Source organism: Armatimonadota bacterium (assembly GCA_016223145.1).
Classification (GTDB): domain Bacteria; phylum Armatimonadota; class Fimbriimonadia; order Fimbriimonadales; family Fimbriimonadaceae; genus Nitrosymbiomonas.
In genome coordinates this window covers 57,672-173,014 of record JACRPN010000004.1, presented here as the reverse complement: position 1 = coordinate 173,014, position 115,343 = coordinate 57,672, and the positions used below count along the sequence as shown (strand labels likewise).

The 115,343-nt window shown below is 61.4% G+C and carries 98 protein-coding genes and 3 tRNA genes (2 of these 101 cut by a window edge); 55 read left to right on the top strand and 46 right to left on the bottom strand.

Annotated elements, in window-relative coordinates:
- On the bottom strand, positions 1–1,319 hold the 5' portion of the coding sequence (locus tag HZC36_02045) for a B12-binding domain-containing protein (GenBank protein ID MBI5705749.1). The gene continues 499 nt to the left of window position 1, outside the view; only the first 1,319 of its 1,818 coding nucleotides appear in the window; its start codon is at positions 1,317–1,319; its stop codon lies off the left edge, out of view.
- Positions 1,320–1,415: 96 nt separating this feature from the next.
- Here HZC36_02045 and HZC36_02040 point away from each other — a divergent pair, with 96 nt between their 5' ends.
- On the top strand, positions 1,416–2,735 hold the full coding sequence (locus HZC36_02040; protein MBI5705748.1) for a dicarboxylate/amino acid:cation symporter: 1,320 nt from the start codon (positions 1,416–1,418) through the stop codon (positions 2,733–2,735).
- 117 nt (positions 2,736–2,852) lie between these two features.
- Here HZC36_02040 and HZC36_02035 read toward each other — a convergent pair whose 3' ends face one another.
- From HZC36_02035 to HZC36_02005, 7 genes are all read right to left on the bottom strand, one after another.
- Positions 2,853–4,664: a M61 family metallopeptidase gene (locus HZC36_02035; GenBank protein MBI5705747.1), complete on the bottom strand. Its 1,812-nt coding sequence runs from the start codon at positions 4,662–4,664 to the stop codon at positions 2,853–2,855.
- A gap of 31 nt (positions 4,665–4,695) precedes the next feature.
- On the bottom strand, positions 4,696–5,256 hold the full coding sequence (gene lepB / locus HZC36_02030; protein ID MBI5705746.1) for a signal peptidase I: 561 nt from the start codon (positions 5,254–5,256) through the stop codon (positions 4,696–4,698).
- Between the two features lie 559 nt (positions 5,257–5,815).
- The gene (locus HZC36_02025) at positions 5,816–6,265 is read right to left on the bottom strand and encodes a cupredoxin domain-containing protein (GenBank protein ID MBI5705745.1); all 450 of its coding nucleotides are present in this window, start codon (positions 6,263–6,265) and stop codon (positions 5,816–5,818) included.
- A gap of 123 nt (positions 6,266–6,388) precedes the next feature.
- A complete protein-coding gene (locus HZC36_02020) occupies positions 6,389–7,654 on the bottom strand; it encodes a TolC family protein (protein MBI5705744.1) in 1,266 nt (421 codons plus the stop codon).
- Between the two features lie 110 nt (positions 7,655–7,764).
- Positions 7,765–11,259, bottom strand: a complete 3,495-nt coding sequence (locus tag HZC36_02015; GenBank protein ID MBI5705743.1) for an efflux RND transporter permease subunit — start codon at positions 11,257–11,259, stop codon at positions 7,765–7,767.
- On the bottom strand, positions 11,256–13,007 hold the full coding sequence (locus HZC36_02010; GenBank protein MBI5705742.1) for an efflux RND transporter periplasmic adaptor subunit: 1,752 nt from the start codon (positions 13,005–13,007) through the stop codon (positions 11,256–11,258). Before HZC36_02010 ends, HZC36_02015 begins: the two co-directional genes overlap by 4 nt.
- A 71-nt stretch (positions 13,008–13,078) precedes the next feature.
- Entirely contained in the window at positions 13,079–13,435 is a 357-nt protein-coding gene (locus HZC36_02005; protein MBI5705741.1) for a YHS domain-containing protein, read from the bottom strand.
- 594 nt (positions 13,436–14,029) lie between these two features.
- Between HZC36_02005 and HZC36_02000 the strand changes: the two genes are divergently transcribed.
- From HZC36_02000 to HZC36_01960, 9 genes are all read left to right on the top strand, one after another.
- Positions 14,030–14,824, top strand: coding sequence for a succinate dehydrogenase (locus tag HZC36_02000; protein MBI5705740.1), 795 nt, complete (start codon positions 14,030–14,032; stop codon positions 14,822–14,824).
- A gap of 311 nt (positions 14,825–15,135) precedes the next feature.
- The gene (locus HZC36_01995; protein MBI5705739.1) at positions 15,136–15,900 is read left to right on the top strand and encodes a histidinol phosphate phosphatase; all 765 of its coding nucleotides are present in this window, start codon (positions 15,136–15,138) and stop codon (positions 15,898–15,900) included.
- Between the two features lie 11 nt (positions 15,901–15,911).
- Entirely contained in the window at positions 15,912–16,382 is a 471-nt protein-coding gene (gene ruvX, locus HZC36_01990; protein ID MBI5705738.1) for a Holliday junction resolvase RuvX, read from the top strand.
- On the top strand, positions 16,375–17,379 hold the full coding sequence (mltG, locus tag HZC36_01985; GenBank protein MBI5705737.1) for an endolytic transglycosylase MltG: 1,005 nt from the start codon (positions 16,375–16,377) through the stop codon (positions 17,377–17,379). Before ruvX ends, mltG begins: the two co-directional genes overlap by 8 nt.
- Positions 17,379–18,482: a YqeG family HAD IIIA-type phosphatase gene (locus tag HZC36_01980; GenBank protein MBI5705736.1), complete on the top strand. Its 1,104-nt coding sequence runs from the start codon at positions 17,379–17,381 to the stop codon at positions 18,480–18,482. Before mltG ends, HZC36_01980 begins: the two co-directional genes overlap by 1 nt.
- Positions 18,479–19,288 carry a shikimate dehydrogenase gene (locus tag HZC36_01975; GenBank protein ID MBI5705735.1) on the top strand — a complete coding sequence of 270 codons (810 nt, stop codon included), beginning with the start codon at positions 18,479–18,481 and terminating at the stop codon, positions 19,286–19,288. Before HZC36_01980 ends, HZC36_01975 begins: the two co-directional genes overlap by 4 nt.
- A 2-nt stretch (positions 19,289–19,290) precedes the next feature.
- Entirely contained in the window at positions 19,291–20,220 is a 930-nt protein-coding gene (locus tag HZC36_01970; GenBank protein MBI5705734.1) for a threonylcarbamoyl-AMP synthase, read from the top strand.
- 49 nt (positions 20,221–20,269) lie between these two features.
- Positions 20,270–20,722: a winged helix DNA-binding protein gene (locus tag HZC36_01965; protein ID MBI5705733.1), complete on the top strand. Its 453-nt coding sequence runs from the start codon at positions 20,270–20,272 to the stop codon at positions 20,720–20,722.
- 80 nt (positions 20,723–20,802) lie between these two features.
- Positions 20,803–21,174, top strand: a complete 372-nt coding sequence (locus HZC36_01960; protein ID MBI5705732.1) for a hypothetical protein — start codon at positions 20,803–20,805, stop codon at positions 21,172–21,174.
- Positions 21,175–21,374: 200 nt separating this feature from the next.
- On the opposite strand, the gene HZC36_01955 is transcribed toward HZC36_01960, so the two are convergent.
- The 5 genes from HZC36_01955 to HZC36_01935 all read right to left on the bottom strand — a co-directional run bounded on the left by HZC36_01955 (position 21,375) and on the right by HZC36_01935 (position 25,646).
- The gene (locus HZC36_01955; protein ID MBI5705731.1) at positions 21,375–22,220 is read right to left on the bottom strand and encodes a carbon-nitrogen hydrolase family protein; all 846 of its coding nucleotides are present in this window, start codon (positions 22,218–22,220) and stop codon (positions 21,375–21,377) included.
- A 233-nt stretch (positions 22,221–22,453) separates the two neighbouring features.
- On the bottom strand, positions 22,454–23,755 hold the full coding sequence (locus HZC36_01950) for a homoserine dehydrogenase (protein ID MBI5705730.1): 1,302 nt from the start codon (positions 23,753–23,755) through the stop codon (positions 22,454–22,456).
- Between the two features lie 184 nt (positions 23,756–23,939).
- Positions 23,940–24,401 (bottom strand): acetyl-CoA carboxylase biotin carboxyl carrier protein, encoded by a 462-nt coding sequence (locus HZC36_01945; GenBank protein ID MBI5705729.1) that lies wholly within the window; start codon positions 24,399–24,401, stop codon positions 23,940–23,942.
- Between the two features lie 171 nt (positions 24,402–24,572).
- Positions 24,573–24,731: a hypothetical protein gene (locus HZC36_01940; protein ID MBI5705728.1), complete on the bottom strand. Its 159-nt coding sequence runs from the start codon at positions 24,729–24,731 to the stop codon at positions 24,573–24,575.
- A 9-nt stretch (positions 24,732–24,740) separates the two neighbouring features.
- Positions 24,741–25,646 (bottom strand): prepilin-type N-terminal cleavage/methylation domain-containing protein, encoded by a 906-nt coding sequence (locus HZC36_01935; GenBank protein MBI5705727.1) that lies wholly within the window; start codon positions 25,644–25,646, stop codon positions 24,741–24,743.
- Between the two features lie 661 nt (positions 25,647–26,307).
- On the opposite strand from HZC36_01935, the gene HZC36_01930 reads away from it, so the two are divergent.
- The 5 genes from HZC36_01930 (at position 26,308) to HZC36_01910 (ending at position 33,274) form a co-directional block, all read left to right on the top strand.
- The gene (locus HZC36_01930; protein MBI5705726.1) at positions 26,308–28,482 is read left to right on the top strand and encodes a PD40 domain-containing protein; all 2,175 of its coding nucleotides are present in this window, start codon (positions 26,308–26,310) and stop codon (positions 28,480–28,482) included.
- 235 nt (positions 28,483–28,717) lie between these two features.
- A complete protein-coding gene (locus tag HZC36_01925) occupies positions 28,718–30,175 on the top strand; it encodes an aspartate ammonia-lyase (protein MBI5705725.1) in 1,458 nt (485 codons plus the stop codon).
- 259 nt (positions 30,176–30,434) lie between these two features.
- On the top strand, positions 30,435–31,292 hold the full coding sequence (locus tag HZC36_01920) for a zinc metalloprotease HtpX (protein ID MBI5705724.1): 858 nt from the start codon (positions 30,435–30,437) through the stop codon (positions 31,290–31,292).
- A gap of 58 nt (positions 31,293–31,350) precedes the next feature.
- The gene (locus tag HZC36_01915) at positions 31,351–32,325 is read left to right on the top strand and encodes a hypothetical protein (protein MBI5705723.1); all 975 of its coding nucleotides are present in this window, start codon (positions 31,351–31,353) and stop codon (positions 32,323–32,325) included.
- A gap of 109 nt (positions 32,326–32,434) precedes the next feature.
- Positions 32,435–33,274, top strand: coding sequence for an N-acetylmuramic acid 6-phosphate etherase (locus HZC36_01910; protein MBI5705722.1), 840 nt, complete (start codon positions 32,435–32,437; stop codon positions 33,272–33,274).
- Between the two features lie 165 nt (positions 33,275–33,439).
- On the opposite strand, the gene HZC36_01905 is transcribed toward HZC36_01910, so the two are convergent.
- Positions 33,440–34,267 carry a mechanosensitive ion channel gene (locus HZC36_01905; protein ID MBI5705721.1) on the bottom strand — a complete coding sequence of 276 codons (828 nt, stop codon included), beginning with the start codon at positions 34,265–34,267 and terminating at the stop codon, positions 33,440–33,442.
- A 24-nt stretch (positions 34,268–34,291) separates the two neighbouring features.
- Here HZC36_01905 and carA point away from each other — a divergent pair, with 24 nt between their 5' ends.
- A complete protein-coding gene (carA, locus tag HZC36_01900; GenBank protein ID MBI5705720.1) occupies positions 34,292–35,482 on the top strand; it encodes a glutamine-hydrolyzing carbamoyl-phosphate synthase small subunit in 1,191 nt (396 codons plus the stop codon).
- 138 nt (positions 35,483–35,620) lie between these two features.
- Here the strand turns inward: carA and HZC36_01895 are convergent, their stop codons facing one another.
- Entirely contained in the window at positions 35,621–36,289 is a 669-nt protein-coding gene (locus HZC36_01895; protein ID MBI5705719.1) for a PEP-CTERM sorting domain-containing protein, read from the bottom strand.
- Between the two features lie 222 nt (positions 36,290–36,511).
- On the opposite strand from HZC36_01895, the gene carB reads away from it, so the two are divergent.
- The 4 genes from carB (at position 36,512) to HZC36_01875 (ending at position 41,876) form a co-directional block, all read left to right on the top strand.
- Positions 36,512–38,230: a carbamoyl-phosphate synthase large subunit gene (carB, locus tag HZC36_01890; protein MBI5705718.1), complete on the top strand. Its 1,719-nt coding sequence runs from the start codon at positions 36,512–36,514 to the stop codon at positions 38,228–38,230.
- Between the two features lie 80 nt (positions 38,231–38,310).
- Positions 38,311–39,315 carry a hypothetical protein gene (locus tag HZC36_01885; GenBank protein ID MBI5705717.1) on the top strand — a complete coding sequence of 335 codons (1,005 nt, stop codon included), beginning with the start codon at positions 38,311–38,313 and terminating at the stop codon, positions 39,313–39,315.
- Positions 39,316–39,413: 98 nt separating this feature from the next.
- Complete coding sequence (locus HZC36_01880) at positions 39,414–39,977, top strand: hypothetical protein (GenBank protein MBI5705716.1); 564 nt, start codon at positions 39,414–39,416, stop codon at positions 39,975–39,977.
- A gap of 117 nt (positions 39,978–40,094) precedes the next feature.
- Positions 40,095–41,876, top strand: a complete 1,782-nt coding sequence (locus HZC36_01875) for an ATP-grasp domain-containing protein (protein ID MBI5705715.1) — start codon at positions 40,095–40,097, stop codon at positions 41,874–41,876.
- Here HZC36_01875 and HZC36_01870 read toward each other — a convergent pair.
- Both HZC36_01870 and HZC36_01865 read right to left on the bottom strand, forming a co-directional pair.
- Positions 41,873–44,125, bottom strand: a complete 2,253-nt coding sequence (locus HZC36_01870) for a hypothetical protein (GenBank protein MBI5705714.1) — start codon at positions 44,123–44,125, stop codon at positions 41,873–41,875. The two genes, HZC36_01875 and HZC36_01870, sit on opposite strands and share 4 nt — an antisense overlap.
- A 31-nt stretch (positions 44,126–44,156) precedes the next feature.
- A complete protein-coding gene (locus HZC36_01865) occupies positions 44,157–44,924 on the bottom strand; it encodes a VanZ family protein (GenBank protein MBI5705713.1) in 768 nt (255 codons plus the stop codon).
- Between the two features lie 82 nt (positions 44,925–45,006).
- Here HZC36_01865 and surE point away from each other — a divergent pair, with 82 nt between their 5' ends.
- On the top strand, positions 45,007–45,762 hold the full coding sequence (gene surE / locus HZC36_01860; protein MBI5705712.1) for a 5'/3'-nucleotidase SurE: 756 nt from the start codon (positions 45,007–45,009) through the stop codon (positions 45,760–45,762).
- 119 nt (positions 45,763–45,881) lie between these two features.
- Here the strand turns inward: surE and HZC36_01855 are convergent, their stop codons facing one another.
- From HZC36_01855 to HZC36_01800, 12 genes are all read right to left on the bottom strand, one after another.
- The gene (locus HZC36_01855) at positions 45,882–47,009 is read right to left on the bottom strand and encodes a DUF1385 domain-containing protein (GenBank protein MBI5705711.1); all 1,128 of its coding nucleotides are present in this window, start codon (positions 47,007–47,009) and stop codon (positions 45,882–45,884) included.
- Between the two features lie 679 nt (positions 47,010–47,688).
- Complete coding sequence (locus tag HZC36_01850) at positions 47,689–48,204, bottom strand: DUF1579 family protein (protein MBI5705710.1); 516 nt, start codon at positions 48,202–48,204, stop codon at positions 47,689–47,691.
- A gap of 60 nt (positions 48,205–48,264) precedes the next feature.
- A complete protein-coding gene (locus HZC36_01845) occupies positions 48,265–48,933 on the bottom strand; it encodes a TrkA family potassium uptake protein (GenBank protein MBI5705709.1) in 669 nt (222 codons plus the stop codon).
- A 3-nt stretch (positions 48,934–48,936) separates the two neighbouring features.
- A complete protein-coding gene (locus HZC36_01840; GenBank protein MBI5705708.1) occupies positions 48,937–49,389 on the bottom strand; it encodes a TrkA family potassium uptake protein in 453 nt (150 codons plus the stop codon).
- A gap of 254 nt (positions 49,390–49,643) precedes the next feature.
- A complete protein-coding gene (locus HZC36_01835; GenBank protein ID MBI5705707.1) occupies positions 49,644–50,699 on the bottom strand; it encodes a glycosyltransferase family 2 protein in 1,056 nt (351 codons plus the stop codon).
- Positions 50,700–50,731: 32 nt separating this feature from the next.
- Complete coding sequence (locus tag HZC36_01830; GenBank protein ID MBI5705706.1) at positions 50,732–51,157, bottom strand: arsenate reductase ArsC; 426 nt, start codon at positions 51,155–51,157, stop codon at positions 50,732–50,734.
- Positions 51,154–52,236 (bottom strand): ACR3 family arsenite efflux transporter, encoded by a 1,083-nt coding sequence (arsB, locus tag HZC36_01825; protein MBI5705705.1) that lies wholly within the window; start codon positions 52,234–52,236, stop codon positions 51,154–51,156. The genes HZC36_01830 and arsB overlap by 4 nt, the downstream gene beginning before the upstream one ends.
- Positions 52,233–53,147, bottom strand: a complete 915-nt coding sequence (locus HZC36_01820; protein ID MBI5705704.1) for an arsenite methyltransferase — start codon at positions 53,145–53,147, stop codon at positions 52,233–52,235. The genes arsB and HZC36_01820 overlap by 4 nt, the downstream gene beginning before the upstream one ends.
- Positions 53,144–53,509, bottom strand: coding sequence for a helix-turn-helix transcriptional regulator (locus HZC36_01815; protein ID MBI5705703.1), 366 nt, complete (start codon positions 53,507–53,509; stop codon positions 53,144–53,146). The genes HZC36_01820 and HZC36_01815 overlap by 4 nt, the downstream gene beginning before the upstream one ends.
- Positions 53,510–53,699: 190 nt before the next feature.
- Positions 53,700–53,785, bottom strand: a tRNA-Leu gene (locus tag HZC36_01810).
- A 235-nt stretch (positions 53,786–54,020) separates the two neighbouring features.
- Positions 54,021–55,034, bottom strand: a complete 1,014-nt coding sequence (locus HZC36_01805; GenBank protein MBI5705702.1) for a hypothetical protein — start codon at positions 55,032–55,034, stop codon at positions 54,021–54,023.
- A gap of 50 nt (positions 55,035–55,084) precedes the next feature.
- Positions 55,085–55,789 carry an LmeA family phospholipid-binding protein gene (locus HZC36_01800; GenBank protein ID MBI5705701.1) on the bottom strand — a complete coding sequence of 235 codons (705 nt, stop codon included), beginning with the start codon at positions 55,787–55,789 and terminating at the stop codon, positions 55,085–55,087.
- Between HZC36_01800 and HZC36_01795 the strand changes: the two genes are divergently transcribed.
- The 7 genes from HZC36_01795 to HZC36_01765 all read left to right on the top strand — a co-directional run bounded on the left by HZC36_01795 (position 55,770) and on the right by HZC36_01765 (position 63,810).
- Positions 55,770–56,888 (top strand): family 10 glycosylhydrolase, encoded by a 1,119-nt coding sequence (locus HZC36_01795; protein ID MBI5705700.1) that lies wholly within the window; start codon positions 55,770–55,772, stop codon positions 56,886–56,888. The two genes, HZC36_01800 and HZC36_01795, sit on opposite strands and share 20 nt — an antisense overlap.
- A gap of 9 nt (positions 56,889–56,897) precedes the next feature.
- Positions 56,898–57,428: an ATP-dependent protease subunit HslV gene (hslV, locus tag HZC36_01790; GenBank protein MBI5705699.1), complete on the top strand. Its 531-nt coding sequence runs from the start codon at positions 56,898–56,900 to the stop codon at positions 57,426–57,428.
- Positions 57,429–57,815: 387 nt separating this feature from the next.
- Positions 57,816–58,421, top strand: coding sequence for a sigma-70 family RNA polymerase sigma factor (locus tag HZC36_01785; protein MBI5705698.1), 606 nt, complete (start codon positions 57,816–57,818; stop codon positions 58,419–58,421).
- A complete protein-coding gene (locus HZC36_01780) occupies positions 58,414–58,890 on the top strand; it encodes a hypothetical protein (protein ID MBI5705697.1) in 477 nt (158 codons plus the stop codon). The genes HZC36_01785 and HZC36_01780 overlap by 8 nt, the downstream gene beginning before the upstream one ends.
- The gene (locus HZC36_01775) at positions 58,890–59,912 is read left to right on the top strand and encodes a hypothetical protein (protein MBI5705696.1); all 1,023 of its coding nucleotides are present in this window, start codon (positions 58,890–58,892) and stop codon (positions 59,910–59,912) included. The genes HZC36_01780 and HZC36_01775 overlap by 1 nt, the downstream gene beginning before the upstream one ends.
- 36 nt (positions 59,913–59,948) lie before the next feature.
- Positions 59,949–62,267: a transglycosylase domain-containing protein gene (locus HZC36_01770; protein ID MBI5705695.1), complete on the top strand. Its 2,319-nt coding sequence runs from the start codon at positions 59,949–59,951 to the stop codon at positions 62,265–62,267.
- A 319-nt stretch (positions 62,268–62,586) separates the two neighbouring features.
- Positions 62,587–63,810, top strand: a complete 1,224-nt coding sequence (locus HZC36_01765) for a TlpA family protein disulfide reductase (protein MBI5705694.1) — start codon at positions 62,587–62,589, stop codon at positions 63,808–63,810.
- 156 nt (positions 63,811–63,966) lie between these two features.
- Here HZC36_01765 and HZC36_01760 read toward each other — a convergent pair whose 3' ends face one another.
- Positions 63,967–64,230 (bottom strand): GlsB/YeaQ/YmgE family stress response membrane protein, encoded by a 264-nt coding sequence (locus HZC36_01760; protein ID MBI5705693.1) that lies wholly within the window; start codon positions 64,228–64,230, stop codon positions 63,967–63,969.
- A 374-nt stretch (positions 64,231–64,604) separates the two neighbouring features.
- Between HZC36_01760 and HZC36_01755 the strand changes: the two genes are divergently transcribed.
- The gene (locus HZC36_01755) at positions 64,605–64,955 is read left to right on the top strand and encodes a YtxH domain-containing protein (protein MBI5705692.1); all 351 of its coding nucleotides are present in this window, start codon (positions 64,605–64,607) and stop codon (positions 64,953–64,955) included.
- Between the two features lie 951 nt (positions 64,956–65,906).
- On the opposite strand, the gene HZC36_01750 is transcribed toward HZC36_01755, so the two are convergent.
- Positions 65,907–68,579, bottom strand: coding sequence for a pyruvate, phosphate dikinase (locus tag HZC36_01750; GenBank protein MBI5705691.1), 2,673 nt, complete (start codon positions 68,577–68,579; stop codon positions 65,907–65,909).
- 268 nt (positions 68,580–68,847) lie between these two features.
- On the opposite strand from HZC36_01750, the gene HZC36_01745 reads away from it, so the two are divergent.
- Positions 68,848–69,849, top strand: coding sequence for a hypothetical protein (locus tag HZC36_01745; GenBank protein MBI5705690.1), 1,002 nt, complete (start codon positions 68,848–68,850; stop codon positions 69,847–69,849).
- A gap of 198 nt (positions 69,850–70,047) precedes the next feature.
- Positions 70,048–70,431 carry a hypothetical protein gene (locus HZC36_01740; GenBank protein MBI5705689.1) on the top strand — a complete coding sequence of 128 codons (384 nt, stop codon included), beginning with the start codon at positions 70,048–70,050 and terminating at the stop codon, positions 70,429–70,431.
- 8 nt (positions 70,432–70,439) lie between these two features.
- On the opposite strand, the gene HZC36_01735 is transcribed toward HZC36_01740, so the two are convergent.
- Positions 70,440–70,718, bottom strand: a complete 279-nt coding sequence (locus HZC36_01735) for a hypothetical protein (protein ID MBI5705688.1) — start codon at positions 70,716–70,718, stop codon at positions 70,440–70,442.
- Positions 70,719–70,843: 125 nt separating this feature from the next.
- Here HZC36_01735 and HZC36_01730 point away from each other — a divergent pair, with 125 nt between their 5' ends.
- From HZC36_01730 to HZC36_01720, 3 genes are all read left to right on the top strand, one after another.
- Positions 70,844–71,773 (top strand): hypothetical protein, encoded by a 930-nt coding sequence (locus HZC36_01730; GenBank protein ID MBI5705687.1) that lies wholly within the window; start codon positions 70,844–70,846, stop codon positions 71,771–71,773.
- Positions 71,774–72,180: 407 nt separating this feature from the next.
- Positions 72,181–72,717 carry a PEP-CTERM sorting domain-containing protein gene (locus HZC36_01725; GenBank protein ID MBI5705686.1) on the top strand — a complete coding sequence of 179 codons (537 nt, stop codon included), beginning with the start codon at positions 72,181–72,183 and terminating at the stop codon, positions 72,715–72,717.
- A gap of 159 nt (positions 72,718–72,876) precedes the next feature.
- Positions 72,877–74,034 carry a DUF935 family protein gene (locus tag HZC36_01720; protein MBI5705685.1) on the top strand — a complete coding sequence of 386 codons (1,158 nt, stop codon included), beginning with the start codon at positions 72,877–72,879 and terminating at the stop codon, positions 74,032–74,034.
- A 220-nt stretch (positions 74,035–74,254) separates the two neighbouring features.
- Here HZC36_01720 and HZC36_01715 read toward each other — a convergent pair whose 3' ends face one another.
- Positions 74,255–75,130 (bottom strand): sugar phosphate isomerase/epimerase, encoded by an 876-nt coding sequence (locus tag HZC36_01715; protein ID MBI5705684.1) that lies wholly within the window; start codon positions 75,128–75,130, stop codon positions 74,255–74,257.
- 116 nt (positions 75,131–75,246) lie between these two features.
- On the opposite strand from HZC36_01715, the gene HZC36_01710 reads away from it, so the two are divergent.
- Entirely contained in the window at positions 75,247–76,950 is a 1,704-nt protein-coding gene (locus HZC36_01710; protein ID MBI5705683.1) for an efflux RND transporter periplasmic adaptor subunit, read from the top strand.
- Complete coding sequence (locus tag HZC36_01705) at positions 76,947–78,173, top strand: ABC transporter permease (GenBank protein ID MBI5705682.1); 1,227 nt, start codon at positions 76,947–76,949, stop codon at positions 78,171–78,173. The genes HZC36_01710 and HZC36_01705 overlap by 4 nt, the downstream gene beginning before the upstream one ends.
- Before the next feature lie 100 nt (positions 78,174–78,273).
- Here the strand turns inward: HZC36_01705 and HZC36_01700 are convergent.
- Positions 78,274–78,348 (bottom strand) — tRNA-Met (locus tag HZC36_01700).
- 299 nt (positions 78,349–78,647) lie between these two features.
- On the opposite strand from HZC36_01700, the gene HZC36_01695 reads away from it, so the two are divergent.
- From HZC36_01695 to HZC36_01685, 3 genes are all read left to right on the top strand, one after another.
- Positions 78,648–80,843, top strand: coding sequence for a hypothetical protein (locus tag HZC36_01695; protein ID MBI5705681.1), 2,196 nt, complete (start codon positions 78,648–78,650; stop codon positions 80,841–80,843).
- 447 nt (positions 80,844–81,290) lie between these two features.
- Positions 81,291–82,031 (top strand): hypothetical protein, encoded by a 741-nt coding sequence (locus tag HZC36_01690; protein ID MBI5705680.1) that lies wholly within the window; start codon positions 81,291–81,293, stop codon positions 82,029–82,031.
- A 114-nt stretch (positions 82,032–82,145) separates the two neighbouring features.
- Complete coding sequence (locus tag HZC36_01685) at positions 82,146–83,831, top strand: diguanylate cyclase (protein ID MBI5705679.1); 1,686 nt, start codon at positions 82,146–82,148, stop codon at positions 83,829–83,831.
- Positions 83,832–83,843: 12 nt separating this feature from the next.
- On the opposite strand, the gene HZC36_01680 is transcribed toward HZC36_01685, so the two are convergent.
- Positions 83,844–84,158 carry a helix-turn-helix transcriptional regulator gene (locus HZC36_01680; protein MBI5705678.1) on the bottom strand — a complete coding sequence of 105 codons (315 nt, stop codon included), beginning with the start codon at positions 84,156–84,158 and terminating at the stop codon, positions 83,844–83,846.
- Positions 84,159–84,260: 102 nt separating this feature from the next.
- Here HZC36_01680 and HZC36_01675 point away from each other — a divergent pair, with 102 nt between their 5' ends.
- The gene (locus HZC36_01675) at positions 84,261–84,893 is read left to right on the top strand and encodes a DUF1326 domain-containing protein (protein ID MBI5705677.1); all 633 of its coding nucleotides are present in this window, start codon (positions 84,261–84,263) and stop codon (positions 84,891–84,893) included.
- Here HZC36_01675 and HZC36_01670 read toward each other — a convergent pair whose 3' ends face one another.
- Positions 84,894–85,664: a sulfite exporter TauE/SafE family protein gene (locus tag HZC36_01670; protein ID MBI5705676.1), complete on the bottom strand. Its 771-nt coding sequence runs from the start codon at positions 85,662–85,664 to the stop codon at positions 84,894–84,896.
- Between the two features lie 141 nt (positions 85,665–85,805).
- Between HZC36_01670 and HZC36_01665 the strand changes: the two genes are divergently transcribed.
- From HZC36_01665 to HZC36_01645, 5 genes are all read left to right on the top strand, one after another.
- Positions 85,806–87,482, top strand: coding sequence for a hypothetical protein (locus HZC36_01665; protein ID MBI5705675.1), 1,677 nt, complete (start codon positions 85,806–85,808; stop codon positions 87,480–87,482).
- 120 nt (positions 87,483–87,602) lie between these two features.
- Entirely contained in the window at positions 87,603–88,406 is an 804-nt protein-coding gene (locus tag HZC36_01660; GenBank protein ID MBI5705674.1) for a phytanoyl-CoA dioxygenase family protein, read from the top strand.
- Positions 88,407–88,521: 115 nt separating this feature from the next.
- Complete coding sequence (locus tag HZC36_01655; protein ID MBI5705673.1) at positions 88,522–88,836, top strand: hypothetical protein; 315 nt, start codon at positions 88,522–88,524, stop codon at positions 88,834–88,836.
- A gap of 212 nt (positions 88,837–89,048) precedes the next feature.
- Positions 89,049–90,230 (top strand): TIGR03790 family protein, encoded by a 1,182-nt coding sequence (locus HZC36_01650; protein ID MBI5705672.1) that lies wholly within the window; start codon positions 89,049–89,051, stop codon positions 90,228–90,230.
- A 9-nt stretch (positions 90,231–90,239) separates the two neighbouring features.
- Positions 90,240–91,601, top strand: coding sequence for a hypothetical protein (locus HZC36_01645; GenBank protein MBI5705671.1), 1,362 nt, complete (start codon positions 90,240–90,242; stop codon positions 91,599–91,601).
- On the opposite strand, the gene pheT is transcribed toward HZC36_01645, so the two are convergent.
- The 4 genes from pheT to HZC36_01625 all read right to left on the bottom strand — a co-directional run bounded on the left by pheT (position 91,522) and on the right by HZC36_01625 (position 96,641).
- On the bottom strand, positions 91,522–93,657 hold the full coding sequence (pheT, locus tag HZC36_01640; protein ID MBI5705670.1) for a phenylalanine--tRNA ligase subunit beta: 2,136 nt from the start codon (positions 93,655–93,657) through the stop codon (positions 91,522–91,524). The genes HZC36_01645 and pheT overlap by 80 nt on opposite strands.
- Positions 93,654–94,706 (bottom strand): phenylalanine--tRNA ligase subunit alpha, encoded by a 1,053-nt coding sequence (gene pheS, locus HZC36_01635; protein MBI5705669.1) that lies wholly within the window; start codon positions 94,704–94,706, stop codon positions 93,654–93,656. Before pheS ends, pheT begins: the two co-directional genes overlap by 4 nt.
- A gap of 142 nt (positions 94,707–94,848) precedes the next feature.
- Positions 94,849–95,370 (bottom strand): hypothetical protein, encoded by a 522-nt coding sequence (locus tag HZC36_01630; GenBank protein MBI5705668.1) that lies wholly within the window; start codon positions 95,368–95,370, stop codon positions 94,849–94,851.
- Between the two features lie 23 nt (positions 95,371–95,393).
- Positions 95,394–96,641, bottom strand: coding sequence for a winged helix DNA-binding domain-containing protein (locus HZC36_01625; protein ID MBI5705667.1), 1,248 nt, complete (start codon positions 96,639–96,641; stop codon positions 95,394–95,396).
- A gap of 63 nt (positions 96,642–96,704) precedes the next feature.
- Here HZC36_01625 and HZC36_01620 point away from each other — a divergent pair, with 63 nt between their 5' ends.
- The 3 genes from HZC36_01620 to HZC36_01610 all read left to right on the top strand — a co-directional run bounded on the left by HZC36_01620 (position 96,705) and on the right by HZC36_01610 (position 99,861).
- Positions 96,705–98,312 (top strand): FAD-dependent oxidoreductase, encoded by a 1,608-nt coding sequence (locus HZC36_01620; GenBank protein MBI5705666.1) that lies wholly within the window; start codon positions 96,705–96,707, stop codon positions 98,310–98,312.
- A 138-nt stretch (positions 98,313–98,450) separates the two neighbouring features.
- Positions 98,451–98,786 (top strand): Hpt domain-containing protein, encoded by a 336-nt coding sequence (locus HZC36_01615; protein MBI5705665.1) that lies wholly within the window; start codon positions 98,451–98,453, stop codon positions 98,784–98,786.
- 49 nt (positions 98,787–98,835) lie between these two features.
- On the top strand, positions 98,836–99,861 hold the full coding sequence (locus HZC36_01610; protein MBI5705664.1) for a hypothetical protein: 1,026 nt from the start codon (positions 98,836–98,838) through the stop codon (positions 99,859–99,861).
- Positions 99,862–99,898: 37 nt separating this feature from the next.
- Here the strand turns inward: HZC36_01610 and HZC36_01605 are convergent, their stop codons facing one another.
- On the bottom strand, positions 99,899–100,582 hold the full coding sequence (locus HZC36_01605; GenBank protein ID MBI5705663.1) for a hypothetical protein: 684 nt from the start codon (positions 100,580–100,582) through the stop codon (positions 99,899–99,901).
- A 184-nt stretch (positions 100,583–100,766) separates the two neighbouring features.
- Positions 100,767–101,378, bottom strand: coding sequence for a flagellar basal body-associated FliL family protein (locus tag HZC36_01600; GenBank protein MBI5705662.1), 612 nt, complete (start codon positions 101,376–101,378; stop codon positions 100,767–100,769).
- A gap of 90 nt (positions 101,379–101,468) precedes the next feature.
- Between HZC36_01600 and HZC36_01595 the strand changes: the two genes are divergently transcribed.
- The 3 genes from HZC36_01595 (at position 101,469) to HZC36_01585 (ending at position 104,180) form a co-directional block, all read left to right on the top strand.
- Positions 101,469–101,807 (top strand): P-II family nitrogen regulator, encoded by a 339-nt coding sequence (locus HZC36_01595; protein MBI5705661.1) that lies wholly within the window; start codon positions 101,469–101,471, stop codon positions 101,805–101,807.
- Between the two features lie 102 nt (positions 101,808–101,909).
- Positions 101,910–103,670, top strand: a complete 1,761-nt coding sequence (locus tag HZC36_01590) for an Ig-like domain-containing protein (protein MBI5705660.1) — start codon at positions 101,910–101,912, stop codon at positions 103,668–103,670.
- Between the two features lie 433 nt (positions 103,671–104,103).
- A tRNA-Pro gene (locus HZC36_01585) sits at positions 104,104–104,180 on the top strand.
- A gap of 162 nt (positions 104,181–104,342) precedes the next feature.
- Here the strand turns inward: HZC36_01585 and HZC36_01580 are convergent.
- From HZC36_01580 to HZC36_01565, 4 genes are all read right to left on the bottom strand, one after another.
- Positions 104,343–104,927, bottom strand: a complete 585-nt coding sequence (locus tag HZC36_01580) for an alpha-ketoglutarate-dependent dioxygenase AlkB (GenBank protein ID MBI5705659.1) — start codon at positions 104,925–104,927, stop codon at positions 104,343–104,345.
- Entirely contained in the window at positions 104,866–105,765 is a 900-nt protein-coding gene (locus tag HZC36_01575; protein MBI5705658.1) for a hypothetical protein, read from the bottom strand. The genes HZC36_01580 and HZC36_01575 overlap by 62 nt, the downstream gene beginning before the upstream one ends.
- Before the next feature lie 57 nt (positions 105,766–105,822).
- Positions 105,823–106,743 carry a DUF1848 domain-containing protein gene (locus HZC36_01570; GenBank protein MBI5705657.1) on the bottom strand — a complete coding sequence of 307 codons (921 nt, stop codon included), beginning with the start codon at positions 106,741–106,743 and terminating at the stop codon, positions 105,823–105,825.
- Between the two features lie 483 nt (positions 106,744–107,226).
- Positions 107,227–107,994, bottom strand: a complete 768-nt coding sequence (locus HZC36_01565) for a helix-turn-helix transcriptional regulator (protein MBI5705656.1) — start codon at positions 107,992–107,994, stop codon at positions 107,227–107,229.
- Between the two features lie 256 nt (positions 107,995–108,250).
- On the opposite strand from HZC36_01565, the gene HZC36_01560 reads away from it, so the two are divergent.
- From HZC36_01560 to HZC36_01545, 4 genes are all read left to right on the top strand, one after another.
- Entirely contained in the window at positions 108,251–110,101 is a 1,851-nt protein-coding gene (locus HZC36_01560; protein MBI5705655.1) for an alpha-L-fucosidase, read from the top strand.
- Positions 110,098–112,149 (top strand): beta-galactosidase, encoded by a 2,052-nt coding sequence (locus tag HZC36_01555; GenBank protein ID MBI5705654.1) that lies wholly within the window; start codon positions 110,098–110,100, stop codon positions 112,147–112,149. The genes HZC36_01560 and HZC36_01555 overlap by 4 nt, the downstream gene beginning before the upstream one ends.
- 85 nt (positions 112,150–112,234) lie before the next feature.
- Complete coding sequence (locus HZC36_01550) at positions 112,235–114,535, top strand: glycoside hydrolase family 2 protein (GenBank protein MBI5705653.1); 2,301 nt, start codon at positions 112,235–112,237, stop codon at positions 114,533–114,535.
- On the top strand, positions 114,532–115,343 hold the 5' portion of the coding sequence (locus tag HZC36_01545) for a glycoside hydrolase family 5 protein (protein MBI5705652.1). It continues 292 nt past the right edge of the window; the window shows 812 of its 1,104 coding nt (coding positions 1–812); the start codon lies at positions 114,532–114,534; its stop codon lies beyond the right edge, outside the window. The genes HZC36_01550 and HZC36_01545 overlap by 4 nt, the downstream gene beginning before the upstream one ends.

Here is a 115,343-nt window from a genome sequence, read left to right as displayed (position 1 = left end):
TCCGTCTTGCGATCTTCATGATAGAGGATGAGGTCGTTCCCTTCGGACTGGCACCAAAAATAGCCCCACTTGACCTGTGGCCGGAATACCCTCGCAAGCTCCCTCTGAAGGCGCTCGAAGACCGGCCGAGCGGTCTCCTCCAGCCAGGCGTTGAACTCCGGGTTTCCCATGCCTTCGGGCCGTTTCAGGTTCCACTGGCCACGAAACAGGGCCGTGGTATTGATGTACTTGTAAAGCTCAAAGATGTCGAAACGGGCCATCTTTCGCGCGCCATAGAATGGGAGTTCGGGCACGAGGTTTTCTGCTGAAGTCTCGCTCCTTACGCCGTCAAAAACGTACAGCGCCGGGTCCGTATCGCCGAGGCGGTGGGAGGACACCCTTGGAAGCACAGGTTCCCCCTCCTCCTGCCCCGGAGGAGGAGAGGGTAAGAGGGAGGTGGTTCCGGGACCTCCCCTCTCGGACCCACCATCTGCGACCTGCGAACTAGGACCCGCGACTTCCCCTTCCGACTCACGGAAATCGTCAGTGGCCAGTCCCTCGGACCGCGGACCTCGGACCTCAGACCTTCCCCCGATCTCCTCCATCAGCCTCAAGCCCTCAAAAGCGTCTTGCGCATAGTGCACCTGGCCTTTGTAGAGCGCCCGCAAATCTTGCTCCACGTAGGCCCTCGTGAGCGCTGCGCCACCCAGAATCACTGGATAATCCTGGAGTCCGCGCTCGTTCATTTCGAGCAGGTTGTCGCGCATGATGAGCGTGCTCTTGACCAGCAGGCCGCTCAGGCCGATGACCTGGCACCGATGCTCCGAAGCCTGGTCGAGGATGCTGTTGATCGGCTGCTTGATACCGATGTTCACCACACGATAGCCGTTGTTGCTCAGTATGATATCAACAAGATTCTTGCCTATATCATGAACGTCTCCGGCGACAGTGGCAAGGAGGATGGAGCCTTTGTCGCTCCCCTCCGACTTCTCCATTTTGGGTTCGAGATAGCGGACCGCCGCCTTCATGACCTCCGCGCTTTGAAGCACGAACGGGAGCTGCATCTTGCCTGAGCCGAAGAGCTCGCCGACCGTCTTCATCCCGTCCAGCAGGATGTCGTTCACGATGGCCAGCGGCTCATAGCTCTCGAGCGCTTCGTCGAGGTGCCGCTCCAGGTGCCGCTTGATGCCGTCGATGATGTGCTTCTTGAGGGATTCTTCGACCGTCAGCCCCGCAAACGGGTCGGCGGTGTCGTCGCTCGCCTTGACGTTTTCGAACCGCGCCATAAACTCGATCAGCGGATCATAGGTGCACCGGCGCTCGGAGAGACCCTCAGACATGGGCCAGAAGGTACCCCGGATGCAGGCTCAGAGTTGTTGGGAGGCGTGAACCTGAGCAGGAGAAGGTCTGCGCGTCGTTGAATCGATACCACCAACATGGAACGAACACGCGGCATACCGCTACACGCGAAGATCCTGATCGGGCTGGTGCTTGGGGCTATTTGCGGCTCGATCGGCCAGGCCCTCTGGGCCAAGGACGACACCTTCGTGTGGACGGTAGCCAACGTGATGGAGCCGATCGGCACGATCTTCATGCGGATGCTGTTCATGATCGTCGTTCCGCTGCTGTTCTCGGCGCTGGTCATGGGCGTCATGGAGATCGGCGACGCCCGAAAGGTCGGCAGGGTGGGCCTGCTGTCCCTGCTCATGACCCTCTTGCTTTCCGGCATAGCCGTTGGGATTGGCATCACGGCGGTCAACCTGGTGAAGCCGGGCGAGGGCATCGACCACTCGAAAGTAAGCACTGCCATGCCTTCTTCGGCCGCAAAAGACGCCGAGAAAGCGGCTGCCAAGGCAAAGGAGTCGCGTGAGAAGAAGCCGGCGGACTATGTGCTCGAAATGGTACCGACCAACCCCGTCAAATCGGCTGCGGAGGCCATGGATGGCGGCCTCTTTGCGCTGATGTTTTTCGGCATCGTGTTCGGGCTCGCGATGTCGAAAGTCGACGCCGAAAAGTCGCTCCCGGTCAAGCAGTTTCTGGAGGGCCTTTTCGCGGTCTCCCAACAGGTCATCGAGTTTGCGCTTCGCATGGCGCCCTATGGCGTATTCGCGCTGGGCTTCAAGACCACTGCGCTGTTGGGTCTCGATGCGCTAGGGGCGTTAGGGAAATACGCGATCCTCGTGCTGGTGGCGCTGGCCTTTCACCAGTTCGTGGTGTATAGCCTTGCCATCCTCACCATCGCCAAGCGCAGCCCACTGGAGTTCTTCAGGCAAATCCGAACGGTGATGGTCACTGCGTTCGCCACAAGCTCTAGCAACGCCACGCTCCCGACGGCGCTCAAGGTGGCTGAGGAGGAGGTCGGGCTCCCACGCGACATCAGCTCGTTCGTACTGACGGTGGGCGCCACTGCCAATCAGAATGGGACCGCGCTCTTTGAAGGGATCACGGTGTTGTTCCTCGCCCAGTTCTACGGGATTCACCTGGAGGTCGGCCAACAGGTGACGGTGATGTTCCTTTCAATCCTCGCGGGCGTGGGCACCGCGGGAGTCCCAGGTGGCTCCTGGCCCCTCATTGCGATTGTTCTGTTGAACATCGGGGTGCCGGTGGAAGGCATCGGCCTATGTATTGGCATTGACCGAATTCTGGATATGAGCCGCACGGTGCTTAACGTCACCGGCGACATCACGATCGCTGCATGCGTGACGAAGCTGATGGGGGGCAAGGTCCAAGACGTTCCGGAAGAGGCGCTGGCGTAGAGAAGTAAGGGACAAAGGGACGGCGGGACTTTGTCTCCCTCCCCAACCCCTCCCTTCCCGACAAGCCGGGACTGGGAAGCATTTCCACCGGAGTGAAAAACAAGGGAGGGGCTAACCTTACTTTTTCCTTCCCCCAGAAACCCAAGCCTCACGGAAGGCAAGCTGCTCTTTCGTAGGGTTGGGGAGCTCGCTAACCCGCAGTGCCGAACGCTGAGCGCTCTTGGGCGTGACCTCTACGTCCATTGGCTTTCCATCGCGGACGACCTTGAGCTTCGCGACGACGTCCGCCTTCAGCGCCGCAACGGCGTTTCGGGCCTTGTTGTTTGTCTCCTGCGGGCTCGATCCGACGACACTCACGCCGTTCACTTCAACCAGGAAGTCTCCGTTGCTCAGGGGAGAAGAGATTTCCCTGACCGCGGAAATGCGCGCTCCAGGAGGTGGGGTCGCATTGCCGCTGCCCTGGCCCCCACCACCGCCGAACCCGCCAACCGTGAATCCCGGCTCCACGTAGGTCTCGGGGGAGCTGTCCAGCTTAAATCCCACCTTCTCAAGCGCCGCTTCGATGGGAAGCTCGCCAGGCTTCATCACGATCTGGTCGTAGACCGCGCCCATCGGTGTCCCACCGAACTTCACCAACTGCTTGCGAATCTCGTCCTCTTCAAAGCCCGGCTGGTCGTTTTTGCACATCGCCCAAAGCGCTCTGGTGACGTCATCCAGCGAGCGCCGCCCGTTGGTCCTCGCGCGCATTTCGATGTCCAGGCAGAATCCGAGGAGCCAGCCAAGGTTGTAGTAGCTGATGTTGTAGCCATTGCTGTTGCCCATGCCGTTGGCCGCCTCGCGAACGCGATAGCTGGCGTCGTGAGGGCTGACCTCCAGCCGAGCCGCGTTGCCACGGACGCTGCGGGTGTTTGAGACCAGGTCTCGGAAGAAATCATCGCGGCTCATGTGGCCGTAACGCATGGGCAGCAGGCTGGCGTAATAGTCTGTGGTTCCTTCCAAGAACCATAGCGCGCCCGTTTTCGGGAGCTGCGTGTAGTCGAACGGGCCGAGCACTCTGGAACGGATACGTTTGACGTTCCATAGATGGAAGTATTCGTGGGCAAACAGGCGCAGCGTGCTCGACGTCATGTTCTGCGCGAAGCTGATCTGAGTGCTGCTCAGATGCTCCAGACCGCCGCCACCGCCCGTACCCTGGCTCACGCTGAAATGCCAGACGTACTTGTTGAACGGCAGGCCTCCCATAAAGTCACCCTGGCTGTCCGAAACGGATTTGCACATCTTCAGAAGCTCATCCTTATTCACACCACTCGCCCCGGGGCCTCGGAGCGCCAAGGTGTGCGGCTTGCCATGCGATGTGTAGGAGAGCTCGATGAAATCCCCCAGCGTGACCGGGTTATCGGCCAATACGTCATAGTCTTTTGCCGAAAAGGTGTTGGCAGCGCCCCTGGCAGCATCAAGGCCCACAGCCACTTTCCAGCCCTGCGGCACCTCGACCGAGAGCTTGCAGGATTCGGACTTGCGGCCCACCACATAGAGATAAGTCGAGGGCCCGGAATAGTGAAGGATGCCGCCGGTTGCCTGTGCAGGCATGGTGTAAGAGACCGTCACCGCCCCAGGCTCAGATACCGCGGCTTTCCAGGTGTGGTCGTTCGGTTTCTCAGCCAAAAGCTCGGTCCCCTTGGGGCCAATCACCGTCAGGTCTTGGACGTTGCGCCAGGGGAATGACAGACGATAGGAGCCCGGCGCCCAGTTGGGAATCTGCAGCTCCAGAGGCCCCGCCTTTGCCAGGAACTGCATGCTGACGACGAGCCTCGTATGGTCCGCATTTGGCTTGACCCTGTACAGGATTTCAGCTTGAAGAGCGGCAGCCGCTGATAGCAGCAGGAGGCTGGCTGCGCCCAGCCGCAAGGAACTTGGAAGGGTGCGCATGGAGGCTATTCTACATCACGCTGTAGGCGCTTCAGGGTAGGACTCTGGCGCGACCGACAGGAAGGTGCAAGAAGAATGTGCCCGCCGACAGCGACAACGCCGCGAGCGATGTCCAGAGGATTCCGAGCAGCGAACCTCCCATCAAATCCCACGGAATCGGCACCACTCTACCAACGATATCGTTGGCTTCTACAGCCCCATACAAGCGGCTGTCCATCGAGGCAGATAGGTTGTCACCTAATAGGTAATAACTGCCCTTGGGTACAACATAAGCCTTATGTTTCAGGAAGTCACTCTCGGCATAGGGGGAGAGGGACGCAGAGACCGTTTCGCCCTCCAGCGATACGACTCGCTTGATCAGCAGAGATCCGCTTCCTGATGGATCTCTGAATACGACAAGGTCGCCGCGTTCGATGGGTCTCTGGGGCCAGATAGAGCGGGTCACCAGAAGCTGATCTCCGGATTCTAGCGTCGGCGCCATCGAATGTCCGGAAACCGTGATCGGACGATAGAGGGCAAACCCTGTTCCAAGGCCGGCTACAACCGCGATGGCAACAGCAAAACCCAATTTACGCAAGACTTCTTCGACCATGTGCTCAACGGCTCCTTGCACCTGCGGATCAGGCCAGGCAACACGGCGGGCGGCAACAATCGGAGATCGCGTCGCTGCTTTCGTGCCAACCGACCAGAAACTAAGCTAGGTGTGTTAGGTGCGCTCGCTTCTATTCCTCAGAACGCCAGGGGCTACCGAATAGTTCATCCGATAGGTCCGATGGACCATGGCAGAAACCCTCCCGATGGGCTGACAAGGGGTGTCACTTAACACCCAAAGCGGTCCAGTTAGGCTCAAACGGCGTGCTTCTGTGGACCGGTCGGCCCTCCAGTAGAGTTTTTGGTCTCGTGTCCATTGGTACGGGGTCCGCGGGACAAGAGTCCTATGGGTTGGCGCCAGAGCTTTCGCTGCAACTCGATTCAGGTTGCGCGCTGAAAGGCCCTGGATTAGCTCTCTCCAGGCGCGGCTTCCGGCAATCTGCTAGCGCTTGTGAGACCTTGAGGCGGGTCGACTTGTCTTCGCTTCGTTTGAAAGGGGATTCGCCCGGGTCTTCGAGCGGCCCAGACGAATCCCTCTGTTGTGCAGAGCCTGAGAGTCTCTACTTGACGATTATCTTGCCTTTGTACATTCCCATGCCACATTCAAACGGCACTTCGCCTGCTTTGGCGGGAGTGAACTTGATGACGACCCCTTTGCCTGCGGGAATGGACTTCTTGATCTTGAGGCCGGGAAAGCTCACCGTGGATGCGCATCCTGGGCGCTTTCCGAGAGTGAACGTCAGTTCGAGCCGCATGCCTGCTTTGGCGGTCACTGTGCCGGGTTGGTAGCCGCCGTCTGCGACCACGCTTGCGAATTGCACGCCGTTCTTGACCTTCGCCTCGACCGACCGATGGTCTGGGTCGGAGTGCTGGTGGCCTTCATGTTGGGCCGTCATTCCCGCGCAGCATCCTTGCTCCGGAGTCGGGGCGCTGGCGGTCCATGCCGGCAAGCCGATCGCCAACAGCGAGATGCCTGCCAGCGCGATGAGTGTGTTCTTTTTTGATTTCAAGGTTCTTTCCTGGTGGTTTGGGTTGGGGCCGGGAATGCGCACGGGGCGCGGTCAAGCGCCCCGGAGGCGCATCCCGGCTTCCGGTGAGGTTGCGAGGGAACAAAAGTCGAGGCGAGAGTCATGTTATTGGCTCCCGCTTGGCTTGTCGAGGTTGGACATAGCTCTCTGAAGCTTGATCCAAGCCCTTCTCTGATAGTCGCGGCCCTTTGAGAGCCCGATGGTGGCTTCCTGCTGATCGGCGAGGGCCTCCGAGACTTCCACTCGGATGGCTTTGCCCTCGTCGAAACGGATCTTGGCGATGCGATAGGCCTCGTTGGCCGCTTGAATGCGGCCATTGGCGGCATCGAGCACCTTTACCGAGGCCTTCCATTTCGCCCATTCGGTGCTCAAGGCGGCTCGAATCGTGTTCCGCTCGACCGAGACGATCGCCTCCAACTGCTCGGCCTTCCTCTCCGCTTCAGCGGCCTGCGCCTTGCGCATGCCTCCGTCGCCAATTGGCCAACTCAGCCAGAGCCCAACGGCCGAGCCTCCGGCCATGTTTTGGCCCCTATAGGCCATGGTGTCTGCGGCCGCAAACGCGGACACGCCAGGGACTCCGCTCTGCCGTGCCAGACGGGCAGTGAGCCTCCAAGACTCCGCTTCCGCCTTGATCTCTGCAATCCTAGGCGAGTTCTTGTAGGCAATCTCAAGCGCTTCGTCGAGCGACTTGGGCGCGTCGAGCGGGAGGTCCCAGGCGCCAACCCGTCCACCGGCGACCTCCGCGCCGCAACAGACGACCAGGCGGGCGATGGCCCCGGCAAGCTCGGCTTCGGCTTCGGCGATCTCTTGCTCCACCTTGAGGCGGTCTGCGACGGCGCCAAAGACGAACGCTTCCGGCACCTTTCCGGCTTCAAACCGTGCACGGGTGACCTGTTCCATCTGGGTCGCGGCGGCGAGCGAAGCATGAAGGCCGTCAAGCATCTCCTGAGCCGCAAGCGACTCGCTAAACTCCATGCGGACTTCCTCCAGCAGGTCCAGCCAGACCATGTCCGCCCTCCGCGAGGCCATGGCGATCATTCGGTCGGCGATCGAGGCCGTCGAGCGCTCCCTGCCGCCGCTGAACAGGTTCCAAGTGGCCTTGACGCCGCCCGCGAAAAGGGTGTCACCGAATTTCAGCGCCATGTCGGGCCGGTCCATAGGCGTCATTCCGGGGCGGCCCTCTGCGGAGAGCCCGACTCCTTCCAGCATCAGCATGGGCCGGAAGTCGGCGAGCATCTTGCCTCTGGCGGCCCTGGCGGCGGCGAGGTCCTTGGCAGAGGCCTTCAGGAGGGGGTTCGTGGTCTTGGCAAGGTCCTGAGCTGCCGTCAGGGTTAGGGGATCCTGGGCCTGCGCGATTCCACCGACACACATTGAGAGCAAGACCAGAGCTAGGGATCTCTCGCAAAGCCGCCAAGGCGCAAAGGAGCGCAAACAGGGCTCTTTGGAATGCGGCGACCTAGCACCGCTTTTCATTCGATTACTCATGATGTCTTCTCCACAGGGGGCAACGAGGCGGGATCCACCTTGAGGAACCGGACCTGGAACCAGCGAACCAGGTCGTCTACCAAGGTGTGCATGATTGGGATGTCGAGCAGCGAAAGTACGGTGCCGACGATGAGACCGCCGATGATGGTCGTCCCGAGCGGCTGGTAGGCGTCGAGGCCCGATTTCGGGATGAACGCAACCTGCGCCATGACGAAAACCGTGATCAGCGAGGTCATCAGGATCGGCCTGAGCCTTTGCGGGCTCGCGGTCGCCACAGCCTCGTTGCGCGGAAGGCCCGACTTTCGGTAATGCAGGATCAGGTCGATCATCAGGATCGCCGTCACGATGTCCATGCCGGACAGAACGATGATGCCGAGGATCGACACGGTGCTGAACGCCTGGTGCATCAGCCAGAGCATAAAGAACACCCCGGAGAGCTCCAACGGCAGGCTGAAGAGCATCTGCAGCGGCTGCAGGAAACCATTGAACTGGGCTACGAGCACGAAGTACATGAGCACCAGCGCCACGGCGAGCCCTATGAGCATCAGCCTGAAGCTGTCCATCATCTGGGTCATGTCGCCGCGAGCCTCCAATCCATAGCCGGGTGGCCAGTTGAGTTTTGATAGCGCGCGCATTTGGATGTCCATGGTCACGTCCATACTGGGGCGGCTGTCCTTTCGGTAGTAGCCGCCGAAGCTGACGACGCGACGCAACTGGTCGTGCTCTATGGCGCTCGGCGCCATCCTCTGCTCGAGGGTCACGAGTTCCGTTATGGGCACCTGTTCGCCGCCCATTCCCGTCAAGAACATGCTTGACAAGTCCGATAAGTCAGATCGGTCAGACTCGGAGAATCGGAACAGGACGGTGGTCGGGCGCTTGTTCTGCATGCGGAAGAACTCCATCCCAAATCCGCCTTTCAGGGCGTAGTAGGCCTGGTCCGCGATGTCGGCTGGGTTCAAACCGTGCCGAGCGGCCTTCTCCTGGTCGACCACCACCTGTAGCGTCGGCTTCGACATTTCCCACGAGAGGAAAGGCTGCGCCGTGTCCGGTTTTCCAGTGGCTGGATTTACGGCCTCCTCCTGGGCGATTTTTAGGACCTCTTTGCCGAGGCGATCGATCGTGTGAAGGTCTTTGCCATACACGACCAGCGCCACCGGCGCAAGGGAAGTGGCCATCACGTCGGCCCCCATCTCCTTAATCTGGATGCGCCGGATGCCTGGAATCTCCTCCATCGCACGGGAATGGATTCGGTCCATGATCGTCCACACATCGGGACGTCCCGAGTCCTTATCCGAGAGCGTGAGCATGGCGGAGGCCGCGCTCGCCGACATCATCTGGTATCCCGAGAAGTAAGCGCCGCCGGTGGTCATGCCGGGGCCTCCTTCCTGGCCTATTTCGATGCTGGCGTTTGTGATCCAGCCCTTGGAAACACCCTCTTCCGCCAGGATCCTCTCCAAGCGCCCAACGGCTTCCTCAGTGGCCTTGAAACTCGCGCCCGGCTTCATTTCAAGCTGCAAGCTGGCCTGGCCCACGTCGGCGAGCGGCATCATCTCCGCGCCGATGAAGTAGTACAGGGTAAAGCCGAGAATGACGGTGATGCCGATCCGAACGAAGTTCGCGAACCGGTGCTTGAGCAACCAACGGATGGCACGCTCGTAGCCTTGCTCCAGGCCCACGAGCTTCCGCTCGAACGGCTCCAGCAAGAGCCTGCTGAACCAGGTGCGCTGCCGGCTTTCGGGAAGGGTCATGAACCTGGAGCAAAGGACAGCCGTTAGGGTCATCGAAACCAGATAGCTGGCGACCAGCCCGAAGATGATCGGCCAACAAAGGCCCTCGAACATGAGCTGGGTGATGCCGCCGCTGAACATCAGCGGCAGCAGCGCGATGATGAGCACGATCGTCGCTGCCAAGACCGAGCGCCGGACTTCCGAAATGCCGTCGATGGTGGCTTGCCGCCGGTCCTTTCCCATCCTCAGATGGCGCTCGACGGCGTGAATGTCGATGATCGCGTCGTCCACCAAGCGCCCAATGGCCACCAGCAGGCCGATGAGGGTGCTGGAGTTCAGGCTCATGCCGAGCGGGACCATCGCCAGCAGCGCCATCGCCAGAGAAGTCGGAATGGCGGTGAGCGCGATGGCTGTCCCCCGAATTTCGCCTAAGAAGAAGAGGACCGCGAGACCGGTGAGAACGACCGCAATCAACAGCTCATCGCGCATATTTTCGAAGAGCACGTCGACAAAGCTCGCGTTGTTGTAGGCCACGTCGAACCGTATGCCCGGAAACTCCTTTTCAAGCTGCCGAACGGTCCTGAGCACCGCGTCGATGGTCTTGGGGGAGCTGGCGTCCGGATTTTGGAGGACGTTGACGAGGATCGCTTCGTCGGAGCGGGCGCCACTAGGGAGTGAGGATGGAGAGGATGGAGAGAGTAGCGAGGATTGTGAGAGTTGTCCGGAGCCTTCCTCACCCTTCTCACCCTTTTCACCACTCTCACCATGCTCACGATTCTTACCCTCCCAATAGAGGTGCCGATAGCCAGACCTGAGCTCAAAAACAGTGTCCTTGACTTCTGCGACATCGCGCACCCGGACCACCCGGTTGCCCATTGCCTTGATCGGGTAAGCGCCAATGACCGCGGCGCTTCGACCCAGGGTATCGACCCGCAAGGGCGTCTCGCTGGGACCGTTGTTGAGGGCTCCGGCAGGTCGGGCGACGTTGGCCTTTTCGACCGCCATCCGAAGGTCCATCATCGAAAGGCCGACAGACTTGAGCTTGTCGCGATCCACGACGATCTGTAGCTGGCGTCGGTGGCCCCCAAAGGTAGAGACCGTGTAGACCGATTGGTCCGCCGCTTTGATTCGGTTGAGCACCTCGTTGTCGGCGAGTTCACGGAGTCTTGGCAGCGACCATCCTTGGCTCTTGTCGCCGGTCAGGCTGAGCGAGAGGACGGGTAGGTTGAGCGGGTCGACTCTGAGGATCCAGCTAGGTTTCAGGTTTGCGCCCGTCGAGGGCAGGTCGGCCTGGACGACGTTCAGCAGGCTCTGAACTTCGGTCTGCGCCTGCTGCATGTCGGTGCCATAGGGGTACTCCAACACCACCATGCTGAAGCCCTCTTGGCTGACGGACCGGATGTACCGGACCTTGGGCGCGTTGACCATTCGTTGCTCGATCGGCCCGGAGAAGTAGGTCTCCATCTCCTCGGCGGAGAGGCCGGGCATCTCGGTGACGACGCCCAGCATCGGGCTCTCAACGTAGGGCATAAACCGCCTGGGCATGATGAATCCGATCGCGAGGATGCCCAGAAACAGCAGAGATAGAAAGAGGGCGATGACAGCGTGTGGATGGTCGACCGACCACCGCACGATCTTGTAGCCAAGGCCGCCGTGGTCCTCGTCGTGCCCGTGTCCATCTGGGTGCAGGGCCTGAGCTGGAGCGTGGGCGCCGTCGGCGTGGCCGCGCCCCTCAGCGTCGGGTTGATCCGGAGGTTGGCTCATCGCCCACCCTCCATCTTCGACATGTCGTGGCCTTCGTGCTCAGAACCGCCCTTGGCCCCGCCTTGCGCGCCGGCAGGGCTCGGAAGCGACTTGGGACCGTTGAGGCCCCACTCGGTGGGCTGTACGGGAGCGCCCGGATAGAGGTCCTCTTGGCCGGCCCAGACGACCTTCTCAAAGTGCTTTAGGCCGTCCAAAATCTCGATGTAGGTCCCGTCCGATTTGCCGATCTTAACCTCTCTCCGTGCAACCTGAAACTTGCTCGATCCCTCACGTGGAACGAGGTCCATCTTGCACTTGGGGCAGAGTCCGGGCCCCGGCATGGAGACCTCCGGGTGCATCGTGCAGGTCCAGTCGGTCTTCGTCGGGGTTTCCTTCTTGGCGTTGACAACCCAAACGAAACGGGACCCATCCAGGTCCTCTTGAACCGCCGCCGATCGAACTGTCAAAACGCCCGCGCCCTCAGGGCCGCGAAGCCGAAGCCGCGCGAACATGCCCGGCAAAAGGGCTCGGTCTGCGTTGTCCACGACAGCCTCGATGCGAACCGTGCGGGACTCGGGCATGACGGCCGGAAAGATGCTGGTGAGACGCGCCTCACGCTCAACACCGTCACCGATGACGTCCACCGGGTCACCGACGCGCAGCTTCGAAGCCATGGCCTGCGGGACCTCTGCTTGAACCCGTGCGCGCTCAAGCGACTTGAGCTTGAGCACGACCATTCCAGGCATCACCGCCGTGCCGGGGCTGACCATGCGCTCCGCCACTTCGCCGGCCGAAAGGGCCCGCAAGTTGCGGTAGTCCGCCATGGCCGCGGCGCCGGCCGCGCCAGCGCGCGCCGAACGGGCTTCCGCGCCTGCGCTTCGAGCTTCGGTAGCCGATCGCAGAAGCCGCGTCTCGGCTTGGCGCCGTTCTGCTTCTGCGGCAGCCATCATGGCCTGCGATTCCTCGAGCATCTTGCCGGATGCCCGAGCGCGCCGATCAGCGACTTGAGTGTCGGCCTCAGCGGCGCGCACCTTTGCCTGGGCGGCTCGAACCATGGCCGCGCTTGAGTCTCTTTCGCGCTGGGCGCTCTGAAGCTCGTCGAGCGAGATTGCTCCCTGCTTGTGGAGCTTCTGCGAACGGCCAAACTCCTGTTCCGCGTAGCGGAAGCCGGCCTGCGCCTGTTCCAGGTCGGCGCCTGCCATCTCGACCTCCCGTTGAGCCTTCTCCCGTTCCGCGGCCATCGCCTCCAGGTCGGCTTCAGCGCGGGCGACGCCGGCGGTTGCGGCTCGAACTTCCGCTCGGGCCTTGGCCAGCATCGAACGGTTTTCGCTGGACATTTGGCCGGCAGCACGAGCCATGTCCGCCTTTGAGGACGCCATCAGGCTCGATTCCGCCGCCATTGCGCCCACTTCGTCGGCCTGAAGCGTGGCGAGCAGTTGCCCGGCATGCACTTTATCGCCCGGGTAGACCAGCACTTTTTGGACCCTGCCCATGACCCTGGCGACGACGTCCTCGTCGGTGTAGGCCAAAACCTCCGCCGGAAAGGTCGCCGCGTCGCCGATCTGGCGCTCCGTGGCTTCCTCCACGCCGACGGGAAACACGCCGGGAGGAGGCTTCATGGCGGTCATGTCCATAGCCTGCGCCTCGACGAGGGTCATGGCGCCGGGCGGCCGCTGGGTCTGGACGATCCAAGACACCAGGACCACGCTGCCCGCGAGCAGCAGCAGCGTCAGCCAGTGGCCTTTGACGAACTGAAGAGGGGTTGACATTGTTTTCTCCGATCAAGGGAAGGGGGCAAGGGTGTGGCATGAGGGGCGGGACGCCCCTCATGCCCTAGTGGCTACATAGGCTCGATCTCATGCCGAACGGCGAACTTCTCGGGGTCCGCCTTGAACTTGGGCGGGCACATGCCGCAGCAGAAGTAGTAGCGCTTGCCCTGAAAGTCCTGATAGCCTGATGCCTTGTCGACGGAGGGGATCACGTCCCCCGTCACCGGGCAGATGATTTCGCCCTTGTCGTTCTTGTAGATGGCGATCTCTTCGGCCGATTTGCCGGTTTCGTTGGCCGGTGACTCGGCGCTCTGAGCCGCTTTCGGTTCGGCTGAAGCCTGGGCTCCACCGGTTTGCGATCCGCAGCCGACGATGAGGATGGCGAGCCCGACAGCCAGGGCTAGCCCGAAGAAAGTCTTGTAATGCATGTGAAACTCCGATCAATCGTGGTCATGGGGCTGAGCATTCAGCCCAGGGACGAACCACAACGGATCGGAGGCGCGCGAAGATGGGAAAGGAGGACGACAAGGGAGCCGGGTGGACCGGAATCGTTCGCGTAAACCCCAGGCTCGCGCGGCTCCAGCAGAAGGAGCCCAACGGGAGGGGCGGGCGATTCTGGGATGTCGACGAAGGGAAAACTGGGCGCCGGCGCGGCGTTCGCGGTCGAGGCCGGATCTTTCACGCTGCCGCCGCGGATCGCGCAGTGACACTTTTCCTTGGACGGTGTCGGCTCGGGAGCATTGGCCTCTTGGCCCGTCTTGCAGCAGGAGTGATCGGCGGCCATTGGCTGCGGCATGCAGTCCTGCCGTGCCCGATGCATGGGGCAGGAACTGTCGCCTCTGGACTCTGTCTGGCAAGCGCGAACGGCGAAGCTTGGCGCACTCCAAAGGAGCAATGCCAGGCTTAGAAGGAAGCTAATCGTGATCCTATTCTGGACTTTCACCAAGCCGTCACTAAAACTTACTACACATTATGCCATCGTGCAGTTCCCGCGCGAGGTCCGGTAGCATGGGAAAAGCTCCATGGCCAAATCTGTATCGACAGTCAAGCGGAGAGGTCTTGGGAATACGGCGCGCGTGGACGCCTGGTGGCTTCAGCCGACGGCCGTTTTCTTGGGACTGACTGCCTTTATCGTCTATTCCACCTGGGCCGCCTTCCAAAACGCGCACTACGAGTGGGGCCCCTACCTCTCGCCGATGTATTCGCCGCCGCTCTTTGGCGAGCACGGCTGGTTTGGCGCGGCGCCCGGCTGGTGGCCGGCTTGGCTGCCATTCTCCCCGGCGTTTATCATCCTGCCGTTCCCTGCGGGCTTTCGCTTTACGTGCTACTACTATCGGGGCGCCTACTATAAGTCCTTCTGGGCCGACCCGCCGGCCTGCGCGGTTGGCGAGCCGCGCCATATGTATCGCAGCGAGCAGAAGTTCCCGATGATCCTGCAGAACCTCCACCGGTACTTCCTGTACTTCGCGATCATCATCCTTGGCTTCTTGTGGTGGGATGCGATCCAGGCCTTCATCTGGACCGACACCGAAGGCGGAAAGCACTTCGGGATGGGAGTCGGCACCTTGGTCCTGTTGGCGAACGCGACGCTCCTTTCGAGCTACACCTTCGGCTGCCATTCGCTCCGGCATCTGATCGCCGGGCGGCGGGACAACGTCTCGAAGGGCAAGCTCTCCTTTGCCTGCTACAACTGCGTGAGCAACCTGAACAAGGCGCACATGAAGTGGGCTTGGTTCAGCCTGGTGTGCGTGGGCTTTACCGACTTCTATGTCCGTATGGTGTCGATGGGCGTCTGGACCGACCTGCGGTTTTTCTGAAGCGGGCGTTGCCGAGGGGGAAGGCGTCCTCCCCTTTGTGCATCTTTGTGCCTTTGCGGGAGACTCCCTAGCCAGCGCCGGCACGGAACCGGCGGCTACAGGGCCATCTACAAGGAAAGGCTCTGAGATTCGCTGCGGGACTCTGCGTCCTCAGCGCGAGAGCTTTTCGCGCCGGCACGGAACCGGCGGCTACAGACTTGGGGTTTTTGCGCCTTTGCAGGAAATTCCCTGGAGCGCCGGCACGGAACCGGCGGCTACAGACCACGCACCACTGAGCACGCACTTGCAGGGACGCCGGTACACTCCCCAGCATGTCGCCCCGGCTCCAATTCGCCGTACAGGCCGCTTATGAGGCTGGCCGGGGCACGCTGGCACAATTCAGCAGCGGCATCGGATTCGAACGGAAAGCCGACGACTCGCCCGTCACCATCGCCGACCGAGAAGCCGAGGCCAAGCTCCGCAAGGCAATTGGCGAGACCTATCCCGGAGATTCCATCCTCGGCGAAGAAGAGGGCTTGACCGGCGCCTCCTCGGCTCGATGGGTGCTCGACCCTATCGATGGCACCAAGTCATTCATTTGCGGCGTGCCTCTCTACGGCACCTTGGTGGCCTACGAAGAGGATTCCGAAACGCAGCTTGGCGTCGCGTATTTCCCTGCGCTCGACGAAATGGTCTATGCCGAGCGCGGCAAGGGCTGCTTCTGGAACGGGCGTGCGTGCCGGGTCTCAGCAAAGGTCCGAATCGCCGACGCGGTGCTATGCACAGGCTCTCACGCGTCGCTGAGGAAAACGGGCCGTCTGGAGGCCGTGGTGGGGCTGGGTGAGCGCGCCATCGCCACGAGGGGCTGGTGCGACGCCTATGCCCACGCTCTGGTGGCCACCGGCCGGATTGAGGCGATGATCGACCCGGTGCTTTCCTACTGGGACATTGCCGCGCCCAAGATGATCGTCACCGAAGCCGGCGGACGTTTTACCGACTTCAAAGGGAATGATAACCCCACCTCAGAAGGGCTGAGCAGCAACGGCTGGCTCCACCATGACCTGCTGGAGGCGTTTGGCGAGCGCTCGCAGGGCTAACGAGAGCAACGATGCGAGTGGTAGCCGTTGATTGGGGTACTCGGCGAATCGGGATCGCCGTGGGGGAAAGCGACTTCGGCGCCTCGAGCCCAAGACCGCATCTGTCGGCCCTGGGAGCGCTCGCCAAGGATGCCCGGCAGATCGTGGAGTTGGCCCGGAAGGAAGGCGCGGACGCGGTGCTTGTCGGCATTCCCATCAACCCTCATCGTGGCGAGCCCGGGACTGGACAGAATGCCGCGGACGACAAGATGGAGCGGCTTTGCCGTGCCCTCGCGGAACAGATCGAGGCCCTCGGAATGTTGGTTCTTACGGCTGACGAAACCATGACCAGCGTTCGCGCAGAAGACGCGCTCATCCAATCGGGCCAAAAGGCTTCCCTGCGCGATCGCCGTCGAGACAGCGCGGCCGCAGCCCTGTTGCTCGAGGGCTATTTTGCGGAGACCCAGTCGGGCACTCATTCGCAGGGGGATGGCGGTGAATAGGCGCGTTCGATTCCTCCTCTGGGTCCTTGGCGTCGGGATCCTCACCGGCGCGGGCTTTGGCTATTGGCTGAACACTCAGCTTGCGCCGATGCCGCCTGCGGACCCGGTCTACGTCCGCTACGAGGTCCGTTCGCCCCTGGTGCGGGCCTTGGAAGACCTTGAGAAACGCTCCATCGTGCGCAACGCGCGAGTCTTGGCGCTCTGGTCGCGGTTCAAGAGGTATCCGGCGTTGGTGGGCGTGGGCACCTATCAGGTGCGGCCCGGGATGAAGCCCGAGGAGATCCTTGCCGCGCTGCAGCTTCCTGTGCGCCGAATGGTCCGCCTGCCGGAGACCAACTGGCTTGAGCGCAGCGCAAACTTGCTGGAGAAGAACGGAGTCTGCAAGGCCGGTGAGTACGTCGAGCTTGCCCACGATCCCGCTCGCTTCAAAGACCTCGCCGGTTTCCCGATCCCCGAATCGGGTTCGCTTGAGGGCTACCTTTATCCAGACACCTACGACCTTCCGCCACTGATTGGCGCTGAAGGAACGGTGAAGCGCCAGTTGGAGGCGTTTCGCGACAAGGTCTGGCGGGTAATCGAGCCGCCTAAGGACCTGCGTCGGGTCCTGACTGTCGCCTCCCTGGTTCAGCTCGAAGTGAAGGAAGATCCGGAGCGCCCCATCGTCGCCGGGGTCATCGAGAACCGCCTGCGGCTGGGCATGCCTCTGCAGATCGACGCGACGATCCTGTATGCGATGAAGAAGTGGAAGAACCTCTCGCGGGCAGAGATTGCCGGGACCGATTCCCCTTACAACACCTACTTGCGCAAGGGGCTCCCGCCTGGGCCGATCTGTTCTCCGAGCTTTAGGAGCATCGACGCGGCCCTGCACCCCGCAAAGCACAGCTACCTTTACTATGTGGCGCTGCCGACTGGGAAGCACCTCTTTTCGGCCACTTACGACGAGCACCTAAGGAACATTCAGCGGCGCAAGAAGGCCTTGGCGCAAGGGGGGCCTTAGTGGCGTTTCCCACGGGCGCCTACGACCCTGCCGGGCTGCCTGGTCCACTTCGGCGGTTCTGCCCTTCCAGTTCCTCAGGATCGCTCTATGAGATCGACCCTGAGGACCTGGCGCGAAGAGGCAAGAGGCTCGTCATGCTCGACGCCGACAACACGCTTCTGCCGTGGCGCTCGATGGAGATCCCGGATGAGACGCGTGGATGGGTCGCGCGCTGCAAGCAAGCCGGTATGGACGTGTGCATCCTCAGCAACACCCGCCACCCGAAACGCCTCACTCAAATCGCCGCGGAGCTTGGGATTAGGTTTTTTCTGGGAAGGTTTAAGCCAAATCCCTCCATCTATTATGAAGCACTGAAGCACTTTGGCCGGAAGCCAGAGGAGGCCGTGATGATCGGCGACCAGATCTTCACGGACATGTGGGGCGCCAATCGCGCGGGGGTGGAGGGCATCTGGGTCAAGCCTTCGACGGGCCGCGACTTCATCGGAACGAAGATCAGCCGCATGGGTGAGCGCCTGCTCAAGCCATACTTGTCGAGAGCGATCACGATGGAATCTCAGACGACCACCCCGATCCAGCAGCCACCCGAGACAGCCAAGGCCCCGTGGGAGCGGCCGATCGTGCGCCAATTCATGAAGTTTGCCGTCGTGGGCGGCAGCTCGACGGTCATCGACGTTGGGCTTCACTGGCTGCTGATGTTCGGCATCCAGGTGGACGGCAAGCCGCTGGGACAGGTGTTTGGGGCGACTCTGATCGCCGACATTCCCGCGGTGTTCCAGTACGCCAAAGACGCACCTGCGGCGGCTGTGCCGGTGTTCAAAATCGTGTCGGCCAGCATTGCCATCGTCAACAGCTTTATCTGGAACCGCCGCTGGACCTTCAGGATCGAGGGTCCCGAGGAGTGGGGGAGGCACTTCCGCAAGTTCGTGATCGTTGCGCTGACCGGCATGGCGCTCAACACGCTGATCACCACCGGCTTCAACAACGTGATTCCCGGCCATGCCCTGCGAAGCTGGGGCATCGCCACGGCGATCGCGACCGTGATGGTGGCATTTTGGAACTTCGCCGGTCAAAAGTTCTGGGCTTTTCGAGAACCCGAGCGATGAGCGCGTTCCACGAGTGGCGCGAGGCTCCACCCGCCGAGTTCGCCGTGATCGGCGACCCAATCGCGCACTCGCTCTCTCCTTCCATGCATCGAGCCGCCTATCGCGCTCTAGGACTGGCATTGCGGTACGAAGCGATTCGAGTGCCGCGCGGCGAAGTCTCACAGGCCCTTTCTCAGCTTCGAGACTTGGGCTATCGGGGAGTGAACGTAACGGTGCCGCACAAGGAAGAGGCGTTCTTCTGGCTCTCCGATCCGGATGAGTCTTGCCGGCGCATCCGCTCAGCAAACACCCTCGACCTGGTCTCCGGCAGGGGAACGAGCACGGACGGGCCTGGGTTTCTCGACACGCTTGAAGACCTCGGAGTAACGGTTGGCGCCCGGTTCCTTATCTTGGGCGCGGGCGGAACCGCGCGGGCCTTGGTGGACGCTCTGGCTCGGGCGGGATATGGTGTGAAGCTATGGAACAGGACCTACGAGCGCGCGGAGGAGCTTCGAATGAGTCTGGGCTTGGCCTTTTCGATTCTAAAGGAACCGGCGATCGAGGACGTCGAGGTGATCGTCGACGCCACGAGCGCCTCGCGCTCCGGCCAATCGGTTCCGCTCGATTGGAGCCGGGCCAGCCCGGGCGCGCTCGCCTATGATTTGTCCTATGGCCCAACGTCCTCCGCGTTTCTCGGAGCGGCAGAAAGAGAAGGGCTGAGAACCGTCGACGGAAAGGCTTTGCTGGTTGCGCAGGGCGCGAGGTCATTGGCGTGGTGGCTCGGTGTGGGGGCCCCTCGCGCGGCGATGCGGGAGGCGCTTGGTTGAGGCTGCTCAAGGCCGGCGAGGAAGCCGCGCAAGAGGCCGCCAGGGTCCTGGCCGAGGGCGGAGTCGCGGTCCTGCCAACTGAAACGGTCTACGGCTTGGCCTGCGACGCCACCAATCCCGCCGCCATCGCCAAGGTCTACGCCGCGAAGGGAAGGCCGGGCACGAACCCGCTGATCGTGCACGTGGACTCCATCGAGATGGCTATGAGGTGCGTCTCCGAATGGCCCCTCCGGGCCCAAGTCCTATCGGAGAGGTTCTGGCCCGGACCCCTGACCCTGGTGCTCCCCAGGAGCAGCTGGATTCCCCTTGAGGCTACGGCAAAGCTGGACACGGTGGCGGTGCGCGTGCCGGCAAGTCGGTGGTTTCGAGAGGTCATCAGGCTCTTGGGCCGCCCGGTCGCCGCGCCCAGCGCGAACCCCTACATGGGGCTCTCTCCTACGCGGGTCGAGCACCTCGACCCTGAGTTGCTCAAGCTTGTGGACTTGGTATTGGACGACGGCCCGAGCAGGCTGGGGCTGGAGTCGACGGTGGTAGACCTAAGCGGCGAATCACCTGCGCTGCTGCGCCCTGGCGGAATCTCCCGCGCTGAGATCGAGAGCGCCCTGGGTGGACCCTTGAATACGCCACCCAATGAGGGTCCTGCGCGCTCGCCCGGGCTTCACCGACGCCACTATTCACCAAAGGCGCGACTGGAGTTGGTGGACCGGCTCGCGCCAGAACGCCCCGGCCTCGGTTTCGGCCCGCCGGTGGGCGATCTGCAGATCGAAATGCCCCTGGACCCTGAGGCGTACGGGGCTGCGCTCTATGACGCTCTCCACCGGCTCGATCAGTTGGGAGTGTCGGCTATCGAGGTCGAAGCACCGCCCGAGTCGCCGGAGTGGGAAGCGGTTTGGGACAGGCTGCGAAGGGCGGTCGCCCCGGCCGAACCGTGAGGAATTGCGTTCCCTTGACGCAAAATGGTTCGTTAGGTAGACTAACCATATGAGCGCGGATGTCATGGATGATCTTCAAAGCGCGCTGTCTACCCAGGCGGCAATTGTTTCCGAACTCGTCTCGTCTTTCCTGGAGCGTCCCCTTGCAGACGCAGGGCTCTCGCTCGGGACTTTTGAACTTCTCAGTGCGGTGAAAGCCGGGGGCGGCAAGGCGTCTCAGGCCGAAGTTGCGTCCCGCATGGGAATTCGCCCGGCCTCACTCTGCGAGGCCTTGAGGAGCGTGGAAGCCAAAGGGGTCGTCACCCGAACCGACGACCCGCACGACAGGAGGGCCAAGCGGCTGAAGCTGACGGCAAAGGGTGAGAAGCTGTTCCAGCGGTGCCTGGAGTCGATCGCAGCGGCGGAGCACCTGCTCTCTGAGGGGATCGCCGAGCGCGACTTTCGGACAGCGTGTCGCGTCCTGGAGAGAGCTGCAGCCAACCTTTCGGACGCCATTCGCTAGCTTTCCGCCTGCGAAGATTGGCGAGATTGGTTGACAACCTTACGATTCCTGCTTCGTCCCATCCAGCAGGGAGAATTGCCGTGTTGCGCATCGTGGGAGTTCAGCGAAGCAGCCAGCCGGAGCAGGAGTTTGTCTTGCTCCAGAATCAAGGCTCGATGCGCGTCGTCCTGCGCGGCCTGGTTTTGGTTCACGAGCGGGCGATCGAAACCGGCGATCTAGCCCAAGGGGCTTTCGTGTTTCGCGATTCAGAGGTGATCCCTGCGGGGCTGTTCGTGATGCTGAGCACCGGTTGTGGATCGCCGCACTGGACGCGAACCAAGGACGGCGCCCACGTTTTTCGAACGTACATCGGGAGCAAGTCGGTGGTCTGGAGCCGATGTGAGGGCCCGATTCACATCCTAAGTCCGGATCACAGCTACGTCGAACGCGGCGAAGCGCTGATGCTGCGGTAGTGCAAAAACGCGGGCACGGAACCCGCGGCAGAGAGTCCGCCCTCCCGATGCTGCGGTAGTGCACGCGGGCACGGAACCCGCGGCTACGGACCACAGGCAGACTGAGAGTCCGCCCCACTTGGTCGTCCATCGCGTCCCTTTGTCCACGGTCCCTCTGTCCCTCAGACCTCAGACGTCCGTCCCTTCATCTCCGCACCTCCCTACTCCTTCACCAACTCTCCATAAAGCTCCGGGCGGCGGGACTCGAACACCGTCCATTCATACTCGCCGGGCCTAACGACCGCGCGCTTATTCCTGGCTTCGGCCAAATCGATGTCGGCGACGATCGTCTCTTCACCGTCGCCCGCGCAGGCCAGCACCTTCCCGGAGGGCGCGATGATCTTGCTGCAGCCGATGAACGTGAATCCGTTCTCGGTACCGACCCGATTGCAGGCCGCGTAGAAAACGCGGTTCTCAGCGGCGCGGGCGATGGTCATGATGTTCGCCGAGTTCTCCGCGCCTTGGGGCCAGTTGGTGGGAAGGACGATGAGCTCGGCGCCCTTAAGGGCAAGCGTCCGCGCGGCTTCAGGCTGTCGCTGATCGAAGCAGATCAACACGCCGATCTTCCCGAGCTCGGTCTCGAAAACCGGGAGCGAATCCCCTCGGCGCACGAACTTGTCAAGGCCCAGATCGGGAAGGTGGGTCTTGATGTAGCGATACATGGGCCCACCAGGCACGATCAGAACCGCGCCGTTGTAGATGCGGCCGTCCTCGATCCCCGCGAACCCGACGATGGCGTGGATGCCAAGCTCGGTGCACCGCCGGTGAAGGGAAGTAACCGACTCGGGGGCTTCGGTGACCTTGTGGCCGTCATCGGCTCTGACGGGAATGGAGATGCGTCTGGCGGCCTCGGGCGTCGACACGCAGTACCCGGTGAGAAATGCTTCGGGGAACACAGCCAGATGGACACCCTGCCGGTGGAGCCTTTCCAGCTCGGCAAGCGCCCTCTGCGAATTGGCCGCAGGGTCGCCGAAGACGACGTCGGCCTGAACGCACGCGATACGCATTTGCCCAAGTTATCCTAAACGGAGCGGTTCTGTCGCTGCCAACGGGCGTTGAGATTCCAACGCGTTCTCCGCGGGAACGGCTCGATTGGGCCACTATTGAGGGTCTTGGCCCTGCAAGCGATCCTCAGTGTTCTCTGCGGGAACTCCCTAGGCCCCAAGCAATTGGCGAAGCTGAGTGGCGGAGCGTTCAGGAACTGGCCTCACTTGGCGCATTAGCCCCACGGGCGGCCCCCTTACTGCTCCACGCGGAACCAACTGGCGATCTGCTCCACGATATGCAGGTTCCTCAGTGCCTTCAGCGAGCGAAGGAACGACTCTTCCAGCGCGGGGTGTGTAAGGAATACGATCTCGCCGAGCCGCCCATCGAGCGTCCGCATCTCCATCGCCCCCAGCGAGATCCCGCAATTGCCGAAAACGGTGGCGATGCAGCCGAGCGCCTTGGGACGGTCCTGAACCACCATACGGATGTAGTAACTGCAGGTGAGCCGCTCGATCGGCAGCGCGCGAATCGGCGGGCCATAGGGAATCGTGTTGCCGGAACCACCGAGACGGATGTTGCGGCAAACGTCGATCAGGTCTCCAATGACGGCTGAGCCCGTAGGGTTGCCGCCTGCGCCGCGCCCGCTGAACATCACGTCGCCCACAAAGTCACCCGTAAACCAGACCGCGTTGTAGACGTCGTTGACGTTCGCTAGTGGGTGGGTCTTCGGGAGGAGCGTCGGATGGACGCGCGCCAAGATCCCCTCGGGCAGGGCCTCGACGATGCCTAGGGGCTTAATCGTATAGCCAAGGACGTCGGCAAAATGGATGTCCTTGGGCTTGATCATGCCCAGGCCCTCTCGGTGGACGCCCTCTGGCGGCACCTCCTGGCCAAACGCGATGCTGGAGAGAATCGCGAGCTTGTACTGGGCATCGTAGCCGTCGATGTCGCTGCTTGGGTCAGCCTCGGCGTAGCCTTTGGCCTGCGCCTCTCTCACGGCGGTATCGAGGTCGGCGCCCTCTTTGCTCATGCGTGTGAGCACATAGTTGGTGGTCCCGTTGAGGATGCCCATCAGCTTGATCAGGTCGTTGCCTGCGAGCTGGTGCTTGATCGGCTGGATCAGCGGAATGCCGCCACCGACCGCAGCTTCAAAATGAAGGTCTCGGCCGAGCGTGGCCGCAAGATGAACCAGCCTGGAGCCTCGCTTTGCGAGCAGTTCCTTGTTGGCCGTGACCACGTGCTTCCCAGACTGGAGCGCCGTTTCGACGAGCTCGCCGGCAGGGTCCACACCGCCCATCAGTTCAAGGACGACGTCTATTGTGGGGTCCTCGACCACCGATAGCAGGTTGTCGGTAAAGAGCTTCCGGTCCGCGATTCGCTCCTTGGCCATGTCCCGAACCCCGATCTTGGACACCTCGATGGTCGTACCGACCTTGCGGGTGATTTGCGCGGCGTTCTCGCCGAGCATCCGAAACGTGGCGGAGCCCACGGTACCAAACCCGAGAAACCCAATACGAATGGGTTGTGAGGGATCGCGGGCCTCTGTGGCTTCCATAGTCTCTGGTCTTGTCTCACTCATTTTCTTTCACGTTGCGAGGCTCGACGCACAACACGAGTTACTAAGCACTGGGCGAGGGGCGAGGGGCGAGGAGCACCTGAACACCTGAGAACCTGAAAACCCGACACCTAGCACCTGAACACCTGAAAACCTAACACCTGAACACCCGAACACCCAACGCCTAATGCCCAACCTCCTCCAGATACATCAGCACGTCCTTCTGCTGGACCAGGTCCGAGTTTTTGGCGACAAGCTGAGTGACCACTCCACGACAGGGGGCGGTGATCTCGTTGAAGGTCTTCATCGCCTCGATCAGCGCCAGGACCTGGCCTTCCTCGACGTGGTCGCCCTCCACAACGAACGGCGCGGCGCTGGGGCTCGGCGCCCCATAGTAGATGCCGGTCATTGGGCTCAGCACGGGCTCGCCAACAGGGCCTTGAGAAATTACGGCTGCCGGAGCCTCGAAGTGCGCCTCAGCAAAGCTCTCGAGGTGATCCACCGACTCGTCTTCGGGCGTAGCGGCTTTCTTCGTGCTTTGCCGTTTGAAGGCGACCTTCCAGTTCTCGCCCTCCATTTCGGCCTCGCTGAGGCGGAACTCATCCATCAGCCCGGCCAGGCGGTCGATCTTGCCGCGTACGTCCATGGTGAAGGACATTATGGCAGACCCTCTATTGCTGCGCCCTCAAAACCCCTTGGGAGTCGGCCCGCCGGCGAGTCGGATCCCCAAAAACAAAAGTGCGGAAAGCCCAAGGGCTTTCCGCGACTTCAAAAGAAAGAATCCCCCCGAAGGATTTCGGAGGGATTCTTTGCAGCCTTACTCTACTGCGCCGGCTGAAGCTCCACCGCCCTGAAGCGAGGGCTTGCCAACGTTCTTTTTGTTATCCGCTGCGTTCGGGTCTGCTGCGGGCTGGCCGCATCCGATCAGAATCCCAGCGAGGATGACGAAGAATAGAAGTTGCTGCAGTCTTTGCATGGCTTGCTATTACTCGCCGGGCCAGATGTACTTGTAGACCTTCACGCCACCCGCGGTGGTCATCGTGCCATAGGCCTTGTTGATCTGGATCATCGCCGCGTGGCCGTCGGTGAACGTCGTGGCGACGAGGCCGCCTCGAAGTCGCATCGAACCGCACTCCGTCTTGACCGTCTGGCCGTAGCGGGGGTTCATACCGAAGCGCTGCAGGCCGTAGTCGGCATACCAGGTCACGCAGTACCACATCGTGTCCGACGTGATCGTGTTGAAGTAGCCCGACCACCAGTCCGGAGCGGACGCGTCGGTGGCGAAGACCATCTCGGCAGGTCGCGCAACAGCGGTGGCGCTGTAGCTGCTCACGCCGGCGGTGCCGGTGGGCTCAGCCCAGCCGTTGCCGGTCCAGAAACCGAGGATGCCCTGCCAGCGAGCCTGCGGGCCGCCGAAAGCGGAGAGCAGGTAGTAGCCGTCAGACCAGGAACCGTTGGTGTTCGTTCCGTTGATTTCGGCGCGCGGGGGCATACCGAAGTTCAGGAACACGTCGAGGTAGTTGATCGGGTCAGCCTTGGTGAGGCGGTGCAGCGGGCTGACGAACAGGCCCCAGTTCTTCACGTAGGGCTGAATCGTGTTCTGCCAGGTGTACGTATAGCCGAGGCCGTCAAGGACGCCGGGGGCCGGAACGTACATCAGCGGGAACGTATCGTCGTAGTCCGCTTCGTACATGATCGCGCCGAGCGCGATCTGCTTCACGTTGCTGAGAGCCGCGGTCTTCTTCGCAGCAGCCTTGGCCTGTGCGAACACAGGGAAAAGGATGGCCGCGAGAATCGCGATGATGGCGATAACCACCAGAAGTTCAATAAGGGTAAATGCTCGTTTTTTCACTCTGACACCTCTGAAACGAAGGTAAAGATGACTTAACACAACCGCACACGTGATCCGGGAGCGGTATCAGGTGGATTATAGATCATCTTTTCGTTCCGTGGGAACCTTTATTGCAGATTTTTGGTAGATTGCGCTTCGGTTGGCTGCTGAACCTGCCGATAATGCCGGATCGTCTCCCATTTCCGGCGCCGAAGGGACCTTCTGGGCTCACCGTGCGGTGGGCCTGTCCAGTTCCTTCGTTCGGCGCGGCTCGGCCTTTCCGATAGCGCGCTCTTCCCGAACATACGACTGCAGAAACCGTGCCAGTGTTCGCTGGGAGGAGTGAATGGCGAGAGGCGAGAGGCGAGAGGCGAAGGGTGAAGGCAGATGGACGAGGAGCGGAGGGCGGCGATCATCCTTTTTCCAGTGTGTGTTGGTTGAGATGAGTGTGAGCGGAGGCCGTAGGCAGGGGTCCGGTTTGGGAGTGCGCTGGCTTGCCGGCGCTTTGCGATCAGCCGACTTGTCGGCGGGAAAAAACCGATACATGCGCCATCACGGGATCGATGCTTCGATGCTTTGATGTTCGCGGCGGCGAGCCGCCTGGGTGAAAGCCGGGACATGTCCCATCGAGCCAGGTCTGTTCCGCATCGGTTGGAACTGACATCAAATTCGAGAACGGCGGGGCCTTTGTTTCTCGTCTTCTCTTTCAGAGGGAGTTTCCGTGAAAACCTGGTTCTGGCTGGTGGTGCCCATCGCACTGCTCTGCGTGCTTTTCGGCTGTGGAGGGGGCGGCGGTGGCTCTACGTTTTTCGCTTCGCTCAAGTTCTCCGTGGATTGGGGGCTTAGGAGCAGGTCTCTGGATGGCCCAGGCTCGGCGCTTTCGGTGGTGCTGCGCGTGGAGGGCGCCTCCGAGTCCGGCAGCGACCTTCTGTACCCGGCCAACCGAAGCGCGGACCCATCTTCCCATTCCGAGACTTACACGACCGGCATCAAGGCCAAGGTCGGGGCTCACCGCGTCACCGCGACCTTCTTCGCTCAGGGCAACGGCACGGGAAGCGTCGTTGGGGTCGCCTCGGGCACTCTCTCGGTCCAGCCGGACGGAACCCTCTCCGGTTCGATAAGTACCGTGGGCACGGTATCGAGCGTCAGCGTGCCGGCAGGGCAGTCTGTGGGCATCGATCAGACGAAGCAGCTTCAGTTCAGCGCCAAGGACTCAGGAGGCGGGATCGTGGCTGTCAGCGGAGGCTCTGCGGTCTGGACGGTCACATCGGGCTCCGACAAGCTGGCGTTTCAGGACGGCTACGCCAAAGGAAGGGCCCTGGGCTCGGCGAGCGTCATCGCCACGGTCGATGGCGTGGCCAGCGCACCCGCCACGGTTGCTGTCACGGTGGATTCGGCGATCAGCGTCGAGATCAACCCTCTCTCGGCTCTGGTCCAGCCTGCGGACTCCAAGCAGTTCACGGCGACGGTGTACGGGACCGCCAACCAGCAGGTCACCTGGAGTGTGCTGACGGCAAACGGCGGCTCCATATCGAGCGGCGGGCTGTACACAGCGCCACCGGAACTGATGTACGTGACGATCGAGGCGCGCTCGGCGGCCGATCCCTCCAAGACGGCGACGGCGCTGGTGATCGTGCAGATGGAGACTCTGGAGGTGGACGTTTCGCCCAATCCGGTGACGGTGGGTCCAAATGGGCAGCAGCAGTTCTCGGCGTTCGTGATCGGCAGCCCGAACCAGGCGGTCACCTGGAAGGTGCTGACCGCAGGCGGCGGAAGCATCGACGCGAACGGGCTCTACACGGCGCCCGCGACGCCGATGGCGGTGACCGTCGAGGCGCGGGCCGTGGCAGATCCGGCCGTCGCCGGGACGTCGAAGGTCACGGTGCAGTCGGGCACCTTGACTGTGACGGTGAGCCCGAACCCGGTGACCCTGGAGCAGGACGCGTCGGAGCACTTCACGGCGGTGGTGGAGGGCAGCCCGAACCAGGAGGTCACCTGGAGCGTGGAAGAGGAAGGGGGAGGATCGATTTCGGCGCAGGGGAACTACCGGGCGCCTCAAACATTGGGGACTTACACGGTCAGGGCGACCAGCAAGGCTGACCCAAATGCAAGTGGGACGGCGGCTGTAACAGTCATCGTTGAGGCCAGGATCGTCTTCTGGAGCAAGCCAGAGACCGTTGGTCCACGCACGATCTTCACCATCAAGCCCGATGGGACCGATCGCCGTACGTTGGGCGATGGCGGCGACAGCGACGAGATCTGGCCTGTGTATTCACCGAACGGCTCCAAAATCCTGTTTTCCTACGACTATTCGCTTTGGACGATGGCCCCAGACGGGTCGAATCGGGTGCACCTCAATCCGGCGGCCTTGACCAGCCCGTCCTGGTCACCCGACGGGCGCAAGATCGTTTGCCACGGGCTCGGAGTCGGAGGCTACATGGACCTCTATATCCTGGACTCCGACGGCTCCAATCTTGTGAACATCACCAACAACTCAGGGCAAGACTGGCACCCAGCCTGGAGTCCCGATGGCTCATGGATAGCCTATGTCCACGATAGCGACGTCTGGCTGATTTCTCCACAGACAGGCCAAACCAAGAGGCTAACCACAATTGGCAACTGTGCCTTTCGTCCGAGTTGGTCACCTGACGGCGCCAAAATCGCATTTGACAGCGAGGCTGGAGGCACTCGAAGGGTCTATTTGATGAATAGCGACGGAAGCGGCCTGACTGTCCTTAAGAATGGCTTCGAACCTGCGTTTTCTCCAGATGGCAGGCGCATTGCATTCTGCCAGACTCTATGGGACATTTCGGTGATGGACGCCGACGGATCGAACGTACGGACCGTGGCCGGAGGCGGGAAGTTCAACTACCAGCCCAGTTGGCGAACGCGATAGGGACTTGGCGCGGCCCTGTGTGAGTCAAGCCGCAGCTCCCCCTCCGCTTGAAGGTGGGGGTCTGGGGGGTGAACGCCCGCTGAGCGCTCTGGGCAAACCCACCCCATTTCGGGAGCCGGCGTCGAATTCCCAGCTACCGGCTCAACGTCATCCCCACCCCGCCCTCCCTCACCCTCCATCTCCCCCAATAGACCCCTCACCCCTTCTTCGCTCCCCCAAGTAGACTCAATTCACCATGAGCGTTCGCATCGAAAAAGACTCCCTTGGCAATGTCGAAGTCCCCGAAAACGCCTACTGGGGCTCCCAGGCCGAGCGCAGCCGGAAACTTTTCCAAATCTCGGGCCTAACTGAGCACGCCCGCTTCATCGACGCCTTTATCCTCATAAAGAAGGCGGCCGCACAAACCAACGCCGACTTGGGCCTCCTCACTCCAGAAATTGGCAACGCCATCGTTCAGGCCTGCAACGAGATCCTCGCTCAGAGCCCCTACAAGTACCAACAGATCCCCTCGGACCTCGGACCTCAGACCCCAGACCTTCGCTCCCAGTTCCCCGTCGACGTCTTCCACATGGGCGCCGGGACCAGCTTCAACATGAACTGTAACGAGGTTCTTGCCAATAGAGCTGAAGAGATCCTTGGCGGGAAGAAGGGCGAGTACCAAAAGGTCAACCCAAACGACCATCCGAACTACGGCCAGTCCACCAACGACACGGTGCCCACGGCAATCCGCGTCATGTCCAGGCTCATGCTCGAGGACTTCTATAAAGCGATCGACAAGCTCTACGACGCGTTTGAATTGAAGGCCGAGGAGTTCGACAACGTGCTCAAGTCTGGACGGACTCATCTTCAGGACGCCGTTCCCATTCGGCTGGGCCAGGAGTTTCGAGGCTACGCCGATACGATCAAGCGCTGCCGCAAGTGGTTCGAGCACGCCGCGCACGAGCTTGAGGAACTGGGAATCGGCGGCTCCGCCGCCGGCACGGGGCTGAACACCCACCCCGAGTATCGCTTCTCCGTAGTTGAATATCTGGAAAAGTACACCTTGTTGCCGTTCAGGCACTCTCCAAACATGGTTGAGGCGATGCAATCGCAGCTGCCGGTTTCGGCGCTATCAGCAGCGCTGAGGATCTTCTGCCTGGAGCTCACCCGAATCACCAACGACCTGCGGCTTCTGTGTTCGGGGCCCCTCACCGGCATCGCTGAGATCGTCTTGCCGCCGGTGCAACCTGGAAGCAGCATCATGCCGGGCAAGGTGAACCCCAGCATGGCGGAGAACCTGAACCTGGTGCTTTACCAGGTGCTCGGCCAGTGCCAGGCGATGGACTACTGTGTGCAAGCAGGCCAGCTTGAACTAAACGTGATGATGCCCAGCATGGCGTTTTCGGCGCAGTTCAGCCTGCAAATCCTCACCGAAACGCTGCATACGTTCAGCGACAACTGCGTCGAGGGGATCAAGGCCAACGTCGAGCGCTGCAAGTACTACGCTGAGATCTCGCCGAGTCTGGCGACCGCGCTGAACACCTTTGTGGGCTATAAGACCGCCGCCGAGGTGGTGAAGCAGGCTCTCGCCGAGGGCAAGACGATTCCGGCAGTGGTGCGCGAGCGGAACCTGCTCGATGAGGCCACCCTGGCCCGTGCGCTCGACCCCGCCCTGCTCACCGAGCCCGGAATTCCTGGTAAGGGCGGGGGTTAGGCACGGTGCGACGGAACGAAACGCCTTCCTTCTTCGTTTGTAAGGATTGAACGCCCATACGAAGGGGAGTAGCGCCCGGCGGGTAGACCCAACGGGAGCGCGGGATCGTCAAGACGCCGAAAGGCCGGTCCCGGGCACTGAGGCAAGACCTTCGCCGGAGATCCGGCCGAGGTCTTTTTTGTTGGCCGGGGACGGAAGTTCGAGGTCCGAGGTCGCAGGTCCACGGTCGCGGAAGCTCGGGTGTTCAAAAAGAGAAGATATGAGACTGTCAACTGTGACAACCGCAATCAAGGTCGGAGTGCTGATGGTGGCCCTGACCGCGCTCGTCGTTTGGCTTGGAAGCAAGTTTGGCGGAACGACCGGCGCCGTGCTGGCGTTTGGTGTCGCCGCGCTGATGAACCTTGGCACGTTCTGGTTCTCCAGCAACCTGGTGATCGCGATGACGCGCGCCAAGCCCGTCGAACCGGAGGAAGCCCCGGAGCTGTATGCAATGGTGCGGCGTCTGGCTTCCCGCGCGGGCATCCCGACTCCGAAGCTCTACGTCGTAGACGACCCGTCGCCGAATGCTTTTGCCACGGGCCGCAGCCCGAAGCACGGCGTCGTAGCGGTCAATACCGGACTCCTGGACATCCTCGACCAGCCGGAGGTCGAGGGCGTGATCGCACACGAGATGGCGCACATCAAACACCGCGACACCCTCACGATGGCGATCGTGGCCACGATCGCTGGCGCCGTCATGATGCTGGCCAACTTCCTTCGGTTCTTCTCGTTTTTTGGCGGAGGTGACGACCGCGAAGGCGGCAACCCGCTCGTGCTTCTGCTGGTCAGCATCGTGGCGCCGATCGCCGCGATCGCGGTGCAGATGACGATCTCCCGAGCGCGCGAGTTCGAAGCGGACCGCGAAGGCGCCGAGATCGCGGGCACACCGCACGGGCTGGCGAACGCGCTTCGAAAGCTTGAGCGCGGCGCCACGGCTATCCCGGGCCATATGCCGCCGCAGGCTGCGCACCTTTGCATTGTCAACCCGTTTGGCGGAGTCGGATCGGGGCTGTTGAACCTCTTCAGATCGCACCCCAGCACGGAGGAGCGAATCCGCCGTTTAGAGTCCTTGCGCTGATACCGCGAGCCCCTGTTCCCGAGTGAGTGCTGCGAATCGGGTAAACCGCCACCGTCAGATGGCCTTGATCCTTGGAATCGACGGTGGCGGCACTTCTTGCAGGGCGTGGGCTGCGGAGGTGGCCCCCGGGGCTACCAGCTCACCCCCAAGCTCATTCACGAACCAAAACGAGGAAGCGGCTGCAGCGCTACACGTGGTGTTTCGGGGTCAGTCCGGCGCTGCCAACGTCGCCACAACCCCTCGGCAACTCCTGAAGGACCATATCAGGAGGGCAACAGAGGGCTGCCCGACTCCCGATGCCGTCTGTGGATGCTTTGCCGGCCTTCTGACCGAAGATGATCGCCAAAGGGCCATCGCCTGCTTGTCCGACGCCTTCCCCGGTGCGCGATACTCCGCTTACCCCGACTATGCCGCTGCCCATTCGGCCTCGTATGCCGACGTGGCCCTGGTGGCGGGCACGGGCAGCGTCGTGTGCTCAAGGATAGGGGGCCGCTTCGTCAAGACGGGTGGCAGGGGCTACTTGCTGGGCGACGTCGGATCGGCCTTTCGATTCGGAAGAGAAGCGTTCTTGCACGGGCTCTTGGCCGGCAGGGAGCCATTGGAAAGAAGCGCGTTTGGAAGCGATGCGCCATCGCTGCAGACTATCGCTGCCATGGAGGCGCAGGCAATCGCCGCGATCTATCGAGCACCTTCGCCGGTCGCGGAATTGGCCAAGCACCTGGAGTCGTTCTCCAGGGACGTCAAAGCTGGGGAGCCCTATGCCCAGGCTTTTTTGGCGAGCGAGTCCAAAGCGCTCGCGCTTCAGCTCGCCGACCACTTGGCGCGATTCCACCCAGCCCTCGGCCGAGAAGAAGGGCGGCCCGTGTCGGTGGCCCTCGCAGGGGGCGTGTGGAAAAGTGGCCGTGTCTTTCAGGACGCACTGGAGCGCTCGTGGCAAGACTTCAATCTTGGCATTCAAGTATGCTTTGTGCCGTTCAAGAGTCCGCCCGTTGTGGGAGCCTTGCGTCTTGCTTGGGAGTTGCTGGGAGCTTGACACGCGAGTGGCAAGAGCCTTGCCCCGGTACCTCGCGACGATGCAAATCGACCTCTGAACGTAAAGATGAAGAGCATGCGCGGGACAACGGCGTCCCGCACCCGAATCCATGAGTACAGAGGCAAGAAACCCCCGCACCACCAAGCTTGACCACATGTCGGCGACCGAAATCGTCCGACTCATGAACCTAGAGGATCAGGCGATCCTTGCAGCGATCAAGTCCGCTGAGACCTCCATCGCGATCGCGGCGGAACGAATGGCCAAGGCCTACCAATCGGGGGGCCGCATCATCTACATCGGCGCGGGCACCAGCGGCAGAATCGCCAATGCCGATGCCGCCGAAATGCCTCCTACCTTCAGCGTCGATCCCGATCGGTTCGTCGCGGTCGTCGCGGGAGGAAGCAAGGCACAGACTTCGGCGATCGAGCGCGCGGAAGACGACGAGCATGCGGCCGTCGAAGCTCTGAACGAGGTCGGAATCACCCCGGACGATCTGGTGTTCGGCATCTCTGCCAGCGGAAAGACGCCCTTTACGGTAAGCGGCGTCCGGCATGCCCACCAAAAGGGCGCCTGGACCTGTGGCATAGCGAACACGCGCAATACGCCTCTGCTCAGAGCCGCTGACCACGCGATCTGCCTGCTCACAGGGCCCGAGGTGCTCACCGGGTCCACGCGCCTTAAGGCGGGGACGTCGCAGAAGATGGTGCTCAATGCGATCAGCACAGCAGCGATGGTGCTTTGTGGCAAGGTGGTCGAGAATTTAATGGTCGATGTGAAGGCCACCAATGCCAAGCTCCGCGAGCGCTGCGTTAAGATCGTTCACGACCTCACCACGCTTTCCACCGAGGAGGCGCAGCAGGCTCTGGAAAGGAACGGCTACAACATCCGCGAGGTCCTGGAGGCCGAAAGGTTGAGGTCGACGGCGCAAACCGGCGCGTGGGTGGACTAGCGCCCAGTGGCCCAGTCGCCTCGCACCCGTGCCCTGCCAAACCCTGTAGCCCAGGCGTCTCGCCTGGGTTGCTTTGCAGAGGCATTGCAGAGGACCACCGTGCCCAGTTGCGCCGGGCAAGCGCAGGCGTCTCGCCCGGGTTGCTCGACCGCAAGATCGGACATCTCACGTCGCCGCTAGCTCGATCCCATTCTCTCGGCAGGCCTCAAGGCACCGCGCCACTAGCCGGCTGGAAAGAACCCCTGGGCTGGAGACATGCTCAGAAGTCCAAACTGAAACGTCCCAATCCGCCCCCGCGGCGCGAACGCCTTTGATCGCAACGCTCGGCTTTGGATCGTTGAGGACGCCCGGGCAGCCGGCGACAGCCTCCAAAAGCACTCTCTGACATTGCTCGGTTTCGTGCTTGTGCGAGAGCGGCATCGCCACCGTGATGCGCCTGAGGGCGCGTTTCCGGGTCCAGTTGATCACCTTGCCGTTCAGCAGTTGAGAGTTCGGAACGATCATCTCCCCGTCGTCCGGCGTACGGATCAGAGTGGAGTAGAACCCGATATCCTCGACCGAGCCCTCGTGCCCGTCATAGGTTAGCCAGTCCCCTGTTCTCACCGACCTTCCCGTCAGCAGCAGGATTCCGGAAAGGAAGTTCTGGGCGATCTGCTGCAGGCCGAGACCGATGCCGAGGCCGATCGCACCGCTGAAGACGGCCAGATTCTGGATCGGCATGCCCGCCGCGTTAAGGGCCACCAGAACGCCGATGATCAGCGAAACATAGTAAACGACCGTCGCGATGGCTCGATGAGTGGCCTCGTCGATATGGGGATGGCGCTTGAGGCCCCTACGAACTCCACGGCGGATCCACTTTGCGAGAAGAATGGCGAGAACCGGATAGAGAACCAGCCGGATCATCACGAAAGCGGTTAGGTCCCATTCTCCCAAGTGGAAGAAGGGCCGATTCAGCCATTCGGCCAGGTCGTCGAAGACAGCAAGGTGCGGCATCCTGTTCGCGACAAGTTCTACCCCATGGCCCCTCGGTATAATCCTCCGGGTTCCAAGGGTGTTCGAGACGGTGCTGTCGCGCGCCTCCTGGCCCAAGGCGAAACATTGACGGCGCATCTTGTCCTTAGCGATGGCACGACCTATACCGGCTCCGCGCTTGGAGCCCAGGGGGAGACCAGCGGGGAGGTCGTCTTCAATACGGGGATGACCGGCTATCAGGAGATCCTGACCGACCCGAGTTACGCCGGCCAGATGGTGATGCTCACCTATCCTTTGATCGGCAACTACGGGATCAATGAGGACGATTTCGAATCCGATAGGGTCCAGCCAACGGGTTTCATTGTCAAAGAGGCCTGCGATTCGCCCAGCAACTGGCGCTCCACGAAATCGCCCAACCAGATCATGATCGAGCGGGGGCTGGTGGGGATTCAAGGCATCGACACGCGCGCCGTCACCAAACGAATTCGCTCGGGCGGAGTCTCGATGGGTTGCATCACCAACGGCCCACCGGCTCTGGCAATCCAGCGCCTTCGGGAGACACAGGCTTACGACGACACCGACTTCGTCTACAAAGTGAGCACCAAGGCCCCCTACAAGTGGGGCGCTTCCGGCAAGGAATCGGTGGAAGCCCAGGACGACGAGAGCCGCATTCGGCTCGTGGTCATCGATTGCGGGCTGAAGTTCAACATCCTCAGGCGGTTCTGGAGGGCAGGGTGCCGTCCGATTGTGCTTCCGGCGACAGTGTCCGCAGAGGAGGTCCTGGCCTGGGAGCCAGACGGCGTCGTGCTTTCGCCGGGCCCGGGCGACCCAGCACGGCTGGGCGGAGTTGTGGAGACCGTACGAGACCTTCTGGGCAAAAGACCGATGTTCGGCATCTGTCTCGGCAATCAATTGCTTTGCCAAGCTATCGGTGGGAAGACGTTCAAGCTCAAGTTCGGCCATCGAGGCTCGAACCACCCGGTTCAGGACCTGAAGACCCGGGTTGTGACGATCACCTCGCAGAACCACGGCTATGCCGTCGATCCCGACTCGCTCTCAGGCAGCGGGGGCAGGGTGACCCAGGTCAACCTCAATGACGGAACCGTCGAGGGCATCGAAGTCCCGGAGGCATGGGCATCGAGCATCCAGTACCATCCTGAGGCGGCGCCAGGGCCCTGGGATTCCAGGCCCTATTTCGACGAGTTCGTCGAACGGGTCAAGCAGTTCAAGGCTTAGGCTCGAGGCCCCGGGAGCCAGGAGCCAAAAAAACGGCGCGGGGGAGCCTCCGCGATGAATCTCTCGCAGAGGATCTCCCCCAGGCACAACCTCACCGGAATTTGCGCGGCGCCGTGCTTGGTCTTGCTGATGAAGCTGTTAGCGTCGTCGTTTTCGCAGCAGGGCGGCAGCGCCAAGGCCGATGACGGCCAAGGTGCCGGGCTCGGGAGCAACTCCCACGTTGCCGAAGCTCAGATCGTCGATCACGAAGCCGTCCGAACCGCTGTCGTAGAAGTCCACTCGATGAACGCTGCCGCTGGTGAAACCGAGCACGTCCACGTAGCTGTGCAGCGCAACCGTCTCGATCAGGTTGTTGTACTGGTCGTACGATCTCACGATCACTCGGTCGGTCGGCACGCTGTTCTGATCGCTGATGCTGAAGTTGATGTCTCCACCATTGACCACTGCCGCTTCGCTCGAGTTCGTGGGATTCCAGAACGTGAGCCTAAGAATCGCGCCGGCGCCAACGTACGGGGGAGTCGTGTTCACCGCTAGAAACTCGCCCCAGCCCAGAGCGCTGGTGCCCGTGCAGAAACTGGAGTTCGTGACATACGCCGCGCCATTCGACACTTCAAACAGTGCGCCTGCGCTAATGAACTGGTTCGTCAGATTCGTTCCTTTCGGGCTACCGGCGAACCACGGGTCGGGTCCCCAACCGGGGGTCAAGCCGACTTCACTGAAGTTGATCGTGGTGCTGGCAAAAGCAGCCCCAACCATTCCAAGACCAAGCGCGGCAAACGCGCCGGCCATCATAGACCTTCTCATCATATTCCTCCGAAACAAACAAGTAGATTGGTGCCTATTGGCACCGCCCGAACTGCCAAGCCAGTTAGGGCTGTGATCATTGTATGACAAGGTCTGTGCTATTTCAGCCCAAATGCCGCCGCTGAGGTCAAAACCTGGCATTTTGAACTGGGGATTGGCGCGACTTCTGGCATTTTTGCCGGTCACACATGGATTGAACTCCGTTCGGTACACTCCTCTCCCGGCATGAAAGTCCTCGTGATCGGTTCTGGCCCTATCGTCATCGGCCAGGCTGCCGAGTTCGACTATGCCGGCGCACAAGCCTGTCGATCGCTCAAGGAAGAGGGCTGCGAAGTCGTTCTGATCAACAGCAACCCCGCGACGATCATGACCGACCCGGAAATGGCGGATGCGCTTTACATCGAACCGCTTACGCCTGAGTTCTGCGAGCGCGTGATCGCCCGGGAGCGTCCCGACGCTCTGCTTCCTACCTTGGGCGGACAGACGGGACTTAACCTTGCGACCAAGATCGCGGAGCTTGGAATCCTCGAAAAGTACGGAGTCAAGCTATTGGGCACGCCGCTTTCCGCCATCCGCAAGGCCGAGGACCGCGAGGAGTTTCGAAAGCTCATGCGGGAGATTCGCGAGCCGGTGCCCGAGAGCTTCATCATCGAATCGCCCGAACAGCTCAAGGCCATCCTTGATACGAAGGTCCCAGACGACAGCGGACGCCTGATCGACTTCCCTTACCCGCGCATCGTCAGGCCGGCCTATACGCTTGGAGGCACCGGCGGCGGAATCGCCCACAACCCCGACGAGCTATGGGAGATCGGCCGCAAGGGCCTGGCCCTCTCGATGCGCAGCCAAGTGATGATCGAGCGCTCACTCCTAGGGTGGAAGGAGATTGAGTACGAGGTGATGCGTGATGGCGCGGGCAACTGCATCACCGTCTGCAACATGGAGAACTTCGACCCCATGGGGGTTCACACGGGGGACAGCATCGTGATCGCCCCGAGCCAGACTCTGAGCGATCTCGAATACCACATGCTCCGCACGGCCTCCCTGAAGATCATTCGGGCGCTTGGGATCGAAGGAGGCTGCAACGTTCAGCTTGCGGTGAACCCGGAGAGTTTCGACTACTACGTGATCGAGGTCAACCCGCGCGTATCGCGCTCCTCGGCGCTCGCTTCGAAAGCCACGGGGTATCCGATTGCCCGGGTCGCAGCCAAGATCGCAATCGGCAAGACGCTGGACGAGATTGAAAACCAGGTGACAAAGACCACGAAGGCCTGCTTTGAACCCGCGCTCGACTATTGCGTCGTCAAAATTCCCCGCTGGCCGTTCGACAAATTCCGTTCTGGGGATCGCACTCTCTTCACTCAGATGAAAGCCACGGGCGAGGTCATGGCGATCGACCGGAGCTTCGAGGCGGCGCTGCTGAAAGCCATCCGGGGTCTGGAAGTGAGGCAGAAAGACCTGCGGCATGCCGGCTTCATGCACATTGACGACGAGGCGCTGAACGCTGCCATCCGCATCCCCACCGACGAACGGCTTTGGGCCGTGTGCGAGGGCCTGCGCCGAGGCTGGTCTGTGGACGAAATCAACCGCATCAGCCGCATCGACAAGTGGTTCCTCACCAAGCTCCAAGGCCTGGTGAACCTAGAAGCCCGACTAAGCTCAGCGGGAAAGGCGCGCGAGGCTCAGGGCAGGGAAGGGATCGCCCTCTCGAACCTGATTTTTGAGGCCTTCGAGACCGGTTTCTCCTCGCCGACCATCCTCAGCTTGATGGCCGCGGATGGCGAAGAGGACGACTTTGCGCGGTTCGTGCGGACCGAAGTGCAGCGTCTCAAGGTCATGCCGGTGTTCAAGATGGTGGACACGTGCAGCGCAGAATTCGAGTCCGCCACACCCTACTATTACGGCACCTTCGAGCAAGAGGACGATGGCCGGCCGGCCGTCCTATAGGCCCCGCAACAACGCAAGGTCCCAGCACTTTGTGCGACGCTCACGACTCTTGCACGTCCGTTTCCGATGAGAACCCTCCAATGAACCCTATCCTGACTTCCATCCTTCTCCTCGCCATCAGCCCCGCCCACGGCCAGACTCCCGGCCCTGGCACCGTGAGCAAGTTCAAACTTGCCTTCGCAGGGCGAAAGAGCAATTACCCCTCGGAAAAGCCGGACCCTGCGATCCAGCGGTGTATGGCGATCCTGGCTCACGAGGCTAAGGCGAAACTCATGGCGCAATCAGCCGACGAGTTCGCGATCGGGGAGTTCTTGCTGCCTTTCCTGAAAGCCACGGGCAACGAGAGCTATCTCGCAACCGACTACCGCGTCATGGATGTCAACCTCGCCGACCGCGAAGGTTTGAAAGCGGTGTCCGTCACGATGGGCGCGGTCTCAAGGGTGTTTGTTTGGCGTGATGGAAAGGCCATCGCGATGCCGCAGCGGTTGAGCTGGCTCTTCGGCTTCGAGGCTCATCCTTACTTCGCGGACTGTGGCGCGATGGTGATGAACTGCACAAGCGTTCAGGACGCCGGAATGCGTTTCGGGACGCGTGCCATGTCCATCGCTTTGGGCCCAGGCAGAGCGCATGTCACAGGTGATGTGATGGGTGAGTGGCTGCTGGAAGAGGAGGAGGCGCCTTCACCTTTTGAAATCCAAGGCGACAGACTGACGCTCAAGTCCCTTGACAGCCCCCAAGCGGTCATCGTCGGTAGCTCGGACAAGGTGTTCGAGCGCACCGAGGTCTACGCCGTTTCCATGCAAGGGCTGAAGCGACTCTCGGTTTCCCTATCCATGCCCTACCTTCGGGCTGCAGATGCATGGATGGCTGCCGCCATGAAGGCAAGACCAGGAACGAACGAGCAGCGGGCATTTGTAAGGGACTATGGACGAGAGCCCCTCATGGCCTTCGGAATTGCCGAGCAAGCCGATCCAAGCGGCGCTTCGGCAACACTCTCCACAGAGGCCGGCCAGTTCACGTTCTTCCTCAAGAAGTCGGGATCGCACATCGAGGTCCGGGGGTTCAAGTTCGAACGAATCAAGTGAGTTTTTTGCGGAGGGCGTAACATCCAAAGTCTACAAGAGCGTATAGAATTGCATCAGGCGCAGAGGTAACGCGCCGAGGTAACGCTGGGAGGAATCTGATGCGCAAAGCAGCAATCGTTGGAATCGTGACCCTTTCCGTCGCCGTGTTCGCCCTCACCGGGGCCATCAACGGCGGACCAAAGTCCGGCCTTCAGCCAGGCGAGTTCGCTCCGGCCTTCGACCCCCGCCACGTAAGCGGCCCAGATGCCGGCACCGACACCTGCCCAGTGTGCAAGTATGGGGCGCGGCCGGCCGTCCAGGTTTGGCTCAGCCCGCAGTCCCAGGGCGACGCCGAGAAGTTCGCTGCAGCGATCGATTCAGCCATTGTCGCCCATAAAGACAAGGACATGAAGGGCTTCGTTGTGATGCTCACCATGTGCGGCAACTGCGTGGAGGGCGCGGAAAAGGTCGGCAAGGCCACCAAGCTCAAGAACGTGGCGATCACGCATCTCTCAACCAAAGACCAGGGCGTAAGCGGTTACAAGATCAACCTCGACAAAGAGGTTAAGAACACCGTGATGGTCTACAAGGATCGCAAGATCAGCAAGACCTTTGTGAACCTCACCCCCGACAAAGAAGGGCTGGCACAGCTCCGAGCCGCGATCGACGCGGTGGCCAAGTAAGGCTTACTGTCCGCTTGCTCTTCTATAAGGTCCCGGCCTTCGTGCCGGGGCCGTTTTTGTTGGTTTGCCCGTGCCTCTGGCGGCAATTGCCCTGACTCAGCCACAATCTGCACTTGAATGCAGTCCACCGTTCTCGTTCTTGGTTCCGGCCCGATTAGAATCGGCCAAGGCATCGAGTTCGACTATTCGTGCGTGCACTGCGTCTGGGCTCTGGAGCAGATGGGCTACCGAGCAGTGCTCATCAACAACAATCCCGAGACGGTTTCCACCGACTTCGACACGTCCGACGGCCTGTACTTCGAGCCGGTGACCCTGGAAGACGTCCTCGACGTGATCGGGCATCAATCTAGCTTCATGGGCGCGGTGGTTCAGTTCGGGGGACAGACCGCCATCAACCTCGCCCAGGGCCTACGCGATTCCGGCATCAAGGTGCTCGGCACCTCCCCAACCTCGATCGCCGCCGCGGAGGACCGAGACCTCTTCGAGAAGCTCTTGAGCGAGCTCGAGATTCCCAAGCCCCCGGGACGAGCCGTTCGGTCGCTCCAAGCCGCGCGCGAAGTGGCTGAGGAAGTGGGCTATCCGGTTCTGGTGCGCCCCAGCTTCGTCCTCGGCGGGCGGGCCATGGAAATCGTCTGGAGCGAGGACCAGCTAGAGGAGTTTTATGGGGAAGCGGAGGCCGCCAACCCCGGCCAACCGGTCCTGGTTGACAAGTACTTCATGGGCGCCGAGGCCGAAGTGGACGTCATCTCGGACGGGGAGGACACGCTGGTGCCGGGCATCATGGAGCACATCGAGCGCGCGGGCGTGCACAGCGGCGACTCGATGGCCGTGTATCCGGCGATTACGCTCAGCGAGCACGTCCAAGCGCAGATGGTGGTGTTCGCCTGCAAGATCGCGCGGTCGCTCCAGGTCAAGGGACTGATGAATATCCAGTTCGTGATCGTGGATGAGACCGCCTATGTGCTCGAGGTCAACCCAAGGGGCTCGCGCACAATTCCCTACATCTCCAAAGTCACCGGCATTCCGATGGTGGACATCGCGACTCGCTGTATGATGGGAGAAAGGCTCAAAGACTTGGGCTATTCCAGCGGGCTATGGGTTTTGGAGAAGGGACGGAGGGACAGCGGGACGGAGGGACAGGTCGAGACCGTAGTCGCAGGATCCTTGCCTGAGCAACACGGGACGGAGGGACGAAGGAACGTAGGGACTTCGGACCCGAGAGCCTCAACCCGGCCCAAAGCCAAGGGCCGCATATTGCCTGAGTCCGAGTTCTATCAGGCCGTGTCGTTTCGTCCTTCGGTCCCTTTGTCCCTGATTCCCACCCCCGTACTCTACGCGGTCAAAGCGCCGGTCTTCTCCTTCCAGAAGTTGACCAAGGTCGAGCCGAGCCTTGGGCCCGAAATGAAGTCCACCGGCGAGATCCTTGGCCTCGACAACACCTTCGAAGGCGCGCTCTACAAGGCGCTCATCGCGGCAGGGATCACGTTCAAGGGCAAGGGGCACGTGCTCCTGACGGTGCAGGACCCCGACAAGGCCGACGCCGTCGAGATCGCGCGCAGGCTGAAAGCCTGCGGCTACAGCATCGCGGCGACGGGCGGAACCCATGACGCCCTGAAGGAAGCCGGCATCGAAAGCCGGTGGATGATGAAGATCAGCGAAGGCGAACCCAACCTCTTGACCCACATTTTGGGCGGCGAAGTGAGCCTGATGATCAACACGCCCGGCACCGACGCGAAGGCGGAACGCGAAGCCGCGCAGATCCGCAGGGCCTGCATCGAGACCGGCATCGCCTGCATCACGAACATTGACACGGCGAAGGCGCTCGCCACCGCGCTGGACGTCTATCAAGACCCCAGCAAAGCCAGCTGCAAGCGGCTGGAAGAGTATTTCCTGGGCTAGCCCTTCGGCGGGATCACTTCCCGACCACCCAAACCGAACGGAAGCGGGTTCTTCTTGAACTCCGCCACCTTCTCGGCGATTTTCGCCTTTAGGGCTTCCGGCAGGTTGTCCATTTTGGTCACCGGGGCGTTCTTGTCCACGAAGTCGTCGTTCAGAACCTTGGTGAAGGTCACCCCCGGCGCGACCGTGAACTTGAATGTGTAGGTCTTTCGCGTCCCGAGCCTCAGACCATCCAGCTTGGGCATCATTTCGCCGGCCTGGGCGAACATCGGGTCGCTCTTCATCCATTCGAACATCGCCAGCTCGTCAGCGCCCAGCACCGCGATCATCTGGCCCATCACCCCGCCACCCACCGGTTTGCCCACGATGTCGTCCGAGATCGTTGCCGTAACAAGGCCGCCGTTGGGCAGCCCGCTCGGCATGGCCTCGGTGGGCTCCTCGCGGTAGTCCCCGGTCTGACGAGGCAAGAACGCGGAGGCGAGCGCCAGGATTCCTGGGAGCTTGTTCTGCTTGCTTTGACCCTCAACCTCCAGTCGCGCCTCCGCGCCAAAGGAGAGCTTGGCCAAGTGGGTCTTTTGGGTTGGAATGAACTGGCCGAAAGTGAGGACATTCCCGCTAGCGAGCGTCTGCTTTTGCGTGAGCCCGAGCGTGCCGTAGAGGCGCAGCATGTTCCAGTCGAGCATGCCCATCATCCCGTTCTGCATGGCGTTGGAGGCAAAGAGCATCACGTACACCATGGAGATCGGCTCATCCATCGGCGGCCGAGACGTCATGGCGTACGCCGCCAGGTCGTCCAGGGTGGCCGCCCCCTTGGATCTCGCCGCGGCGATCAGCCGCGCCAGTGCCACGCGGTCTTGGCGCTCTCGCCGCGCCTTCTCAGGGTTGTCAGGCCAGACGGTGGCCCACCCATCCTTGAACTCCGCTTTCGTCGAGCCCTCCATCAGTTCGCCGAGGACGCCGTTCGCGGTGGTCGGACCCTCCTGCATCATGTCGTACATAGACATCAGGTCGTCGGGCAGGTTCGCGACCAAATTCCAGCCTTTGGCCTTGGCAGCCGCCATGATGGCCTCACCAGGTCCGAGCGAAAGCGGCTCTACCACGTCGGGCCGTGCGAACTTCTCCAAGAGAGAATCTGGAATCTTCCGCTCGGATTCGGCTCCACCCGAGGTCAGGCTTCCGAATGCCTTCCGAAGATCCATGGTCTCCTGGCTGAGCTGGATCGGCTTGTCTTCGCCGGGGACCACCGGCTTCTTGGGCGCATCGCCCTGCTGGCCTCCCACCTGATTTCGGGCGAACTCCATCGCGTCGGCCATGTAGCCGCCATCCGAGAGGGAAAGCACCGTCGTCCCGCTGAGCACGACCTTGCCACCCTCGCCATAGAGCCGAAGCTCCACGTTCAGCCCGAATCCCAACGATTCCCGGCTGGCGACGAGAAGCGCTTTGGCGGGCCGCTCGGTAATCGGCTTGTCCGATTTGTCCCCTCCAAAGAGCGATTCGTAGAACTCTCGAAGCTGCTTCTCTTCGGCCGTCTCGGCTTCTTTCTCCTCGTTGGCCCTCGCTGCGGCGCTCTTGTTGTGCTCGGCGATCAGTTCGGCAAAGACGGGCCCCAAGTTGTTGGGGAGCGGCCTTTGCATGAATGTCGGCGCGGTCGAAAAGACGATCCGATCGCCCTGCTCCAGGCCCGCCAACAGCGAGAGGTCGATGACGGGCAGGATGCGGCTGATCGCCTTGCCCACGTTCGCCGAGCCGCCCATCATCCCGAAGCTCATGGTCTGGGCCATCACCTCGACGTCCTCGTCGCTCTGACCCCCCTTGCCGGCGTTGCCTGGCTGCGGGTTGTACTGCTGGACCAGGCCCTTCACGCCCTCCCGAATCTCCTGCAGCCGCTGCGCGCGTTCTTCAAGGGCCTCGCGGCGCTGTTTCGCGCCATTGGGATAGAGAGTGAACTTGTCGTCGTTCTTTTGCCACTCGCCGCTCGTGACCTGGGCGATTCGCGACATTACGTCGCGCAGGGCCGTCTCCTTAGTCCGGATCGCCAATACCGGACTCAGCATCTGGTTCGAGACTTCCAGGCTCACGCCAGCGCTTTCGCTGAGACGCAGAATCGCCGTCTTGGCACCAGCGGCGTTCAATTCAACGCTGACCTTGACGTCGAGCTTGGGATCGCTGAGCACAGTGCCTTGGCCTATTCGGCCTTCGGCGTTGGAGGGCGCGGCGATCAAGAGAAGAATAGCGGGCAAGAGCGGCATGGTTCGACCTCGGACTTGCGTCCATATTAGCTTACGTCGCCGAGGCCGTTCGGTTGCTTTCGGCTCTCTTTGCGATGAGAAAGGCGATCCACGAGAAGAATGCCGCGCCGCACATGTCGATTCCAACGTCCCAGGCCGAGCCGGTGCGCCCGATCGCCAGGAACTGCCTCGATTCGTCGAAGGCTCCCAGGAAAAGCGCCGTTCCCAGACCGAAGGCCGCACAGGTCTCTCGCCCCATCTTCGCGTGCCAGGCGGACCAGAATCCGCCGTATGCCGCGAGCCCGTAAAAGATGAAATGGACGCACTTCCGCCCGATGAAGACCACCTTCTTCGCCGTGGGCCAATCCCAATGAAAGGTGTCGATGAGCCAACGCACGACCGAACCCCCGGCGCCCGTAGAGCCGCTCAGCATGCCGATGATCAGCATCGCCGCCAGCACGAAAAGCAGCCAGTAGAGCACCTTCTTTTCCTTGCTCGGCCAAGCGCGAAGGAGAAGGAGGACGGAGACGACGAATGCGGCCGCAGCCAGAGGAAGGACCTTGTGCGAAAGCGAGCTCCCGGTAAGGGCCGGCCCTGTGGCGGAGTCTGTGACCTTCCAGAGCGCCCAGATTCCGGAGGCCTGTGAGAGTCCTGCGAGAAAGCCGTACCGCATGCTGCGAAGGGTCTGGAGCACCCCCATCCACACGATCAGCCCAGCCCCCATCAGCCAAGGAAGCGCCGAATAGGGGCGCCCGTCGACTTTCCAGAGCAGCCCCCACAGAACCAATCCGGGCACGACGGTTCGCAGATAGGCCAGCACGAGCAGATTAAACCTCCAACGCCCGGCGCCGGTTCCATTGGGCGCCGAGCCGGTAAGCTCTGAACCTCCACGGGCGACACTTATGCGGATTCTCATCACCAACGACGACGGCATCCGGGCCGACGGATTGCTTCATTTCGCCCACGCCGCCAGGCAGTTCGGAGAGGTGAAACTGGTCGCTCCCGATCGCGAGCGGAGCGCCTGTGCCCACGGCATGACCCTTCGCGAGCCCCTGCGCGTCAAGAAGGCCAGTATTGAGGACTTCGAGGCCTATGAGGTCAACGGGATGCCCGTGGACTGCGTGAACGTCGGCCTGACCATTGCCTACCCGGATGGTTGCGACCTGGTGCTCAGCGGCATCAACAACGGTCCCAATCTTGGGTTCGACGTCACCTACTCGGGCACCGTCGCCGGTGCGATGGAGGGCACGATCAACGGGATTTTCTCGATCTCGCTCAGCATGGCGATCTTCGTGCTCGACGCCCCCTACCACTTCGAGACGGGGACCCGATGGTTCAGCGAAAACCTTGAGATGCTGCTCGGTCTGCCCCGCAATCCACTGACGTTCCTGAACATCAACGTTCCGGCGATCGCCTATCCCGAGCTTCAAGGACACAAGATCGTGGGTATGGGGCAGAGGGTCTACCAGGACCGCGTGGAACGGCGCCTCGACCCCTGGGGCCGGCCCTACTACTGGCAGGGCGGCGCAGTGGTCATGGACGTGGAGCAGCCCGGCACCGATGTTCACGCCGTGACCAACGGCTTCGTCGCGGTCTCTCCCATTTCCCTCGACTGGACCGACCACGCGCTCCTCGGCCGGATGGGGGCAGCGCGCTAGCGAGGTGAAGGGACGTTGGGATGAGGAAATGGTGAGGGTTGTGGGAGTGGTGAGAACGGCGAAGAAGGTGGGGGTGGAGAGGCCATTACCCGTCCCGACCTCAACCCCTTAGGTCTTCCTCAGCTCGCTGCCGCAGCCTCAAACGCCATCTCGGTCGCGGGTGTTTCGGCTTGCGCCTTCAACGCCTGCTCGGCTTCCACGACGGCCTTCAACGAGGCCAGCGCCACCTGAATTTGCGATTCATCCGGCTCGCGCGTGGTGATGAGCTGCGTCCAGAGCCCGGGCCTCAAGAGCGCCATCACCAAGGTGCTGTTGCGCATCCGGCCCGCAAAGCGGATGATTTCGTAGCTGATTCCCGCAATGATCGGCAACACGGGAATCTCGACCAGAACGCGGGCTATTGAGGTGAGCACCAGACTCCCAGCAATCTCGGGCTTTGGCATAAAGGTGAAGATGATCGCCCCGACGATCAGCACGATCACCATGAAGCTGGTGCCGCATCGCGGGTGAAGCCGTGTCTGTAGCTTGCAGTTCTCGATGGTCAGTTCTTGCTCGGCCTCAAGGGTGTTGATCGCCTTGTGCTCCGCGCCGTGGAACTGAAAGACACGCTTGATGTCCGGTAGCTGGGAGATTAGGATCACATAGCCAAAGAAGAAAGTGAACTTGACGGCCTCCGTGACCAGGTTGATGTGGATCGGGTTGGAGACGCCCCGGCCCTTCATGGAGGCAGCGATCAGATTCGGCAAGTAATGGAATAGCCCAAAAGCGAAGACCAGACTGACCAGAATGGTCACGCCGACGATCGTGCCCTGGATCTTGTCGTTGGCCTTGGCAACTTGGTGGTCTTGAGGCGCTGGAGCTGAGCCTGCGGCGGCTTCGGTACCCGTACCCGTGGCTATGACGGCTTCCGCCGGCAAGGACTCCGCGGCCGCCGCGGCCTTGGCTTTTTCAGCCGCAGCCTTCGGGTTGTTGTACTCCTCGTACTTGGGGTCGAGGAGGACCTTGGAAGCGAATTTCATCGCCCGGACGCCAAGGGTCATCGCGTCGAGAAGGGCCCAGGTGCCCCTCAGAAACGGCTTGAAGAGCCATTTCTGACGTCCGATCCAGGTCTTTTCGATCGGCTCGCACTGGAGGATGATCTCGCCGTCAGGCGCCATGACCGCGACGGCCACATGGCGCGGGGAGCGCATCATGACCCCTTCGATGATGGCTTGCCCGCCATATTGCAGATATTCGCCGGTCGGCACTTCGGGAGTATACCGGGGGGCGTTTTTGGGGCTGGGTGAGTTGCTCATGTGCGGTTTGTGGAGGGCCTTGCGGTTGTGGCGGCGCCATCGTCTGGGTGTGGGTGGCCAAGCACCTTCACCCCAACCTTTGGTAACATCGCCGGGTTCCCGGGAATTGCTGCGAAAGCGGAAATCCCCTAAGGAACTTTTTCGGACGATTCCCGTCTAATCAAGAGTCAGCGGTACCTCGGAGGTGGCCATGCCTGAATCAACGCAGGCGGGGTTGCAGCTCACCGAGGAGGAGGCGTACTCGTTGCTGGTCATGTGTCTCATGAGCCCGCACGGGATCGACCCCACCACGGAATCGGCACTGCGGAAACTGGCTGAATACTGCGCAACGCAAAGCAATCATAGAAAACATCCCTCGATACATCTTTTCGAGGCCGAAAGTCCGCAGGCAGGGCTGAAAGAGGCAGGATCCTGAAGAGGCTCCTGCCTCCCCGCTTTTTGGGGGGCCTCCGTCGCCTGATGGCCGAGGGGACAAGGCAGACTGAGTGTCTGCCCTAGGAGAAACTGAGGAAGGCGAAGCGCGAAGTGCGATGGGCGAATGGAGATGAGCTAAGGGTGATCGCAGCCTTTGTCCCTCTGTCCCTCTGTCCCTTTGTCTCTCAGTCCCTTTGTCCCTTGGTCCCTCTATCTGTCAATCCTTCACGTACTTTGCCACGGTGCGAGGCTCGAACTTGTCGCCGACCTTGACCTGGAGTTCCGCGTCGATTTCCTTCTCGTTCTTTGGGCGGTACACGATCCGAAGCACCTGGGCATTGGAGGCGGTTTCCGACTGGGTGAGCACCAGATTCGAGCCCTCAAAGTCCCCTGAGAACACGATCGGCCTCCCAGAACCGTTCGTGAACCAGTAAGTGGTGTATTTCTTCTCGCGGGCGTCGTAGCCCATCAGGATGTGGTTGTGCCGCGTTCCCGCGCCAGGAATCTCAAAGCTCTCGATGATCTGGAGCATCGTGCCTCCCACAGCCCATTCGTTCACGCCGTGAAGGGTGAATTCCACGTCCGGGGCCCCTGGGCGCTTGGCGGTTTCGGTCGAGGTCCATTTGCCGACCAGGAAGTTCAGCTTCTTAAGGGCTTCTGCGTGGGGACCGGATTGCGCGACGGCAAAGGGAAGAGAGGCAAACATCAGAATGAGAGCCAGAAGTTTTGTCATCGATGCACCGTAGCACATACGTTGCAGGCGGCCCAAACGGCGCCCGAAACGCTCCAAGCCTCAGTGCCGGATCGGCGCCATCAGCATTCGCAAGGACTCGGCGTGCTCTCTCGGCACGAGCGCCACCACCATGTCCCCGGCCTCAAACCGAGTGTCGCCGGTGACTCCGTGGCCCTGCTCCCCTCGCAGCACCCAGATCACATTGGTCTTGGGCGGCAGCTCCAGTTCCCGCAGCGACTTGCCTGCGACCGGCGAGCGCGAGCTGAGCTCGATCTCGACGATCTCATAGTTTCCGCGAGCCAACGCACCGACCGGCAACAGGGTGTCGGGTGAGATTTGCTGCTCAAGAAGGCTGTAGATGATGCTGGTCGCGCTGACGGTCTCGTCGATACCGGTCTTCCGGAACAGCTCTTCGTGGTCCGGGTCGTTCACGCGCGCGAGCACCCGCTCCACGTTCCATACCGACTTGGCCATCTGGCAGACGACCATGTTGTCCTCGTCTTCGCCGGTCACCGCCACCACGACATCGGCCCTCCCAAAGCCGGACACCTTCTGGGTGGCCATTTCACAGCCGTCGCCGACCATGACGTTCTCATCCCCGAGGATGTGGCGAAGCCGCTCCGATTGCTGGCTGTCCTTTTCGATCAGGAGCACTTCGTTGCCCGCGGCGTTCAGCCGCTTGGCCAACTGGAGCCCCACGTTGCCGCCCCCAACAAGAATCACATACATGGCCTAAACCTCGAGCTCCTTCGGTAGTCGGTTGTAGGTGTCGATCGTCTGATACGGGTTGTCCAGGAGCCAATCCAGCATCAGACCCGCGGAGAGCGAGCTTGGGTTCACGCAGAAGTAGCCGAGCTTGCGATAGGCGTCGGCGCGCAGGGGATCGGCGACCTTGACGCAGACCTTGGGGCAGTTGTAGCGGAGCTTTGCGATCTGCGCCGCCATGATGTTTGTGTTGTCTCCCCTGGTGAGCGCGAAAAACACATCGGCATTGGCGATCCCTGCGCGTTCAAGGACGTCGTAGTCCAGCCCGCTGCCGATAACGACCTCACAGCGATGCTGGGTGCCGAGCCTGGCAATCGCGGAGGAGTTTTGTTCCACGACGGTAACGTCGTGGCCCTGATTGCTGAGGGAGAGGGCAAGGTTCGAGCCCGTTCTTCCACAGCCGAAAACAACCACTTTCATAGAGCGGTGATGAGGATACCCGTCGGGGGGAGGGGGGGTGGTTGGTGGCTGGCTGGCTGGTTGGTGGTTGGTGAGGTTTTCAGGTGTTCGGGTGGGCAGGCATTGAGGCATTAGGGCATTGGAGCTTCAGGGCATTGGGCTATTGAACCTGTAGCACGGGCTGAATGCTTGGATGAGGCGCATGCTGCCGGTCCCCTCCCACCGCTCACCGTCAACTGTCAACCGCCCATCGTCGACCGCTCACCTTCCGCCGTTCACGCAGCCGCCTCCAGCTCCCGGACGATCGTTGCGACCACCTTGCTAGCGGTGCGTGGCTGTTGGGAGAGCTTGCTCGCCACCCATCCCGCGAACTCAACGTCCGAGGCCTGCTCGATCAGGTCGATCCATTCGCCGTTCAGCCGAATCCTAAAGGTCGAATCCGATGCTTCGCCGCTGAGCGGGCAATAGAGCTCGACGCCGTCCGGCGCCGTGAGCATCCCGGGCCACTCATCGAGCTTGTTCAAACGCCACTTTCGAAGGAACGCCTCGGCGTTGCGCTCGATGTTGGCCTTGTAGTCGATGTTGAGCTTCCTGAAGGTGGTGGAGCCGTGGTGGTGAAGGAACGCGCCTTCGGCGATCCAGAGCGAAAAGCCGGCCAGCCGGGCGCGCAGGTTGAAATCGTCGTCCTCGAAGTTGCCGACCCCAAAGCGCGGGTCGAACCCCCCGACAATCCCCAGAAGCTCTGGGTGGATGAGCAAGAAAAGCCCTCTGAGCTGAATCGCTTGGGTTGCGGCCTCGTGATGCTTGGCAAACCACTCCGTCGCCCGGGCTTCCATCTGTTCCGGGCTGGAGTAATCGCCGATGTGGCGCTGCTGGCCGCCGCTGATGTTGTTGGTGACGGGCGCGACCAGCCCGGGCCGCAGGCCCATCTCGTCCAATTCCTGAAGCGCCCCGACGAGCTCGGTGAGGCAGGTGCTTGCGGGCAGAACATCGTCGTTGGTGACCCCGTAGACTTCGATGTCGCCCCGCTCGCAAAGTGCCCCAAGGCCCGCATTGCACCCCTGCCCATAGCCGATGTTCTCGGTCCGTTCGTCGAGCAGGACCTTCCCAGGATGCTTGCCCGCGAACTCGCGGAGCGCCTTCAAATCCGGCTTTCCGGTTCCATTCGCAACCACAGCAAAGACGACGTCACCTGGGTAACTCCTGAAGAACGCCTCCATGGCCTGGCAAGCTTGCTCGGCGTTGTCCACGGTGGGCATTGCGAGGCCGACCTTGGGCCAGGTCTTCTCAGTGGGTTGCGCGGGGGCTGGGTTCTTGGGCTTCGGTGCCATTTGGTGCAATTTTCGGCACAGCGCGGCAAAACCTAAAGTGGTCTCTCAGGGTTTTTCTGCTGAATTTCGTCCAGCAGCTTTTCCATCCGCTCCCGAATCTGATCCCGTATGGCCTTGACCGCCTCGATGGGCTGGCCCGCCGGGTCGTCCAGCCCCCAATCCTCCGTCACCAAGAACCGCGCTGGGCACGCGTCGGCGTCGACTCCGCAACCCATCGAGATGATCCGATCGGCGGAGTCGGCAAGGGTCTGGTTCAGCTGCTTAGGATGTTGCCCCTCCATCGGAATCCCGATCTCCTCCATCGCCTGCACGGCTGCGGGGTTCAGCGAGCCCGCGCCCATCGTGCCCGCCGAAGTCGAGACGACGGCGATTCCGCGCCGGGCAGCAAGGTGGCGTAATAGTGCCTCCGCCATCTGTGAACGACCCGAGTTGTGGACGCAGACAAAGAGAACGGTCATGATTGTGTTCCTTGAGCCTCGGCAACAGCGCCGGGCCTCCACCCAAACCACTTGCGTCCCAGAGCGAGCGAGGCGTTGACCAGCAGGATGAGCGCAGGCACCTCGACGAGCGGGCCAACGACTGCCGCAAGCGCCTGGCCGCTGTGAATCCCGAAAACCGAGACGGCGACCGCTATTGCAAGCTCGAAGTTGTTGCCGCTTGCCGTAAAGGCGAGTGTAGCGGACCTTGGGTAGTCCGCACCAAACTTTCGAGCGAGGGCAAGACTCACGAAGAACATGATGGCGAAATAGGCTGCAAGGGGAAGCGCGATCCGCCCCACGTCGGCGGGAATGCTGAGAATCATGTTGCCCTTGAGGCTGAACATCACCACGATGGTCGCCAGAAGGGAAAGCAGCGCGAGCGGGCCGATCCTTGGCAAGAACCGACTGACGTACCACTCCTCCCCCTTGGTTCTGAGGGCGAGCGAGCGCGTCGCCATGCCGCCAAAGAAGGGAATGCCAAGGTAGATCAAAACCGAACCCGCGATCTGCCAGAAGCTGACCGGAACGGCAGCTCCCCTTAAGCCGAGCATGGGCGGCAGCGCCGTTACAAAGACCCACGCATAGACGCTGAAGAAGACCATCTGGAAGATGGAGTTCATCGCGACGAGACCGGCTGCGTATTCGCGGTCGCCGTCGGCGAGGTCGTTCCACACAAGCACCATCGCAATGCAGCGTGCCAGCCCCACTAGGATCAACCCGGACATGTACTCGGGCTTATCGGGGAGCAGCAGAACCGCCAACGTGAACATGAGCACCGGGCCGATCACCCAGTTCTGCACGAGCGACAGCGTTAGGAGTTTGCGGTTGGCGAAGACCTCCCGGAGCTTCTCGTAGCGGACCTTCGCAAGCGGCGGATACATCATCAGGATGAGCCCGATCGCCAGCGGCACGTTGGTGGTCCCGATCGAGGAGCCCTCGATCGATCGGGCGACGTCGGGCGCCAGTCTGCCGATCAGCAGGCCGGCGCCCATCGCCAGAAAGATCCAGAGGGTCAGGAACCTGTCGAGGAGGCCCAAACGCTTTCTGGAATCGCTCACGCGGAGGCTCCTGGCTTGGTGGCGCGGATGAACCCGCCGAAGATCTTGCCGTCGATCCGCATCTTCTCCTCATCGGAAAGCGCGGCGACGCCTTTTGGCGCCCAAGAGCCTTCAAAGTCGGAGAACCGATAGCGCCGCGTCGGCTCGATCGAGGCTTCCACAAACCCGGCGCCACTCAGCTTGTCCAGATACTCGCTCTTCTCAAGCGCGCCGGCGATGCACCCGACGTAGGACTCCATGTCGCGTCGCACGGTTTCGGGCAGTGCACCGTCCACGACGATGTCCGAAACCGCGAATCGCCCACCTGGCTTGAGCACGCGGAATGCCTCGCGCAGCACCGCGTCCTTATCTGCCGAGAGGTTGATCACGCAGTTGCTGATGATCACGTCTACAGAGTTGTCGGGCAGAGGTATCTCCTCGATGTGGCCTTTGAGGAACTCCACATTCTCGGCGCCTGCCCTCACCTTGTTCTGCTCGGCGAGGGCGAGCATCTCGTCGGTCATGTCGAGGCCGTAGGCGAATCCGTTGGGTCCGACGCGCTTGGCTGAGAGCAGCACGTCGATGCCGCCGCCGCTGCCCAGGTCAAGGACGGTTTCGCCGGGGGCGAGGGCCGCCAGTGCCGTCGGGTTGCCGCATCCCAGCGAGGCCAGGAGCGCTTCGTCGGGGATTTCGGAGGCCTCGACATCGGAGTAGAGGTTCTCAGTGATGGGGTCGTCGGAGTTGGAGCAGCAGGCGCCGGACCTAGAGGAGGTGCGCGTCTCGCCGCAGCAAACGTCGTCCTCGGAGCCGCAGCAGCTCGACGTCTTGCCTTGAAGAACGGCCAGGGCCGCCTCGCCATAGCGCTTCCGAACGAGCTCGCGAACGTCGTTTCGATCCAATAAGTTCTCTTGTGGCTTGGTCGTTGTGTTCATGATGGGGTTCCTTTCTGCACGGGGACTTCGCAGCTGATACAGCAGCTTGTGTTGGCCCTTGCCAGCTCCGAAACGGCTTCAGAGAGCTCGGCAAACCGGCCGAGCACCAATTGGCAGCGCATGGCTTTGCCGTGTCGCTCGATTACGATGAGCCCCGCCTCTTTGAGCTCGTGCAGATGATGGGAAATCGTGGAGTTGATCTTGTCGAGGCCAGTGATGTGGCAGCAAACCTCTCCGGCTGTCGGGGAGTAGACGTCCCCCCTTTCGTCTAGGTCAGCCTGCGAGCAGCAGCACGCCGCAAGGAACTGGACGATATGGAGCCGGGTCGGGTCCGCCAAGGCTTTCAGAGCTCGAACGGTCATTTCGAAATCCATCGAAATCAATGTACCACATGTTTCGACGAACTGCGAAATGAATGAGCAGAAGTCCTAGGACGAACGAAAAGAGGTACGCACACCTAGCTGGCTGCCACCCCGACGCGAAGGCGCGTTGGGGTGAGGCGGCATGGGCTTTCGTCCGGAGCGCACGGGCTGGCAGCCCGAGCTACGAATTTGGTGGGCGAGGGGGGACTCGAACCCCCACGTCTTTTGGACACTGGAACCTAAATCCAGGGCGTCTACCAATTTCGCCACTCGCCCAGGGCGAGTGAAAGGGTACCAGAGGTGAGGGAGGGGGTGAGTCGGTGAGTCGGTGAGGGGGTGAGTGGGTGTTCACCGTTTCTCCGTATCCCCCTATCTTCGTCTCTCCACCATCTGCCCCCTCACCCGGTGCGCTTCGCTTACCGACCTCTCCCTCGAGGGGCGAGGTGGTTCACCTGACCACGAGCCTTGAACCGCGGTCCACGGACCACGAACCACGCACCTCGAACGCCCCTTAGCCCCCCGACTTCCACATTCCCGAAGGATCGTAATCCGCCGGCAGAGGCCTTTTCGCCTTGCGCTTATAGGCCCGCTTCAGTTCCTTCTCTGCCTCCTTCCAGGCGTCCGCAGAGATAACGCGCGCGTGCCCGTCGCAGTAGGCCACCACACGCGAACCGTCGGGCCAGGCCATCGACTCGTAGATCATCACGACGCTGGCCGGAGCCTCCAGGTCGACCGCGCTTGCGCCTGCCACGTTCGCCGCAAACCGAAGCTCGCCGCCATTGGGGTTCAAAGTCTTGAAGGTGTCACGGTTTTTGACGTAGGGATAGATCACCGACCAGGCCGATTTGCTGCTCTGCGCCCACGGGTAGACGTCGTCGTAGTCCGCGCAATACATGATCATTCCAAGGGCAGCCTGCTTGACGTTGCTTAGGGTCGCGGTGCGCTGAGCCTGAAGTCTGGAACCCAACTGGCCGGGCTCACCAGGGACGGTGGCCATCCCACCCTCAAGCGGCGGCGCGCCTTCCCCTTGAAACGCCTTGCCCAGGTCGCCCAAGGGCGTGATGCTGGTGATCTCCGACGATCGGATGAAGCAAAGACTCAGGGTGATGGCCCCCATCAGATCGGGCGATTCGCTTAGCGCCACCAGTTGGATGGGGTTCGGATCGAACCGATAGGTGACCAGGTATTCGATGCCGGCGGCGATGGCCGTCTCGCCCTTCGTCCAGCAGACGTCGATCAGCGATAGAAGCCCCATCTGTCGCTGAGACTGGGATGAGGTCCGGTCGCCGTCGGACATCAGGAACATCATCATGCCGGTTGGGCCGTCGAACATACCGTTTGAGGAGCCGGGCACCTTGATTCGCGAAGCCTTGTAGCCCTCCGGCAGCTTGGATAGAAGCTGTGTCTCCGGGTAGGTGGTCTGGTTGAGGAGTTCGCGAACGCCAGCTCCTTGTGCGAGTGCACCGGACCACGAGATCGCCACAACGGCAAACAGCGAGGAACGCAAGACAGATTTGAGTGCCATGGACTTGCCTCCGGGCGATTGGCTTCGCCCGAGGCCAGTTTATCCAGTATTCATGGGGAGAGGGTGCCACCCAGAGCGATTCGGCCAGCCTCGATTTCCACCGACGCGAGCTCCACATCGAATGGAAGCTCTGAGACGTCGAGTAGCGGATTCATGCTATCAAGCTGCTTCTGGACCAGGCTCCTCATGCTGCCGCCCATCACGTCCACCGAGTCGGCCCTCACGAGCAGTCGCTTTCCCCCCTCAATCTGAAGGCTGCATTCCGCGGTTCCACCCACCCGAATGATCATCGTGACCGCCGCCTCGACGACGATCTTTCCAGGAAACAGCCTGATGGAATCGATCTCGATGCCCTCGGGCGTCTTGTCCCGAACGAACTGGGCTAGGTCTTCTTGGAGCACGACGCCCCTGAAGGCCGCGGGCTTATTGAGCGCCAGCTTCTGCCGGCTGCTGTCGTAGGAGGCGTCCTGCGCATCGATCTCGATGGAGTCGACGACGAGGCCGGCGGGGGTCAAGACACGGCGTACCGTGAGGTCCAGCGACTCGAAAGAGGCGCTCCACGACTTTGGCAGTTCCATGAGCGGACCTGAATCTACCCTTACGGCAAGGGGATTGCGCCGCTGGATGGGGCGTTTCGAGTATAAGAGTCTTGTGCTGGCAACTCTGGTTGGATTTCTCGCCCTTTCGGAAGCTCTCCCCCCAAGCGAACCGGCCGAGGAGTTTCGCGGCGTTTGGGTGGCGACGGTCGACAACATCGATTGGCCCACCCGGCGGGACCTTTCGACCGATCAGCAGAAGCATGAGCTGATGGCCATCTTGGATCGGTGCCAAGCCCTTAACCTCAATGCCGTCATCCTTCAGGTCAGGACCTCCTGCGACGCGCTGTATGATTCCAAACTGGAGCCCTGGTCGGAGTTCCTGACGGGGCAGCAGGGAAGGCCCCCGAGTCCGTATTGGGACCCCCTGAAGCTCGCGGTCACCGAAGCTCACAAGCGCGGGCTCGAACTGCACGCGTGGTTCAATCCGTATCGCGCCAAGCATCCCGCGATGAAAGGCGCGCTCGACAAAAGCCACCTCGCCAATTCCGATCCGGCCCTAGTCAAGACCTATGGCCAGTATCTGTGGCTGGATCCGGGGGAGCCCAAGGTTCAGGAGCGTTCCCTCGCGGTGATCCTCGACGTCGTGAAGCGATACGACGTGGACGGAGTCCACATCGACGACTACTTTTATCCCTATCCGATCCGGGACGCCGACGGCAAGACCATTCCGTTTCCAGATGATCCCTCGTTTCAGGCCTATCAGGCCCGGGGCGGAAAGCTGAATCGGGACGACTGGCGCAGGAAAAACGTCGACGACTTCATCCAGGCGATCCATAAGGGGATCAAGAGGCACAAACCCAGGGTCAAGTTCGGGATAAGCCCGTTTGGAATCTATCGCCCCAACATGCCGGAGGGCATCAAGGCGGGGCTGGACCAGTATGCTGAGCTCTATGCGGACTGTTTGAAGTGGCTCAAAGAGGGCTGGTGCGACTACTTCACGCCGCAGCTCTATTGGAGGATCGACCCACCAGCCCAGAGCTATCCGAAGCTGCTCGAATGGTGGGCCGCCAACAACCCCAAGAAGGTCGCCATTTGGCCGGGCAGCTTCACGGGCCAGATCGGCGAGAAGCAGGCCAATTGGCCGGTGGACGAGATCCTGCGCCAGATTGAGGCCTCGCGAGCGGTGAAGGGGGTCACAGGGCAAGTGCACTTCAGCATGAAGAGCTTGATGCAGAACTGGAAGGGGATCGGCGACAAGCTGGTGGAGGGCCCCTATCGTCAGAAGGTGCGTGTGCCGGGCGCCAGGTCCAAGTAGACTCAATCCATGATCCGATCCACCACCGTCGTCGGCGTCCGCCGCAACGGCCAATCGGCCATCGCTGCAGATGGCCAAGTGACGCTTGGCGAAGCCACGATCATGAAGGCCAAGGCCAAGAAGGTCCGGCGACTTGGAAGCGGCTCGGTCGTGTGCGGGTTTGCGGGGTCTGTTGCCGATGCCCAGGCGCTCTGCGACAAATTCGAGGCAAAGCTGGAGGCATTCGGCGGGAATCTGCGCAGGGCAGCGGTCGAGTTCGCCAAGGAGTGGCGTACGGACAAGCTCCTCCGCCACCTAAACGCGGTGATGCTGGTGGCCGATGCCACCGAGTTGCTGGTCGTGAGCGGTGATGGTAACGTCATCGAACCCGACGATGGCGTTGCGGGAATCGGCTCGGGCGGCCCCTATGCCCTGGCTGCCGCGCGCGCCCTCATCGAGAACACGGACCTTGACGCCAAGACGATCGCCGACAAGGCGCTAAGGGTGGCCGCGGACATCTGCGTGTTCACGAACCACGAGATCACCCTGGAAACCGTGTGAGGGCTCTTCGCCGTATGCGAGTTGAGCGACGGCGGAGAACACAGGGGCCCCGCCTGGAGGTCCGGGCTGGGGCCCAAGTGAGACAGAAACGACCTGCATGGATCAGCAAGCCACGATATCAGTTTGCGCCAGGATTTGGCGTTCGGATAGGGTGACTTTTCAAAGCGCGTGGAAATGCGGGTTTGGATCAGGCAATGCTGGCAGGGGCTCAGGCTGCAATTCCTCAAGTGCCCCCGTAGGGATGGGTCGCGCTTCAACTCCTCGAAACCCTCAGCAGAAACCAAGGTACTGCCCCAGAATGGGACCAACTCCAGGTTCCGGTGAACTCCTGGGCCCAAAGAACGTCCAATCCCTTCGACGATGGAGCTGTGCTTCAGAATGGGTTTGATGCCAAGCTCGCAACTCGACCACGCAGCCGAGCTTGCCCTGCTTGAAAGGTGCCGACGGCAAGACGCCGAAGCCTTTTCGCGCATCGTCGACGCCTACCAGAACCGACTCTACGGCTTCATCAAGCGCATGGTGCCCGACGCCGAAGAGGCCGCGGACATCGCTCAAGAAGTGTTCGTTCGGGCGTTTCAGAGCATCGGCAGATTCGACGGCCGATCCTCGATCCGCACCTGGCTCTTTCGCATCGCGCACAATCTCTGCGTCGATCGGGCGCGAAGAAGCAGCCGTGCCCCTTCCGAATTGCGGATCGACGCCGCCAGCGATGAGACAGAGGCCCTGGAGATTCGAGACGACCGGTGGGACCCGCAGGAAGTCGCCCTCAGCGAGGAGATGCAGTCCATCGTGGAGGCCGGAATTGCCGGGATGAGCGATAAACTGAGGACCGTGCTCGTGCTTCACGATCGAGAGGAAATGGCCTATGAGGACATCGCCAAAGTTCTCGATATTCCTGTTGGAACCGTGAAAAGCCGATTATTTTTGGCGAGGGCGCATTTGCAGAACGTCTTGGGACCGTACCTCCGCGGGGAGGTGATCATCAATGACTGACCGAGAACTCCGAGATTTGATGTTGACGTCCGATGGCAATGGCCTTTCGGATGAGGTTGAGGCAGACCTGGACGCTGCCCTTTCGAGAACGAGCTTTGTGGCAGAGTCGGTGCGCAGCCTTCCTGAAGAGCCGCTCAGCCTCGCATGGCGAAGCGAGCTCAACGAGCGCCTCCTGGCGCTATCGAAAAGCAAGCCCAAGCGAAGCCTCCTTGCCACTCTCTGGCGTCCTGCACTGGGACTTGGCCTTGCCTCGATTCTCGCGATCGCTTTCTATCCTCGCGGTGAGGCTGCTCTGCCTCTGGCGGCTTCCGGTTCGGACATCGAAGCGCAAATGGTGAGCGCCCATCAAGAGGCCGTGACGAGCGTGATGACGGTTGGCCACGGGTTGGCTTCCTATGAGGCCGTTCCGACGGTGCGGCCCGCCTCCAACGTCATTCACTGGGAGGAGGCCGACCTAGGGGACCTGTGATGAGGTTTGCACTTCCTTTTTGTGCTGCTCTGATCGCCGTCGCCGCTCTTGGCGCTGCGCAGGAAAAGCCCAGGCCTTTCGGTGGTGGAGGCTTTGGCCGTGGCGGTAACCAACACGTCGACTTTTCCAAGCTCGACCTGCCGCCGCTACTCAAGCGCGCGATTGAAAACGGCTCCAAACTGAGATTTTCCGGCACCAGGGTGGTGGAGTTCAAGCGCGGGTCAGAGCGCAGAACCCACACCGAATACATCTGGAAGGACGGCACCAGGCTGCGCATCACGTTTCCCGCAGACTCCGAATTCGCAGGACAGATCATCGTCGAAGACGAGAACTCCCGCGAGCACTACTTCCCGGGAAAGAACGAAATCGAGGTGATGGCGCCCAGGCGCGAAGAGACCTTGACGAGGATGATCGGCTTCATGGCCCGCCCCGGCAGCCCGTCGCCAAAGTTTGTGACCGGAGACTCTGAGACCGTCGCCTCCCAACGGTGCACCCCTATCGCGATTTGTGATCCCAAAGGAAACGCCTTTGCCCGGTTTTGGATCGAACCGCGCACCGGAATGGTGCTGAAGCGCGAGCTCTACGATCCCGCCGGTGGCGTTGTCGGGAGCCTGAGCTTCACGGCCGTCAGCTTCCGGTTTCGCCCCAGACCCGGAGATTTCGACCTTCCGATGAAGATCACGGGGGCGACCCGCCTGACCCCCGAAATGCTTGCCCGCCGCCTGATGAAGGAGAAAGGCATGATCGAGGTCTTTCTGCCCGCCGACGAGGGCTTCAAACTCGAAGGGTCTCGCCTCTTGGGCTCGCGCGAAAAGCCCACGCTCATGCTGTTCTATCGCGGCGAAAAGGGGCACCTCACACTTCACCAGGTCGAGGGCAATGTGGACCTTTCCCGGCTCCGCGGAATGGCTGGACGCGACCTCAGGGTCTACGCCTGGCAGGCCAGGGGAAGAACCTTCGCCTTGATGGGCCAGATCGGGGAAGACGAACTCAAACGGCTTGCCGGCAGAATCCGTTTGTGAAACGGACGGCCCGGTATCTTCGTTCTATAGATTGACGTGGCCTCAAAATCGGCCGGCAAGGCCGCTACGAAGAGCAGGGAAGCATCACGCTCACGGCACAGGAACGCGCGCCCACCTTGGGTCGGGCGGCTGAAGCGTTTTGCCCTCTACTCGTTTCTCTTCGGCGCCGTTCTCGCCCTGATCCTTGGCGTCAAGTTCTACAACGAGCTGCTCTGGGCAGAGGGGATGGTGCCAAAGCTCGATGAGATCACCGAGCAGATCGCCTCGAACGCCAGCACCATCGTGAGCGCGGACGGGAAGGTCCTCTTCCGTGCGCAGGCAGAATACCGGAAGCCCGCCAAGTTTGAGGAGATTCCCAAGTTCCTGAGGGACGCGACGTTGGCGGCGGAAGACGTTCGCTTCTACGACCATCGCGGCGTGGACTTCCAGGGCCTGGCGCGGGCGCTCTTCGTCAACGTTCGCGATGGTCGAACGTCCCAGGGCGGCAGCACGATCACCATGCAGCTCGCCAAGCGCGTCTACACGGGGCCCGAGCGCTCGTTCGACCGAAAGGTCAAAGACATGGCGCTCGCCATCCAGATCGAAAAGACGCGTACCAAAGACCAGATACTGACGATGTACATGAACCAGGCCTACTATGGGTCTGGCGCCTATGGCATTGGCGCTGCCGCGAGTGTCTATTTCAACAAGGACTTGAAGGACCTTACGCTTTCTGAGGGGGCCATGCTCGCACGGCTGGTTCAGAGGCCCAGCGCAAACAACCCGTTTCGCAACCTGGATCGGGCGCTGGAAAACCGCGACATCGTGCTCAAGCGCATGCTGGATTACGGCATGATCACCGAATCCCAATACGATCAGGCGACGAACGAACGCATCAAGCTCGCCAGGCGGAACTTCGGCTCCGGCGCGCGCACCCTGGCCTCTCCCTATTTCGTGGACTACGTGCTCGACTTCATCCACGACGAGTTCCCCGAGATCGACCTGACCAAGGGCGGTTACAGGATCGAGACGACCCTGAACTCGGAACTCGATGGCCTTGCTCAGGAAGAAGTTGAAAGGGTCGTCCGAAAGTATTCGAAGTTGAGCATCACCACCGGCGCGTTTGTGCTCATCGACTCGGAGGGGCGAATCAAGGCAATGGTCGGCGGCGTCGACCATGAGCGCAACAGCTTCAACATGATCTTCCAGGGGGTTGGGCGCCAGCCCGGGTCCTCCTTCAAGCCTCTGATTTACGCCGCAGCGCTGGGGACAGGCGCCATGGACTTTCATGACCGAGTCTCCAATGAGCCGTTCTATGTCGACGACCCGATCAAGGGCAGGACGATGTGGCCAAAGAACTCGAACGGCAAATACGGCGGCTCCAAGAGCATCGTGAGCGCCCTCGCGGGCTCGGTCAACGTGTGCGCCGTTCGAACCTGCGAACAGGTGACGCCCCACACAGCCGCAGACTTCGCCAAGGACGTGTTTGGGATTCAGAGCCCGCTGGACCCGGTTTTGGCGCTTGCGTTGGGCTCCAGCGCGGTCAAGCCTCTGGAGATGGCGCAGGCGTATTCAGTCTTCATGCTGCGTGGCGATCGCTGCAAGCCGTTTGGAGTTTCTCGAATCATCGGCCCAAATGGAGACACGATCGCCGAATATGCGCCGGAGATCAGACGCGGCGTCCTGGACGGCGAGGTGGCCAAGGACCTCGATACCTGCCTAAGGGCTGTAGTGACCGGTGGCACGGGAGGTGCGGCTTCTGTAGTTCCCAACTCGCGCGGCAAGACCGGCACCACCTCCGACCACAGGGACGCATGGTTCTGCGGCTACACGAACTCCCTTGTGGGGATCGGCTGGGTCGCCAACGAACGTCGGGAAGGGAAGCGCTGGGTGTATGACCCGATGAACCGCGTGTTTGGCGGCAAGGTCACGATCCAGATTTGGACGGGCGTGATGAAGCGCGCCGTGAAGCTCTTCGAAGCGCAAGAAAAGGCGGCCGGCAAGCGCGCGCCTATCAAGAGCACCCCGGTCGAGAAGACCCCCGAGGAGCCGGCGGTGGACGACGCGGCCGGCGGGGACGCGCTGCCCGACATGCCCCCGATCACGCCGCCGATCACCATCGGTGAAGACCCGCCCTTGCCCACAACGGGCGGCGAGGGCACGGGAGATGCAGACCTGGGCTCGCCGGTCACGACGGGAAGCCCCGGGGCCGGCAAGGCGGACCCAAGGTCGGAGCGGCGCGGGAACGAAGTGATCGCCGTGGAGATCTGCGCCGATTCGGGCCAGATTGCGAACCCCTATTGCCCCGAGACGGTAACACGAACGATGGCGCGAGCGAAAGTGCCGAAGAGCAAGTGCCAGATGCACGGGCCCTAGGGACAGAGGGACGGAGCGCGGGGCATCCTTGCCAGGCCCTAGCGAGGGCGGAGGTGTGGAAGGGCGGAAGTGAAGGGATGAAGGGATAAGGGGATGGAGCGCGGGCATCCTTGCCTGGCCGCTTGGGAGGGCGGAGGTGTGGAGGGGTGGAAGGGCGGAAGTGAAGGGATGAAGGGATAAGGGGATGGAGCGCAGGCATCCTTGCCTCGCTCCTCGCTCTGTCACGAGGGGCGACGAGCGATGCGCGATATGCGATTCGGGATGCTGATAGGCGCGGAGGGTCGTGGGCCCGAGGAACCGCCGTATAATGCCAGTTGAGATGGCATCCTCGCTGATTCCGTTGCTGGCATCGTTCCTCATGCTGGCCCCATGGCAGGCGGGTATCGACCCTCGAGCCGTCGCGAGCGCCCTTGAAGCCGACCGCAACAAGCAAATCTCCGAAGCTGTAAAGGCGGGGAAGACCGCCGACTTTGCCCGGATCGACAAGGAACTCGTGGACCGCGCCAAAGCGAAACTCGCCGGCATCGACGCCAAAGCGTTGCCCGCTGCAAAGGGTGTGGACTGGGCCGCCCTCTTTACGCTCGCCGAACGCCACGCCGAATCGCGGGACCTCATCGACAGGTACCTGGCGCTCGACCTCAAACCCGCCGAGAGGTTCGCCGCGCAACTGGCCTTCTGCAGCGCCTCGGTGAAGCTCAACGACGGCGCCGCGATCTATGACACGCTCCTCAAGGTGAACCCGCCGACCCCCGCCAACGCCGTCTGGCTCGGGAGCATTACGGGCGGGACCTATCACTACTGGATTCGCGACGCCAAGGGCGCCAAGGGCGCGCTGGAGATCGTTCAAAGGGTGAAGGGGTTCCTGCCCAAAGGCCCCTATCGCTCGGCCCAGGAAGCCAAGGATGCGGGCTGGGCCAGGCGACAGATCGCCGACTGGGAGGCTCAATACCTTGCCGAAACGGGACGGCGGGACCAGGCGATCGCCGTACTCGACGAGGCCCTCACGGCCCTGCCCAAAGACACCTACCGCCTGGCCGAGCTTGGCCTGACGAAGAAGCGGATCGAGATGCTCGACCGCCACGCCCCCGCGCTCTATTCGGTTCAGGCTCACGGCAATTTCAAGGGTCTGGAGGCCTATCGCGGGCGGGTGGTGCTCGTCGAGTTCACCGCGCACTGGTGCCACGCCTGCCACGAGGCGCTGCCGAGCGTTCGCAAGCTCGCGGCGGAGCTGCAAGGCCTTCCGTTCGACGTGCTCAGCGTGACCACCTATTACGGCCACTTCCTCGCGGAGAGATCAAAAGAGCGCGACATGCCGAGGGAGCAAGAGTTCGCCAAAATGCCGGCGCTGATGAAGGAACTTGGCATCACCTGGCCGATGGTCTACACCGAGCGCGAAACCCTGAACGCGTGGGGCGTCAGCGGCATCCCGGAGTTCATCGTGCTCGACCAAGAGGGCAAGGTGCAGATGCTGGACCTGGGCTTCAGCGAAGCCAAATTCGGCCGGATCAGAGAGAAGGTCCTGGCGCTGCTGAAGGGGAAGTGAGAGGGGCAGAACGGCAGCCGGCCGCTGTCCCCAACGACCTTGTGCCTCGATGGGCTGCCCTGCACCGGCCTTCCGTCACCGCCCAAAACGTTGGAGCAAACCAAACCCCCGCACCGAAGGTGAACCTGCCCAAGGGGTGGCCGGTCGGCGCGGCGCCTATGCCCAAACCTTTCTGAACACGAAGATGATCACGATGGCGCCGATGGTCGCCCCAACGATCGACCCAAGCAGCCCGCCCGAGCCGGGTGTGTGAAGAAACGTTCGCATCGCCAGACCGGTAAGAACGCCGCCGGCAATGCCCAAGAGGATCGTCATGATGCAGCCCGAGGGCTCCTTCCTCGATCCGGGCATGAGCATTTTGGCCAGGATTCCTGCCACCGCACCCACGATAACCCACCAGAGCCATCCGTGGGCAAACATCTGTTTCAGTTCATTTTCCATGTTGCACCGCGCTCCGTTTCTACTGCTCGTTGACCCTTAGCGACGTGCGTACTCAGTAAGTGCGAAACGGTATAGGGTTGGCCGCGTTCGCCTGGATATGCGCATGTTGGTCTTTGCACCGGCATGTGATTCTCGCGGGCCAACCCACTCATGATCATGAAGCCAGAAGGCTCCTAAGAAGTGTCCGTATTTTTGCGTCCTCTAGTCCCCCGACAGTCTTTGGAGAGGCATGCGCGGGCCCGAATTCTAAAGCGGCTTGGCCGGTTCGATTTCCTCGGCTTCCACCTCTAGCAAAAGTACCTATAAGCGGCTGCGGAGGCTCGGTGGAGCAGGGGCGGGAGTAGAAGGGGTACATGGACCATCAAGAAACCACTATGGGGGAGCGCTTCAATATCACCTCGCTGCTCCTGGGCGTAGCGACAGGTATCGTTGCGACCGTGCTCTTTGCCACGTACGATGAGCGCCGATTCAAGCGGGTCACGCGCTCGACCCGAGCCGCGGGCAACCGCACCGGCGAATACCTTTCCGACTTCGATGACAACCTTCGAGAGAGGGCCGACGACATGGTCGATTCGGCTCGCAACGGGGTCCGGAAAGTGGGCAAATCGGCGCGGCATGCGGTGGACTCGGCAGCACGATCGGCGGAAGATTCGGCCGACCGACTGGCCGATTCCGCGCACCGGGCGATCGGTTCCAAGCCCTGAAAGGGGCGGCCCTCCGGCTCTTGGGTGGCCCTGTTTCTCCCTCCCTCTCCTCTGCCTCAATACCTTTAGGTGTTGAGGCTCGTCTCGTCTCAATCGGTCTGAACTCAAAGCCTCAACGCCTAAGGGTGCTGAGGCATTCAAAGGGAAGTTAAGGGCGGGGGCGAGAGAGATTGGGGGATGGGGCTATATGTTGCCGCCCGTATGTTCTTCCCTTAAGAACAATGGGAAGGCGGCAAAAAGATAATGGGTTCAACTTTTCTGCCGCCCGCCTCTGTGTCATAGGGCATTCCTTCGGGCAGATGCCCAGACACACGCGCCTCATCCGGGTATGCGGCGTGACCTCGCCTCTCGCTTCTCGCCTCTCGCCTCTCGCCTCTCGCCTCTCGCCTCTCGCCTCTCTCCTCGCGCCAAGCACCAATCGCGGTTCGCCGGTCCCCATGTGCCCGGCGCTTGCTGCCCGGGGGATACACACAAGGGGCAGGCGGCAATTGGACTTTGGACCTTGGCTCCCGACAAGGCTTTTGGGAGCTCCGATCACACCACCCTCGGAAGGGTGGAGCCACCCAAAGGCCAACATCATTGGGAAACCCACCCAAAGGGTGGCCCGCCGCTTTGCGGAGATGCCCACTGTTGAAGAGCATCTCAGAAGGCTCCGTCTCTTGAGTCCGGGCACATAGCTGGCGCGCAACGTGAATCACGTGCCAGCTTCAGGGAGGGCGCTGGGGCGCCCTGACCTTCGCGAGAAAGATTCAGGGGAGCGGTCGCTGCTTTATGCCCAGAAGCTTGGGCCCGCAGACACACTCGAGGGGAAGGCGGCAGAAAGGGGAAGGGGCCCCGGAGGTCCCCCCAGTTCGTACGTTGGTAGGTTTGTAGGTCTGTAAGACCGAAACCCCCTCACCCGGTTCGCTTACGCTCACCGACCTCTCCCCCCCCTGGGGCGAGGTGAAAGCCCTACTTATCCAGCGCTGCGACCTTCACCCTATCCTTCAGAGCCGCTTGGGCGGCGGCGAGGCGGGCGATGGGGACGCGGTACGGGCTGCAGCTCACGTAGTTCAGGCCAAGCTTGTGGCAGAACTCGATGCTGCGGGGTTCGCCGCCGTGCTCGCCGCAGATGCCGAGCTTGAGCCACGGCTTGACCGATTTGCCCTTCTCGACGGCCATCTGCATCAGCACGCCCACGCCCGACTGGTCGATGCTCTCGAACGGGTCTCCCGGCAGGATCTTCTGCTCGACGTAGGGCTTCAGGAACCGGTCGCTGTCGTCGCGGCTGAAGCCATAGGTCATCTGCGTCAGGTCGTTCGTCCCGAAGCTGAAGAACTCGGCCTCGGCGGCGATCTCGTCGGCAGTGATGGCGCCGCGCGGGACCTCGATCATCGTGCCGAACACATAGGGGATGTCGACGCCCTGCTCCTTGACCACATCCCGCGCCGTAGCTTCCAGCTTCTCGCGGACGAACTTCAGCTCGTTCACGTGCCCCACCAGCGGGATCATGATCTCGGGCACGGCCTTGCCGCCCTTCTTGATCACGATGGCCGCGCCCTCGAGGATCGCGCGGGTTTGCATCTGCACGATCTGCGGGAAGACGATGCTGAGTCGGCAGCCGCGCAGGCCCATCATCGGGTTGATTTCGTGCATGGACTCAACGGCGTGCAGGAGCTCTTCCTTCGCGGGGTCGGATTTGCCCTGGGACCTGAGCACGGCGACCTCGCCGATGAGCTGCTCCAGGCTTGGCAGGAACTCGTGCAGGGGCGGGTCGATGAGGCGGACGGTGAGCGGGCGGCCCTCCAGCGCCTCGTAGATGCCGACGAAATCCTGCCTCTGGAAGACCAGCAGCTCGTCGAGTGCGGCTTGGCGCTCGGCATCGTCGTCGCTAAGGATCATGCGCTGGACGACGGGGCGGCGCTCGCCTTCGAAGAACATGTGCTCGGTACGGGTGAGGCCGATGCCCTCCGCGCCGAATCGGATGGCCAGGGCGGTGTCGGCGGGGGTGTCGGCGTTGGTGCGGACGCCTAGGGTCCTGAAGCCGTCGGCCCAGCTCATGTAGGTGTTGAAGTCTCCGGTCATGGTGGCTTCCTCGACCGGGACTGCGCCGTCGATGACTTCGCCGAGGCTGCCGTTCAGGGAGATCAGGTCGCCTTCTTTGACCGTTCGCCCGGCGACGGTGAACTCCTTCTTGGAGCCGTTGACGCTGATGTCGGAGCATCCGGCGACGGTGGGGATGCCGAAGCCTCGGGCGACGAGCGCCGCGTGGCTGGTCATGCCGCCCTTTTCGGTGAGGACGCCCTGCGCGGCGAGCATGCCCTTCAGGTCATCGGGGCTGGTTTCGGCGCGGACGAGGATGACCTTCTGGCCCTTTCCGCCCTTGCCGAGTTCGGCGGCGGTGTTTGCGTCGAAGACGGCGATGCCGGTTGCTGCGCCGGGACCTGCGGGCAGGCCCTTGGCGAGCACGCTGTACTTGGTGTTGTGCGGGATGACCGGGAGCAGGCAGTGGTTCAGGAGTTCGGGGTCCACGCGCAGGACGGCTTCTTCCTTGGTGATGAGTCCCTCGGCGACCTGGTCCACGGCGATCTTGATGGCGGCGGGGCCGGTGCGCTTTCCGGTGCGGCACTGCAGGATGAAGAGCTTGCCATGCTCGATGGTGAACTCGATGTCCTGCATGTCCTTGTAGTGCTTTTCAAGCCTGGCGCAGACATCGGTGAACTGCTTGTAGATCTCGGGGTTCTGCTTCTGGAGCTCGTCGATCTCGACGGGCGTGCGCACGCCTGCGACGACGTCCTCGCCTTGGGCGTTCATGAGGTACTCGCCGAAGACGTGGTTCTCGCCGGTGGCGGCGTTGCGCGTGAAGGCGACTCCGGTGCCGCAGTCATCGCCTCGGTTGCCGAAGACCATGGCCTGGACGTTTACGGCGGTGCCGATGTCGTCGGAGATCTTCTCGCGGCGGCGATAGATGATGGCGCGCTCGTTGTTCCAGCTTCGGAAGACGGCCTCGATGGCGGCTTGGAGCTGGACCCACGGGTCTTGCGGGAAGGGTGTGCCAGTGGTCTTGAGGACGTGGGCCTCGAAGCGCTTGCAGAGCTCCTTCATGCCGTCGGCGTTCACTTCCAGGTCGCCGCTGACGCCGAGCTCCTTCTTCAGGGCGGCGAAGATGACTTCGAAATCGTGCTTGCCAACTCCGGGATGGGTGTCGGAATAGGCGACGTCGGACAGCATCATGATGAAGCGGCGGTAGCTGTCGTAGACGAAGCGTGGGTCCTGGACCTGGATGAGCGCGGCGACGGTTTCGTCGTTCAGGCCGAGGTTGAGGACGGTGTCCATCATGCCGGGCATGGAGAACTTGGCGCCGGACCGGACGGAGACGAGGAGCGGGTTGTTGGGGTCTCCGAAGGTCTTGCCAAGGTCCTTTTCGACGTCGGCGAGGGCGGTCTTGACTTCGTCCATCAGGCCCGCGGGCATGGTGTGGCCGACCGCGTGGTACTCGTTGCAGACGGCCGTGGTGATGGTGAATCCGGGAGGGACGGGAAGGCCGATGTTGGTCATCTCGCAAAGGTTTGCGCCTTTGCCGCCGAGAAGGTCGCGCATTTGGGCATTGCCCTCGCGAAAGAGGTAAACGCGTTTGTCGCTCATGGTTGTGGTCCAGACTGGGTGATCGGGTGTTCAGGTTTTCAGGTTTTCGGGTGGTCAGGTGTTTAGGCGGCCCGGTGGCATCCAGTTGAATTCACATACTGCCAGCTGGTCAGCGGGTCCAGACTCGAAGTGCATGCCTGCAAGCGCCGACTTCTCCGACAACCCGAAAACCTGAGCACCAGAAAACCACTTTCCCGGACATGCGGCGACGCTGACGCAGGAGCGGAGAGTTGGAGAAGTTTACCTGGGTAGGCTTGATTCTGCTGAGATGACCAAGCCAGCCATTTGCCGGATTGACGGGATCCTCGCCCGAGAAGCGCCGGTCGCCGTCATCTTTCGCCGGGGTCCGAGCAAGCAGACCCAACTGCTCACCTGGAACCTGGAGACCGATGAAGTCACTCCAGGCCAGTGGATCAAGGCGATGGTCTACACGCGTCGGTGCGACATCAGTCCGGATGGGAAGCACCTGATTGCGGCGTTCACGGATTACTCAAGCCGGCGAAAGAACGCCGTCGAGCAGTTTGGGCTCAAGTACGAGTTCATGGCCGACGGTTGGACAGCCATCAGCAAACCGCCCTATTTCACGGCGCTGGCGCTCTGGTTCACCGGCGGAGCCTGGAATGGCGGCGGCCGCTGGGAAGATCGCAGGCTGCTGAAGGTGAACAACGACCCCAGCACCTGGCACGAGGCGATCTCTCCGAGGGGCGCTCCATTCAAGGTCAAGAAACTGAACCTTCGTGCTAGCGAAGATGAGCCGATCTTCACGATGCGATTGGAACGGGACGGTTGGCGAACGGCATCGCAGTTCGAGACACGCATGACGAACAGGAAAGCGTATGACGCCTTCAACAAGAAGTTTCTGTCTTCGGGGCTTGGGGTGCTTCGGGGCGACTTCGAGGAGGCCTTCAAGCTTGTGAGCGAGTTCGTGATGCCCGAGTGGGAAATGGTGCGGCCCGGGAAAGCGGTCAAGACCTTTGCCAAAGGCGTGCTGGTCTACGAGAAGTGGCTCGATCCCGGCGAGGCGATCTACGACAGATCGGAACGGTGGTCGATCCTGGACTCGGCGGGGAAGCCCCAAATGGAGTTCAGGCCGAAGCCGTTCCATCCCCAGTTTCTCGACGTGGACCCCTTGGGGCGGCTGGTCTTTGGGGACAAGGGCTGCCTCTGGGCTTGGAAGGGGTTTCCTGATGGCAAACCCAAATTGATCGCCGACCTGAACGGCAACCGATTCGAGCCGGTCGAAGCGCCGGAATGGGCTAGAACCTGGTAGGAGGTACTCCCAGGACCCGTGCTTGTCTCAGGCTCGCTCGAACCTGTGAACTCCAAGTTTTGAGCCTGCAAACCTCACAAACTGCTCTAACCTGGCATTTGGGCCAGGGGTTGGCGCGGGCCTTGCCGGAACCTGCTACTTGTGAGGCCTAAAATGGTTCCCGATTGGATCTACTGCAGCTTTGACAGCAAGGAATGCATGAAAGCTGAGGATTTCTTTAGGCGACATGGAGTCCGGCCGCGGGTGGTGATCGACGCGCGAAAAGAGAGGTACGGGAGGCTGGAGGCCCTGAGGCTGGCCAGGCCCGCCGACGGCGTCTACGCGGTCCACTCGAAGTTTGCCCTCTACATCAACCTTCGGTCGAAACGCCCAGACGTGGGGGCGCTTACCCGGGCACTGCTGTCTCCAACCGGCAACATGAAGTCTCCGGTCGTCTGCTGCGGCAAGGCGCTGATCGTCGGCTTCGACGAGGACCTCTACCGGGAGGTTTGTGAACTCGATGTGCCCAAAGCGGAAAGTACACAAGCCAAGGCTCCCGAACCATCGGTATGGAAGGGATGGGGAGCGAGCGCCAAGCCCTGAGGGCAGTCCTAACGCCTGGGGTGCCGCAAGCGGACCCTGGCACGCCCAATCAGGTTCAGCAGGGGCTTTCGAAATGCCAAGAGCAGCGTCAAGAGGGTGACGACAACGATCGTCTCCCGCTTCCAGGAAAGCCCGAGCCACGGGACTAACTCGACCGCAAGGAATAGCAGCACGAATGCGCCCACGAACTTGAACGCATCCATCGTCTGGTATCCCAGGATGCTGTAATAGGATCCGGGTGCTGGGCCGTCCGGACCCTCGAGCGAGCGAGTGTTCCCACATTTCATGCACAGGTCTCCCTGCGCAATCTCTCCGCATCGGCCGCAAATCCACGGCTTCGCCATCGGTCTATTGTTGCACCCCGATCACTGCAGGAAGGAGTCAAGGGCCAAACCCGTCGAATCGGTGCAACATGAAGCGTTCGCTGGCTTGCCTCTTGGTGTGTGTGGTTTCCATCGTGAGTTACGGCTCCGGAGTGCCCTTCGCTCAGCCCGTTCTCAAGCTCAAGAACTCGTTCATCGATCAGCTCAAGAACCGTGCAACGCTTTCCACCCAATTCACGATCGACGCCGTGACCGAGCGTCACGACCAGGACAAGGATGGCGACCTCCACATAATCGGCCGCTCTTCGGACGTCGGGCTGAGGGTGATCGCCGAGATCAAGAATGCGCTGTCGTTTGGGCCGGCAGAGGATCTGGCTATCGCAAGCGTTACACACACCCTGCCGGTCACGGGGGTCTGGCGGCTGTGGTTCGAGCATCCAGAGACCCAGAGCGACATGGTTCAGTTTGCCGACGTCAGCGTCGGCACGAGCCTGAATCAGAAGCACGTCTTCGAGCTGCATCCCTTGCTCAGAATCGGAACCGAGGACCTCAAGGCCTCCGTTGGATTCGTGAACGGTTACCTGCCTTACACGAGCGCGTATGCCTTTTTCAGAGATCCATCCAAGTCCTATGCGACGGGTTCGATCAAGGTCAAGCGGGACGCCACCTGGACCACGCTGAAGTGCAACACCAAGGCGTTCAATCACGTTTTGCTGGAGGCCAAGCTTGTCTCCAAGGCGCCCTTGGCGGGAGGCGACGGCACCGCGGCGACAGTCACGGTGATGATCGGCACCCAGAACCTGACGATGCGCGTGATCACGGCCAGCGGCACCAAGGCAGATATCGCGATCAACGCCTTGACGGCGAACAAGCGGTTCTCGCTGCTTGCCATCCCTCGAGTAAAGCTCTCGTGGATCGCCACACTACCAAAGGACGGGGTCGAGCGCACCTTTCTGCTTTCCGGAAAGGTAGCGGACTTCGTCGAGTTCATAGGCCTGCACGTTCAAAAGCCCGACTAGGAATGCCCGATGAATTCGCCACCAGGGCCGAGTCTGGAGACTCGCGTTCCGTTTGATCGGCGATGGGGCCGAGTCTGCAGATTCGCGCTCCACGGCCTGCGAGACCCGTTTTGTGATGCGCCTTAGGGGTCAGCCCCGACAGGCTGGACCGAAGGGCGTGAACCCAAAGGACGCAGACAGTGGCGCTCGCACTCCCGCTCCGACAGACCGCTGCCCTTATTCACTCTCGCGGAATGGAGCAATATTGAGCTAGACCAATAGGCTCTTCCAATTGGATGACCGCACTTTTGCTAGGTTTTGGCCAGGGACTGGTCCTTAGTCCGGTAATTGCATTACCATTGTCGAATCAGTACTCCGGGGTATGGATTGGTTAGGTCTGCACTCGGGGCTGAAAGGAGCAATAGAAAATGATTAAGAAAGCAGCAATGCTGGCGTTTGCCGGCGTGGTTGTCGCTTTGCCGGCAGCCTCTTTCGCGGGCCTTACGGGTTCGACCATGGGCGACCAGTACTATGCGTATGGCGGAGCCTACAACAGCCAGACCAACTTCGTCGTTGGCGCGGGTGTTGAGGACACCTTCCTGTCGTACTTCGATATCGACGTGGACGACACCTCGATCACTTTCGACTACCTTCCCGGCAGCAGCTCGACTTGGTCGAGCTCTTCGCTGTCTTTGGCTCCGACCATCTACAATGGCATCGCCATCCGAATGGTCAGCGGCCCGGCGTTCACCAACGTGACCGTCAATGGTGCGACGAACATGGCTGGATTCAGCGCCAGCAACATCAGCTGGACCGGTTCGGAAATCCAGATCGACTGGCAGAACCTCAGCTTCGATGGCGACACGATCGTGAAGCTTGACGTCGAAGCCGTGCCTGAGCCCGCAACGGCGGCCGCTCTGGCCCTCGGTGGCCTCGGCCTCATGGCCCGCCGCCGCCGCAAGTAAGGTCAACGACAAATCTTGGGCCGATCAGCCCGCCCTCGCCCTATGGCGTGGGCGGGCTTCGTGCTTCATTGGGGGCAAATGCGTGTTTGGCTTACGCCGCCGCACCTATGAGAGCCGGCATGGTTGACGTCTGGCCCAGCTCAACGCTTCCTGAGTGACATGCTCAAGCTTTTTGGCCGGTCCCGCAAGCGCCGCGAAGTCGCGCCGCAGTTCACTCGTTTCGAAAGGCACATCCAGCGCTCGCCGGGCCTGCCGCCGGGCGCCCTCGCCTATACAGTCTACGACCGGATGGAGCAGGACTCCATGATTCAGACCGCGCTCACGCTCAAGAAGCTGGGCGTCCTGGCCGCGCCAGGGAAGATCGTCCCCGCCAACAACACCGACTCTGCCAAGGCGAAGGCGGAGTTCGCGGAACGGGTTCTGGCGAGCATGGAGGGTTCCGCGCAGACGGTGCTCTACCAGGCCATGGACGCTTTTGCCAAGGGCTGGTCAACCCAAGAACTGGTCTGGGAGGCCAGTTCTCCCGGAGACCTCGGCATCCGCGATTTCGCAAAGTCTGCACACCAGAACTTGCGAAGTTCCGGCTCCGATGGGCCGGGGCGGTCCATCATCGCCCTGCGCGCGGTCAAACCCAAGGACCCGTCGCTGTTTGGCCTTGAACTCGACGCTTTCGGCAACATCCGCAGCCTGAACCTGCAGTTGCCTGGAGAGCCACCGACGGCTCTTCCGCGCGGCAAATTCATCGTCTATCGAAACCGATCCACCTACGGCAAGGTGCGGGGCCGGAGCGATCTGGACGCGGCCTTTGGCCACTGGACGGCCAAGTCCGAGCTGCTTGAGGCATGGAAGTTCCATCTGGACCGGTTCGCCATGCCCACCGTGTTTGGCCGCTTCGTACCCGGGTTCTCAGCAGAGGACCAGGCGAGCCTTTTGGGCGCGCTGCAGGACATCCAGTCCAGAACGGCGATCCTTCACCCCGACACCGTTTCGGTGGGGACGCTCGGTGGGGAGCGGGAGGCCTCGACCGGCTACATGGAGGCGATCGAGTTTCACAATCGCGAAATCGCCCGCGCCATCCTTGGACAGACCCTGACAACCGACGAAGGCAAGCGGGTGGGCTCGCTTGCGTTGGGCAAAGTGCACCTTCAGGTGCTGCTGCTCCACCTGGAGTCCATCCGAAGGGAGCTGGCCGACACGGTGATGACGGAGCAGGTCTTGCGGCCCCTGATCGAGCTCAACTTCGGACCGGGAGAGGTGCCGAGGTTTGAGTTTGCCCCGATCACGGTGTCCGCGTTTGCGACCGGGGAGGTGGGCTGAGGGCATTGTGGCATTGGGGCATTAAGGCATTAAGGCGTTGCGGAGCTTCTTGGCGCTCCTCACTCCATTAGCATAGGGATCCGGAGTCTCGCCCCCCAACCCCCCTCCTCAGTCTCGCTACGCAAAAACCAAGGAAGGGGCTTTTCGCGACTCTTGCCCTTCGGCTTCACGCCCCCAAGCCACAATGCCTTAATGCCTTAATGCCCAAACGCAATACGCCTTATCCCCGGCCCAACGTCTTCCTGACCGCCGCTAGGCACTCTTTGATGTCGTCCATCGGGTTTTCGGGCTTCTCTTCGTATTCCAGGTTCAAATAGCCACTGAATCTCTGGCGTTTGAGCTCGGCAAAAAGGTCGCCCATCCTTAAGTCGCCTTGCCCGAGGAGCTTCCATTGGGTCCTGTCCTTGACATCCTTCAGATGAAGGGCGTGGACCCTCTTGCCCAGCTTCTTCACCCACTCCACGGGGTCCTCGCCGCTGCGTAAAGCGTGGCCCGTGTCGATGCAAGCCCCTACCCGCTCGTTCGTTCCTTCAAACGCCTTCAACATGCTGTCCAGCTTGTCGTAGCGGGCTCCTGGACCGTGGTTGTGGATGGCGATATTGATGCGAAATTCCTTGGTTAGCCTATCCAGGATAGGCATCGCCTCATAGCTCGGATCGGCGGAAATCGTATCCAGCCCTGCGATCTTCCCAAACTCGAAGATCTTCCTGCATGCTTCTTCGTTGGCGCCAAAGCCCTGCACGCCCCAGACCTTGAGCTGGATGCCTGCCTTCTTGATCTTGTCGAGCACGGGTTTCAGTGCTGCGGGATCGCTGGTTTGGCCCACGTGCGCCTGGAACGCCTCCCAGTATTTGAGTCCGAGTTCCTGGGTTTTGGCGAGCGCCGTGTCGAGATCGTATCCCCTTAGCGAGTACGACTGGATACCCATTTTGAACGGCCCGTAGGCTCCGCCCTGCAGAACCTCCCAAGCGCTCCTTGCGGCGCCGGGGACGAGCAGGGTCGCCCCAAGAGCGCCGCCTTTGACAATCACCTCGCGCCTTGTCATCGGGTGCGAAGTCCCTTGAGGACGAAAAGCGTTGCGCGGTTCACGTTCCATGGTTGCATCTTACTGGCAACTCCCCGCAAGTTTCACCCGGTTAGCATGAGTCCTACGTCCTGGCGAGCAAGCGGCCCTCCGCTACGCCTTGGCATACTGAAATCCGAGGGAAATCCATGCGGAAGGCCATCATCTTTCTTGTCGTCGCGCTCGTCGTCGTTCTGGTCGGGGCCGGGCTGTTTCTTCAGATGAGGGGATTTGCGGCCGCCGGCGGACAAGCGAATGCCAAGAAAGAGTTTGCAGCCGTCGATCGTGGCGAGCTCAGCTTCAAGGTCGTGGAGACCGGCACCCTCGATGCGGTGCGCTCAGTGGACGTCCGCACCCGTGCCTCCGGCAGGCTCAAAGAACTCAAGGTAGAGGAGGGGCAGACTGTGAGAGCAGGCGACGCCATCGCTCTGATAGACCCCCTTGAAACCCAACTGCGGGTGGCGCAAGACCAAGCGCAATTGAGCGGCGCAGAGGCGGGTGTCCAGCGAACCGACATCGAAATCCAGCAACGACGCGTCACCGCGCAGGCCGCTCTCGACCAGGCCCTGGCGCGCGAACGGCAGATCGTCAAGGAACTCGAAGCCCAGCCCACCCTCACCCGCACCGGCATCGAGCAGGCTCAGGCCGCCCTCAATTCGGCCCTGCAGGACCAGCAGCGCCTTGGCACCTCCACCCACCCAACTCAAATCACCGCTGCCGACACGGAGCTTAGCAACGCCGGAATAGACCAGGAAAACGCCCAGCGGGAATATGAGCGCGTCGCCGATCTCCTCAAGCGCGGCTTTGTGTCCCAACAGGTGGTGGATAGCGCCAGGCTTCGGCTCGACCAGGCCAGGAACCGGCTCGCCAAGGCCCGGAGCGACCGTCAAAGGCTCGATGGGCAGCAGAGGCTGGACATTCAGAGCGCCTCGGAAAACGTCAAAAGCGCAAGGGCGGCCTTGGAGCGCGCGCAAGCCAACGCCATCCAGGACGACACCAAGCGGCAGGAGCTGATCTCCGCGCGAGCTTCGATTCGGCAGGCACGGGCCGCGCTCAGAGACGTGGATGTTCTCATCCAAGGCCGAAAGCAAGGCAAGGCCTCCGTGTCCCAGCTTCAAAATGTGCTCAGCGACAGCATGCGGCAGCTTCGTGAGACCGACGTTCGCGCCCCTATGGACGGCGTGGTCAGCAAGAAATACGTAGAAGTAGGCGACATGGTCACTGGCCTCTCAGCGTTCAGCCAGGGAACGCCGGTCGTGCGTGTCGAGGACCGGTCACAGCTGCGCGTTCTCCTAGACATCAACGAAATCGACGTGGCTCGCTTGACCCTCGGCATGAAGGTCAAGGTCGACATCGACGCCTTCCCAGACAAATCGTACGAGGGCAAGATCTATCAGATTGCCCCCGCCAGCAACAACCTGCAAGCCAGCACTTCGACTGCCGCGGCGGCTGCAGCCGATGCGGTGGTGAAGTACCGCGTCGAAGTCCGTCTTGTGGAGGCCGATAAGCGGCTGAGGTCGGGCATGTCGGCTAAGTGCACGTTCGAGACCCTTCACAAAGACAACGTGCTGCGGCTGCCGGTGGAGTTCGTCGGCAAAGACGCCCAGGGCGATTTCGTGCTGATGGCGCCTCCCAAGGACTCGCAGAAGGCGCCGAAGCGCGTAAAGGTCACCCTAGGTGCGAAGACGGGCGCATTCGTCGAGATCGAAGCGGGCCTGAAGGAAGGCGACCGAGTGGTGCTCCCCGACTATAAGGGCCCCGCGCGCAAGGGCTTCTTCTCAGGTCCTGGCGATGACGAGCAGGATCAAGGGAACGCGGACAAGAGCAAGGGCGGAGCCGAGAAAAGCCAATGATCGTCTGGCAATCGTTCCTGATCGCGCTCGAGATGCTGAGGCTGCACAAGCTGCGGTCGTTCCTTACCATGCTCGGGGTGATCATCGGCGTGATGAGCGTGACGACCATTGTGCTCATCTCCTCGGCGTTCCAGAACTACATGACCTTCCAGTTCAAGAAGCTGGGGGCGGACACGATCATCATCGTCTACGATCCCGGCGGGATGTTCCGTGGCCCGATGGGAGGCATCACCGGCATCAAGAACGCCGACGTGGATTGGCTCTTGGAGCGGGTGCCCGCGCTGGATATCGCCGCCCCAATCCTGATGTGCCCAGCCAAAAAGGTGGTCTATGGGGATCGGGAGATCACCAAGCTCCGCGTGTTCGGCACGAACCAATATTCGGCGCAGCTCAACCGGCTTGGGATCGTCGATGGCCGGAACCTCAGCAAAGCCGACGTGGATGGCCGAGCGAACGTGTGTGTGGTCGGCGAGGAGATCCGCGACAAGTTCTTCCGCGACAAAAGAGCCATCGGGAAGTTCATCACCTTTGATGGAATCACGCTGGAGATCGTGGGCGTGATGGAGACCATCGACATGATGGGCGAGAACACCGGCAGCGACGTGTGGCTCCCGATCACGACCGCACAGGATAAGTGGGTCGGCGGCGAAAACGTGACGATGATCACCACCCGGCCCAAGGCCGGCTACAACGTGAACGAGACGGTCGAGCGGGTTTGGCGGGCGCTCATGGTGAAATCGGGGAACCGCCCGGTATTTCGCGTGGACTCCCGCGAGGCCATCATCAACATCTTTGGGCAGGTTCTGGGCGTTGCGGGCATCGTGCTTGCGGCGGTGGCGGCGCTCAGCCTGCTGGTGGGTGGCATCGGCATCATGAACATCATGCTGGTGTCGGTCACGGAGCGCACCCGGGAGATCGGGCTGCGAAAGGCCGTCGGCGCCAAGAGCAGTTCGGTGTTGGTGCAATTTCTGGTTGAGGCGGCGACCCTAAGCCTTGTGGGCGGCATTATCGGCATGGGCATTGCCTACGGGTTCGGGAGCCTTGTGACGGTCATCACGGTGGTCAAGCAGTGGCCGGGGAAAGACGGTCTGTCCACGCCGTTCCCAATGCAGGCCGCCATTGGCTCGCTCGTGTTTTCGGCGCTGATCGGCGTGGTGTTTGGGCTATTTCCGGCGGCGCGGGCTGCTAGATTGAGCCCGATCGAGGCACTTCGGACGGAGTAGGGACGTCGCCCCCAGACCCCAAACCCCAGACCCTGAACCCCAGACCCCATCCCTACGGCCAAGACGCGCGAAAAGGCCAAGAACCAGACCGGGGAGGTTTTGGTAGCGGCGAGTGGATTTGAACCACCGACCTAACGGGTATGAACCGTGTGCTCTACCACTGAGCTACGCCGCCACTACGATCCTCTATTATGGCGAATTGGAGTCAGAAGTCTCAATGATGGAAGGGTGTCGCCCCTCCCGGCATTTGCGCCATCGTTCGATAGTCGATGTGCGATGTGCGATGTGCGATGTGCGATGTGCAATGTGCGATGGGCGATCTCGTCATGCAGTACCTTGACCACAAGTCCTCCCGTCCCTTCGTCCCACTGTCCTCCCGTCCCTGCACCCCCGCATCGCCTCATCCCTTCACTCTCCCGTCTCACCCCCACCCCGGGGAGACGACAGATGCTCCCAAAGCGGTATAGATAGCGAGTGATCGCCTCCCTTTTCCTTGCCATCCTTGCCCAGGACTTCGCCGCACCCTTCGATGCCGCCGCATCCAAACGGGACTTGCAGGCGCTCACGGCGCTCTCGACGCCCGAGCTCGCCAAGGCCAAGAACCCCTTTTTCTTCCTTGGCACACAAGGGCCCTATGGCGTTGGGAGCAAGGGCTGGCACGCGGTGGGTCTGCCCTCGCCTTCCGGCAAGTCGCGCTACATCGTGTTCACGACGCCTCTGACCAGCGAGGATCGCGGCGACCAGGTTTTCGAGCTTTCTGGCGGCAAACTCTCGAAGGCGATCCCCGAGACCGAATCCTTCGGCACAAAGCTCACCTTTCAGACACTCGAGCTATGGTTCGACATCCCAACCAAGACGGCCACTTTCGAGAACACGATCAACGTCTCGCGAACAGCCGTGGCCCCACCAGAGTTCATCCTTCGCTTTTCGCCCTGCTATCGGGTCCGGTCGATCACGGATTCGAGCGGCAAAGACGTGCCTTTCTCCCAGGCGGGCGGTGTGGTCTGCGTCAAGGCCCCCAACGAACGCTCCTTCGCGCTCAAGCTCAAGTACGCCGGCAAGGTGGATCTGCCTGGCTACGCGGGGAGCATCAGCAGCGACGAAATCCAGCTTGCGAACGACTACTGGTACCCGATGATCGCCCGCCGACCCTGCGCCTACACGCTCGCGGCGCATACGCCCAAGGACTGGACCGCGGTCGGCCAAGGCGAGCAAACCTCAGTGACGGAGACGAGCAAGGACCTGGTCACACGCTACCGGATGGATGTCCCCGTCACCTACTGGTCATTCAGCGCGGGGCCCTACAAACAGGATTTCCAGATCTATGGCGACCTCAAGGTGGGCATTTGGTCGCTGACGATGCCTGAGGAGCGAATGGCGCACCAGGCCGAGCTGTACCGCCCGATACTGGAGTTCTACTCCCAGTTCAAACCGTATCCGTTCACTCGGTGGGGCGCCCTGGACACGCCCCACTATGGCGGCGGCGCGCTCGAAGCCTACTCCTATGCCACCTACGGCAGCGGCTGGCTGCCCGATGAGGACGGCCATGAGACCGCGCACACCTGGTTTGGCGGGCTGATCAACAACACCTATCTCAAGTCGCTTTGGAATGAGAGCTTTGCGAACTTCTGCTCGGGGCTCTATCAGCGTGAGGTCAAGATCGGAAACACCGAGGAGCGGCGGCTTGCGTTCGTGCAAGATTGCCACCCGCAACCCTCATTTGGCGTGGCCCCACTGGTGGCCTCAGGAGTGGACATCGGCGGCCCTGCGTCTGCGCTGGGCTATGGCAAGGGCGCAATGGTCTTGCAGGTTCTCGAACATGAGGTCGGAACCGGCCCCGTAATCGAAAGCATGAAGACGTGGCTGCGAACGCACCCCAAAGGCGAGCCTGGTGAATGGGAGGACTTTGAGAGCGTGTTCCTGGCGACGGCCGGCAAGGGCTACAAATGGTTCTTCGACCAGTGGATGCGCCGCCCGGGATATCCAGACGTCGAGCTGTCAAAGGTCCGCTGGCTCGACGGCCAGGTCCACGCCGTGGCGAACTTCCTCGGGCCCGCGTATTGGCTCAAACTCGACGTGATGCTCCAATTCGCCGATGGCCGGCGCGAGTTCAAGACGTGCCGAATCGGGCCGACCCCCGACAGCAAGTCATCCTTCCCGACGGTAGACAGCAAGGAGAAGCCGGTGCTCGTCTCGTTCGACCCCTGGAACCGATTGCTGCGCCGCTATGGGTCGGACGAGGAGCAGGTCGGGATCAACACCGTTCTGTCAACGGTCAAGTCGAAGTACGTGCATCCGAGCAGCCCTTCCTGGATGGCGCACGTTCGAGCCAGGGAAGAGTTGAGGGCGCTGCCGGAGAACCTGGACGGGGTGCTCGTGGTGGGGTCGCCGGACCACAGTCCGAGAATCAAGACCCTCTGCGAGAAGGTCGGCTTCAGCGTGAAGGGAACGACGCTCACCTTCAAGGGGACGACCGTCGATCTAAACGACGGAGGTGCCCTTGCGGTGGTCGAGATAGGGGGCGGAAAGCGCTGTGTGCTCGGGCTTGGGACCACGAAAGTCCGTCCCAACCCTGGGAGGGCGAGGGTGGCTGTGTTTGATGGGTACGGGAGGTTCCGGAGAGGGATCACGGAGCCGAAGCTCACCGGCGGCTGGACGTTCAAGCTCTAGTCGGGGGCGATCTATTCTCGGTGTTCGTGGCGGAGGGATTGCAGATTTCGGATTTCGGATTTCGGATTTGGGATCGGGGATTTCGGATTGTGGAGTTCGGATTTGGGATCTCGGAGTGCGGATGTCGGATTGCGGACTGCAAATCTCAGATTTGAGATTTGAAATTTGAAATCTGAAATTCCAACCCGCAACCCACGAGCCGCGCCAACCACCTGCCCCGCTCTAGTGCTCGCTATCCGTCAATCGTCCGTCGTCAATGCCCGCAACCCGCGACCTGCGCCAACCACCTGCACAAAACCCCGTATCCCTACTGGATGGGATTCGGCGCAAGAAGCCGAGACATTGAATGGGACAGAGCACATAGGGTTCTTGGGTCCAAGCGACACATTTGTTAAGGATGTCTCCTGAAACCCTACGCTCCGGAAGGTCTCGTAGGAGTCAACTCTTATGAACAGTTTGAATCGAGCGGCTGGAGCCATCGGGCTCGTTGGCCTCACCGTTGCCGCATTCGCTCAGGACGGCAACGGTTTCCGCAGCCTGTCATCCGATACGACCTGGAGCTCAAAGTACATTTGGCGCGGCCTGGTGGTGGATAATCAGCCGGCCTTTCAGTCTTCGAGCAGCTTCGGCTTCGCGGGCTGGTCGCTCAACCTCTGGTCTTCAAAGAGAGCCTCGCGCGCTTTCGATCCCGGCTCCGGCTCGGAGTGGGATGTGACGCTCTCGCGCGAGCTTCAGTGGGGCGGCGTCACCCTGACTCCGGGCTTCACCTATTACACCTATCCCGGTCTCTCAGCGCCGGCAACGGGCGAGGGTTTTGTCGGGCTTGAAACGGAGGTCCAGGGACTCACGTTTTTCACAAACCACTACCTGGACATGATGCAGTTCTCAGGCGCCTATTACGGCGAGGCCGGGCTTGGCGTCGAGCATGAGTTCACGAACTCGTTGAGCCTTGGGGGCCAGGCTCTGGTGGGCTGGGGAAACAGAAAGTTCCATCACTCCAATTTCGGGTCGGGTGGCAACTGCGCGACCGTGTTCAGCGCGGGCCTGTATCTGAACGTTCATATCACCGGCGCTCTGTCGCTTCAGCCGTCCGTCACCTACAGCCACCTTCTCGACCGAGCCGTTCGTTCCACTGCGACGAAGCCGGATAACTGGATTTGGGGGCTCACCATCGGCATTTCCCACTAACTTGCCTATCGAACCTGAATGCAAACGAATGAGACGCGGTCAAAAATGCCCATGAAGTTCTGTGCCCTTGTCCGAAGGATAGGCAGCTCTCGCCCCGTTATGTTCGGGGCGATCATGGCCGTCGTTCTCTTCGCGGGCGCATTCCTGTCCATGCAGACGCTGTACGAGGTGTCGCGTGAAGCCGCAAAGGACGGAGTTCGCACGAACTTGAGGCGCCTGGCCGAGGTTGCCGCAACGGTTGTCAACGGCGACAAGCACTCGGCTTTCACCTCTCAGAATCAAGAGACGACAGCCGAGTACGAGGCAATCATCGCACCGATGCGCAAGGTGCAGGATTCGGACCCGGACATTGTTTACGTTTACACGTGCATTCTTAAGAACGGCAAGGCGTACTTCGTGCTCGACCCCACCGAGGAAGGCGACTCAGATGGAGATGGGGTGGACGATAAGTCGCACATCATGCAGGAATATCCGGAGGCTTCCCAGCACATGCTGTCGGTGATGCGGAGCGGCAAGCCTGACACCGACCCCGAGCCCTATACCGATCGGTGGGGCACGTTCATGAGCGGATATGCCCCGGTGCGTGACTCGAAAGGCAACGTCGTGGCCACACTTGGACTCGACATTACGGCAGACCGATACTTGGCCCGTTTGGAGCAGATGAGGAAGGCCCATCAGGCCGGCATCTTCGTTGCGCTGCTCATTTCGGTGCTGGTGGGGACGATCGCCGGCCTGATGCGCCACTCTTCGCTCAAGCAGCGCGAGGAGGCCGATCGCAAAGAGCTAGAGCACCGAGAGGCGATCACTGATGCCCTTGAACGCCTGGAGTTTGCCTATCAAGCCGTCGAACTCTCGCGAAAGCGGTTCTCGCAGCTCTTTGAGGGTCTGCCGGTTCCCTGCATCACTTTCGACCAAGAGCTTCAAGTGTTCGAGTGGAACGTACAGGCTGAAGAGATCTTCGACTTCAGAGCGAAGGATGCGCTCCAGCGGAACCTTGGTGACGTCCTGGGAGGCCGATTCGAGAACCTGACTCTTGCAGAGCTCGGTGCGGCGGTTTTGGCCGGACAGTCGGTCCAGGACCAGGCTTGGACCGACGGAGAGCGGCACTTCGTCTTCAGTTGCCATCCCCTGCACGGGCCGGACGGACGAGTGGCCGGCGGAATCCTCGCCGCCGTGGACGTCACGCGCCAGACGCTGGCGGAGGAGCAGGTACGCCTTCAGTTCAACGAGCTTCGCTATGCCCACGAGCTACTGAACAAGGCCAACAACGATCTGGTACAGGCCAACAGCAAGCTGGAAGAGCTGGCAACGACGGACCCGCTGACGGGTCTTGCGAACAAGCGCGCGCTGGCAGAGAGGCTCGAGGAGTTTGGGTCTTTGGCACGGCGTGGCGAGTCCTTCTCGGTGGTCATGGCCGACATCGACCACTTCAAGGGCCTCAACGACCGATTCGGACATTTTGCCGGAGACCAGGTGCTTCGGTCTGTCGCGTCGGCTCTCAACGCCCCGCTGCGCAGCGCCGACTTTATCGCGCGCTATGGCGGCGAGGAGTTCTGTATCCTTCTGCGAGGCGCGGACGAAGCCGCGGCTGCGGCCGTTGCAGAGAGGATGCGCGAGGCCGTCGAGGCGATCCGTCTGGAGTATGGAAAGATCACCGCGAGCTTTGGCGTTTGCGAGTTTACGAACGCCTTCGACAGCCTTCAGACCGCTCTCCTTGCGGCAGACCACTCGCTATACGAGGCCAAGCGAAAGGGCCGCAACCAGGTCTGCAGAGCCAGCAACGTTGGAAAGGCCGCCTAGAATGGCCAGGATCTAGCTCGATACGATCTGGTCGAGGTGGCCGACGACCCTGAGGAACTGCTCACCCTTCGGAGTCAAGCAGTATTCCACTTTCGGCGGAACCTCGCCAAAATTGGTTCGCTCGATGAGCTCGCTCGCAAGGAGGAGTTCAAGGCATCGGTGCATGACCCGGGCAGACAATCCCGGGATAGACCGGCTCAGGGCGCCCGGCCTTCTGACATTCGATTCCAGCTTGGCGAGGATCGCGATCGACCACTTGCACCCGAGCAGCCGGAGTAGCTCTGAATAGGGAGTACCGGTCTCACATCGATCTTGGCCTGAATGCATGGTTGCCATTTTGCCTAACTGACTCAATTGTCAGTATCTGACATTTCTGTCCCCTCTTGATTCCATTCATTACATTTTTCTACAGTATTTGTGAGGTCAGATATGAACCAGAGCAGATTCGCGTTTTCAGTCGTTGTCGCCCTCGCCGCCGTAGGCACATCCTTCGGGTCCGGCAAGAAGCCCATGCCCTTTGAAGTCAAGGGGATGTTTGTTGAGGGTTGCAGTTGTTCAGCCCCTTGTCCCTGCGAGATCGTCGGGCTGGAGATGGGATGCCAGGGCGTCGGCGGAATGGCGTTGACGGGCGGCAGCTACAATGGCGTCAGCCTCGCCGGGGCCAAACTGGCCTACGCTACGGAGCCTGGGAACTGGGTTCGCCTCTACGTTCAGGCCAAGAACCCTTCTCAGCGCAAGGCGATCGAGGCCTTGGGCCGCGCCGTGTACTCGGGATTTGGGAAGATCGAGTCGGTCTCGGAAGGCGCCATATCGGTGACCAACAAGGGCGGCAACTTCACGCTGACGGTTAACGGCGGCAAGATCATGACGCTCAAAACGACGCCGATCCTTGGCCATGACAAGAAGCCGGTGATCATCAACAACATGAACGACCCGATCCACCCGGACAACATGCTAGGCAAGAGCACGGCGTGCAGCTTCAGCGACGGAGGCCGCAGCTTCACGCTCTCGGATCGGAACGTGTTTTGGACGGACAAGCTGAACACAAAAGGGAAGATTTAGCTAGCTCGCGAGCAACTTGAGCGCGCCACCGGCGGCGAGCACCAGAACAGCTACCTCAAATGTCTTTTGAGGAAGCGCTGAGAGCAGGTACTTGCCGCCGACTGCGCCTAGCACGATCGCTGGAGCCAAAGCAAGGTTAAGTGTCAGCGTCGAACCCGTCAGAAGTGGCTTCGCAGGGTTCAGGTGCGTCAGGTAAGCCAAGATCGGCAGCTTCGTCGAGTTGACGATGAAGAAGTACCACGCCCCGGTGCCGATGAACTCCTCCTTCTTGAGGTTGGCGCTCGTGAGATAGATGCCCATCACGGGCCCCGCCGCGTTGGCGACGGTCGTCGAGAAACCCGCGGCGATCCCAGAGCCTGCCACGCCCACCGGCGAGTGAAACGAGAACCCGCCCTGAACCCGCCGGTTGAGCAGATAGACGCCGAGCATCACCAAGATTAGGGCGCCGATAACCAACCCCAACAGGTCCTTATCGGTCTTGGACTCGCCGATCGCCCAGAGCGCGTAGGCGCCGCCGGCGACCCCCACGAGCACCCAGGGCGCCAGCTTCACGAGCGTCGGCCACTGGCAGTGACGCCTGAACCAGGCCACGGCGAAGACGTCCGCCATGATGAGCATCGGAAGCAAAGCGCCGACCGAGAGCCTCGGCCCAAACGCTTGAGCCATCATGGGAACGCTTAAGAGCCCAATCCCAGGCATTCCCGTCTTCGCGAGACCAACGAGAAGCGCGGCGCCGATGCTCCAGGCCCACTGTTCCGCCGTAATGCCCATATCGGCCCACCTTACCGCACCGATCAAAGCTCCCAAACGTTATGACCTTCGTAGCTGTTGGACCTAGAGGCGGCACTTTAGCAGGCCGTTTCTTGTAATTACTGTATATCCTGATGTGCAAAGAACCTTAGAGGTATGACCATGCAGCCAAAACGAAAGCTCGCCGCAATCTTGTTCGTGGACATCGTTGGCTACACGAGCAGGGCAAACCAGGATGAACGCGAAGCGCTCGAAGTCCGAGACGATGTCGAGCGCATCGTCCGTTCCAGTACGCTTGGACACCTTGGGCGGGTGGTCAAGACCCTTGGCGACGGAGCGATGTTGGAGTTTTCCAGCGCCGTCGAAGCCGTTACGGCCGCGCTCGAAATCCAAGAGCACCTGCACGAATTCAACCAACGCAGAGCGCTGCCCGAGCCAGTGCAGGTGAGAATCGGCGCTCATGTGGGCGACGTGGTCGAGGAGGACAACGACCTCTTTGGCAATGCCGTCAACATCGCTTCCCGCGTGCTTGGCATGGCCAAACCGGGTGGCATCTGCATCACCCGCGAGGTTTACGTTCAGATTCGGCCGATCCTAAACCTTCACTGTACTCCCGTCTCGATTTCCGGCGAGAAAAGCATGCCGGAACCTGTCGAAGTCTTCGCGATCGATGGTTCCGAGGCGCTGCGCCGAGGGGCCGCCAAAACGGGTCGTTTCCTGTCGGTCGCCGTAGGCCTTCTCGTCGTTCTTTGCGCGCTGTACGCCGGCAATCTCTATTTCAATCGAGAACCGACTTATGGCGGCACTGCCGCAGAGACCCATCGACTGCTGCTCCCCGACTGGGTGAGCCCTGGCGACTGGTTTCCTCTGGACGCCGGTAGAGAATCGGCCCAACTCAGCGTGTTCTTCGGCAACCGGCAAGCTCAGTCGAAGGTTGTTGACGGGGTGATGCTGGTTCAGGCTCCGCCCGACTTGCCCACCAATTCAACGACCATCTCCGTGTTCAAGGGCAACGAGTCAAAGCCGCTCATGAGCCAAATGACGCAGGTCATCAATCCGATGCGCGTGGCCTCGAACATGCCAGTCGACCCCGCGGTGGATCTGCCCGCGGCACACAACCGCAAGGAAGCAGCCGGCTCGGAGGAATCGACCAACAAGAAACCGACAGACGAAAGGGGCGCAACACCTTCCGAACCTGGCCGATCGACCCCTGCGGCGGCAAAGGGAACCGGCAAGCCACCTGCTCCGCCGAGCACGGCGTTCACGGGACAGGCCAGCCATCGCCCCCGGCCGGGCCTCCCTCCGTCAGGCTACGAAAAGCTCGTGATGTCGATTCCAACCGGCGACATGAGCGACTTCAAGCTTGAGTTTGGCGATATGCCGCACCTTGGCGAAGGTTTCAAGCAGGCGATGTCGGTCGTGACGTTGGCTGCTCAAGGCAAAAACCAGCAATGCGAGATCGTGATAAGAGACCTAAAGGGCAAGATGGCTCATCTCACGCCGGAGCAGGCCAAAGAGGTGGAGTCCCTCGTCAAATCCGCCGAAGCCATGATGGCCGAGCGCGAGAAGAAAGGGTCGCCCGAAGTAAGGCGGCGATACGCAGATGCCTTTGCGTTCTCCATGAACAATGGCACCAACAACCTGGCGGGGATCGCGATGGTCAATCGTTTGGTCCGCGAACAAAACTTCGAAGAGGCTCGGCGCGCCATTGCCTTTCTGCGAAAGAAAGGGAACCTCAGTCAAGGAGAAATCAAGGCACTTGATAGCCTTGAGAAGAAGATGGCCGGCGGGCCAGAGCCTTCACAGACTCGGACAGGGGCGGGCAGCGAAGAGCCTTGATCGGCAACGCGTGTCTCAGATAGAAGGAAATGCGCTCCAGCACGGTTCAGCCGGCCAAGGCGCGAAGGTAAGGCCAAGCCAAGAGGAATCCATACAAAAGCGTCGTACAATTTACACAACATGTACGAACACTTCACCGAAGACCAGTGGCGCGAATACGACCGCGAGGGCTACCTCCGTTTGGGCAAGGTGCTCACCGACGACGAGTTGAAGGGCCTCCAAACGCGCATCGACGACATCATGCTGGGCAAGGTCCGCTATAGGGACATGATGATGCAGCTCGACCTCGGCGGAGGCTACGACAACACCGCGCCGCAATCCAAGGGATGGAAGGGCGAGACCCTGGAATACCGCAAGATCGAGCAGCTTGAAAAGGACCCGCTATTCCTGGCCTATATGCGCAAGCCGCTGTTTCGGGACCTGTGCGCCTTCATCTACGGAGCGCACAACGGCATCGCGGCGTATCGCTCGATGTTTATGAACAAGCCCGCCCGAAAGGGTACGGTGCTGCCGTACCACCAGGACGGCGGCGAGATCTGGAAGCTCGACCGCGACCCGCTGCTCACGATTTGGCTCGCGCTCGACCCGGCGACCATCGCCAACGGCTGCGTGAAGGTGTTCCCACGCACACACCGGTTGGGGCTGCTCAGCAAGTTTGGCCACACGATCAGCGACGAGAACCTGGCCAAGCATTGCCCCGAGGAGAAAGCCGTGCCGATCGAACTGGAAGCCGGCGAAGCGTTCATCATGCATAACTGGACGATCCATGGCAGCGACATCAACAACACCGACATCCCGCGCCGGGGCTTTTCGGTCTGCTTCATGGACTCCCGCACGACCTACTTGCCCACGGGGGAGCGCTTCCCGGTAGTCTTCGGCGAGGGCGCTATGGAACCCGAAGAGCCCGAGCTGGTTGGGGTGTAGGGCTTTGCCTCTGGATTTCCTCGCGATATTCCGGCGAAAGCGGGCCACAAGGGAATTTCCTGATCACCCCGTCGTAGTTGAAGAACAGACCCTTGGTCCTGGAACGCAGGACCTCATGATGCCTAAGGTCACCTTTGTTGGCGAGCAGCAAGGGCCCGCTGAATCCGAATTGAAAGACCTCCTCGGTCAGCGGATAGCTGGATTCGAGGAGGTCAGCAAGGCATATTTGGTGCAAGTAACGTACGGGTCTGATCCAACGGTGCATGTTGCTCTGGCGATAGAGGGCCAAATCAAGCAAGAACATGCGGAGTCAATTGCCCAGTTCTTTCGCAAATGGGCCGCACTTGGCACCAATATGGACCTTATCGTCTTGTGCGAGGAACAAATCCCACCTGTGCGGCAAATCGCCCAACCGTTCTTCTCTCGATAATGGTCTTCGTCGGCATCCTCATTCGGATCCTGTTGGTGTCTCGGATCTACCCAGAGCGCCGGAGCCGGCTTGGTGCGCTTGGCCCCGCACTCTCGGTGTTCGGCAGGGGACTGTGGACGCCGCCGTGGTCGGGCCGATTCCTTCGATAAGACTTGAGCCCGCGGGAACGCCCCGCAAGATCAGAGAGTGATGGCCGCAGGTACCCTCGCCCCATGCTTTCGGCCGTTGCCGCGCTCGTCCTTGCTCCCAGCCTTGCCGACCGCGTGCTGGTCATCGAGAACACTCAGAGTCCGGCCTCCATCGAGATTGTCGAGGAATATGCCAAGAGAAGGGGTGTCAAGGCCATCTTGAAGGTCGCGTGCCAGAACTCGGCCGAGTCTACGTCCAAGGAGACGATGTCCTATGCCGACTTTCGGGAGCAGGTCGAAAAGCCGCTTCGGGCAGTCCTCAAAGCCAAGCCTCAAATCGACTTCATCGTTTTGACCAAGGGGGTTCCGATCCGGCTGACGGGGGCTCCAGACACCGGTATGGTTGGAACCCAGCCGTCGCTAGACAGCTTCATTGCGGCGCTCGACTATCCCGAGACCCGAGGCGCCATCAAGATCTCGATCTCGGACTCGGGATTCAACGGAAAAGCTTGGGCGAACCGGTTTTGGAATCCCACCAAGCGCTTCAGCCACAAGGAGTTTGGGGGCTATCTGGTGTCTCGGCTTGACGGCTACACGGTGCAGGAAGCCAAAGGGCTGGTGGCCTGGGCCATGCAGGCGGAGCGCGAGAAACCCGAGGGCCGGTTCTTGCTCGACGCGTGTCCGGCCTTTGGCTTTGGCGACCCCGCCAAGCAGCCGCTGAGCGCGATCAGGGCCGGCGAAGTGGACCCGAAAGTCGTCAACGAGATGGCGTTCAACGAATTCAATTCCGACATGGAACGCGCGGCGCAAGACCTGGCGAAGGCCGGCTTTAATCCGCTTCTTGACAAGACAGACCTCTTTGTCGGATCGAAGGGCGGCTTGCTCGGCTATTGTTCTTGGGGCAGCAACGACGCCAAGTACGTGGCGGACAACTACCATTCGCTGCGGTTTGCTCCAGGCGGTCTGGCCGAGACGGCGGTGAGCACGAGCGCCCGCACGTTCCTGCCCACCACAGGCGGGCAGTCGCTGATCGCCGACCTCATCCGACAGCGCGTCACCGGGGTCAAGGGCTATTGCGATGAGCCACTGCTCCAGGCGGTTGCTTCGCCCACGATCCTCTTTGGACGGTACACCCGGGGCTGGACCCTGGCGGAGAGCTTCTATGCGGCGTCGCGGTTTGTGGGGTGGGAAGATATCGTGATCGGCGATCCCATCTGCGCGCCATATGCCGCCAGAATTGCCCACGGTGGGCTGCCTGCCCCATAATGCCAAGCTATGAAGCGCTGGTGGATCGCGTTCGGGTTCGCGGTCTTTGGCTGCTTAGGCATCCTCGCCTCCAGGTCCTCCTCGCCCAGCCTCCTCGCCGATTCCGACACGGCTGTCTTGCTCGAGGCCATCGAAGCCCGCAAGGCGCCGCTCTCGTGGTTCGCAGGCGATTGGCCGCTCGGCAACCACTTCTACCGCCCCGTCTCCACGCTCACCTTCGAACTGGACCACGCTCTTTGGGGCGACAACGCCGCCGGTTTTGGCCTCACCAATGCCCTGCTTTGCGCGCTTGCCGTTCTCGCCCTGTTCTGGTTCCTGCGCGAGCTCACAGAGAGCCCCTTTTTGGCCGGAACCGGGTCCGCGCTCTTTGTGCTGTGGACTCTCGACTGGGGATATACGCTGGTCGCATATGCTCGTTGGCTGGCCCTCCTGCCTCTCATTGGGTTGCTTCTGCCAAAACGAAGACCCTTGGACGCAATCCTTGGAGCGGGAGTTGCCTGGTTCATCTGCACCGAGCTTTTTGGCATGTGGCCGTTGCAGGGCCGCATGATCGGGTGGCTTCCCGGACGCACCGCTTCGACCGTGGCGGTCTTCGCGCTGTCGGCTATGGCGGCCTATGCGCGCTACGAGCGCCTCAGCGCGGCACGAGCAGCGCCTCCGCCTCCGAGCCCCTATGACCTGCCCAGCTACAAACGCGCTGCCGAGCCCATAGGGCCGTCGCGTGCGCCGTGGCTCTGGGCCGGCTTCAGCGCGATCTGTGTGGCCCTTGCGCTCGGCTGCTATGAGCAGGCCGTCATGCTTCCCGCCGCGCTGCTCGGAGTGGCGCTTACCCTGCGCTGGCGCGGATACCGGGTGCGGTTCGGCTGGCAGGCCCTATTCTGGGGACTTTTGGGGGGTTATCTGGCTCTCCGCTACTCGGTCCTGCCGCACACGGCTTCCGGGTATCAGCAGCAGCAGTTTCGCACCGGAGACGGCGTGACGATCTCGCTCGTCTCTTATCTGCTTCCGGTGTACCTGGCGGCGCGGGCTGCCCTTAGGGACCTCGTGGACCTGGGGCCGATTACACTCTTCCTCGGGTCTGGGGTCAACTTCTACATCGGGGCCATTTCAACTTGGAGCGCGGTCTGGGAAGCGCGCAAGCAGTGGATTCTGCCCCTATCGGGGTGGGCCTTCTCAACGCTCGCGTTCCTGCCGATGGCGTGGCTCAAGCACTTCGAGCATTACCACTACTGGCCGATGGCATTGCGCAGCCTGATGGTCGTTTCGCTGTTGCCGATCGCCGCCGAAACGGTCAAGCGCGCACTGAGCCCCCGAGCGGTGCAAGCGCCGCCACGGCCAAGTCCCGCACCCGGTTCGCTTCCTCATCCGTGAAGTTCTCACCCTGCTTCCGGAGTTGGAGCGCAATCGCGATGCTGCATTGGCCCTCGGGCACGCCCTTTCCCTCGTAGACATCGAAAACCCAGAGCTTCTCGAGCACTTCTCCGCAAGCAGCTGCCACCGATTCCTCGACTCGCGAATACGGCACGTCCTTGCCGATCAGAAACGCGATATCGCGGCGAACCGCCGGGTTGCGGCTGATGGATTTCAACTTGGGCTCCGCCTTGCCCGCGCCGATGAGCAACTCCGGGAAGAAGTGCGCGAGCACCGTGCCCTCCGGCAGATCGCACTCCTTTGCAAGCATGGGATGGATCTGGCCGAAGTGCCCTGCGACGGCGCCATCGGCACTGAGAATCGCCGCCTGACGGGTACTGTGAAGACGCGGATCCTGGTGTCCTTGATCCATCTTGAGCTGAAGGCCGACCGACGAGAAGGCCCCCTCCAGCGCGCCCTTCAAGCTGAAGAAATCGGCTTGGGGGGCGGCCGCTTTCACCCAGTGTTCCGGCACGAGAGCGCCGGTCGAGAGCAAGGCTATGGCCTGGCGTTCATGGATCTGGCCCCCGGCGATGCCGAACACGCGCCCGATTTCGAAGAGGTGCAGGTCCCTTCCCCCGTTCCTCCGCGCCGCCTGCGCCAGCCCTGGATAGAGGGAGCTGCGCATCATGCCCATCTCGGGCGAGGTGGGGTTTCGCGGCCCGAACTTCTCGACCCAAGGGTCGTCGAGCGGGTCTTTGGTCTCGAACGAGTAGTTGATAACCTGCGCAAAGCCGGAGCGAAGCAGGCTCAGCTTGATTCTGTCCACGAGCCCAGCCAAGCCGAAGACCCCGCCCTGGGTGGTCGTGCCCTGCGGGTTGCACTCGGGGATCCTGTCATACCCGTGAACGCGCCCGATCTCCTCGATCAGGTCGTCCTCGCGCTCGATGTCGATGCGCCAGGTCGGATGGGTGACCTGGAACGGCTCGCCGTTCCCTTCCACCTGAAAACCCAGGGCAGACAAATACCTCTGCGCATCAGAGGGCTCAACGTGCATGCCCAGCAGGAGATCAGACCGGGACATTCGGAGGATTAAGGGCTTGGGCTGTGGAGGAGTCGTATAGACGTCGATCAGCCCGGGCACGGCGCTTGCACCGCCGTCCACTTCCGCGAGGAGCATGGCAAAGCGGTTCAGCGCCGCCACGACGCCGTCGGGGTCGACCGAGCGCTCGAACCGGTAGCTGGCGTCGGTGTTCAGGCCAAGCTGCTTGCGGGTCTTGCGGACACTGGTGTTCACGAAGTGCGCCGACTCAAGGAGCATGGTGGTGGTGCTGCCGGTGACTTCTGTCTCGGCGCCCCCCATGATGCCCGCAGCGGCGACCGGTCGCTCTGCGTCGCAGATCATCATCTGGCCCGGGTTCAGCTCGTGCTCGTTGCCGTCGAGGGTGGTGAGTTTCTCGCCCTCGCGAGCCTGGCGCACGACGATCTTGCCGCCCTTCAGGGTGTTGAAATCGAACGCATGGAGCGGTTGTCCGACCTCGAGCATGACGTAGTTGGTGAGGTCGACAAGCAGGGAGATCGGCCTCATGCCGGCCTGCGCGAGACGCGACTTGATCCAGTTTGGTGTGGGCTTGCCGAAATCGCCTTTGAACAGCCGGCAGGCATAGCGGGTGCAGTTGGGGGTTTGGATGGTGACGAGGTCCGAAGCCCCTCCCTCGTTTTGGTTCGTAAATGAGGGAGGGGTTGGGGTGGGAGACTCCGGAAACCTCTTAACGGCTTGTTGATACAGCTCCGTCGGCTTGCTGCCGGCATCTTTCGCAAGCACCTCTCTCGCGAGCCCCAGCACAGAAAGCCCGTCTCCCCGGTTCGCCATGACCTTGATGTCGAGGACGAAATCCGAGGTCCGAGGTCCGAGGTCCGAGGTCTGAGGTTCGGACTCGTCAGTCGACACTCGACATTCGTCATTCGATTCGATCCCTTCGAGCTCAAACCCAGCCATCGTCAGCAGGTCGCCGATCTGGTGGGCGTCGAGGTCGGTATCGACGAAGTCTCTGAGCATCTGATAGGGGAATTTCATCGGAACTGCTCCAGGAACCTTAGGTCGTTCTCAAGAAAGTGCCGGAGGTCGTCGACGCCGGTCGCCATCATCGGGATGCGCTCGAGGCCCAGGCCGAACGCAAAACCCGTGTACTTCTCCGAGTCGATGCCGTAGTTCTGAAGGATCTTGGGGTGGACCAGGCCGGCGCCGCCAAGCTCGACCCACCGTCCGCCGAAAAGCTTCGGCGAGCTGATTGCGTAGTCCACGCCGGGCTCGACGAACGGGAAGAAGTCGGGACGGAACCGCACCTTAACCTCGTCGCCGAACATCGCCCGCACGAAAGCGCCGAGCGTGCCCTTGAGGTGCGCCATGCTCACGCCCTCATCCACCATGAACGCATCCACTTGATGGAAGGTGTGGCCGTGGGTGCGGTCGACGGCCTCGTTGCGGAAGGTCCTGCCCACCGTAAAGATGCGCAGCGGCGGTTGGCGCTTCTCGAAGGTCCGGCCCTGAATGGCGGTGCATTGGGTGCGAAGGACGAGGCGGTCAGGAGGTCCTTTGTCGGACAGGTCAGACGTGTCCGACTTGTCAGACAGACCAGGGGCATCCACATAAAACGTGTCCTGTTCGTCCATCGCGGGATGGTCGGGCGGATAGTTCAGCGCGTCGAAGTTGTAAGCAAATTGCTCGAGCTCGGGACCCTCGACGAACTCAAATCCCAGCCCGCAGAGGCACGCCTTCACGCGGTCGGTGGTCTGATCGAGGATGTGCTGGAGGCCTGAGCGCCAAGGTCGGGAGGGAAGGGTGATGTCGATCCGCTCGGCCCCGAAACGGGCGTCGAGTTCGCCGCCCTTCAGCGCCTCCACACGCTCGTCGAGCGCGGCTTGAACGGTGGCGCGCGCTGCGTTGACCTTCTGGCCGAAAGCGGGGCGCTCCTCGGCGCTCAGCTTGCCGATTTCGCGCATCAGACCCGAGATCAGGCCGCTCTTGCCGAGGTATTTGAGCTCGAGTTCGCGAAGCTCAGCCGTCGTGAATGCGGCGGAAACCGCCCCCAGGGCTTCTTGCTGCAGGGTCTCTACGCCGTCCATTGAACCTAAGTTGTGGCGCATTTGGGGCCAAAAAGGCAAATGGGGCATGATGAACGGACCGTGATAAAGAAGCTAGAGTCAGCGGGAGGTCGATCGCGGCCCCCTGGAACGGGACCGGCCCGCACACCTTCAATGGAAGGGATCACTCCTCGGGTGACTTTGGTTTCAGCAGAGCGGGCCACGACGATAAGGCCAACTCCGCTGCTTGTCTCGTCTCAGTCTCCAGCTGAATGATCCGCGCTTTTTCGGCGGCCACGGTCTCCTCCAGCTCTGCCAACAGTGGCCCGAGCGCCATCTGCCTGCTTCGCGCCTCACTCAAGGCGGGTCCTCCACTCATTGTGGGTTCTGCGCCTGCCTCGAGTTCTGTGATGTGTCTCACTAGGCTGGAGTGCTCAAACTCGACCATGTTCTTCTTTGAGATGAGTTGAACGACACGTTCGCGTTCCGCAATGAGCGTCTGCTGCATGTCGAAACTTCGTTGATAGAGTTCAGCGACCTCAAGCCGGATGCCGAGGGGAAGCCCGTTGATCCAGTCAATCCGCTTCAGGGTCTCTGGGTCGTCTTGCCTGATCCAAGTCAGTGCGTCAATGCGGCGGTCGTACTCTTCGGCGGCTTCGGCACCGTCTCCGAATTGCCACCGGTAGAAGAGCTTCCTTAGGTTCACGATAGCAGTCTCAAGCTACGGATTCAAGCGTTGCCGGGTTGCGGCCATCCCCTCAAGGCGGCCAGCAATGGCTTGCGGCTTCCGGGACTGTCGAGGCTGAAGGAACGAGCGTCTCCGAGCTGGGCGCGAACGTAAGCCTCGGTCCGGTCGATGGCCTCCCTAAGCGCCTCCGGCGCGTTACGTCGGCTGCTGCCTTTGCCGCTGAGGTCGTCGGCCGATTCGGCCCAGATCTGCACGACCAGCTCTTTTTCAAACGGATCGTATTCCCAGAGCCCGATCAGCCGGCCCCGGTCGAAGATGCCGTTGCTGGGAAGGTCCAACAGATGCCCGATCTGGCGGGTCCCCTTCTCGGCAAACACGTCGCGGGCCGAATCGGCCGGCTCAATCAGGCTGGCAAGGTCCCGTCGAAGTAAGACCAGGGAGTCTAGGCTGCTCACCAGGGCGTAGCTCGGCTCGTGCGGGACCCCAAAGTCGTGAAACGCCTGTACTTGGCCAGGCAGGAGGAGAAAAGCAGACCCTTCGGAGATGGGTTGGAGGGCGAGAGGCTCTAGTGCCCGAGCCGCCGCTCCCACGCCAAACCCTGAGAACCACCTGAACTGCTCCACGGTGGCCGGGCCGATCCACTCCCAATACCTCCTGGCAAGCTGCACGGCCGCGTCCTCCGCTGTCGGCCAGCCCTCCTTCGGGGGCCCCTCCGGCCAAGCTCGATAGGCGAACCGCTGGGTGTCCAGCCGCCCGTTGATGGGGATCCGCACGATCTTGCCGTCGCGCTGCAATATCCCGGTCGCCAGCGGCAAGGTGGTCTGCAGACCCCGCTTCTTGCCTTCCTCGCCCAAGTTTCGCACAGCGCTCCCCAATCGATCTCTCAGCGCTTTGGGGTCCAACTGCTCCTTGAGCAGGGCCTCATACGCAGCGCGGCATAGGGCGTCGATCTCTGAGTCCGTAACCCCCAGCTTTCGAGCGGTTGCCAGTTCCGTCGAGCCACCAAACGGCTCGGCGACCCGCAGGCCAAGCGCAAAGTCCCCGGCGGGGAGGAAATAGGTGCAGCCCCGCGCGCTCGGGGTCTCGCCGATCTCAAGGCGCGCGTTGGCGGCCTCGGCGTCGGCGACCGAGGTCCCCGCACGCGCGAACAGCGTCAGGTAGGGGTTGCTTCCGCCAACCGAGCGCGCCCAACCGCTCCTTGCCAAGACCTCGGCGGGGCTCGCGCAGCTCAGCGATCCGTCCAATCCCTGCCGGTTGGACCACCACGCACGAAGCTTGCTCGCGTCCATAGGCAGGCATTCTACACGCTTGGGCGCCGGGAGCGGCCCTCGGCAATCCGTCACAATCGGACCATGCCAGGCATGAAGTGCGACCTGCTCATCGTGGGGGGCGGCGTCGGGGGGTGCGCCGCTGCGCTTGCCGCTGCTCGGATGGGGCTCAGGGTCGTGATGAGCGAGGAAACGGCCTGGATCGGGGGCCAACTCACGAGCCAGGGCGTCCCTCCGGACGAACACCCGTGGATCGAGCACTTCGGGTGTACCGCGAGCTATCGCGAGTTCCGAGAAAAGGTGCGCGCGTTGTTTCAGGAGTCCCCGGGCCTGTCGCCGGCCGCGAAGAGCGACCTGCGGGCCAACCCCGGAGGCGGTTGGGTGAGCAAGCTCTGCGCGCCGCCTGCACTGTATCACCGCGCCCTTCAAGCCATGTTCGAGCCGTACCTGGCCCACGAAAGCATCCAGGTCTTGCTCCATCACCTGCCGTCCGGCGCGGAGGTGCGCGGAGACCGGATCCAGTCGGTCACCTTGCTCGACCAGTCTACTGGGGCGCAAACGACCATAGAGGCGACGACCTTCATCGACGCCACCGAAACCGGCGAGCTCCTGCCTAGGGTCGGCGCGGAGTTTGTGACTGGCGCGGAATCGCGACAAGAGACCGGCGAACCCCATGCCGTCGACGGTCCGGCCCAGCCGGACAACGTCCAGGGCTTCACCTGGTGCTTTGCGATGGGCTACGACTCCGTGGGTGAGCACGTCATAGAGAAGCCCGCGCAGTATGAGCGATGGAAGAGCTATCGGCCCAAGGATTGGCCAGGGCCGTTGCTGGGCTGGGTTTACCCCAACCCCATCACCCTGAAGCCAACTGTACTGCCTCTCTTTGCGGAACCAGGCGGCATCGGCCTTTTCGATTACCGCCAAATCGTGGACGCAAGCAAGTTCGATTCCGGCGCGCGAGCCGAGAGCGCTACACTCGTCAACTGGCCCCAGAACGACTATTTCGAAGGGAACTTGCTCGACGCTCCCGAAAGCGAAAAGAACCGGGCTCTGGAGGAGTCAAGGCAGCTTTCGCTTAGCCTGCTCTATTGGCTTCAGACCGAAGCGCCGAGGCCCGATGGGGGCGCCGGCTATCCGGGGCTGAGGTTGAGACCGGACCTGATTGGGACGGCTGACGGCCTGGCGATGACGCCGTACATTCGCGAGTCAAGGAGGATCAAGGCGCAGTTCACGGTGTTGGAGCAGCATGTGTCGAGCAATCTGAATCCTGGACGCAAAGTGGCGGAGCCTTTCTGGGACTCGGTGGGTGTCGGCGCCTACAGGATCGACCTGCACCCGAGCACGTCCGGCGCAGGCTACATCGACATTGGGTCTTTGCCGTTCGAAATCCCGTTGGGTGCGCTGATCCCGGTTCGGATGGAGAACCTGATTGCGGGGGCGAAGAATATCGGGACCACGCACATCACGAACGGCTGCTACCGCCTCCACCCCGTCGAGTGGGCGATCGGCGAGGCGGCGGGAAGGTACGCATCCCTGTGTGGAGCCGAGCCGGTCCAGTACTGGCATGGCCTTCGAGATGCCCTTAAGGAGTGGCTGAATTTGGGGGTCTGGTCCAGCGTGCCCCGGCACTGGCCGGACGCGATCGCGCAGGCCTTTCCTGATCCTGGGCTTCGTGAGTTGGGGCCGTTGTAGCGTTTGCCAACAATCACCCTCACGCATCGTCTTGCATCCCCCCCCTCTTCCCAACAACCTGTCAAATAGCCCGGACCGCAATCGGACCAGGTGCGGAAGAAGCCTTACGGGGACTCACGGGGAGAAAGGGGGGGAAACATGATCGATCCAGACAGGCTGCAAGAATGCGCCCGGGGCGACAAAGCCGTCGCCAAGGAAATGCTGGAAGAGTTTGCCGATCTGCTTTGCGAAGAGATGGGCAAGCTGGACCGGATCGTCTCCTCGGCGAACTGGCGTGAAGCCCGCTACGTCGCCCATGCGATCCGAGGGGCCAGCGCTTCCGTTGGGGCCGAAGGCATCTGGGAGACGGCTTGCCGCATGGAGCAATACGCCCGCGACGAAGACGCCCCGGCCATCGAGGCCACTCTGATCGAGCTCGGCCGACAGGCTTCCAAGTTCTTGAGCTGGTACGAGCTTCCTGTCCGCGTGGCTTAGGCGGCGCCACGAAGCGCGGCTCTGGCGACGGCGCGAGTACAATCGGCCCATGCCCGCTGGGCCCTCCGATCATCAATCTTGGCGTCGGTTGGTCCTCGATGCGATGCCGCGCCCGGCATGGCTGACCGAGCCAGGGCAATACACTGACCTCGTCGTCAGCACGCGCGTGCGGCTGCTTCGCAACCTCAAGGGCCACCGCTTTCCGCATCGCTGCGACTTCGAAGAACTGAGAACGATCTTGGCCAAAGTGGTGGAAGCCAAGCCCAAGGCGGGTGTGGTTCCACTTGAATTTCAGAGCGCGCTTTCTCCCGCCGAACGCGACTTTCTGGTGGCTTGCCGCATGGTCTCGGCGGACTTCGCCTGGAACGAGCCGGGCCGGGGCCTAGCCACCGATGCCGCCCGGAAACTGAGCCTGATGGTGAACGAGGAGGACCACCTACGCTTGCAGGCTGTGACCGCAGGCTGGTCACCCTCCCGAGCCGAGGCTCTGGCCGGAGAGGTCCTGTCCGATCTGGCCGAGCGGCTCCCGTTCGCGTGGTCGCCCCACTTCGGTTTTCTCGCGGCCAGCCCCTATAATTGCGGCCCTGGTGTGCGGGTTTCGGCGCTGTTCCACCTCATCGGAATAGCCCACGCCAAGCGCCTTTCCCATGTGCTGTCGGCCTTGGCAGCGCGCAAGATTGTGGCTCGAGGGCTTTACGGCGAGGCAAGCCGGCCTTTAGGGGCTCTGGTTCAAGTGAGCGTGACGTCCGGCCCGATGGAGGACTTTCTGGGCGCGGGCGCCTATCTTCTGGACGAGGAACGGCAGGCGAGAAGGGAAGTCGGCAAAGAGGTTCTGGGCGCGAAGACGCGCGATGCGCTCAAGCTGGTCAGCCTCTCGCGTGCGCTGTCCCTTCCGGATGCGCTGAGGGTGCTTGCCTGGCTGCGATGGGCGGCGGCCGAGAAGATCGAGGAGGTTGCCGCCGAGCCAAGACAAGTGGACTCCTGGTTCACCACGCTCATCCTTAGGACCACCGGCGATGAAGAGCGCGCGGCAAGGCTCCGGGCGGACTACCTAAGGTCCGAGCTCAACCTGTAGCGGATGGGCTTTGGGTTCTCGGCCCAGACGCCTGCTTCTACTTGGTCCAAATCGAATGCCGCTTCCAGTGGCGCAACGACCGGATCGAATAGCCAAGGACGTTAAAGATGTCTCGGTAAAGGTCCACGATGGCGCCCGCTTCCTCGCCCAAGCGCCTTCTGGACAGAAGCGAACCCAGGTCGTAAACGTAATACAGCAGGTATGCCGTGTTGAGGACGGCATAGCGTGCGGCATCCATTGGGGCGGCCCCAATGAGAAGGCCAATGACGATGATGGCTGCGGTCGAAGCGATCCACGCGGTCCCGAACATCCCGACAAAACTCAGGTCCCTGCCGCAAAGCAGCGTGTAAGCAAGTGCGCACGCCAGTCCGACACCCAGCGGCCAAGCAGGGAATCCAAGCTCGCCCAACTCGACGAAGGAGGCCGCAAGGGAGGGCAGCAGCAAGGGCATCAGCGCCAGGGAAGCCAAAGGTTCCCACTTGTTTCCCCGGGCAAGGGTGCGAAGCGCGCTCATGCCCAGGAGCACGAGAAAGGTGGAGAGAATCGGGCCTTCGGGGGACAATTCGGGAAGCGGAAGCCGCATCAGGCCCGCGACAAGCACCGCGCTGGCAAAGTGGCAGAGTGCGACGCGCCGAATGAAGCCGAGCCGGACCTTGTAGCGCTCGGTGGTGACGTTGCCCGGAATCTCGGTCGGCTGAGGAACAAATGGGGGGACGTACACGCCCCCCTATTGTGTCCCAGCCGGGCCCTTCCTCGGGCCTGCCGAAGCCGAATCATCGCCTTCGATGAAAGTGGGTTTGGATGCCTCCGTCCCTTCTGAGGTGGAGACTTTGAACCTGGAAAGCGGCTGTTGCTGCCTCTGCCTCGGAAGAGGCGGAGGCATTTCACAGTCATTGACGCTGGTTCTACTGCGTGGCGAACGATGCCAAGATGACCTTGAGGACCGGCCCCGTCTCACTGTCCCAGGACTCGTGGCCCTTCTTCTTCTTCTTCTCCTCTGCTTTCTTGGGGTCCGCGTGGGATTCCTGGACCTTCGAACCACCCTCTTGGTTCTTCTTTTCTGGTCCCGCGGGCTCGCTCTGGTGTTCCTTGTCCCCTTCTGCCAGCACCGCGTTTATGGCCTCCGCAAGCTCCTTCTTGAGCGCCATCTTGCCGTCATAGGTGGCCACTTCGGACTCGGTGTGGCTGTTGATGACAAGCTGTGCCGCCTCGCGGACCGTTTGCAGCAGCCTGTCGAACTCTTCCTTCTTGTAACCTTCCTTGAGCTGGACGAAGATCTCCGCCCTCGCATAGGTCTCGCCCCCTTGCAGATTGACCAGAATCTCCGGGATCGGCACGATCTCTCCGAGCTTGATCTCGGGTTCCTTTGCAGCCCCCTTGGCCTTCATTTTCATGGCAAAGAACCCACCACCGCCAAGCAGCAGCACCAGAGCCAGGATGATCGGAAGCTTCCCGCCCTTCTTCTTCTTCCCGCCGTCTTCGACGGCCTCTTCAGCTTTCATGCTCTTGTCAGACATCGCTAATCCTCGCGCCAAAAACCCTCAAAGCACATATTCCGCATTTCAGCCCGGTAATAACACAGAAAGCCCGGGTGTAGACTCTTTTGCATGATCAAGTTGACCTGCTGGATCAGGCCCCATCGGCTCGAACCGGTCAAAGCCGCGATCGCGGCGCTCAACGTGAACGGGATGAGCGTCTCCGACGTGCGCGGGTGCGGGGTGGCGCCCGAAACCACGAGCTTCTTTGGCGGAGAGGAGCACGTGATCGCCCTTCCATTGCGGGCAAAGGTAGAGGTCGTCGCGCCGGACGCTTTGAAAGATGCGATCATCGAAGCGGTACTAAAGCACGCTCGAACCGGAGAGCCGGGAGACGGTAAGATCATCGTCGAACGGGTGCAAGATGCCATTCGCATCAGGACGGGCGAGCGCGGGGAAGCGGCAATCTAGGCTTTCTTCGCTTGATTCGGAATGATCGGACGGCCTGGCGCGTCCAACTACTGCCGCCTCCCTTCGCCGCAAGGCTGGGTCGGCAAACTCGGAAAGAACATCATGATCTCAGCTCTACCCCTATTGCTCTTGGCCGCTCAGGCGATCAGCCTGGACGTGAACACCCAGGAAGGCGCGACGATCTCGGGCGACCACGATTTTCGTGTCACCGTGAAGTCCGAGAAAGCCATTTCTCAGGTCGAGTTCTATGTGGGTGAGGACCTAAGGGCATCGGATTCGAGCACGCCCTATGAGTTCCACCTGGATTCGCTTGCGGAGGGTGAGGGGGCCAAGAAGGTCTCGTTCATCGCCTACACGGTGGAGAACGAAAGCGCAAAGAAGGTCCTGAACATCACGATCGACAACGGTGTTTCAAAAGGCGCGGACTTCCATGTGCAAAGGGCCAAAGACGCGCTGACGGTCAGCAAGTGGGATGAGGCCATCCAGGCGGGAAGAATTGCGCTCAAGGCGCAGCCCGGCTACAATCCCGCACGCGTGGTGATGGCCCGGGCCTATCTGGCGAAGGGTGTTCTGGATTCAGCTCAGCGCTATGCGGAGGACGCCGTGGCCAGCGACGCGGGCTACCGGGAAGCCAGCGAATTGCTGACGGTGATCAACCTGCAGCGCGCCTTCAACACGTTTCATCGAGGCACCGAGGATCCGGGCGAGACCCTGAGCACCGTCGCCACGGCACTCAAGGCGGCCGCGACCCAGCGAAAGAAGAACCTCGACGACACCGTCGACGCGATGAAGACCACCGACGCCATCGCCTATGCTGACGCGGCCATTAGGGCGGGGCGCTATTCGGCGGCGGTCAACGCGCTGCTCCCGGCATTCCGCGCAGAGCCCACGAAGCCCGCGATCGCAAACCGGATCGCCTATTCCCAGGTTCGAATGTCCAGGTTTGCCGAGGCCTATGCCACCTATAACGACAGCCGGAAGCGCCAGTCTCTCGATGCCTATGGCAATGCGCTGACCGCGGTCATCGCCCACAACCTGGGCAGCGATCAACTGGCCGACGATGCAATGAAAGAGGCCATTCTTTCGGACAACGAGGATTTCGGCGTTCGCTCGGCGCAGGTCTATCTTGCGATTGCACGCAATAAGCGCGACGTCGTCTCCAAACTGGCGCGCGACCTCGCGCTCGAATCGAGCATGCTGCCGGAGGTTCAGTACTACCTGACCACGGTGTACTCGTGGTCGCGGGATTTTGAGCAGTCGCGAAGGGCCTTCGAGCGATGTGTGATGGCCGAGCCGGCGATGCCGGACGCTTACGTGCTGCGCGCTAATGAGTCGCTCAATTTGGCCATTGCCGATAAGGCAGCCGGCTCAGAAACGGGCGACCGGACCAAGCAGATTGAGTACAACTTCAAGGTCGCTAAGATGTTCTATGAGGCGGCGCTGGCCTCGCGGCCTGAGGCGGCGGACGCCATGATCGGACTCTCGATCATTGCAGCCCAGCAAAAGGACTTTTTAACCTCCTACAAGTTCGCGCTCGCGGCGGCGGCGGCTCAGCCCAGCTATGCGGCGGCCCGCTATGGCTATGCCTATGCCGCGGCAAAGAGGCAGAACGACCTTCGCGGCGGCGTGGAAGCGATCCGAAAGCAGAGCAAGGATGGCTCTCTGACCGACGACCAGCGGGTCCAGATCTCCAAGATGAACGCCGAAGCGAACCAGATTCAGCTGGTGCTTCAGGCGGAAATGAAGGCGTACGGCGAGCTCGACAAGGTCCAGCTCCAGGGCCGCAACCTCCCGACGCTGGAAGAAGTGCAAAGGTACTTCCTGAAGTCCGGCCGCCTGCCGGTGATGACCGCGCCGAAGTGAGATGTGAAGGGATGGAGGGATGAAGGGATGATGGGATGATGGGATGGAAGCCCTTTTTACGGAACCAAGCGGATGCCTCACCAAGGCCTGCAACTCTTGGTCTCTTAGCTTTCTCATCTCTTCATTCCTTCACTTCCTCGCCGCTTCACCTCCTTCCCAACCAACTCCCCCAGCGGGTATCCTCTGACTTCACGTCGGGGCGTGGCGCAGTATGGCAGGGCGTCCCGAGGATCGGGAAGGTCGCATTGTGCGCCCTCTCGAAGACAATCTGGTCGGGGCGTGGCGCAGTTTGGTAGCGCGTCCCGATGGAGTCGGGAAGGTTGCACCGTGCGCCCTCTCGAAGACAATCTGGTCGGGGCGTGGCGCAGTTTGGCGGCGCGTCCCGATGGAGTCGGGAAGGTTGCACCGTGCGCCCTCTCGAAGACAATCTGGTCGGGGCGTGGCGCAGTTTGGTAGCGCGCTTCCATGGGGTGGAAGAGGTCGCACGTTCGAATCGTGTCGCCCCGACCAGCACAACTTGCACAGAACACGCCAAGAATGCACTCCGTCTCTCAATTGTCACTCAACTCAATTGAGAGACCAACTGAGAGATCCAAGGTGTATTTGAGTCTGTAACCTCTTCCCTGGAATGGAAGAGGCTCACGCAAGGGACGCGGGCTCTTTCGCCTCACTTCAACTTGCAGGCTGGTTAGGGATCACCGTTCTGAAAGTAAGGGACACACGCCTGGCACGCTCCCTCGAATCGCCATCAATTGTGTCCGTTTTGCGCGCCAGAATCGAATGCGTCCATTCGTAGCGTCCCAGACCCGAAAGAAGGAGCAGGCTTCTTGGAGGCAGGTCAACCTCGAGCACGTCGCGAGTTTTCCGGTCTCCAAAGACCATTGGGACCGGCGCACAAAGTGACAGGCTTGCAATGACGGGTCCGAAGCACGGCTCGCAGTCCACGTGCGCGGCAATTCCCTGACCAGGAAGGTACTCGTTGATGATCACTTGGTCAGGTGCTTGCTCGAAGATGCCGCCTTCAAAGAGCCGATTGGCCAGCTGCTGGAGCCAGCCCGGCAACGGCCCGAGCCGCATCGACTGGTCCACTGCGCGCTTGCGGTAGTCGTAGCGGAAGCCGTAATGTTGGACCCGGCGGGAGAGCTCGCTGGACCAGATGCCGCTATCGACCTGGGAGATCAGTTCGCATTCCTCTTCAGCAGAGATGTAGTCCGGCAGGAGTTGAATGCCGGGAGGCAGCGTGTTCTTCTCTTCCATCTGCGAACCTGGGTCGATGGAGTTGTACATCGTAGGTCACCACACCAGAGCTTACGTTCTCGGCGTCGAGCTCCAGGTCTTTCGGCACGACATACTCGTAAGTGAGCTTTCGGATTCGCGGAGCCCAGCCCATCTCCTTCATGAACTGACGATACCAATGATGAATGTCGCCGCTCGGCATCCAGTTGGCGGTTTCGATGTCGATGTTTGTGTAGATCGTGACGACCTCTAAGGGCCGTAATCTGTGGACAATGGCATTGACGGTTGTGGAGATCTCGCGAACGACCCGCGCGTCGAGTTCTTGGCCGAAGAAGTAGGAGAACACGAGAAACAAGCGCGATGGTCCATCTACAGTCTTGTTACCGGAAACCATGGCGGCCTGTTGAATCGTCTCCTCGATGGCAAAGCTTGATTGACCTACGCCGTGAAGGGCGACAGCAGCCAATTCGCGCATTGCTGGGCTCTTCTCGACACCAATGTAAGCAGCTGTCGGCCTGAATCGACCGATTGCACTCTCAAAGGCGAATACGGATGTCGCCGGACCACAGCCGAAGTCCAGTACAACATCGTCACGGCCCGGCAGCTGATCTGCGGTGAGAGTTCGCTCTAGGACTGCGGCAAGCGCATCGGCGTGCATGCCCATGTAGCGGTAAGCGTACAAACAGGCGTGCTCGAAGGCCGGATAGTCCCCACGGCCCCGTTCGAGCACAGAGATTCTCAAGTGAAGATCAAAGTGCCTTCCATGCGTGCGCATCAGGTTCTGAACCCAGGACGATCCCCTTAATCGACGGAGGATCCCTTGAATGAAATGGCGGAACACACTTCTGTTCAGCCCCAAGGGCTATTTATGTCAACCAGCAGGGCCGGGCTATCTGAAAAACGAGCGGTGGGTCCGTTACACGATCAGCCGCAGTTGGGCGTTGCTCTCCTGCTTCTTCTGAAGTGAGCCATCAAGACACGACGATGTCCGATCATTCTCCTTCAGATTCCTCGCGGCCGTCTCTTGATCACGATTCGCATAGCAGTAGGCACATCCCTGCGGACAGGTGTCGTATTCCCCGATATCGACGCTTCGGATGCAGTTGCATCCAGCCCGTGTGGGAGCGTGTCGAGGAGCCACCAAGATGGCACCCACGTCTCGAAGGCGGACCGGATCGATGCAACACCCTTCCGGAAGACCATCGGCGACGAGTGGCTGCGAACAGACCCTGAGCAGCATTCCTCGCTCGCTTGCCAGTTCTGATAGGCGTCGAACGAGGCAACTTTTCTGCTCCAGATCGGGATCGCGCCATCGGACCCCGGTTGAGGCAGTCAAACGGTCCAGGTTCTGCCGCACCTTTCGGTAGGGCTCCACGAAAGAAGTCGCCACTTCGTCGGAGATCCCCACGAAGGAGTCGGCGATTCGGGCGAAGTTCTCTTCGTGCCACCTCGGAGTCATCGCCTCCGTAACGACGATCGGGTCGTAGCGCCACGCAACCGTTCGCGGGCCGCACGTGTCAATGATCCTCCGGCAGCACTGGACAACCGACCCCCAACTCGCCACAGACCGCTCCATCGGCGGGCCATAGCCAGTCACTGTGACGTGCATGTAGAAAGGGAACCCGCGGCGCGCGATCTCGGAAAGCGCCGGCACGAATGGCTTGGGGTTCTTGGTCCAGAAGACGAAGGCATCCACGTCTTCACGTGCCAACGACACGCGCTTGGGCTGCCTCGTGAAGGAGTTTCGCATCACGGAGTAGCCTTCATCAAGCCGATTCAGCATCCAATCGCCGTAAAACGCTGGGATGTCGGTCTTGCGGCTCGCGGAGATAACCACGGTCCTTAGAGTATAGCAGACATACGCCTACATATATTCTGGAATTTGCTGGTCGAGAAACGGGATGCTTGGTCTCTCAAATGTCTCTCAATTCACAGAGACAGAATGAGACTTCCTGAGACGTCTGTAGATTCAAAATCTGTTCGCTGAACCTGCCATTCTCTCCATGGGGTGGAAGAGGTCGCACGTTCGAATCGTGTCGCCCCGACCAGCACAGCTTGCACAGAACAAGCCAAGAGTGTGCTTTGTCTCTCAGTTGTCATTCAACTCAATTGAGAGACCAGCTGAGAGACCCGAGGGGTATTTGAGTTTGTAACCTCTTCCCTGGAATGGAAGAGGTCCTCCGTTTGGCTCGGGGCAGGAATCGGGCAGAAAGTCTGAACTTAACTTCGCCCTCGTCTGTACGATCGATGAGCCGTTCGGAATCAAAGACGAGGCGAAGCGACATGAGACGGGATCCGACGATCCAGTTGGCCCACGGGCTCAAGGCACTTGCTCGACGCAAGATTCGCGGATCTGGCGGGCGGTCATCTGAAAAGCACGCCGCAGCTTGCGGCCCAGGTGGCTAGAAGAGCAGAAGCCCGAACCGAGAGCGACCTGTTCGATGGGCAGTTCCGAGTGCTTCAAGAGATAGACCGCGTGTTCGAGACGGATGCTGTCGAGCACCGATTGGGGAGTCCGGTCCAGGACTATCCTGAAGTATGAAAAGAGGGTAGATCTGGAGATGTTCAGGCCGCGAGAGATCGTCTCCACCTTGAGCGAACTGCGGAAATCGCGCCTGAAGTGGCCGCAGACGGTGGCGACGACATTCCGGGCGACTTGGGATTCCTCGGCTTGAACGGCACAACGCTTCATCAGGACATCGAGCATGGATGCGCAATGGCGGATGACCGCCTCCCGCTGGATTCCGTTGCTGTACCATTCGCGGACGAGCAAGTCCAGGACGGCGCGAATCGGCTCCCCTTCGAGATCATTCCCAAAACGCGGCCAACCCAGCGGATGCTCAGAAGCGACCAGGACGTGATAGAGGAAGTAGCGGCCATTCGGGGAATCACCGTGAACGGTACTCGGGGGAAGCAAAATGAAAGTGCCGGGTTCCATTTCCCGGACTTCTTTCCCAATCCTCTCCCTGATCGAGCCTTCGCCGAGGTAAATCAGCTCCCAGGCGTGCGCATGACGATGATCTGGAAAGTCGGTCGTGCCCTCATAGCCTCCGGCATAGACCACCTTTGGCGCTTTTCGCCGGCTCATCTTCTCATCGTAGCCCAGAACCCGACTTCGTCACCATAGTACGCAATTCGAATCGCGATCAAGCAGATGGCCGCGTATTTGCTAGCACGAGAATCCGAAAATCCTTGGGAGAGTTGGGCAAGAGTCTTGACTCCAGACCTCTGCGAGTCGCTACAGGGCGGGACATACTTTCCCTATGGCAAGGATTTCGAGGGGCGCCCTCTACTGCGCCGCAGGCGCCACGATCGCTTTTGCCGATGCCCAAAGTTTGCCGGTCATGCCTGGGCCGTTCAAACCGACGATGGACTCGTTGAAGAGGTACGAGTATCCGGATTGGTTTCGCGACGCCAAGTTCGGCATTTGGGCGCATTGGGGGCCGCAGTCGGTGCCGATGGACGGCGATTGGTACGCGCGCGGCATGTACGAGCAGGGCAGCGGCCACAACAAGTACCACCTCGCCCACTACGGCCACCCGTCGACCTTTGGCTATAAGGACATCATTCCGCTCTGGAAGGCCGAGAAGTGGGACCCGGCCCGGCTGATGAAGCTCTACAAGAAGGCGGGCGCGAAGTACTTCGTGAGCATGGGCTCGCACCACGACAACTTCTTCTTGTGGAATTCGAAGCTGCATGCTTGGAACTCGGTCCAAATGGGGCCGAAGAAGGACGTGGTCGGCATCTGGCAGCGCGAGGCCAGGAAGAACGGCCTGAAGTTCGGCGTCTCGGAGCACCTTGGGGCGAGCTTTACTTGGTTTCAAGCGAGCCACAGCGCCGACAAGACCGGTCCGAAAGCGGGAATCCCCTACGACGGCGCCGACCCGCAGTTCGCTGATCTCTACCACGTGAAGGCGGAGCCAGGCGATACCGCCTGGTACAGCAACAATCCGAAGTGGCAGCGAAAGTGGTACGCGAGCATCAAGGAGTTGATCGACAACTACCACCCCGATCTGCTCTATAGCGACGGCGCCGTGCCTTTTGGGAACGAGGTCGGGCTCAGCATGATCGCCCATTTCTACAACACAGTCCCGAACGGGGTTTACAACTGCAAACAGAAGTCGGAGGGGCGGTGGGTCGAGGACCTCGAGCGCGGGAACATGGCAAAGATCGACCCCCACCCATGGCAGACCGATACCTCCATCGGCGACTGGTTCTACAACCGGAATTGGAAATACCGCCCCATCAACTGGGTGGTCAGCATGCTGGTCGACAACGTGAGCAAGAATGGCAACCTCCTGCTCAACGTGGTGCAGCGGCCGGATGGCTCGATCGACCCTGACGTCGAAACCATGCTGGAACAGATGGCGGACTGGATCAAGATCCACGGTGAGGCCATCTACGGCTCTCGGCCCTGGCTGGTCTATGGAGAAGGAGCGCCTCGGGCGCGAGGCGGCTCTTTCAACGAGGACTTTGGCTACACCGCGAAAGACATTCGGTTCACGACGCAAGGTCCTACGATCTATGCGATTTCGCTCGCTTACCCTGGGAACGACGAGCTGCTCGTCAGGTCGCTGGGGAAGACCGACGATCCGTCTCAGAACAAGATTACGAGCGTTTCTTTGCTCGGGTACAAGGGGAAGCTCGAATGGTCGCAAAGCCGTGCGGGATTATTGGTGAAGCTTCCGGCCAAGAGGGTCTCCAATATCACCGCCGGACTGAAGATCAAGGGTAAGAACCTGAAGCCGGTCCCGATACCGATCGTGGTTCAGAAGGTCGAGGCCGATGCCAAGGGTGTCCTGAACCTCGCTCCCGGCCTGGCCGAGCTCCACGGCGAGACGATCCATGAAGAGGCGAAGGACGGCATTCCCAACCTCGGCTTCTGGTTCGACGCGAAGGACTGGGCCTCGTGGACGGTGACGGTCCCGGCCGCCGGGACCTACCGAGTGAGCGCGTCGATCGCCTCTTTGAGCGATGGCTCCGAGCTGGCTGTTCGCGCCGGCTCGCAAACCGTCGTCGGGATCGCGCCGAATACGGGCGACTGGGCAAGGTTCAAGACGATCGAACTCGGGACGTTCAAGTTCGACAAACCGGGCGACGTCGTCGTTTCGGTTCGTCCGAAGGATGCCGCGACCTGGAAAGCGATCAACCTCCGCTCGGTCGTGCTGACGCCGGCCAAGGAGATGGGCCGATGATTTTTGCTTCGCTAGCCGTCGCGCTCTGTATTGCCATGGAAAACCAGACCAGCCTGATTCCGCCAAATCTATCGCCCGGTACCGCGAAGATGCCAAGCGGGATGTTCGTTGGCGCCTGCTATCAGCCGATCGACCGCACACCGGAGCTAATCGTTCAAGACATCGCGATCATGCGGGCAGCCGGGTTCAACGTTGTCCGCATGGGCGATCTCTCGTGGGATTCGTTTGAACCCGCCCAAGGCAAGTTCTCGTTCGAGTGGTTCGACAAGATCCTCGACCAGATGCATGCTGCCGGCATCCGCGTGATCCTCGACATTCCCGGCATGCCGGCGCCGATCTGGTTGCATCGCAAGTACCCGGGCATCGATATTATCAGCCAGAACGGCACGCGGCTCCCACCTGCGGAGCGGTACATGGACAACATCAGTGATCCGGATTACGCCCGACATGTGGTCCTCCTCGCTGAGGCCATGCTGAAGCGGTACGCCAATCATCCAGCGATCCTTGCGGTGGGCTACGACAACGAGATCGGCGCCGGTTTTATGTCCTACTCCGAGGCCGACCGCAAGCGGTTTATCGGCTGGCTGAAGCAGAAATACGGGTCAATCGAGGTGTTGAACAAGGCCTGGGCAACGCAGCGTTGGTCCCGTCGGCTGAACAGCTTCGACGACGTCGTTCTGCCGCTCAAGGATGGCCCCGGCCCCTCTGAGCGATACTTGGACCTCCACCGCTACTGGTCCGACGTCACTGTGTCTCGGTTAATGGAGCTGGAGGCCGTTCGCCGAAAATACATGCCGGGCATCCCCACGATTTCCAACATCTGGGATACGGCCTGGCGCAAGCCGTTTGACTATCTCTCGACCTACAAAAACTACGTCTCGTTCGGGGCCGAAGGCTTCTATCCGGGCGGTGCGATCGACGGCTCATTCCAGTCCCTGATGACCAAGGGAGCCCTTCCGACCCCCACGTGGCTCAACGAGTTCTCCGCAGGCGGTGGCGGCTGGTACGGCGATCCGGGCCGGAGCCGGATGCTCGCCAACGTGGCACTCCTCATCGGCACGCAGGGGATCTTGGCCTGGACGTTCAACAGCCACGCCGGAGGTGAGGAGCAGGCGCTCTTCGGGCTCGTCGACCACGACGGTAAGCCGTCATGGAAGGTTCAGGAGTGGGGGCAGATCGCCTCGCAGTTCAAGCTGCTTTCGAAGTACGGCTTTCCCCGGCGTTACGAGCCGCCGGTGGCAATCTCCTATGCCTTTGATAGCGCAATTGCATCTGCGCCCAACGGCCCCTCGAATACCACGAGGCAGTATTTCAAAACAGGCTATCAGGACCAGGTTCAGGCTGCATTCGAGCCGCTCTACCGCAAGAACATCGACGCCGCAATTATCAACATCGGGCGCGAAAGACTGGCCGCGTATAGGCTGGTCGTGATTCCCGCGCTTTACGTCATGGACGAGGCGAGCGCGAAGGCGATCCGCGACTACGTCGGTGCCGGCGGAACGGTACTGATGACCGGCTACTCGGCAAAGGAGAACGAACACGCCCAGTGGTTCGAGACGCCTCTGCCAGGAAAGCTAAACGATGTCTTTGGATTGAGAACCGCCGCGTTTTATCGGAACGATTCGGGCGTGAATTTCTCGCTCGACGGCAAGGCCGGCAGCACGAAGGCCGCGTATTACGAGATCCTCGAGCCCTCGACCGCCGAGGTGCTGGGACACATCACGAACCACTATCTTCCCGAGCCCGCACCGTTCCTAACAGTGAACAAATACGGGAGAGGGAAGGCGTTCTACCTCGCCACCGAATCGAGCGTTTCGGCCGTCGGCGCGGCCCTGGAGGTCGTTAAGCGGGCGGCCGGAGTCCCGGACGGACCGGCCACTCCAGAGGGGGTGTTCGCTCGCGTGGTGGAGGGGCGAACGTTCTATATCAACACGAACTATTCGGATGTCACCTTCCCGATTTCGGGTACGAGAAAGGGACTGATCTCCAACAAGACGTTCCGTGGAGAGCTGACCCTGCCACAACGAGGAGCCGACCTGGTCGAGTAGCGATGGAGAGAGCATGATTACGCTTGTTCCCCTCACTTGCCTCCTCGCGACCCAAGCCACAGGCCCGACGCGCGAGCGGCTGCTCATGGACGCGGAATGGCGATTCGCCTTCGGCCATGCCACCGATCCCTCCAAAGACTTCGACCCGGCGCCTCCGGGCACGCATTTCAGCTACTTTGCCAAGGCAGGCACCGCCCAGGGAGCGGCGAAGGTGGAATTCGACGACTCGAATTGGCGAGTGATCGACCTTCCGCACGACTGGGCGGTTGAGCTACCTTTTGACCACCGCGGCTCCACCAGCCACGGCTCAAAGGCCCTTGGAAAGAACTTCCCCGAGAACAGCGTCGGTTGGTACCGAAAGACCTTCGACGTTCCAGCCGCCGACGAGGGCCGCCGAATCGGACTCGACTTCGACGGCATCTTTCGCGATTCGCAGGTTTGGATAAACGGCTTCTATTTGGGCCGGGAGTCGAGCGGCTACACCTCTTTCGGCTACGACGTCTCGGACTATCTGAACTACGGTGGACGCAATACGATTGCAGTCCGCGTCGATGCAAGCCTTGAAGAGGGATGGTTCTACGAGGGTGCGGGCATCTACCGTCACGTATGGCTTACGAAGACGGCACCGCTCCACGTCGCGCGCTGGGGAACTTCTGTAGCTACGACGCTGCAGAAAGGCCATGCGACTCTGTCCGTTCGCACAACCCTTCAGAACGCTGCGGATGCCTCAACTCGGTTTGAGCTCGCCCACCAGGTTCTCGACCCGGAAGGGCGATCGGTCGTCCAATGGTCTTCCCGACTCCAGAAGCTCGGACCCGGCGCGCAAAGTGAAGTGCCCGCCTCGCTCCGCGTCAAATCCCCCCAGCTTTGGTCGGTCGAAACGCCTACCCTTTACAGGCTCATCACGACAGTGCGGCAAGGCGGTCAAGAGGTCGACCGCTATGAGACCCCCTTCGGGATCCGCACGATTCGGTGGGATCCGAAAGCGGGGTTCTTTCTCAACGGCAGAAGGGTCCAGCTCAAAGGCGTGTGCAACCACCAGGACCACGCAGGCGTCGGGGTCGCGGTGCCCGACGAGTTGGAGGTCTGGCGGCTCATGCAGCTCAAAGAAATGGGCGTGAACGCGCTCCGGACGAGCCACAACGCGCCAAACCCCGCGTTGCTCGATGCGTGCGACCAGCTTGGAATCCTCGTGATGGACGAGAATCGCGAGACTGGGACCAACCCTCAGCAGTTGGAGAGCCTCCGGCGCCTGATCCTGCGCGACCGAAACCACCCATCGGTGGTGATCTGGTCTCTCGGCAACGAGGAGTGGTCGATCGAAGGCAACGCCAAGGGTGCTAGGGTAACCCGCAAGATGCAGGCGCTCGCTAAGGGGCTCGATCCGACAAGGCCCGCCACGGTCGCGATTAGCGGCGGCTGGGGCTCCGGCTCCTCCACGACGATCGACGTCATGGGTTACAACTACTTCACCCATGGAAGCGTCGACGATTTCTATCGTCAGTTTCCCGACAAGGCCTCCGTAGGCTCCGAGGACGGCGCGACGTTCTCTACCCGCGGCATCTATTTCGAAGACCGCGATCGAGGCTATCTCACGGCTTACGACAAGAACAAGGCGGACTGGAATGTCCTAGCCGAGGAATCAGTCAAGTTCTACGACGCTCGCAAGTTCGTCGCGGGCCAGTTTCAATGGACCGGCTTCGACTATCGCGGAGAGCCGACTCCCTTTGGCTGGCCGAACACGGTGTCCCAATTTGGGATCCTGGACCTCTGCGGGTTTCCGAAGGACAACTACTACTACTACAAAGCCTGGTGGTCTGGCCGGCCCGTGCTGCATGTCCTCCCGCATTGGAACTGGCCCGGCCACGAAGGCAAGGAGATCGAGGTTTGGGTTCACAGCAACGATGAGGAAGTGGAGCTTCGCCTCAATGGCAAGTCTCTGGGACGCAGGCCAATGCCTCGGCTCGGCCACCTGGAGTGGCATGTCCCCTACGAGCCGGGAGTGCTGGAGGCGATAGGCTTCCGAGGTGGAAAGCCGCGCGGGCACGAAATCGTCGAGACCACGGGTCCCGCTGTGGCGGTCAAGTTGGCGCCGCAATACGTTGGCCGGATTTGCGTTCTGAAAGTGGCAGCCGTCGATGCCAAGGGACGGGAAGTTCCGACGGCGCAAAACCACATACGCTTTCGACTGATGAATTGCCGGTTGCTCGGCGTGGGCAACGGCGACCCCTCTTCGCATGAGGCGGACGGCGTGTCAGAGAGGTCCCTGTTCAATGGCCTGGCGCAAATCCTCATCACACGGAATGCCGGCGCCGAGGTTGTCGCTGAATCTGACGGCCTGAAGCCGGCTTCGATCAAGCTCCCAATGTCCGGTAGGCGGCCATGATGAATAAGCTCAGCAAAACCCGACGAACCACAGCGCTCCTTGCTTGCGCTCTTGCATTCCGGTTGGCGTTGGCGCAACAGACACTCACCTTCGACAACTATCTTCAGAAAATGTCGCCGGCGATCAACTTTGGCAACACGCTGGAGGCGATCCCAACAGAGACCTCCTGGGGCAACCCCAAGCCGACGGACGCGTACTTCAAGGCTGTCCGAGCCGCGGGTTTCAGGAGCATCCGGATCCCGGTGGCCTATACGCAGTACTTGGACAAGAACCAGAAGATCGACCCGAAATGGATGGCCCACGTCACGGAAGTGGTGCGGATGGCCACCCGGGCCGGGCTCTATGCGATGATCAACATCCATTGGGATGGAGGCTGGATGCAGCCCACCTATGCCAAAAGGGACGCGGTCTCCGCCAAGCTGGCCAAGCTCTGGACCCAGATCGCCACGAACTTCAGGGACTTCGACGGCCGACTGCTCTTCGCCGGAACGAACGAGGTGATGGTGGACGGCGATTATGGACCGCCGAAGCCGGAATATGCGGAAGTGCAAAACGGCTATAACCAGACCTTCGTGAGCGCGGTGCGGGCCACCGGCGGCAAGAACAAAACGCGCTGGCTGGTCGTGCAGGCATTCAACACAAACATTGACTCAGGCGTCAAATTCAACGCGACCTTGCCGCAGGACCCCGCCAAGGGCCGGCTGATGTTCGAGGTCCATTACTACGACCCCTATCACTTCACCATTAACGAAAAAAGCAACATTTGGCAGTGGGGAGCCAAGGCTTCAGACCCCAAAGCGACGGATAC

Coding starts and splice junctions, on each gene's coding strand:
- HZC36_02040 (MBI5705748.1), top strand. CDS start 1,416: ATGGAACGAACACGCGGCATACCGCTACACGCGAAGATCCTGATCGGG.
- HZC36_02035 (MBI5705747.1), bottom strand. CDS start 4,664: ATGCGCACCCTTCCAAGTTCCTTGCGGCTGGGCGCAGCCAGCCTCCTG.
- lepB (MBI5705746.1), bottom strand. CDS start 5,256: ATGGTCGAAGAAGTCTTGCGTAAATTGGGTTTTGCTGTTGCCATCGCG.
- HZC36_02020 (MBI5705744.1), bottom strand. CDS start 7,654: ATGTGTGTCGGTGGAATCGCGCAGGCCCAGGATCCCCTAACCCTGACG.
- HZC36_02015 (MBI5705743.1), bottom strand. CDS start 11,259: ATGAGCCAACCTCCGGATCAACCCGACGCTGAGGGGCGCGGCCACGCC.
- HZC36_02010 (MBI5705742.1), bottom strand. CDS start 13,007: ATGTCAACCCCTCTTCAGTTCGTCAAAGGCCACTGGCTGACGCTGCTG.
- HZC36_02005 (MBI5705741.1), bottom strand. CDS start 13,435: ATGCATTACAAGACTTTCTTCGGGCTAGCCCTGGCTGTCGGGCTCGCC.
- HZC36_02000 (MBI5705740.1), top strand. CDS start 14,030: ATGGCCAAATCTGTATCGACAGTCAAGCGGAGAGGTCTTGGGAATACG.
- HZC36_01995 (MBI5705739.1), top strand. CDS start 15,136: ATGTCGCCCCGGCTCCAATTCGCCGTACAGGCCGCTTATGAGGCTGGC.
- ruvX (MBI5705738.1), top strand. CDS start 15,912: ATGCGAGTGGTAGCCGTTGATTGGGGTACTCGGCGAATCGGGATCGCC.
- HZC36_01975 (MBI5705735.1), top strand. CDS start 18,479: ATGAGCGCGTTCCACGAGTGGCGCGAGGCTCCACCCGCCGAGTTCGCC.
- HZC36_01965 (MBI5705733.1), top strand. CDS start 20,270: ATGAGCGCGGATGTCATGGATGATCTTCAAAGCGCGCTGTCTACCCAG.
- HZC36_01955 (MBI5705731.1), bottom strand. CDS start 22,220: ATGCGTATCGCGTGCGTTCAGGCCGACGTCGTCTTCGGCGACCCTGCG.
- HZC36_01950 (MBI5705730.1), bottom strand. CDS start 23,755: ATGGAAGCCACAGAGGCCCGCGATCCCTCACAACCCATTCGTATTGGG.
- HZC36_01945 (MBI5705729.1), bottom strand. CDS start 24,401: ATGGACGTACGCGGCAAGATCGACCGCCTGGCCGGGCTGATGGATGAG.
- HZC36_01940 (MBI5705728.1), bottom strand. CDS start 24,731: ATGCAAAGACTGCAGCAACTTCTATTCTTCGTCATCCTCGCTGGGATT.
- HZC36_01925 (MBI5705725.1), top strand. CDS start 28,718: ATGAGCGTTCGCATCGAAAAAGACTCCCTTGGCAATGTCGAAGTCCCC.
- HZC36_01920 (MBI5705724.1), top strand. CDS start 30,435: ATGAGACTGTCAACTGTGACAACCGCAATCAAGGTCGGAGTGCTGATG.
- HZC36_01915 (MBI5705723.1), top strand. CDS start 31,351: ATGGCCTTGATCCTTGGAATCGACGGTGGCGGCACTTCTTGCAGGGCG.
- HZC36_01910 (MBI5705722.1), top strand. CDS start 32,435: ATGAGTACAGAGGCAAGAAACCCCCGCACCACCAAGCTTGACCACATG.
- HZC36_01905 (MBI5705721.1), bottom strand. CDS start 34,267: ATGCCGCACCTTGCTGTCTTCGACGACCTGGCCGAATGGCTGAATCGG.
- carA (MBI5705720.1), top strand. CDS start 34,292: ATGGCCCCTCGGTATAATCCTCCGGGTTCCAAGGGTGTTCGAGACGGT.
- HZC36_01895 (MBI5705719.1), bottom strand. CDS start 36,289: ATGATGAGAAGGTCTATGATGGCCGGCGCGTTTGCCGCGCTTGGTCTT.
- carB (MBI5705718.1), top strand. CDS start 36,512: ATGAAAGTCCTCGTGATCGGTTCTGGCCCTATCGTCATCGGCCAGGCT.
- HZC36_01885 (MBI5705717.1), top strand. CDS start 38,311: ATGAACCCTATCCTGACTTCCATCCTTCTCCTCGCCATCAGCCCCGCC.
- HZC36_01880 (MBI5705716.1), top strand. CDS start 39,414: ATGCGCAAAGCAGCAATCGTTGGAATCGTGACCCTTTCCGTCGCCGTG.
- HZC36_01875 (MBI5705715.1), top strand. CDS start 40,095: ATGCAGTCCACCGTTCTCGTTCTTGGTTCCGGCCCGATTAGAATCGGC.
- HZC36_01870 (MBI5705714.1), bottom strand. CDS start 44,125: ATGCCGCTCTTGCCCGCTATTCTTCTCTTGATCGCCGCGCCCTCCAAC.
- surE (MBI5705712.1), top strand. CDS start 45,007: ATGCGGATTCTCATCACCAACGACGACGGCATCCGGGCCGACGGATTG.
- HZC36_01850 (MBI5705710.1), bottom strand. CDS start 48,204: ATGACAAAACTTCTGGCTCTCATTCTGATGTTTGCCTCTCTTCCCTTT.
- HZC36_01845 (MBI5705709.1), bottom strand. CDS start 48,933: ATGTATGTGATTCTTGTTGGGGGCGGCAACGTGGGGCTCCAGTTGGCC.
- HZC36_01840 (MBI5705708.1), bottom strand. CDS start 49,389: ATGAAAGTGGTTGTTTTCGGCTGTGGAAGAACGGGCTCGAACCTTGCC.
- HZC36_01835 (MBI5705707.1), bottom strand. CDS start 50,699: ATGGCACCGAAGCCCAAGAACCCAGCCCCCGCGCAACCCACTGAGAAG.
- HZC36_01830 (MBI5705706.1), bottom strand. CDS start 51,157: ATGACCGTTCTCTTTGTCTGCGTCCACAACTCGGGTCGTTCACAGATG.
- HZC36_01820 (MBI5705704.1), bottom strand. CDS start 53,147: ATGAACACAACGACCAAGCCACAAGAGAACTTATTGGATCGAAACGAC.
- HZC36_01815 (MBI5705703.1), bottom strand. CDS start 53,509: ATGACCGTTCGAGCTCTGAAAGCCTTGGCGGACCCGACCCGGCTCCAT.
- HZC36_01805 (MBI5705702.1), bottom strand. CDS start 55,034: ATGGCACTCAAATCTGTCTTGCGTTCCTCGCTGTTTGCCGTTGTGGCG.
- HZC36_01800 (MBI5705701.1), bottom strand. CDS start 55,789: ATGTTGTCGACCGTCGCCACCCAAACGCCGCGAAACTCCTCGGCCGGT.
- hslV (MBI5705699.1), top strand. CDS start 56,898: ATGATCCGATCCACCACCGTCGTCGGCGTCCGCCGCAACGGCCAATCG.
- HZC36_01785 (MBI5705698.1), top strand. CDS start 57,816: ATGCCAAGCTCGCAACTCGACCACGCAGCCGAGCTTGCCCTGCTTGAA.
- HZC36_01780 (MBI5705697.1), top strand. CDS start 58,414: ATGACTGACCGAGAACTCCGAGATTTGATGTTGACGTCCGATGGCAAT.
- HZC36_01775 (MBI5705696.1), top strand. CDS start 58,890: ATGAGGTTTGCACTTCCTTTTTGTGCTGCTCTGATCGCCGTCGCCGCT.
- HZC36_01765 (MBI5705694.1), top strand. CDS start 62,587: ATGGCATCCTCGCTGATTCCGTTGCTGGCATCGTTCCTCATGCTGGCC.
- HZC36_01760 (MBI5705693.1), bottom strand. CDS start 64,230: ATGTTTGCCCACGGATGGCTCTGGTGGGTTATCGTGGGTGCGGTGGCA.
- HZC36_01755 (MBI5705692.1), top strand. CDS start 64,605: ATGGACCATCAAGAAACCACTATGGGGGAGCGCTTCAATATCACCTCG.
- HZC36_01750 (MBI5705691.1), bottom strand. CDS start 68,579: ATGAGCGACAAACGCGTTTACCTCTTTCGCGAGGGCAATGCCCAAATG.
- HZC36_01745 (MBI5705690.1), top strand. CDS start 68,848: ATGACCAAGCCAGCCATTTGCCGGATTGACGGGATCCTCGCCCGAGAA.
- HZC36_01740 (MBI5705689.1), top strand. CDS start 70,048: ATGAAAGCTGAGGATTTCTTTAGGCGACATGGAGTCCGGCCGCGGGTG.
- HZC36_01735 (MBI5705688.1), bottom strand. CDS start 70,718: ATGAAATGTGGGAACACTCGCTCGCTCGAGGGTCCGGACGGCCCAGCA.
- HZC36_01730 (MBI5705687.1), top strand. CDS start 70,844: ATGAAGCGTTCGCTGGCTTGCCTCTTGGTGTGTGTGGTTTCCATCGTG.
- HZC36_01725 (MBI5705686.1), top strand. CDS start 72,181: ATGATTAAGAAAGCAGCAATGCTGGCGTTTGCCGGCGTGGTTGTCGCT.
- HZC36_01720 (MBI5705685.1), top strand. CDS start 72,877: ATGCTCAAGCTTTTTGGCCGGTCCCGCAAGCGCCGCGAAGTCGCGCCG.
- HZC36_01715 (MBI5705684.1), bottom strand. CDS start 75,130: ATGGAACGTGAACCGCGCAACGCTTTTCGTCCTCAAGGGACTTCGCAC.
- HZC36_01710 (MBI5705683.1), top strand. CDS start 75,247: ATGCGGAAGGCCATCATCTTTCTTGTCGTCGCGCTCGTCGTCGTTCTG.
- HZC36_01705 (MBI5705682.1), top strand. CDS start 76,947: ATGATCGTCTGGCAATCGTTCCTGATCGCGCTCGAGATGCTGAGGCTG.
- HZC36_01690 (MBI5705680.1), top strand. CDS start 81,291: ATGAACAGTTTGAATCGAGCGGCTGGAGCCATCGGGCTCGTTGGCCTC.
- HZC36_01685 (MBI5705679.1), top strand. CDS start 82,146: ATGGCCGTCGTTCTCTTCGCGGGCGCATTCCTGTCCATGCAGACGCTG.
- HZC36_01680 (MBI5705678.1), bottom strand. CDS start 84,158: ATGCATTCAGGCCAAGATCGATGTGAGACCGGTACTCCCTATTCAGAG.
- HZC36_01675 (MBI5705677.1), top strand. CDS start 84,261: ATGAACCAGAGCAGATTCGCGTTTTCAGTCGTTGTCGCCCTCGCCGCC.
- HZC36_01670 (MBI5705676.1), bottom strand. CDS start 85,664: ATGGGCATTACGGCGGAACAGTGGGCCTGGAGCATCGGCGCCGCGCTT.
- HZC36_01665 (MBI5705675.1), top strand. CDS start 85,806: ATGCAGCCAAAACGAAAGCTCGCCGCAATCTTGTTCGTGGACATCGTT.
- HZC36_01660 (MBI5705674.1), top strand. CDS start 87,603: ATGTACGAACACTTCACCGAAGACCAGTGGCGCGAATACGACCGCGAG.
- HZC36_01655 (MBI5705673.1), top strand. CDS start 88,522: ATGATGCCTAAGGTCACCTTTGTTGGCGAGCAGCAAGGGCCCGCTGAA.
- HZC36_01650 (MBI5705672.1), top strand. CDS start 89,049: ATGCTTTCGGCCGTTGCCGCGCTCGTCCTTGCTCCCAGCCTTGCCGAC.
- HZC36_01645 (MBI5705671.1), top strand. CDS start 90,240: ATGAAGCGCTGGTGGATCGCGTTCGGGTTCGCGGTCTTTGGCTGCTTA.
- pheT (MBI5705670.1), bottom strand. CDS start 93,657: ATGAAATTCCCCTATCAGATGCTCAGAGACTTCGTCGATACCGACCTC.
- pheS (MBI5705669.1), bottom strand. CDS start 94,706: ATGGACGGCGTAGAGACCCTGCAGCAAGAAGCCCTGGGGGCGGTTTCC.
- HZC36_01625 (MBI5705667.1), bottom strand. CDS start 96,641: ATGGACGCGAGCAAGCTTCGTGCGTGGTGGTCCAACCGGCAGGGATTG.
- HZC36_01620 (MBI5705666.1), top strand. CDS start 96,705: ATGCCAGGCATGAAGTGCGACCTGCTCATCGTGGGGGGCGGCGTCGGG.
- HZC36_01615 (MBI5705665.1), top strand. CDS start 98,451: ATGATCGATCCAGACAGGCTGCAAGAATGCGCCCGGGGCGACAAAGCC.
- HZC36_01610 (MBI5705664.1), top strand. CDS start 98,836: ATGCCCGCTGGGCCCTCCGATCATCAATCTTGGCGTCGGTTGGTCCTC.
- HZC36_01600 (MBI5705662.1), bottom strand. CDS start 101,378: ATGTCTGACAAGAGCATGAAAGCTGAAGAGGCCGTCGAAGACGGCGGG.
- HZC36_01595 (MBI5705661.1), top strand. CDS start 101,469: ATGATCAAGTTGACCTGCTGGATCAGGCCCCATCGGCTCGAACCGGTC.
- HZC36_01590 (MBI5705660.1), top strand. CDS start 101,910: ATGATCTCAGCTCTACCCCTATTGCTCTTGGCCGCTCAGGCGATCAGC.
- HZC36_01580 (MBI5705659.1), bottom strand. CDS start 104,927: ATGGAAGAGAAGAACACGCTGCCTCCCGGCATTCAACTCCTGCCGGAC.
- HZC36_01565 (MBI5705656.1), bottom strand. CDS start 107,994: ATGAGCCGGCGAAAAGCGCCAAAGGTGGTCTATGCCGGAGGCTATGAG.
- HZC36_01560 (MBI5705655.1), top strand. CDS start 108,251: ATGCCTGGGCCGTTCAAACCGACGATGGACTCGTTGAAGAGGTACGAG.
- HZC36_01555 (MBI5705654.1), top strand. CDS start 110,098: ATGATTTTTGCTTCGCTAGCCGTCGCGCTCTGTATTGCCATGGAAAAC.
- HZC36_01550 (MBI5705653.1), top strand. CDS start 112,235: ATGGACGCGGAATGGCGATTCGCCTTCGGCCATGCCACCGATCCCTCC.